The organism is Lysinibacillus sp. NPDC093197, from assembly GCF_044754025.1.
GTDB lineage: Bacteria > Bacillota > Bacilli > Bacillales_A > Planococcaceae > Lysinibacillus.
This window is the reverse complement of the sequence record NZ_JBIVOH010000001.1, coordinates 748,913-864,255: the sequence shown is the minus strand read 5'-3', so window position 1 is coordinate 864,255 and position 115,343 is coordinate 748,913. Positions and strand designations below refer to the sequence as shown.

At 35.4% G+C, this 115,343-nt stretch carries 120 protein-coding genes, 3 pseudogenes, 2 riboswitches and 1 other annotated feature (2 of these 126 running past the window's edge); of the genes and pseudogenes, 108 read left to right on the top strand and 15 right to left on the bottom strand.

Annotated features, from left to right (window positions below):
- A protein-coding gene (locus tag ACIP9G_RS04435; RefSeq protein WP_340823734.1) for a peptidoglycan D,D-transpeptidase FtsI family protein crosses the window boundary here: on the top strand, positions 1–880 show its 3' end. The gene continues 1,325 nt to the left of window position 1, outside the view; 880 of the gene's 2,205 nt are visible here — the last part of the coding sequence; its start codon lies off the left edge, out of view; it ends in the stop codon at positions 878–880.
- Between the two features lie 89 nt (positions 881–969).
- On the opposite strand, the gene ACIP9G_RS04430 is transcribed toward ACIP9G_RS04435, so the two are convergent.
- Positions 970–1,164 (bottom strand): hypothetical protein, encoded by a 195-nt coding sequence (locus ACIP9G_RS04430; protein WP_340823735.1) that lies wholly within the window; start codon positions 1,162–1,164, stop codon positions 970–972.
- Positions 1,165–1,396: 232 nt separating this feature from the next.
- Between ACIP9G_RS04430 and ACIP9G_RS04425 the strand changes: the two genes are divergently transcribed.
- The 9 genes from ACIP9G_RS04425 to ACIP9G_RS04385 all read left to right on the top strand — a co-directional run bounded on the left by ACIP9G_RS04425 (position 1,397) and on the right by ACIP9G_RS04385 (position 10,575).
- Positions 1,397–2,374: a PstS family phosphate ABC transporter substrate-binding protein gene (locus ACIP9G_RS04425; protein WP_340823737.1), complete on the top strand. Its 978-nt coding sequence runs from the start codon at positions 1,397–1,399 to the stop codon at positions 2,372–2,374.
- A 64-nt stretch (positions 2,375–2,438) separates the two neighbouring features.
- Positions 2,439–3,386, top strand: a complete 948-nt coding sequence (gene pstC / locus ACIP9G_RS04420; protein WP_340823738.1) for a phosphate ABC transporter permease subunit PstC — start codon at positions 2,439–2,441, stop codon at positions 3,384–3,386.
- A 1-nt stretch (position 3,387) separates the two neighbouring features.
- A complete protein-coding gene (gene pstA / locus ACIP9G_RS04415) occupies positions 3,388–4,266 on the top strand; it encodes a phosphate ABC transporter permease PstA (protein WP_340823739.1) in 879 nt (292 codons plus the stop codon).
- A gap of 54 nt (positions 4,267–4,320) precedes the next feature.
- Entirely contained in the window at positions 4,321–5,112 is a 792-nt protein-coding gene (pstB, locus tag ACIP9G_RS04410) for a phosphate ABC transporter ATP-binding protein PstB (RefSeq protein WP_401018165.1), read from the top strand.
- A gap of 18 nt (positions 5,113–5,130) precedes the next feature.
- Complete coding sequence (gene phoU, locus ACIP9G_RS04405) at positions 5,131–5,790, top strand: phosphate signaling complex protein PhoU (protein WP_340823741.1); 660 nt, start codon at positions 5,131–5,133, stop codon at positions 5,788–5,790.
- A gap of 432 nt (positions 5,791–6,222) precedes the next feature.
- Positions 6,223–7,095 carry a hypothetical protein gene (locus tag ACIP9G_RS04400; protein ID WP_340823742.1) on the top strand — a complete coding sequence of 291 codons (873 nt, stop codon included), beginning with the start codon at positions 6,223–6,225 and terminating at the stop codon, positions 7,093–7,095.
- 117 nt (positions 7,096–7,212) lie between these two features.
- The gene (locus ACIP9G_RS04395) at positions 7,213–8,268 is read left to right on the top strand and encodes a mechanosensitive ion channel family protein (protein WP_401017675.1); all 1,056 of its coding nucleotides are present in this window, start codon (positions 7,213–7,215) and stop codon (positions 8,266–8,268) included.
- 57 nt (positions 8,269–8,325) lie between these two features.
- Positions 8,326–8,537: a binding site (T-box leader), on the top strand.
- A 74-nt stretch (positions 8,538–8,611) separates the two neighbouring features.
- Positions 8,612–9,997, top strand: coding sequence for an anthranilate synthase component I (gene trpE / locus ACIP9G_RS04390; protein ID WP_340823745.1), 1,386 nt, complete (start codon positions 8,612–8,614; stop codon positions 9,995–9,997).
- Positions 9,994–10,575, top strand: coding sequence for an anthranilate synthase component II (locus ACIP9G_RS04385; RefSeq protein WP_401017671.1), 582 nt, complete (start codon positions 9,994–9,996; stop codon positions 10,573–10,575). Before trpE ends, ACIP9G_RS04385 begins: the two co-directional genes overlap by 4 nt.
- Positions 10,576–10,714: 139 nt before the next feature.
- Here the strand turns inward: ACIP9G_RS04385 and ACIP9G_RS04380 are convergent, their stop codons facing one another.
- Both ACIP9G_RS04380 and ACIP9G_RS04375 read right to left on the bottom strand, forming a co-directional pair.
- Positions 10,715–11,221 carry a hypothetical protein gene (locus ACIP9G_RS04380; protein ID WP_401017669.1) on the bottom strand — a complete coding sequence of 169 codons (507 nt, stop codon included), beginning with the start codon at positions 11,219–11,221 and terminating at the stop codon, positions 10,715–10,717.
- Positions 11,222–11,223: 2 nt separating this feature from the next.
- A complete protein-coding gene (locus ACIP9G_RS04375) occupies positions 11,224–11,676 on the bottom strand; it encodes a hypothetical protein (protein ID WP_340823750.1) in 453 nt (150 codons plus the stop codon).
- A gap of 156 nt (positions 11,677–11,832) precedes the next feature.
- On the opposite strand from ACIP9G_RS04375, the gene rpmG reads away from it, so the two are divergent.
- From rpmG to ACIP9G_RS04355, 4 genes are all read left to right on the top strand, one after another.
- Positions 11,833–11,982, top strand: a complete 150-nt coding sequence (gene rpmG / locus ACIP9G_RS04370; RefSeq protein WP_008408521.1) for a 50S ribosomal protein L33 — start codon at positions 11,833–11,835, stop codon at positions 11,980–11,982.
- A 68-nt stretch (positions 11,983–12,050) separates the two neighbouring features.
- Positions 12,051–12,635 (top strand): 5-formyltetrahydrofolate cyclo-ligase, encoded by a 585-nt coding sequence (locus tag ACIP9G_RS04365; RefSeq protein ID WP_401017665.1) that lies wholly within the window; start codon positions 12,051–12,053, stop codon positions 12,633–12,635.
- 1 nt (position 12,636) lies between these two features.
- Positions 12,637–12,846, top strand: a complete 210-nt coding sequence (locus ACIP9G_RS04360; protein WP_340823752.1) for a YqgQ family protein — start codon at positions 12,637–12,639, stop codon at positions 12,844–12,846.
- 289 nt (positions 12,847–13,135) lie between these two features.
- Positions 13,136–15,031, top strand: a complete 1,896-nt coding sequence (locus tag ACIP9G_RS04355) for an LTA synthase family protein (RefSeq protein WP_340823753.1) — start codon at positions 13,136–13,138, stop codon at positions 15,029–15,031.
- A 758-nt stretch (positions 15,032–15,789) separates the two neighbouring features.
- On the opposite strand, the gene ACIP9G_RS04350 is transcribed toward ACIP9G_RS04355, so the two are convergent.
- Both ACIP9G_RS04350 and ACIP9G_RS04345 read right to left on the bottom strand, forming a co-directional pair.
- Positions 15,790–16,326: a TlpA disulfide reductase family protein gene (locus tag ACIP9G_RS04350; RefSeq protein ID WP_401017662.1), complete on the bottom strand. Its 537-nt coding sequence runs from the start codon at positions 16,324–16,326 to the stop codon at positions 15,790–15,792.
- 198 nt (positions 16,327–16,524) lie between these two features.
- Positions 16,525–16,704, bottom strand: coding sequence for a DUF2759 domain-containing protein (locus ACIP9G_RS04345; RefSeq protein WP_172771999.1), 180 nt, complete (start codon positions 16,702–16,704; stop codon positions 16,525–16,527).
- Between the two features lie 168 nt (positions 16,705–16,872).
- Here ACIP9G_RS04345 and ACIP9G_RS04340 point away from each other — a divergent pair, with 168 nt between their 5' ends.
- On the top strand, positions 16,873–17,517 hold the full coding sequence (locus tag ACIP9G_RS04340) for an MBL fold metallo-hydrolase (protein WP_340823756.1): 645 nt from the start codon (positions 16,873–16,875) through the stop codon (positions 17,515–17,517).
- 115 nt (positions 17,518–17,632) lie between these two features.
- On the opposite strand, the gene ACIP9G_RS04335 is transcribed toward ACIP9G_RS04340, so the two are convergent.
- Positions 17,633–17,875, bottom strand: a complete 243-nt coding sequence (locus ACIP9G_RS04335) for a DUF2626 family protein (RefSeq protein ID WP_004231035.1) — start codon at positions 17,873–17,875, stop codon at positions 17,633–17,635.
- Between the two features lie 118 nt (positions 17,876–17,993).
- Positions 17,994–18,704, bottom strand: coding sequence for a helix-turn-helix transcriptional regulator (locus tag ACIP9G_RS04330; RefSeq protein ID WP_340823757.1), 711 nt, complete (start codon positions 18,702–18,704; stop codon positions 17,994–17,996).
- Positions 18,705–19,029: 325 nt separating this feature from the next.
- Between ACIP9G_RS04330 and comGA the strand changes: the two genes are divergently transcribed.
- The 45 genes from comGA (at position 19,030) to ACIP9G_RS04105 (ending at position 63,729) form a co-directional block, all read left to right on the top strand.
- Positions 19,030–20,052 (top strand): competence type IV pilus ATPase ComGA, encoded by a 1,023-nt coding sequence (gene comGA / locus ACIP9G_RS04325; protein ID WP_401017659.1) that lies wholly within the window; start codon positions 19,030–19,032, stop codon positions 20,050–20,052.
- Positions 20,027–21,106, top strand: coding sequence for a competence type IV pilus assembly protein ComGB (comGB, locus tag ACIP9G_RS04320; protein WP_401017655.1), 1,080 nt, complete (start codon positions 20,027–20,029; stop codon positions 21,104–21,106). The genes comGA and comGB overlap by 26 nt, the downstream gene beginning before the upstream one ends.
- A gap of 14 nt (positions 21,107–21,120) precedes the next feature.
- Positions 21,121–21,462 (top strand): competence type IV pilus major pilin ComGC, encoded by a 342-nt coding sequence (comGC, locus tag ACIP9G_RS04315; RefSeq protein WP_401017653.1) that lies wholly within the window; start codon positions 21,121–21,123, stop codon positions 21,460–21,462.
- Entirely contained in the window at positions 21,459–21,899 is a 441-nt protein-coding gene (gene comGD, locus ACIP9G_RS04310) for a competence type IV pilus minor pilin ComGD (RefSeq protein ID WP_401017650.1), read from the top strand. The genes comGC and comGD overlap by 4 nt, the downstream gene beginning before the upstream one ends.
- Entirely contained in the window at positions 21,896–22,210 is a 315-nt protein-coding gene (locus ACIP9G_RS04305; protein WP_340823765.1) for a hypothetical protein, read from the top strand. The genes comGD and ACIP9G_RS04305 overlap by 4 nt, the downstream gene beginning before the upstream one ends.
- The gene (gene comGF, locus ACIP9G_RS04300) at positions 22,207–22,635 is read left to right on the top strand and encodes a competence type IV pilus minor pilin ComGF (RefSeq protein WP_401017647.1); all 429 of its coding nucleotides are present in this window, start codon (positions 22,207–22,209) and stop codon (positions 22,633–22,635) included. The genes ACIP9G_RS04305 and comGF overlap by 4 nt, the downstream gene beginning before the upstream one ends.
- Positions 22,613–22,813: a hypothetical protein gene (locus ACIP9G_RS04295; protein WP_340823769.1), complete on the top strand. Its 201-nt coding sequence runs from the start codon at positions 22,613–22,615 to the stop codon at positions 22,811–22,813. Before comGF ends, ACIP9G_RS04295 begins: the two co-directional genes overlap by 23 nt.
- A 16-nt stretch (positions 22,814–22,829) precedes the next feature.
- Positions 22,830–23,345: a shikimate kinase gene (locus ACIP9G_RS04290; RefSeq protein ID WP_340823770.1), complete on the top strand. Its 516-nt coding sequence runs from the start codon at positions 22,830–22,832 to the stop codon at positions 23,343–23,345.
- A gap of 145 nt (positions 23,346–23,490) precedes the next feature.
- Positions 23,491–23,583, top strand: a riboswitch (glycine riboswitch).
- 281 nt (positions 23,584–23,864) lie between these two features.
- Entirely contained in the window at positions 23,865–24,968 is a 1,104-nt protein-coding gene (gene gcvT / locus ACIP9G_RS04285; RefSeq protein ID WP_401017643.1) for a glycine cleavage system aminomethyltransferase GcvT, read from the top strand.
- A 25-nt stretch (positions 24,969–24,993) separates the two neighbouring features.
- Entirely contained in the window at positions 24,994–26,340 is a 1,347-nt protein-coding gene (gene gcvPA, locus ACIP9G_RS04280; protein ID WP_401017641.1) for an aminomethyl-transferring glycine dehydrogenase subunit GcvPA, read from the top strand.
- On the top strand, positions 26,333–27,796 hold the full coding sequence (gcvPB, locus tag ACIP9G_RS04275; protein WP_401017639.1) for an aminomethyl-transferring glycine dehydrogenase subunit GcvPB: 1,464 nt from the start codon (positions 26,333–26,335) through the stop codon (positions 27,794–27,796). The genes gcvPA and gcvPB overlap by 8 nt, the downstream gene beginning before the upstream one ends.
- Before the next feature lie 239 nt (positions 27,797–28,035).
- Positions 28,036–28,845: a hypothetical protein gene (locus tag ACIP9G_RS04270; RefSeq protein ID WP_401017636.1), complete on the top strand. Its 810-nt coding sequence runs from the start codon at positions 28,036–28,038 to the stop codon at positions 28,843–28,845.
- A 17-nt stretch (positions 28,846–28,862) separates the two neighbouring features.
- Positions 28,863–29,339 (top strand): hypothetical protein, encoded by a 477-nt coding sequence (locus ACIP9G_RS04265; protein WP_401017633.1) that lies wholly within the window; start codon positions 28,863–28,865, stop codon positions 29,337–29,339.
- A gap of 20 nt (positions 29,340–29,359) precedes the next feature.
- The gene (locus ACIP9G_RS04260) at positions 29,360–29,836 is read left to right on the top strand and encodes a hypothetical protein (protein ID WP_401017631.1); all 477 of its coding nucleotides are present in this window, start codon (positions 29,360–29,362) and stop codon (positions 29,834–29,836) included.
- Between the two features lie 295 nt (positions 29,837–30,131).
- Positions 30,132–31,055 carry a serine/threonine-protein kinase gene (locus tag ACIP9G_RS04255; protein ID WP_401017628.1) on the top strand — a complete coding sequence of 308 codons (924 nt, stop codon included), beginning with the start codon at positions 30,132–30,134 and terminating at the stop codon, positions 31,053–31,055.
- A gap of 460 nt (positions 31,056–31,515) precedes the next feature.
- On the top strand, positions 31,516–33,684 hold the full coding sequence (locus ACIP9G_RS04250; RefSeq protein ID WP_401017625.1) for a transcriptional regulator: 2,169 nt from the start codon (positions 31,516–31,518) through the stop codon (positions 33,682–33,684).
- Between the two features lie 242 nt (positions 33,685–33,926).
- Positions 33,927–34,352: a membrane-associated protease 1 gene (locus tag ACIP9G_RS04245; RefSeq protein WP_340823784.1), complete on the top strand. Its 426-nt coding sequence runs from the start codon at positions 33,927–33,929 to the stop codon at positions 34,350–34,352.
- A gap of 82 nt (positions 34,353–34,434) precedes the next feature.
- Positions 34,435–34,875 carry a J domain-containing protein gene (locus tag ACIP9G_RS04240; protein WP_401017622.1) on the top strand — a complete coding sequence of 147 codons (441 nt, stop codon included), beginning with the start codon at positions 34,435–34,437 and terminating at the stop codon, positions 34,873–34,875.
- Between the two features lie 29 nt (positions 34,876–34,904).
- Positions 34,905–35,483, top strand: a complete 579-nt coding sequence (locus ACIP9G_RS04235) for an FHA domain-containing protein (RefSeq protein WP_401017619.1) — start codon at positions 34,905–34,907, stop codon at positions 35,481–35,483.
- Positions 35,484–35,522: 39 nt separating this feature from the next.
- Positions 35,523–36,050: an FHA domain-containing protein gene (locus ACIP9G_RS04230; RefSeq protein ID WP_340823789.1), complete on the top strand. Its 528-nt coding sequence runs from the start codon at positions 35,523–35,525 to the stop codon at positions 36,048–36,050.
- A gap of 6 nt (positions 36,051–36,056) precedes the next feature.
- The gene (locus tag ACIP9G_RS04225; RefSeq protein WP_340823790.1) at positions 36,057–36,896 is read left to right on the top strand and encodes a PP2C family protein-serine/threonine phosphatase; all 840 of its coding nucleotides are present in this window, start codon (positions 36,057–36,059) and stop codon (positions 36,894–36,896) included.
- Positions 36,897–36,979: 83 nt separating this feature from the next.
- The gene (locus ACIP9G_RS04220) at positions 36,980–38,563 is read left to right on the top strand and encodes a serine/threonine protein phosphatase (RefSeq protein WP_401017615.1); all 1,584 of its coding nucleotides are present in this window, start codon (positions 36,980–36,982) and stop codon (positions 38,561–38,563) included.
- A gap of 1 nt (position 38,564) precedes the next feature.
- A complete protein-coding gene (locus ACIP9G_RS04215) occupies positions 38,565–39,842 on the top strand; it encodes a normocyte-binding protein (protein ID WP_401017612.1) in 1,278 nt (425 codons plus the stop codon).
- The gene (locus ACIP9G_RS04210) at positions 39,833–40,528 is read left to right on the top strand and encodes an iron-dependent peroxidase (protein ID WP_401017609.1); all 696 of its coding nucleotides are present in this window, start codon (positions 39,833–39,835) and stop codon (positions 40,526–40,528) included. Before ACIP9G_RS04215 ends, ACIP9G_RS04210 begins: the two co-directional genes overlap by 10 nt.
- 24 nt (positions 40,529–40,552) lie before the next feature.
- Entirely contained in the window at positions 40,553–43,201 is a 2,649-nt protein-coding gene (locus ACIP9G_RS04205) for a molecular chaperone (RefSeq protein ID WP_401017606.1), read from the top strand.
- Between the two features lie 46 nt (positions 43,202–43,247).
- Complete coding sequence (locus tag ACIP9G_RS04200; RefSeq protein ID WP_401017603.1) at positions 43,248–44,021, top strand: DNA and RNA helicase; 774 nt, start codon at positions 43,248–43,250, stop codon at positions 44,019–44,021.
- A gap of 105 nt (positions 44,022–44,126) precedes the next feature.
- Complete coding sequence (locus ACIP9G_RS04195) at positions 44,127–44,768, top strand: hypothetical protein (protein WP_401017600.1); 642 nt, start codon at positions 44,127–44,129, stop codon at positions 44,766–44,768.
- Positions 44,768–46,264: a phage baseplate assembly protein V gene (locus ACIP9G_RS04190; protein WP_401017597.1), complete on the top strand. Its 1,497-nt coding sequence runs from the start codon at positions 44,768–44,770 to the stop codon at positions 46,262–46,264. The genes ACIP9G_RS04195 and ACIP9G_RS04190 overlap by 1 nt, the downstream gene beginning before the upstream one ends.
- A 15-nt stretch (positions 46,265–46,279) precedes the next feature.
- Positions 46,280–47,377 carry a pentapeptide repeat-containing protein gene (locus ACIP9G_RS04185; RefSeq protein ID WP_401017594.1) on the top strand — a complete coding sequence of 366 codons (1,098 nt, stop codon included), beginning with the start codon at positions 46,280–46,282 and terminating at the stop codon, positions 47,375–47,377.
- A gap of 46 nt (positions 47,378–47,423) precedes the next feature.
- Complete coding sequence (locus tag ACIP9G_RS04180; protein ID WP_401017591.1) at positions 47,424–47,921, top strand: hypothetical protein; 498 nt, start codon at positions 47,424–47,426, stop codon at positions 47,919–47,921.
- A gap of 66 nt (positions 47,922–47,987) precedes the next feature.
- Positions 47,988–48,386: a DUF4280 domain-containing protein gene (locus ACIP9G_RS04175; protein ID WP_172771975.1), complete on the top strand. Its 399-nt coding sequence runs from the start codon at positions 47,988–47,990 to the stop codon at positions 48,384–48,386.
- A gap of 31 nt (positions 48,387–48,417) precedes the next feature.
- Positions 48,418–53,901: an RHS repeat-associated core domain-containing protein gene (locus ACIP9G_RS04170; protein WP_401017588.1), complete on the top strand. Its 5,484-nt coding sequence runs from the start codon at positions 48,418–48,420 to the stop codon at positions 53,899–53,901.
- A gap of 65 nt (positions 53,902–53,966) precedes the next feature.
- A complete protein-coding gene (locus tag ACIP9G_RS04165; RefSeq protein ID WP_401017585.1) occupies positions 53,967–54,398 on the top strand; it encodes an SMI1/KNR4 family protein in 432 nt (143 codons plus the stop codon).
- 520 nt (positions 54,399–54,918) lie between these two features.
- On the top strand, positions 54,919–55,452 hold the full coding sequence (locus ACIP9G_RS04160) for a hypothetical protein (protein WP_401017583.1): 534 nt from the start codon (positions 54,919–54,921) through the stop codon (positions 55,450–55,452).
- A 616-nt stretch (positions 55,453–56,068) separates the two neighbouring features.
- A complete protein-coding gene (locus ACIP9G_RS04155; RefSeq protein WP_401017580.1) occupies positions 56,069–56,281 on the top strand; it encodes a hypothetical protein in 213 nt (70 codons plus the stop codon).
- Positions 56,282–56,493: 212 nt separating this feature from the next.
- Positions 56,494–56,943: an Imm43 family immunity protein gene (locus ACIP9G_RS04150; protein WP_401017577.1), complete on the top strand. Its 450-nt coding sequence runs from the start codon at positions 56,494–56,496 to the stop codon at positions 56,941–56,943.
- A gap of 167 nt (positions 56,944–57,110) precedes the next feature.
- Positions 57,111–57,452, top strand: a complete 342-nt coding sequence (locus ACIP9G_RS04145) for a hypothetical protein (RefSeq protein ID WP_401017575.1) — start codon at positions 57,111–57,113, stop codon at positions 57,450–57,452.
- Positions 57,453–57,470: 18 nt separating this feature from the next.
- Complete coding sequence (locus ACIP9G_RS04140; RefSeq protein ID WP_401017572.1) at positions 57,471–58,850, top strand: RHS repeat domain-containing protein; 1,380 nt, start codon at positions 57,471–57,473, stop codon at positions 58,848–58,850.
- Positions 58,843–59,967: an ankyrin repeat domain-containing protein gene (locus ACIP9G_RS04135; RefSeq protein ID WP_401017569.1), complete on the top strand. Its 1,125-nt coding sequence runs from the start codon at positions 58,843–58,845 to the stop codon at positions 59,965–59,967. The genes ACIP9G_RS04140 and ACIP9G_RS04135 overlap by 8 nt, the downstream gene beginning before the upstream one ends.
- 491 nt (positions 59,968–60,458) lie before the next feature.
- Positions 60,459–60,794, top strand: a complete 336-nt coding sequence (locus tag ACIP9G_RS04130; RefSeq protein WP_401017566.1) for a hypothetical protein — start codon at positions 60,459–60,461, stop codon at positions 60,792–60,794.
- Between the two features lie 342 nt (positions 60,795–61,136).
- The gene (locus ACIP9G_RS04125; RefSeq protein WP_401017563.1) at positions 61,137–61,343 is read left to right on the top strand and encodes a hypothetical protein; all 207 of its coding nucleotides are present in this window, start codon (positions 61,137–61,139) and stop codon (positions 61,341–61,343) included.
- A gap of 27 nt (positions 61,344–61,370) precedes the next feature.
- Complete coding sequence (locus ACIP9G_RS04120; RefSeq protein WP_401017561.1) at positions 61,371–62,597, top strand: PoNi-like cognate immunity protein; 1,227 nt, start codon at positions 61,371–61,373, stop codon at positions 62,595–62,597.
- 91 nt (positions 62,598–62,688) lie between these two features.
- On the top strand, positions 62,689–63,003 hold the full coding sequence (locus ACIP9G_RS04115; protein WP_401017559.1) for an AHH domain-containing protein: 315 nt from the start codon (positions 62,689–62,691) through the stop codon (positions 63,001–63,003).
- Positions 62,978–63,229, top strand: coding sequence for an Imm43 family immunity protein (locus tag ACIP9G_RS04110; RefSeq protein ID WP_401017556.1), 252 nt, complete (start codon positions 62,978–62,980; stop codon positions 63,227–63,229). Before ACIP9G_RS04115 ends, ACIP9G_RS04110 begins: the two co-directional genes overlap by 26 nt.
- A gap of 341 nt (positions 63,230–63,570) precedes the next feature.
- A complete protein-coding gene (locus ACIP9G_RS04105) occupies positions 63,571–63,729 on the top strand; it encodes an RHS domain-containing protein (protein ID WP_401018163.1) in 159 nt (52 codons plus the stop codon).
- Positions 63,730–64,244: 515 nt separating this feature from the next.
- Here the strand turns inward: ACIP9G_RS04105 and ACIP9G_RS04100 are convergent.
- Entirely contained in the window at positions 64,245–64,802 is a 558-nt protein-coding gene (locus ACIP9G_RS04100) for a hypothetical protein (RefSeq protein WP_401017553.1), read from the bottom strand.
- A gap of 333 nt (positions 64,803–65,135) precedes the next feature.
- Between ACIP9G_RS04100 and ACIP9G_RS04095 the strand changes: the two genes are divergently transcribed.
- The 24 genes and pseudogenes from ACIP9G_RS04095 (at position 65,136) to ACIP9G_RS03980 (ending at position 87,772) form a co-directional block, all read left to right on the top strand.
- Positions 65,136–65,786, top strand: coding sequence for a hypothetical protein (locus tag ACIP9G_RS04095; protein ID WP_401017552.1), 651 nt, complete (start codon positions 65,136–65,138; stop codon positions 65,784–65,786).
- Positions 65,787–65,834: 48 nt separating this feature from the next.
- Positions 65,835–66,506, top strand: coding sequence for a hypothetical protein (locus ACIP9G_RS04090; RefSeq protein ID WP_401017550.1), 672 nt, complete (start codon positions 65,835–65,837; stop codon positions 66,504–66,506).
- A 245-nt stretch (positions 66,507–66,751) separates the two neighbouring features.
- The gene (locus ACIP9G_RS04085) at positions 66,752–67,399 is read left to right on the top strand and encodes an SMI1/KNR4 family protein (RefSeq protein ID WP_401017548.1); all 648 of its coding nucleotides are present in this window, start codon (positions 66,752–66,754) and stop codon (positions 67,397–67,399) included.
- Between the two features lie 554 nt (positions 67,400–67,953).
- Positions 67,954–68,493 (top strand): hypothetical protein, encoded by a 540-nt coding sequence (locus ACIP9G_RS04080; protein WP_401017546.1) that lies wholly within the window; start codon positions 67,954–67,956, stop codon positions 68,491–68,493.
- A 39-nt stretch (positions 68,494–68,532) separates the two neighbouring features.
- Positions 68,533–69,123, top strand: coding sequence for a hypothetical protein (locus tag ACIP9G_RS04075; RefSeq protein ID WP_401017544.1), 591 nt, complete (start codon positions 68,533–68,535; stop codon positions 69,121–69,123).
- Positions 69,124–69,371: 248 nt separating this feature from the next.
- Positions 69,372–70,001: a hypothetical protein gene (locus ACIP9G_RS04070; protein ID WP_401017542.1), complete on the top strand. Its 630-nt coding sequence runs from the start codon at positions 69,372–69,374 to the stop codon at positions 69,999–70,001.
- Positions 70,002–70,040: 39 nt separating this feature from the next.
- Positions 70,041–70,440, top strand: a pseudogene (locus ACIP9G_RS04065) (immunity 22 family protein).
- Positions 70,441–70,503: 63 nt separating this feature from the next.
- Positions 70,504–70,659: a hypothetical protein gene (locus ACIP9G_RS04060; RefSeq protein WP_401017540.1), complete on the top strand. Its 156-nt coding sequence runs from the start codon at positions 70,504–70,506 to the stop codon at positions 70,657–70,659.
- A gap of 463 nt (positions 70,660–71,122) precedes the next feature.
- Complete coding sequence (locus tag ACIP9G_RS04055) at positions 71,123–71,650, top strand: hypothetical protein (RefSeq protein WP_401017539.1); 528 nt, start codon at positions 71,123–71,125, stop codon at positions 71,648–71,650.
- A 150-nt stretch (positions 71,651–71,800) separates the two neighbouring features.
- The gene (locus tag ACIP9G_RS04050) at positions 71,801–72,427 is read left to right on the top strand and encodes an Imm43 family immunity protein (RefSeq protein ID WP_401017537.1); all 627 of its coding nucleotides are present in this window, start codon (positions 71,801–71,803) and stop codon (positions 72,425–72,427) included.
- 52 nt (positions 72,428–72,479) lie between these two features.
- The gene (locus tag ACIP9G_RS04045) at positions 72,480–73,109 is read left to right on the top strand and encodes a hypothetical protein (protein ID WP_401017535.1); all 630 of its coding nucleotides are present in this window, start codon (positions 72,480–72,482) and stop codon (positions 73,107–73,109) included.
- A 14-nt stretch (positions 73,110–73,123) separates the two neighbouring features.
- A complete protein-coding gene (locus tag ACIP9G_RS04040; RefSeq protein WP_401017534.1) occupies positions 73,124–73,339 on the top strand; it encodes a hypothetical protein in 216 nt (71 codons plus the stop codon).
- A gap of 118 nt (positions 73,340–73,457) precedes the next feature.
- Complete coding sequence (locus tag ACIP9G_RS04035) at positions 73,458–74,045, top strand: hypothetical protein (protein WP_401017532.1); 588 nt, start codon at positions 73,458–73,460, stop codon at positions 74,043–74,045.
- Positions 74,046–74,214: 169 nt separating this feature from the next.
- Positions 74,215–74,844: an Imm43 family immunity protein gene (locus tag ACIP9G_RS04030; protein ID WP_401017530.1), complete on the top strand. Its 630-nt coding sequence runs from the start codon at positions 74,215–74,217 to the stop codon at positions 74,842–74,844.
- A gap of 95 nt (positions 74,845–74,939) precedes the next feature.
- Positions 74,940–75,584 (top strand): DUF1963 domain-containing protein, encoded by a 645-nt coding sequence (locus ACIP9G_RS04025; RefSeq protein ID WP_401017528.1) that lies wholly within the window; start codon positions 74,940–74,942, stop codon positions 75,582–75,584.
- Between the two features lie 251 nt (positions 75,585–75,835).
- On the top strand, positions 75,836–76,162 hold the full coding sequence (locus ACIP9G_RS04020; protein WP_401017526.1) for a DUF5713 family protein: 327 nt from the start codon (positions 75,836–75,838) through the stop codon (positions 76,160–76,162).
- A 333-nt stretch (positions 76,163–76,495) separates the two neighbouring features.
- Positions 76,496–76,693, top strand: a complete 198-nt coding sequence (locus ACIP9G_RS04015; RefSeq protein WP_401017523.1) for a hypothetical protein — start codon at positions 76,496–76,498, stop codon at positions 76,691–76,693.
- 63 nt (positions 76,694–76,756) lie between these two features.
- Positions 76,757–77,173 (top strand): hypothetical protein, encoded by a 417-nt coding sequence (locus tag ACIP9G_RS04010; protein WP_401017521.1) that lies wholly within the window; start codon positions 76,757–76,759, stop codon positions 77,171–77,173.
- Positions 77,174–77,843: 670 nt separating this feature from the next.
- Entirely contained in the window at positions 77,844–78,770 is a 927-nt protein-coding gene (locus tag ACIP9G_RS04005) for an iron-hydroxamate ABC transporter substrate-binding protein (protein WP_401017519.1), read from the top strand.
- Between the two features lie 421 nt (positions 78,771–79,191).
- Complete coding sequence (locus ACIP9G_RS04000; RefSeq protein WP_401017517.1) at positions 79,192–82,068, top strand: hypothetical protein; 2,877 nt, start codon at positions 79,192–79,194, stop codon at positions 82,066–82,068.
- Positions 82,069–82,259: 191 nt separating this feature from the next.
- Complete coding sequence (locus ACIP9G_RS03995; protein WP_401017515.1) at positions 82,260–83,582, top strand: hypothetical protein; 1,323 nt, start codon at positions 82,260–82,262, stop codon at positions 83,580–83,582.
- A 442-nt stretch (positions 83,583–84,024) separates the two neighbouring features.
- Positions 84,025–85,254, top strand: a complete 1,230-nt coding sequence (locus tag ACIP9G_RS03990; RefSeq protein WP_340823824.1) for an MFS transporter — start codon at positions 84,025–84,027, stop codon at positions 85,252–85,254.
- A gap of 20 nt (positions 85,255–85,274) precedes the next feature.
- Complete coding sequence (locus ACIP9G_RS03985; protein ID WP_401017513.1) at positions 85,275–86,690, top strand: M20 family metallopeptidase; 1,416 nt, start codon at positions 85,275–85,277, stop codon at positions 86,688–86,690.
- A 98-nt stretch (positions 86,691–86,788) separates the two neighbouring features.
- Positions 86,789–87,772 carry a glutaminase gene (locus tag ACIP9G_RS03980; RefSeq protein ID WP_401017511.1) on the top strand — a complete coding sequence of 328 codons (984 nt, stop codon included), beginning with the start codon at positions 86,789–86,791 and terminating at the stop codon, positions 87,770–87,772.
- A 385-nt stretch (positions 87,773–88,157) separates the two neighbouring features.
- Here ACIP9G_RS03980 and ACIP9G_RS03975 read toward each other — a convergent pair whose 3' ends face one another.
- The 4 genes from ACIP9G_RS03975 to ACIP9G_RS03960 form a co-directional block, all read right to left on the bottom strand.
- Complete coding sequence (locus ACIP9G_RS03975) at positions 88,158–88,649, bottom strand: hypothetical protein (protein WP_401017509.1); 492 nt, start codon at positions 88,647–88,649, stop codon at positions 88,158–88,160.
- Between the two features lie 99 nt (positions 88,650–88,748).
- Positions 88,749–88,919, bottom strand: coding sequence for a hypothetical protein (locus ACIP9G_RS03970; protein WP_340823828.1), 171 nt, complete (start codon positions 88,917–88,919; stop codon positions 88,749–88,751).
- 552 nt (positions 88,920–89,471) lie between these two features.
- Entirely contained in the window at positions 89,472–90,815 is a 1,344-nt protein-coding gene (locus ACIP9G_RS03965) for an amino acid permease (protein WP_401017508.1), read from the bottom strand.
- Positions 90,816–90,982: 167 nt separating this feature from the next.
- Positions 90,983–91,059, bottom strand: a riboswitch (glycine riboswitch).
- 564 nt (positions 91,060–91,623) lie between these two features.
- Complete coding sequence (locus ACIP9G_RS03960) at positions 91,624–92,007, bottom strand: rhodanese-like domain-containing protein (RefSeq protein WP_340823831.1); 384 nt, start codon at positions 92,005–92,007, stop codon at positions 91,624–91,626.
- A 124-nt stretch (positions 92,008–92,131) separates the two neighbouring features.
- Here ACIP9G_RS03960 and ACIP9G_RS03955 point away from each other — a divergent pair, with 124 nt between their 5' ends.
- The 9 genes and pseudogenes from ACIP9G_RS03955 (at position 92,132) to ACIP9G_RS03915 (ending at position 101,280) form a co-directional block, all read left to right on the top strand.
- Positions 92,132–92,962, top strand: coding sequence for a lipoate--protein ligase family protein (locus ACIP9G_RS03955; protein ID WP_401017506.1), 831 nt, complete (start codon positions 92,132–92,134; stop codon positions 92,960–92,962).
- Between the two features lie 202 nt (positions 92,963–93,164).
- A pseudogene (locus ACIP9G_RS03950) lies at positions 93,165–93,962 on the top strand (ribonucleotide reductase N-terminal alpha domain-containing protein); the annotation flags it as partial.
- Between the two features lie 93 nt (positions 93,963–94,055).
- A complete protein-coding gene (locus ACIP9G_RS03945) occupies positions 94,056–94,937 on the top strand; it encodes a DUF559 domain-containing protein (RefSeq protein WP_401017504.1) in 882 nt (293 codons plus the stop codon).
- A gap of 228 nt (positions 94,938–95,165) precedes the next feature.
- A pseudogene (locus ACIP9G_RS03940) lies at positions 95,166–96,947 on the top strand (vitamin B12-dependent ribonucleotide reductase); the annotation flags it as partial.
- A 165-nt stretch (positions 96,948–97,112) separates the two neighbouring features.
- Positions 97,113–97,499 carry a hypothetical protein gene (locus tag ACIP9G_RS03935; RefSeq protein ID WP_401017502.1) on the top strand — a complete coding sequence of 129 codons (387 nt, stop codon included), beginning with the start codon at positions 97,113–97,115 and terminating at the stop codon, positions 97,497–97,499.
- 506 nt (positions 97,500–98,005) lie between these two features.
- A complete protein-coding gene (gene fabZ, locus ACIP9G_RS03930; RefSeq protein WP_401017499.1) occupies positions 98,006–98,431 on the top strand; it encodes a 3-hydroxyacyl-ACP dehydratase FabZ in 426 nt (141 codons plus the stop codon).
- A gap of 252 nt (positions 98,432–98,683) precedes the next feature.
- Positions 98,684–99,211, top strand: coding sequence for a sigma-70 family RNA polymerase sigma factor (locus ACIP9G_RS03925; RefSeq protein WP_401017497.1), 528 nt, complete (start codon positions 98,684–98,686; stop codon positions 99,209–99,211).
- Positions 99,201–100,208 carry an LCP family protein gene (locus ACIP9G_RS03920; RefSeq protein WP_401017495.1) on the top strand — a complete coding sequence of 336 codons (1,008 nt, stop codon included), beginning with the start codon at positions 99,201–99,203 and terminating at the stop codon, positions 100,206–100,208. The genes ACIP9G_RS03925 and ACIP9G_RS03920 overlap by 11 nt, the downstream gene beginning before the upstream one ends.
- A gap of 163 nt (positions 100,209–100,371) precedes the next feature.
- On the top strand, positions 100,372–101,280 hold the full coding sequence (locus ACIP9G_RS03915; RefSeq protein ID WP_401017493.1) for an NAD(P)H-dependent flavin oxidoreductase: 909 nt from the start codon (positions 100,372–100,374) through the stop codon (positions 101,278–101,280).
- Between the two features lie 78 nt (positions 101,281–101,358).
- On the opposite strand, the gene ACIP9G_RS03910 is transcribed toward ACIP9G_RS03915, so the two are convergent.
- The gene (locus tag ACIP9G_RS03910; RefSeq protein WP_340823843.1) at positions 101,359–102,333 is read right to left on the bottom strand and encodes a DUF1385 domain-containing protein; all 975 of its coding nucleotides are present in this window, start codon (positions 102,331–102,333) and stop codon (positions 101,359–101,361) included.
- A 192-nt stretch (positions 102,334–102,525) separates the two neighbouring features.
- On the opposite strand from ACIP9G_RS03910, the gene ACIP9G_RS03905 reads away from it, so the two are divergent.
- The 15 genes from ACIP9G_RS03905 to ACIP9G_RS03835 all read left to right on the top strand — a co-directional run bounded on the left by ACIP9G_RS03905 (position 102,526) and on the right by ACIP9G_RS03835 (position 113,722).
- The gene (locus ACIP9G_RS03905; RefSeq protein WP_340823845.1) at positions 102,526–102,951 is read left to right on the top strand and encodes a hypothetical protein; all 426 of its coding nucleotides are present in this window, start codon (positions 102,526–102,528) and stop codon (positions 102,949–102,951) included.
- A 62-nt stretch (positions 102,952–103,013) separates the two neighbouring features.
- Positions 103,014–103,448, top strand: a complete 435-nt coding sequence (gene aroQ / locus ACIP9G_RS03900; protein WP_340823846.1) for a type II 3-dehydroquinate dehydratase — start codon at positions 103,014–103,016, stop codon at positions 103,446–103,448.
- Positions 103,449–103,450: 2 nt separating this feature from the next.
- Positions 103,451–104,512 carry a M24 family metallopeptidase gene (locus tag ACIP9G_RS03895; RefSeq protein WP_401017490.1) on the top strand — a complete coding sequence of 354 codons (1,062 nt, stop codon included), beginning with the start codon at positions 103,451–103,453 and terminating at the stop codon, positions 104,510–104,512.
- A gap of 17 nt (positions 104,513–104,529) precedes the next feature.
- Complete coding sequence (efp, locus tag ACIP9G_RS03890; RefSeq protein WP_340823848.1) at positions 104,530–105,087, top strand: elongation factor P; 558 nt, start codon at positions 104,530–104,532, stop codon at positions 105,085–105,087.
- A gap of 337 nt (positions 105,088–105,424) precedes the next feature.
- Positions 105,425–106,426: an NAD(P)H-dependent flavin oxidoreductase gene (locus ACIP9G_RS03885; protein ID WP_401017487.1), complete on the top strand. Its 1,002-nt coding sequence runs from the start codon at positions 105,425–105,427 to the stop codon at positions 106,424–106,426.
- Between the two features lie 573 nt (positions 106,427–106,999).
- Entirely contained in the window at positions 107,000–107,209 is a 210-nt protein-coding gene (locus ACIP9G_RS03880; RefSeq protein WP_008179863.1) for a hypothetical protein, read from the top strand.
- A 4-nt stretch (positions 107,210–107,213) separates the two neighbouring features.
- The gene (locus tag ACIP9G_RS03875; RefSeq protein ID WP_340823850.1) at positions 107,214–107,591 is read left to right on the top strand and encodes a hypothetical protein; all 378 of its coding nucleotides are present in this window, start codon (positions 107,214–107,216) and stop codon (positions 107,589–107,591) included.
- A gap of 12 nt (positions 107,592–107,603) precedes the next feature.
- The gene (locus ACIP9G_RS03870; RefSeq protein ID WP_340823852.1) at positions 107,604–108,515 is read left to right on the top strand and encodes a stage III sporulation protein AE; all 912 of its coding nucleotides are present in this window, start codon (positions 107,604–107,606) and stop codon (positions 108,513–108,515) included.
- A 1-nt stretch (position 108,516) separates the two neighbouring features.
- Positions 108,517–108,660, top strand: coding sequence for a hypothetical protein (locus ACIP9G_RS03865; protein ID WP_173479065.1), 144 nt, complete (start codon positions 108,517–108,519; stop codon positions 108,658–108,660).
- A gap of 62 nt (positions 108,661–108,722) precedes the next feature.
- Entirely contained in the window at positions 108,723–109,142 is a 420-nt protein-coding gene (locus ACIP9G_RS03860; RefSeq protein WP_340823853.1) for a hypothetical protein, read from the top strand.
- Positions 109,143–109,700, top strand: a complete 558-nt coding sequence (locus tag ACIP9G_RS03855) for a SpoIIIAH-like family protein (RefSeq protein ID WP_340823854.1) — start codon at positions 109,143–109,145, stop codon at positions 109,698–109,700.
- Positions 109,701–109,902: 202 nt separating this feature from the next.
- Positions 109,903–110,397 (top strand): acetyl-CoA carboxylase biotin carboxyl carrier protein, encoded by a 495-nt coding sequence (gene accB / locus ACIP9G_RS03850; protein ID WP_340823855.1) that lies wholly within the window; start codon positions 109,903–109,905, stop codon positions 110,395–110,397.
- Positions 110,398–110,409: 12 nt separating this feature from the next.
- On the top strand, positions 110,410–111,768 hold the full coding sequence (gene accC, locus ACIP9G_RS03845) for an acetyl-CoA carboxylase biotin carboxylase subunit (protein ID WP_340823857.1): 1,359 nt from the start codon (positions 110,410–110,412) through the stop codon (positions 111,766–111,768).
- Between the two features lie 594 nt (positions 111,769–112,362).
- Positions 112,363–113,136 (top strand): class I SAM-dependent methyltransferase, encoded by a 774-nt coding sequence (locus ACIP9G_RS03840; RefSeq protein WP_401017482.1) that lies wholly within the window; start codon positions 112,363–112,365, stop codon positions 113,134–113,136.
- A gap of 178 nt (positions 113,137–113,314) precedes the next feature.
- Entirely contained in the window at positions 113,315–113,722 is a 408-nt protein-coding gene (locus ACIP9G_RS03835; RefSeq protein WP_340823860.1) for an Asp23/Gls24 family envelope stress response protein, read from the top strand.
- Positions 113,723–113,805: 83 nt separating this feature from the next.
- On the opposite strand, the gene ACIP9G_RS03830 is transcribed toward ACIP9G_RS03835, so the two are convergent.
- On the bottom strand, positions 113,806–114,975 hold the full coding sequence (locus tag ACIP9G_RS03830; RefSeq protein WP_340823862.1) for an MFS transporter: 1,170 nt from the start codon (positions 114,973–114,975) through the stop codon (positions 113,806–113,808).
- Positions 114,976–115,212: 237 nt separating this feature from the next.
- Positions 115,213–115,343 carry the 3' portion of a MerR family transcriptional regulator gene (locus ACIP9G_RS03825; protein WP_401017481.1) on the bottom strand. 709 nt of this gene lie beyond the right edge of the window, so only the last 131 of its 840 coding nucleotides appear in the window; its start codon lies off the right edge, out of view; its stop codon occupies positions 115,213–115,215.

Below are 115,343 nucleotides of genomic sequence, written 5' to 3'. Positions count from 1 at the left end.
CTTTAACCATGGTGGGTATATTTCAATGGACGGCTTAAGTGCACTTGAACAATCTTCTAACGTTTATATGTTTAAAACAGCAATGCTGATCAATGGCACACCATATAGTTATATGATGCCATTACGATTAAATGATCAAACATTCCCAAATATGCGTAATTCCTATGCACAATTTGGCTTAGGTGTTAATACAGGCATTGATTTACCAAATGAATTTAGTGGAGTGGAAGGTCCTTCAGGTCCTACAATGGGTGGTAAAACGCTCGACTTAGCTATTGGACAGTATGATACGTATACACCGCTACAACTAGCACAATACATCTCAACGATAGCGAATGGTGGCTACCGTATTCAGCCCCATGTCGTGAAAGAAGTGCGTGATCCATCAAAAGATGGTCAGCAGCTTGGACAATTAGTGACAGAAGTAGGACCGAGAATTTTAAATCATATCGATAATACTGATGATGAAATTAATTATGTTAAACAAGGATTGCACCGTGTTTATACAGGCTCTCGTGGTACTGCACGATCAGCATTTGCGAATGCGCCGTATACAGCTGCCGGAAAAACGGGAACAGCCGAAGTTGTATATTATGGTCCGTTAAAAGAGCGTTATGGTACAAATACGATTAATTTGACGCATGTTGGCTATGCGCCATATGAAAATCCTGAAATTGCCTATGCTGTTGTGATTCCTTGGGCAACTACTAACCTAGATCAACATTTATCAAACAATAACGTTATTGCAAGACGTGCTTTAGATAAATACTATGAGCTAAAAGAAAAGTACGACACGACAAAAGTGACAGATAATAAAGTAGAGCAACCAATTTTACCTGCTATTACAAATGATAAAATTGGCGAGGATGAACAAGAATAAAAAAACCGCTAGCGCATTTTAAATGCCTAGCGGTTTTTTATTTATAGTCAAAGCGTCTATTTTCGCGTCTAATTTCTAGAGGCGATTTACTAGACAGAAAGTTGTTGAATTGCTAATTCAAACTGTTGCTTCGGTTTTTTTCCATAGAGCTCTATATTATTAAAGAAATAAGATGACACCATAAAATCAATAGCCTCCTGTAAAGAAAACTCCCGATGATCCATGATAAGTGTTAAATATGTTTTAAAGTAATCGGCATTTTGCACTTTTGCATGATTAATCACAAAGTCAAACCCCTCTTAAAGTATTTCCTGACACAAATGCTTATTATAGCATTTTTCCTAAAGGAAGCAAGTATGAATGTGATTGTAAATGATTCTTTACAATCATTTACAAAGCATTACATTCCTTTACGTGTCTTTTACGAACGATTTATACGAATTCAACAATAAGTCATTATAGTAAAGATTGTAAGGCAAACAACAAATAAAAAAGTTAGTGACGGAGGCAAATGAGATGAAAAAGTGGAAGTACTTAACGATGACAGCGGTAATGGGTTCAGCATTAATGCTAGGTGCATGTAGTGGAGACAACTCAGCGCAAAATGGTAACAATGCAGAAACGAATGCACCAGCGAACTCAGGACAAGAAGCTGCTGACGAGAAACTGCAAGGTTCAGTTGCTGGAGATGGTTCATCAACAGTAGCACCAATCATTGAAGCAGTTGTTGAAGAGTATGCAGGTGCACAACCGGATGTCAAAGTATCGGTAGGTGTTTCTGGTACTGGTGGCGGCTTTGAAAAATTCATCGCAGGTGAGACAGACTTTTCAAATGCATCTCGTTTTATAAAAACTGAAGAGAAAGAAAAACTAGAGCAAGCAGGAATTGCTTACACTGAGTTAGCTTTAGCATATGATGGTTTATCTGTAGTGGTGAACCCTGAAAACGATTGGGCAAAGGACTTAACGATAGATCAATTAAAGAAAATTTGGACTGAAGATGGCACAGAGAAAAAATGGTCAGACATCGACCCATCATGGCCAGCAGAGAAAATCGTCTTCTATTCACCAGGTACTGATTCAGGTACGTATGATTACTTTGATGAAGTAGTTTTAGATGGTGCTGATCTAGTAAGTGCAGCAACATTATCAGAGGATGATAATATGCTAGTCCAAGGTGTTGCTGGTGACAAAAACGCAATTGGCTTCTTCGGCTTCGCTTACTACTTAGAAAATAAAGATAAATTAAACATTGTGAAAGTAAATGGCATTGAACCAACACATGACACAATTGAAGCTGGGGAATATACGCCACTTTCACGTCCGTTATTCACATATGTGAAAAACAGTGCAATTAAAGATAATGCAGCAGCATATGATTTCATCAAATTCACACTTGAAAATGCAGGGGATATGGCAGAGGCAGTAGGTTATGTTAGTCTACCTGAAGAAAAATATGCTGAAGGCTTAAAAACTTTAGAAGGTTTAAAATAAGCAGACATGCATAGAGGGAAAGAGATGTATGCTCTTTCCCTTGCTTAATGGAAAGGAGTACCCAATGGTTTCTCATAAAGAAAATAAGACATCATCTGTGCAACAATTAATTGCAAATTCGCGCAATCATAAAACTAAGAAAATAGTGGAAAAAGCCATGCCAGCTTTATTATTTTCTGCAGCGCTTATCTCGATTTTGACGACATTTGGCATTGTTTTCACCCTTATTTTTGAAACGTTTGAGTTCTTTAAACGTGTTTCGATTACGGATTTTCTATTTGGTACACAGTGGCTACCGTTTTCTGGGAAGGAGCCTTTGTTTGGGATATTACCACTTATTGCAGGGACACTTAAAGTAACATTTATTGCAGTTGCCGTAGCTGTACCATTTGGAATTGCTTCAGCAATCTATTTGAGTGAATATGCAAGCGAGAAAATACGACGTACCGTTAAACCGATATTAGAAGTGTTAGCAGGTGTTCCAACAATTGTCTATGGTTTCTTTGCATTGACGTTTGTAACACCATTGCTACAAGGAATCATTCCACAACTGAAGCTGTTTAATGCACTTAGTCCAGGGATTGTAGTGGGCATTATGATTTTGCCAATGATTACATCACTATCAGAGGACGCGATGTCATCTGTACCAAACAGTATGCGTGAGGGGGCTTTAGCCTTAGGTGCAACGAAGTTTGAAGTTGCTATAAAAGTCGTGTTACCAGCAGCTTTGTCAGGGATTATTGCATCGGTAGTACTCGCTATTTCCCGGGCAATTGGGGAAACGATGATTGTATCACTTGCTGGTGGATCAACACCGAAATTTGATCTTGATGTGACAGATTCCATCCAAACAATGACAGCTTATATTGTTCAAGTGTCAACTGGTGATGCTGGTTATGGAACGACGATTTATTACTCGATTTACTCAGTTGGATTCACTTTATTTATCTTTACTTTAGTAATGAATCTAATTGCTCATTATATTTCGAAACGCTTCAGGGAGGTTTACTAGCATGCGCTATATCGATGATACAGTCGTCAAGAAACGAATGACAAAGCGTATTACATTCAATAAAGTGTGGAAGTTCTTATTTTTCTTGGCAACTACATTTGCACTTGTGATGCTAGCTATTTTGCTCTACCGGATTGTGACACAAGGAATTGGCTATTTAAACTTTGATTTCTTAACAAATTTTGCTTCTCGTTTTGCGAATAAGGCGGGAATTAAAGCGGCATTAGTTGGCTCGCTGTGGTTGATGGCGGTTGTAGCTCCCGTATCAATCATTCTAGGTGTAGGAACAGCCATTTATCTAGAAGAATATGCAAAGAAAAATAGACTAAATGATTTTATTCGTATGAATATTTCAAACTTAGCAGGTGTACCTTCAATTGTTTTTGGATTACTTGGCTTAACAATTTTTGTTCGTATGATGGGACTTGGTAAAAGTATTCTAGCTGCAGGTTTAACAATGAGTTTGTTAATTTTACCTGTAATTATCGTGGCAGCGCAGGAAGCAATTCGTGCTGTACCGAATGAACAACGTGAAGCATCTTACGGTATGGGTGCGACAAAATGGCAAACGATTTTACGAGTCGTTTTACCAGCAGCTATACCGGGAATTTTAACAGGTAGTATTTTGGCGTTGTCCCGTGCGATTGGTGAAACAGCTCCGTTAGTAGTACTTGGGATTCCAGTTATTTTACAGTTTTTACCTAATGATCTTTTAAGTCAGTTTACGGCATTGCCAATGCAAATTTACGATTGGGCAAAACGTCCGCAAGAGGCATTTCAATATGTAGCGGCAGCGGGTATTTTAGTGCTGATGATTGTGCTGTTACTGATGAATTCGATTGCCATCTTTATTCGAAATAAATTCCAAAAACGTTATTAATGAGGTGACCTTATGGTACTAGATTTTAAAGAGGAAAAATCAGTTGTTAAATCGATTAATATAAATGTAAAGGCTAGCGCTGAAGTGGCGAAAAAAGTAGTGTATGATACGCGCAACTTAAATTTATGGTACGGAGATCATCATGGTTTAAAAGACATTAATTTAAGTATTTATGAAAATGAAGTAACAGCTATTATCGGCCCTTCAGGTTGCGGGAAATCAACTTATTTAAAAACGTTGAACAGAATGGTAGAACTAGTACCAACTGTCCGCACTTCGGGAGAGATTTTGTATCGTGAGCGCAATATTTTAGATAAAAGTTATACAGTAGAGGAATTACGTACTCGTGTGGGGATGGTTTTCCAAAAGCCTAATCCGTTCCCAAAATCTATTTATGATAATATTGCTTATGGCCCTCGTATCCATGGCATTAAAAACAAAAAAATTCTGGACGAAATTGTTGAAAAGTCTCTGCGAGGTGCAGCGATTTGGGACGAAGTAAAAGATCGTTTAAATCAAAATGCATACGGTCTATCAGGTGGACAGCAACAACGTATTTGTATCGCACGCTGTTTAGCGATAGAGCCAGATGTTATTTTAATGGATGAGCCAACATCTGCACTTGACCCAATTTCTACATTAAAGGTAGAAGAGCTTGTACAAGAGCTTAAAAAGGATTATTCAATTATTATCGTTACACATAACATGCAACAAGCAGCACGTATTTCGGACCGTACAGCATTTTTCCTTAGCGGCGAAGTCGTTGAATATGACAAAACAGATGTGATTTTCCAAACACCTGCTGATCAACGTACAGAAGATTATATTTCAGGACGCTTCGGCTAAGCAGAGGAGGAACGATAGATGGCAGTACGTGAACGCTTTGAGCAAGAGCTTAAAGAAATTCAAGAACAGTTTGTGGAAATTGCAACAAGTAGTATTAATGCGTTAAAAATTTCATTTGAAGCATTACAAGAGCAAAATTTGGAGAAGGCGTTAAAAATTCTTGAAGATGATTTAATTATTAACCGCCTTGAAGAAGAAATTAATGATCGAGTTATTTTAATGATCGCCAAGCAGCAGCCCGTTGCAACAGATTTACGTCGTCTTATGGTGCTTGTAAAAGCAGCATCTGATATGGAAAGAGTGGGCGATTATGCGGTCAATATTGCTAAAGAGACAATCCGTATAGGCAAAGAGCCATTGGTCTTTCCGACAACAAATTTACAAACAATGTGCAATAAAACTGTAGAAATGCTTGAGAGCATTATTACTGCATTTAAGGACGAAGATACAGTTCGTGCCAAAGAAATTGCTGATCTGGACGATTATGTAGATGATTTATATGGAGCGACCGTTACATTATTGCTTCGTGCTGGTGCAGAAAATCCAGCGCATATTTCGCAAATAACGCATTTAACGTTTGTTTGTCGTTATCTTGAACGCTCAGCTGATCATGCAACTAATATTGCTGAACATTTATTTTACTTAATCAAAGGTAAACATTATGAATTGAATAATTAAAAGAGGGCTGCATTGTGAGGCCCTTTTAGACTATAGCTAACTCGAAAAACTTCGAATTGGCTATAGTCTTTTTCATTTTAAAATAGATATTTACGGCTATCTGTTATATTTGCGTGTGGTGCATTAAATTGTGTGAGTGTCTGGCACTTTGTAAAATATTCGGTTACTCATGAAGCTAACAAGCGAAATGTAACATCTTCAATTTTTACAGTTCCCCCCATGAATCAAAGTTGGCCAGTCATCAAAATTGTTTGAGTGCCTGGCACATTGGGCTGCTTTCTGCATTAAATAACTACATAAACGAAATTGCAGCAACATTGCACTCTACCGATGCGTCAAATACTGTAGGGTGTTATTGTATTGTCAAAAAAATAATTTGGTTATACTATAGACATTATCCCGAAAAAATAGGTGCTTAGGAGGTGCTGCTGCATGAAAGACAGTGTAGAATCACTTATGAAGAAATTTGGTCTAGAAATTTCAATAGAACAACGCAAATACTTAGGTTTTCTATATGAAAATTTACATCTAGAAGAGTTAAGTGATAAGGAACAACATTTTTTTATTGACTATTTTTACAAGAGTGAGACACTACGAAATATGGCAGCATTTGCACTTGAGCTAGCGGATGTCATGCATGAGATTCGTGAAAACGTTCCAACTATTGAACAGGCAGAGCAGTTAGCGAATGGGAAAGAGCAGCGCTTGTATTATGAGCAAAAGTGGCAAGAAGCTAGACGCCAAAAACTAAAGCAACAAACGACAAAAAGTGGTAATATTCTATATGTTCCATTTGTTGACTACAAGGAAGAGCAAGGTCCAATGGTTATATGTCTTGAACAAACATCTGGAATGGCCAAATATTCAGAGCTGTGTAAAAGCATGATCTTGTCTTTATTTATGGATGCGCATCAGGAGCAAAGAGATTTATATATCGTGCCATATGATTGTCAAATTCATGTCCATTATCGCTTTGAAAATGGACATTTAAATCTATCTGATTTTAAAGATTTTATTGAATATAAGGCAAAAGGGGAAGCGGCGATTTTACCTGTTCTACAGTTTGTGAAAGGATTGCTACAGGAAAATCAGCAATGTGCAGAAACAGATGTTATTATTTTTACTGAAGGTAATCCTGTTGATGGGCAATATTTATTAGGGAAGCGTGCAAAGACTATGATAGAGGAAATGAAGCAGCGTTATCATGCCGAATTTTCAGTAATTGCAATGAATGAACAACGTTTTAATGAGCATCATTTTTGGTTTGCAAATAAGGCTATTTTTGCAGACGATGCGATTCAATAAAATGTACAGCTGACCAGAGAGCTTTTGGTCGGCTTATTTTTACTGAATAGTCATATCATTTTTGACAGTATTAAAACATTTACAAAAATGTACATAGGTAAGTAAAAGGAGAATTACATGGATTCAATGAAATGGTTATTACCGAACTTGACTGCGCCAACATGGATGGACATTACAATTGCAGTCGCGTTTTGTGTATTTGGTTGGCTATTCCAGCATTTTGTGCTGAAGAAAATAATTACTAGCAGTGTAACGTTTTTAAAAAAGAGACAACGTAATTTTCAAGCGACTGTGCTTGCACAATTTAATAACGCAATCCGTTATGCGTTTATGTCTGCAGTAGTTGTACTTAGTTTATCGAATTTACTTAAAATATTTTTATTTACACATTTTGCAACGAAAAATTTCGTATTATCTATCATGGTGTTTTTTGCATTTAAAGGTATATATGATGTTCTTCATTATTATACAAAGCAGCCATTACAGTTAAATAACGATGAAGAGCAAAATGTTCTTCTCCCGTTCTTCCTTCGTATCGGTAAAGTGCTTGTGATGATATTAGCCATGTTTACAATAGCTTCATTTTGGGACTTTAATATAAATGGCTTTTTAACAGGGATTGGTCTAACAGGAGTAGCGATTGCCTTTGGTATACGTGATACGTTGGCGCATGTTTTTGGTGGAATGTCGGTTGCACTGGACAATCCTTTTCAAATTGGCGACTGGATTGCAACAGAGGATCAAAAAATAGAAGGCACAATTGAAGATATCAACCTTCGTAGTACGCTCATTCAAACAGGCGACAAAGGGCTTGTATATGTGCCAAACTCTTATTTAGTTAATCGTCCGATTTATAATTTATCAAAACGAGAAAAACGAAAATGTGAACTGTTTTTATATGTAGCCGCAGAAAACGAAGAGGAACAATTGCGCAGTGCTTTAAGTACGATTCATCAGCAAATTTATTTGCATGCTAATACTGAAAAAGAAATGATTCATGTTTATATTGATGAGTTTCACCAAACATCATATCGTGTTCTTGTTCGCTTCTTTGTTGCAACAAATGATACGGCAGTAATGCTAAGTGTCCGACAGGATGTTTTATTTGCTATCCGTCAGGTAGTAAGTGAGTATGACATTATCCTTGCCGAGGAAAAGGACGACGATTGTTGAGGATATGGTAAAATATAATTTGAATTGTTTGATACTTTACATTACAATGTAAACTAGTAATCAGCTTAGATGAAGAGTAGTAACTATTATGATTTGTTCTAGAGAGCTAGCGGTTGGTGGAAGCTAGTACAAATAAATAGTGAATGGACTTCGGAGCTCTAATTCAGAAAAGAGTAGTATGGATTAGCGTTTGCCTACGTTACAAGGCATTGAGAGGGTCTTTATAATAAGACCAATGAAGGTGGCACCACGGCTTTTCCGTCCTTTTGTGATGGAAAGGCCTTTTTATATGGATTTTTGGTGTAGCAGAGCAGAGTAGAGCATAGCGAAGGAGAGATTAAGTATGACAGTTGAGCTTAGCAGATTTGCCATGAAGGTATTACAGGGGGACATGATGACGCCCATTTCGGTGTATCAATCCCTTGCAGGAAAGCATAAAATGCTATTTGAATCTTCAGCAAAGCATGAGGAAAGTGGTCGTTATTCCTTTATCGCCGTTAACCCAATAGCTGAACTTATCGGGGATAAAAATGGGTATCAATTTACAAAGGGTGACGAGATTGACAAGTCTAGCGATAATGTGTTGAAAAAATTAAAAGAAGTCATGCCATTCCATGAAGCGGCCTATCCATTTGCCTTTTTCGGGGGCGCGATTGGCTATTTTGGTTATGAAACGGCCTTTTATGCAGAAAAAATTGGTGAGTATTTACATGATAATTTAAATATGCCAGATGTCCATGTTTTTTTCTATGATACATTTATCGTATTCGATCATTTAAAACAAGAGGTTACATTAGCGGCAATTGATTTATTTAATGAAGGACGCACACTTGATACGATGGAAGCCGAACTCGCTGAAATGGAGAATCAGCTATACGCTGGTACTACGTTTGGTTTGATGGATTTAGGTACAGTAGATTTCCAGCCGATGATACCGAAGGAAGAGTTTATTACTATTGTTGAGCGCGCAAAACAACATATTGTAAAGGGAGATATTTTCCAAATTGTATTATCCCAACGTTTTTCTTCCCCATTTGCGGGCAATCCATTTGCCTTGTATCGTCAGTTAAGAACATCCAATCCATCACCATATATGTTTTATATGGATTTTGAGGCTTACACTATTTTAGGAACTTCTCCTGAGAGTCTTGTAAAGGTCAAAAATCGGAAAGTCACGACAAATCCAATTGCTGGAACAAAGCCCCGTGGTACAACGCAACAGCAGGATGAGGCTATTGCAGAAAGTTTATTATTGGATGAGAAAGAAATCGCTGAACACCGAATGTTAGTTGATTTAGGGCGTAATGATATTGGCCGAATTTCCAAGGTTGGCACAGTAAAGGTTACTAAATATATGAACATTGAACGCTATAAGCATGTCATGCATATCGTATCAGAGGTAGTGGGTGAGCTTCGAGATGAAGTGCACGTATTAGACGTCCTCAGTGCATGTTTGCCAGCTGGGACAGTATCCGGAGCACCAAAAATTCGAGCGATGCAGCTAATTAATGAGATGGAACCAGTTAAGCGCGGTGTTTATGCAGGTGCAGTAGGCTATATTTCGGCTACAGGAGATATGGACTTAGCGCTAGCGATTCGTACAATGGTTATTAAGGATGGGCATGCACATGTGCAGGCAGGTGCCGGAGTCGTTTATGATTCAATCCCTTTATCAGAATATGAAGAGACACTTAATAAAGCTCGTGCGCTACTGGAGGTAAAAAAATGATTTTACTAATCGATAATTATGATTCATTCACATATAATTTATTTCAGCAAGTTAGTATGCTTGGTAAGGAAGTAAGAGTAGTACGCAATGATGAAATAACAATTGAAGAAATAAAAGATATGGATCCAGAAGCGATTATTTTATCCCCAGGTCCAGGGACGCCAAATGAGGCTGGAATTACAGTGCAAGTCGTACAGGAGTTATATAAAAAGTACCCGATTTTAGGAATTTGCTTAGGGCATCAGTCGATAGGGCAGGCATTCGGGGGCTCGATTGAAAAAGCAAACAACATTATGCATGGCAAGTTATCAGCATTAAGCTACAAACAAACAGGGGTTTTCGCACAATTAGATGGTGAAGTTGAAGTGATGCGCTATCATTCATTAATAATAGAGCCGACTACATTACATGAGGATTTTATTATTACTGCAACATCTAAAGATGACGGGGAAATTATGGCTATTCAGCATAAACACCATCCACTAGTCGGATTACAATTTCATCCAGAGTCAATAGGCACTGAAGCAGGTAACAATATCGTGCAAGCCTTTCTAACTCAATATAGTGCCAGTCACTAAAACAATTCTGATAATTTAACAACTAAGTGAAAAATCCACTAAGGCTCCTGCGGCTTACAAGTTCCCGCAGAAGGCGAAGTGGATTTTTTGATTTACGCGTGCCAGTCACTCAAACAATTCTGAATTTTACTAGTGTATTTTATTGTTTTTTACCTGTAATTAACTTAGCGATTTCCTCTAATGTCATAGAAGAATTGACCTCATAGGAGCCAATTTGTAAGCTTCGAGCATATTTTGCATTAGCAAGGAGTAGTTCCATTTCGACACTATTTGTAATAATGCCACCATCCTCTAGCTTTTGTGCCACAATATAAGGCGTTATTCCGCTATATATTTGAAGCGTCATCGTTACTTCATCGTCGGAATCAGGTGTACTACTCTCAGCATGCTCACTCACAGCGGTAGCGTCAGTTGCATTTTCTTCCTTCGTATTTTCTGTAACAGTTTCTTTAGTAGTTTGTGCTTTTAATGAAGCAATTTCTTTCGTTGCCTGTTCAAGCTGTTTTTGTAGCTCCTCCACATCCTTATCATTTGTAGAGGCAACTGTTGGTAGGCCAATATTGAGATCAAAGCGGTCAGCTACGGATAGTAACGCGCCGACTAGAAAAAGGGCGACCCCAAATGCACGGATAGAGGATTTGTTCATAATCACCGACCTCCGTTTGCAATCACTTGTTGTACTTGCTCTTCTGTTAAATTGGAGCGAATACTAATATCAGCAATAGAAAGACCTTGTTTGTTTAATTCAAGCACTTGACTAATAATAATATCGTGAATTGGTTTAAGATTGTTAGGCACCGGCTCTGACCTTTTTGCTTGTGTTGCTTGTTGAACGGCCTGCATAACCTGTTGAACCTTTGGATTGTGTAGCGTTGGATTTTTAGTCACTGGTGATTTAACTTGGAATTCTGGTTCTAGTAATAGCTCCTCTTCCACAATTTTTAGCCGACGCTTTAAATTATTAGTTTCTTGGAAAATAGAGATAGATAATTCTTCGACATCTTGTTCGACTTTTTTCGCGCTATTTTTGAAAAAGAACGATAAAACGATAAGAACGATACCGACAATCATAAGTATGATGGATAAATCCAATAGTTTCACCCCGTTAAATTATGTAATTATAAGGTATTTTACCACATGCAAACTTAATATGAAATGAAGGTAGATTTTTTTTCAGTTTATGTTATAATAGGTTAGTCGTATAAATCATGCTCAAATTTAAAATTTAATTCTTGATATAGAGTGGGAGGGTTAATGATGCGCGTAAACATTACTTTAGCTTGCACAGATTGCGGCGAACGTAACTACATTTCTAAAAAGAACAAGCGTAACAATCCAGAGCGTCTTGAACTTAAAAAATATTGCTCTCGCGAGAAGAAATACACTCTTCACCGTGAAACGAAGTAATCGCTCATTAAGCCAAAACCACATGTGGTTTTGGCTTTCTACATTTTAATAGGAGGAGGTAACCTATCTTGGATAAAACAACATTACGCAACGAAGTACGTGAAGCACTTGCAAATATGAGTGCAACAACGTATCGTGATCAATCATTTGCTGTAGCAAAAAAAGTGCTACAGGAACCATATATAATAGAAGCAAATACAATTGGCATCACAATTTCCAATATGCCGGAAGTTGACACTATTCATTTAATAGAAGCACTTTGGCAACTAGGTAAAAAAGTGGCTGTTCCTAAATGTAACGCAAAAACGAGAGAAATGTCATTTTATGCCATAGAGTCATTTGCCCAGCTAGAAACTGTTTATATGCATTTGCGTGAACCAATTCCTGCAGAATGTGAGTTCGTTGACGCAAATGAAATGGATATCATACTTGTTCCGGGTGTTGTTTTTGATACAAATGGTTACCGAATTGGCTACGGTGGTGGTTATTACGATCGCTATGTATTACACTATAAAAAAGGTAAACTGATGTCTCTACTTTTTGATGAGCAACTTTATGAACAAGTGCCTATTGAGATGCATGATTGCCCAGTGGATCTTATTATAACACCGACAAAACGTATTGATTGTGTAGCGCAACGAGGAGCGAAATAAAATGGATAAAATGTTAGATATTTATGAATTGTTAAAAACATATGGCACTTACATTTATACTCGGGATCCAATTGGTGATTTGATGTTAATGGAGGATGAAATTCGTGAGTTGTATAAGGCGAATGTCCTGGACATTAAAGATTACCAAATGGCTTTGTTATTAATTCGACAAGAAGCTACAAGACTTCGGGTTGAACAAAATAAGCAATAATGTTTTAAGTGCGAATAATTTGGGTATCGTAAAAATATTGTAATACGTATGTAAAATTATCAAAAACAGTGGTTTTCCACTGTTTTTATGATTTTACGAAACTTTTTACAATCAAGAACGTATATATTAATGTTAAGTGTATAATTGGGTAGTCGTGAGGGCTTCCAAAAAAATATATCTGTTGATTATCTGTAAAAAAAGGATTAAGATATATTTTGTTTCAGTAACAATTTGTAACAGTTTGATTAATTTTATTATTTTTTTGTAAGGAATAGGGAGGATGTTAGGAATGAAATTAACAAAGTGGCCTAAACATTCATTTATGATACTAGCAATTGTAGCAACTTGGATAAAAACGGTCATTGTTTACCACACAAGCTTTGAGTTGAAGTTAGAAAATGCGATGCAACAATTCATATTGTTTATCAATCCATTAAGTTTTGTGCTGTTTATTTATGGATTATCGTTATTCTTTAAAACACCAAAAATACGAAATCGTTATATAATTACTATTAGTGTATTATTATCTATTGTTTTATATGGAAATGTTGCGTTCTATCGATTCTACAATGACTTTATTACATTACCGGTATTATTCCAAACAAGTAACTTCAGTGATTTAGGAACATCAGCTGCAGCTATTATCAACCCTTGGGATCTTTTATATTTTGCAGATGTATTTATATTAATTATTGCAAATAAATATTTACCAAGAATGAAAGAAGCGGTAAAAGTAAACGTTGAATTCCGTCGAGCATTTTTCGTTTTAGCGATTGCAATGACTTTCTTAAACTTAGGATTAGCTGAAACTGAGCGTCCACAATTGTTAACACGAAGCTTTGACCGTGAACTTCTTGTAAAAAACATCGGTACGTACAACTATCATTTATATGATATTTATATTCAGTCTAAATCTTCTGCACAACGCGCATTAGCGGATGGCAGTGAATTAGTAGAAGTGAACAACTACATTCGCTCTAACCAAGCAGCTATCGACGAAAAAATGTTTGGTAAATACAAAGATCGTAACTTAATTGTTGTTTCACTTGAATCGTTACAAAACTTTGTAATTAATAATGATATGGATGGTCACGAAATTACGCCGTTCTTAAATTCTTTAACAAAAGATTCAGATACGTATTATTTCAGTAATTTCTATCACCAAACAGGTTTAGGAAAAACATCTGACTCAGAGTTTATTTTAGAAAACTCTATGTTCGGGCTTGGTCGTGGTGCAGTTTTCTTCACACATGGCGGGAATACGTATAACTCAATGGCAGAGCGTCTTGGGGAAAATGGTTACTTTACAAATGTTATGCATCCGAACAACAAATCGTTTTGGAATCGTGACATGATGTATCAATCTTTAAAAATCAATAAATTCTATGATGTAGATTCATATACTGTAGAAGAAGGGCAAGCTGTCAACTGGGGAATGAAAGACATTCCATTTATGGAGCAATCAGCTGCATTGATGAAAGACATGCCACAGCCATTCTACTCTCGTTTAATTACGTTAACGAACCACTATCCATTCACTTTGGATCCAGAAGATGTAATGATTCCTGAATATACGTCAAACTCAGGAACATTAAATCGTTACTTCCAAACAGTTCGTTACATGGATGAAGCTTTAAAAGACTTCTTCCAAGATTTAAAAGATCAAGGTGTTTACGATAATTCAATTATCGTTATGTATGGTGACCATTACGGTATTTCTGAAAATCATAATAAAGCAATGGCACAATATTTAGGTAAAGATGGCATAACACCATATGATAATGCATTGTTACAAGAAGTACCTTTATTCATTCACATCCCTGGTGATGGGGACGGGAAAGAAATGGAAGAGGTTTCTGGCCAAATAGACTTACGTCCAACAATTTTACATTTACTAGGTGTTGAAACGTCAAAAGATATGCAGCTTGGTGCAGATTTATTCTCACCTGAGCACGAGGATTTCGTTATTTTCCGTGACGGACGATTCATTACAGATAAATATGTTTATGCAGGTGAAGCATGCTATGACAAAGCAACAGGTGAACAAATTGATGTTGAGCCTTGCCAACCTTATGCAGATCGAGCAACAACCGAATTGGAAAACTCGGATGCTATCATCAATGGCGACTTGCTCCGATTCTATGATGAAAAAACAGGCAATTTAAAACAAAATGCTGTAAAGTAAAATGATAAATGGTGTACTAGTAATATTTCTAGTACACCATTTTTTTTAATTATGATGTGCCAGTCACTCAAACAATTCTGACAATTTATAAATCTAATAGCACTACTAGTGAATTGTTTCTGTATTTCCACCTAAAAAATCCACGAAGACTCCAGCGGGAAAGCGAGGGTTGCGGCTTACGTTTATACCCGCGGAAAGCGAAGTGGATTTTTACGCTATAGAAAGATGACACTATAGAAGAAGCGACCGAATGAGATAGCAAATCTTTAAAATGCTTATGACACTGCATGTAGGTATATTTTATATCGAAGTAAAAATCCACGAAGACTCCAGCGCAAACATACAAAATGTAAGACGCAACAGTCCACGCGAAAGTGAGGGTTGCGGCTGACATTTGTATCTGCGGAAAGCGAAGTGGATTTTTACGCTATAGAAAGATGACACTATAGAAGGAGCGACCGAATGAGATAGCAAATCTTTGAAATGCTTATGACACTGCATGTAGGTATATTTTATATCGAAGTAAAAATCCACGAAGACTCCAGCGGGAACATACAAAATGTAAGACGCAACAGTCCGCGCGAAAGCGAGGGTTGCGGCTGACATTTGTACCCGCGGAAAGCGAAGTGTATTTTTACACTATAGAAAGATGACACTATAGAAGGAGCGACCGAATGAGATAGCAAATCTTTAAAATGCTTATGACACTGTTTGATAGGTATTTACAATATGTAATGGCGGGCGTATTATTTAGTAATTTAAAGATTCGCTATTAATTGCTGTAATTGTTGTTGTGTTAATTGCCCTTCGATTGTATGCTTTAACACACCTTCAGTATCAATAATAAAGGTTGTAGGGTAGGCCATAACTTCAAATGACTTACCAAGCGATCTATCATTATCTAAAAAAATAGGGAACTTCAAATCGTATAATTGCTGGAACTTGATAGCATTTTCACGACTGTCATTAGAAGTTGCATTAATCGCAAGTAGCTCAACATTCGAGGGCTTTTGCTCAAAAAAAGTATTTAAATCTGGCGCTTCTGCCTGACAAGGACCACACCAAGATGCCCAAAAATTAATAACAAGAATTTTACCTTTATAATTTTTGAACGTCGTCGTTGATTCATCTAAACGAGTTAATGATGTGTCGAAGTTAACCGACTTTAAACCACTTTGTTTATCTACAATCAATTTTGGTGCTTCCTCTTTGAATATTTCGTTCTTCACAGTAATGCCAATTAGTGATAAGACTACTAATAATGAAATGACGATAAAAATATTTTTCCTTTTCATGACAATCTCCTTTATGTATATGTTAGAGGATTATTAAAATAGCGTTAATTCCATTTTTTCAAAATCCTTACTTATATCATAGCGTAATTTTTAAAAAGATACCTCCTAATTTTAAACATTATAACGTATGCAGTTAACGCTTAACGCCATAAAAAAAGAGCAGTCTCACATAGAGACTGCTCTTTTTCTGTCTAAATTTTAGTGTAACGTTGGTGGATATCCGCTATGAATGATTGTCATAATGACGAACCAGCCGAATACTCCAGCACTCGCTAAGTTGAAAACAATACTTAGTAAGTTCTTTTCTTTAATTGCTTGGAATGTACCAACGACAGCAAAAATCGCTACTAGACCAAAAATAACCATTAATAAGTTCATTAAAAAAGACACTCCTTTCGACATCAGAAAATGAATGTCGTAAACAATATTCCTCCTTAATTGTAAACGTTCTACCTGTTTTTGTCGAGGACTATTATAGAGCAAAGTATGAACTTTTATCGTCAAATTGTGGCAAAGAATGTATAATATGAAGTTGAGGTGATAAGTATGATGAACGTACGAAGCTATTCCCTTGGACCAGTCCAAACGAATTGTTATATCGTATCGAATAAAGAGAAAGAATGTTTAATTTTTGATCCAGGAGAAGAAGCTGCAAAAATTATGAAAGCTATTCGCAGTAATGGACTGAAGCCAATAGGCATTTTTTTAACACATGCCCATTTTGATCATATCGGTGCAGTGGATGAAGTAAGGGAGACTTTTAATATTCCGTTATGGATTCACGAAAAAGAGGTGAGCTGGCTAAGTGATCCAGCGAAAAATGGCTCTAGTAAATATGCGGCGCTACCAGATTATACAGTTGCAGCTCCTATGGAAGAACATATTATTAAACAAGAACAACTTTTTGAAATAAGTAATTTCGTTTTTAAGGCAGTATTTACACCTGGACATTCACCTGGGAGTATTTCTTATATTTTTGAACAAGATGGATTTGCTATTGTTGGAGATACACTATTTGAGCAAGGTGTAGGGCGTACGGATTTGCTTGGAGGTTCGACAAAACTATTACTTACATCCATTCATGATAAATTATTATCATTACCTGAAGATACTATTGTTTACCCAGGCCATGGTAATTACACTACAATTGGTGCAGAAATGGAAACAAACCCATTTTTAAATGGATTTTAATTGTTATCGACATGAGATGATGTGTGTTTTACAATAGTGTTAAAGTGACAGAAGTATGTTTACGAATTAAAAAAAGCGTGTCTCAAAATTGTTTTGAGACACGCGATTTTTTGTATTAATGACCGCCGCCAGGTACGTGTATGAATGTTGTATAGTACGTGAAGCCAGCGAAGAATACAGTTAAATATGCTCCGAAAATGTACATGTACATACGCTCTGAAAGGTTTAAGAAGCCTAATAATAAGAATAAACCTGTATTACCTAAGAATAATAGCGATACCTCGTTCATACCACCAAGGTAGAACATAACTGCAAAAATACCTGTCCAGAATGCCATAACTTTATACATATTATCCATGAAGATTTCCCCTCCTTTTGCCCACGACACAATAATCTCTTACTCATTATAAATGATATGAAAGGTGTCTGTAAACTGGAACTTGTGCTTCTTTGTGACAAACAAATGGATTTTTGATTTAGCTATCGATTTCTGTCACGTTAATTTCATATTTGCATAAATCGCAGTTATGTACCATACTTTCGATTTGAACAAATTCATTATTGGAGAATAATGCGTTTAATTGCCCTTTTAAATAAGATTCATGTAATGTACAAACAATATCAGAGTGGGTATTAAGCTGCTCTTGGAACGGGCAGTTAAAAATGGAGAAGATTACTTTTTTACCTTTTTCCGACTGCTGTATTTGTGGAATATAGCCAATTAATGCGGCATTATCAGTTAATAACTGAAGCTTTTGTTCAAAGGATAGCATATTATTTAGTTTTAATTCTGCGTTAACATAATTTTTCATTTGCTGATAACCATCTTGATAACTAATTTCCTGACATTTTGTTAGCGCGGATGGCCCTAATTCTTCTACTAGCTGAATTGTCCATTTTAATAAGCGCTCTTCGTCACGTCTTGGGAAGGTTAGTGAAACTCCTTTTTCAGAAGCCTTATAAACACGACCAGGCCTTCCGCCTTTACCAGTTTTTGCAAAATCTGCCGAGATAATATTAATTTCAGAGAGCTTTGTTAAGTGAAGGCGAGCAACGTTAGGATGAATGCTAAATTTATCAGCAATATTTTGAACCGTTACTGTTTTTTTCTCTTTTAAAATATACTCATAAATGGAGTATCTTGTTTCATCGGCTAATGTACTAGTAATTTTTAATGGATGGATCATTTACATCACCTCAATTTAATTTTTTGGAAAATTGTAGTTGGTCAAAAGCTAGGAAAAAAATCATGTTGATTCTATTATATTGTATTATTGGAAAAGTTACAGTTTCTTTAGGCATAATTATTATCTTTTTCATGTTTTTTGTTCATATTTTGTGAAAAAATGTATGTTATCCACAAGTTTTTTTGAAAAATCTAGATTTCATAGTGAAATGGCAATTAAGATTTTATTTTAGAAAAAGGGCTTTTCTCGTAACACAGACATCCTTATACTAGGAAATAACGAATAGAGCGGTCATATTCGAATGAACTAGAAAGAAGGTGTTATTATGCAAACTTTTGAATCTGTTGTAGAACAAAAAAGTGAGCATCTTTTAGTAAAGGCCTATCATTTTGGTGCTTCCGATTTATTACTTATACCGGAAGAAAATCGATATATCATCTATTTTCGTAAATATGATAAGTTGCTGCAGGCAGGGGAACTCCCCAACGAGCTTGCTGAGCGAATCGTGTCATATTATAAATATTTAGCAGCATTAGATATTAGTGAGCGTCGTAAACCTCAAAGTGGCTCATTTCAAAAAATAGTCGAGCAAAACCATTTTGCTTTTCGAGTTTCTACACTTCCTTCGGCTTATTTAAAAGAAAGCCTCATTATTCGGCTTCTACTTCAAAACCACGCATTTCCACTTACTTCTTTAAGTTATTCCGAATGTGCAGCCCATAAGTTAACAAAACTTGTTGAAAATCAGCAAGGAATTTTATTATTTTGCGGTGCAACGGGTTCTGGTAAAACTACATCTCTGTACTCTTTAATTCACCATTGTACTACTGTTCTTCATCGCCATGTGATTTCATTAGAAGATCCAGTGGAGAATAATCAGGTCAATCTTTTACAAATACAAGTAAATGAACGAGCAGGTATTACCTATGCCACAGGCTTAAAAGCGATTTTACGACATTCGCCAGATGTTATTATGATCGGTGAAATTCGCGATCAAGAAACGGCTAAAATTGCAATTCAAGCGGCATTAACCGGTCATTTAGTACTTTCTACTATTCATGCTAAAGATTCTGTAAGCTGTCTCTATCGCCTCATTGATTTAGGTATTTCTGAAGAAGAGCTACGTCAAACAGTAATCGGTATTGTGGCTCAAGTTCTTATTCAAATACCACAACAGCAGGAGGAGCGGCGAGCATTGTTTGAAATATTAAGTGAGGACCATCTTGATATGGCTATAGGTGCGCTAAAGCAAAATGCAGACTATGAATTGCCTTATGATCTAACGCTTGCTGGACAAAAAGAAGAAATTGAGAGGCAATACTATGCCAAAAATCAGCGCGTCTATTAATAGGCTTATACTGGATTACAAAAGAGCTACAATATGGCGACTAAAGGAACAAGCTCAGTTTATCAGTCGCTTAAGTGTATTAATACAGGAAGGCTATTTGTTTTCACAAGCAGTTTCAATGCTATTGCCGCATCATGTAGCCAAGCATGAGGAGGTACAACAATTTGTAGATGAAGCACTTAGGCAAGGTAAAGGAGTTATAGGTGTATTTGAAACATTACAACTAGCAAAGCATTATTTAATAGCCATTTCTATTGCTGAAAATAATGGACATATGATTGAAGCATTAAAAGCTGTTGCAAAGCAAATGACTATGAGCCAAGAGACAAAGAGAAAATTTATTAAGCTACTTTTGTATCCAGTAGTACTCATTGTGTTTTTGCTTCTACTGTTTTTAGTATTTCGTACAGTTTTCTTTCCTAACATAGAAACAATGGTTAAAAGCCGTACCATTGGAACAGAGGAAGAGGTAAGTATTGCACTATCAAAACTTTTATTACATGTGCCCGATGCATTTGTGATAATCGTTATTGTCATGACATGTAATAGTATTGTTTTTCAGCGGTTGCTATTAAGGCAATCGATTGCCCGTAGGCTCTACGTCATATTGAGAATACCTTTTGTTAATCGTTATTTTCGGTTAACGATAACAAGGCAATTTGCTGCATATTTGGGTAGCTTGCTTCAAAGTGGCTTTTCTCTACAAGCTAGCCTGCAAATTTTAGAAGAGCAACGATTTCAACCATATGTTCAATATTTGGCGAGTCGTATAAAGGAAAGAGTTACATATGGTGATACGTTAACACAGGCTGTCATGTTTATAACAGCGTGGCAAAACGATTTTTCAACTTTCGTAGAACATGGTGAGCAAAGCGGTTATTTAGGGAAAGAATTAACACTATATAGTGAACTGTTGTTAGAAAAGCAGGAATTTCTGTTACAGAGAATGCTTGCTTTTGTACAACCTTCGTTTTTTGTTTTTATTGCGTTATGTATAGTTGCTGCCTATGTAAGTTTATTATTGCCGATATATCACATGATAGAACTAGTATAGGAGGAGGACCTTCAATGAAGCTTTTTAAACAAGAAGCTGGCTTTACACTAATTGAAATGTTAATCGTCTTGTTGATTATTTCAATCCTTATACTAATAACAATTCCAAATGTAACAAAACATTTTGCAACAATTGATGAAAAGGGCTGCGCTGCCTATATAGCTATGGTGCAAGGACAAGTAGAGGCATACCGAGTAGATTTTATGGCGTATCCTACTTTAGAAGATTTAGTTTCGAAAGGTTATTTAAAAGAGCAGGGAAAGACTTGTCCAAATAAAGAAGAAATTATTATTACGAATAAAGGAGAGGTTTTGTTAGCCAAACAGTCTCCCATATCAGAGGCTGATAGCCAATGAATTGTCAAAAAAATGAGCGAGGCTATACATTAATTGAAATAGTAATTGTGTTGTTTGTTGTGATGACGTTAATAGCTATTGTGACACAATTTTCGTTAAAAGTAGCAGAAGCAAAAGAAATCGAACGCTTTTTTAGCCAAATTCAATTAGATCTCCACTATTTGCAAACGTATAGCATGCAGCATAAAGATTATATATTTATGAAATTTGAAAGTTCATCACAACGTTATAGTATAAAAAAGGATTTTTATACGAATATTTATATTCGCCCTTTTCCGAAGGGGGTTGAATTATTGTCTGATCGGAGTACCGTCCAAACGATACGATTTAATTTTAGAGGGAATGTCATGACCCCAGGAACAGTTTATTTTAAAACACCCCAGGGGACTAAAAAGGTTGTCATTACTCTAGGGCGAGGGAGAGCACGAGTGGAATGAATGAAACAGGCTACTCATTTGTCGAAACAATCGTATCGGTTTTCATTATCATGATACTCTGTTCAACTTTAATTCCTATTAGTTACACAATGAAAACAAATTTATACAATAAAAGGCTAGAGGTTGCTGCAGCTGAAACAGCCTATGAAGGATTGAAGCAATATTTGTTTTTACAGCAAGTCCAAGGGATAAGGACAGTTGATGAGGTAAACTATCACTGGCTGTTTGATGGACAAGGGATATGTGTAACGTTCCAAAACACAAAAGAACAACGACAAAAGTGTATCCAACAAACAGGTGAAATTCGATGAATGAAAAAGGCTATACATTACTGGAAGCATTGTTTCAATTAATCGTATTTGTGCTAGTTTGTCATGTATTAATATTGATTATCCTTTGGGCTGCTAATATGAAAGCAACTATGATGACAGATGAACAAACAAAATGGGAGTTATTTGTTTTCGACATGAATACGTATTTAACAAATGCTACTACGCCAATAACGATCAGAAGAGATCAAAAAAGAATTACGCTACAAGCGTCAAATACACTTCATCATTTTGATTGCTATCGGAATATGATTCGAGATCAAGTTAATGGTGGCCATGTCCCAATGCTCATCGGGATTAATAAATGTCAGTTCCAATTTAACAATAATGCGCTCACAATAGCTGTCGAATTTCAAAGCGGTTTAAAAAAGGAGCGGACCTATTATGTACCAATTTTTGAAAAATGATAGAGGGACTGTATTTTTAATCGCAATTGCATTATTATTTTTTGTAACTACTTTTGTTCTTGCGTATTGCATGTCTTATGAGATTCAGTTTCGAACATATGATGGGTTGGAAAAAATGAATGTTCGAGCTACGATAAATTTATTAGGACAAATTTTGTCAGACAGTGTAGAATCGTAGTAAGAAGGTGATTCGAATGCGAAAAATATATTTAGTTGGCTTTATGGGCTGCGGGAAAAGTGCGTTAGGAAGAAGGTTAAGCTATTTATTAAAGTTACCGTACTATGATATGGATCATGAAATTGTCAGACAGCAGGGGATGACGATTCCACAGATTTTTGAGAAATATGGAGAGGCTCGTTTCCGAGAAATAGAAACGGAATTTTTGAAAAATTTCCGCGACGAGGCATGTATTATCTCTACAGGTGGCGGTGCAGCTGTAAATGGGGAAAACCGGAAAATTATGAGACGCAGTGGACTTGTATTCTTTTTAGATGCGACATTCGAAGATATTTATAAAAGAATACAGCATGATCCAAATAGACCAATTGTACAAAGATCAACAAAGGAAGAGTTAGAGGAGCTGTATCATTACAGAAGAAAATTCTATCGTGAAGCAGGACATATTCAAGTGCTTACAGAAGGTAGAACAATTCGACATATTCTCGAGTATTTAGTATTTCAAGTAAAAAGATTGAAAAACGAACGATAGTTATATTAAATGAACTTAATATTCGTCTTTTAAGTTAATTTAAAAAATGTTTGCCTTTTCAATACAATCAATGTTAGGATATAGACTAATAAGGTAACTTTTTGTACATTGAATACTAAATAGAACCAAGAGTATTCTTGGGCGGATGATTGTACGGGGAGAGCGCGTGTAGACGCCACCGAAGGAGCAAGTAGCAAAGGGCTATGAATCTCTCAGGTAAAAGGACTCGTACAAGACGCAACTCTGGAGAGTGCTGTAATACAACAGCCACCAAAGGGGAAAGCCTACTAACTGGCATTTTCGTAATGCGAGTTAGTTTGGTGTAACTTTCAGGTGCAAGGACAGAGAATCCCGAAAAGGGGTTCGTCTGTCTTTTTTTATGTCTAGGCATTTGTCAAAAGTACAATTGGGCAGTATTAATGCTTGCTACGTACATAGACTTATGCGCTTTACGATGTGGAAAAAAGCAGGCGAACTACTACCAGTAAAAATGATACTAACAATAAGGAGGCAATAGTAATGACGAATGAATTAAAACGTACACCTCTATTTGACGAATATGCAAAGTATGGTGGTAAAACAATTGACTTCGGTGGATGGGAATTACCAGTACAATTCACTTCTATTAAAGAAGAACATGATGCAGTGCGTAATCGTGCAGGCTTATTTGATGTGTCACATATGGGTGAAATTTTAGTAACTGGTCCTGAGGCTTTAGATTTTTTACAAAATCTGTTGTCGAATGACATTTCGAAAATTGCTACAGGTCAAGCGCAATACAATGCGATGTGCTATGAAGATGGTGGCGTTGTCGATGATTTATTAACTTATAAACTAGCAGAAAATCATTATTTACTATGTGTCAATGCGGCAAATATTGAAAAAGATTATGACTGGATGATGGAAAATCAACATCAATATGATGTGACAATTGACAATCAATCTGATTCATATGCGCAAATCGCTCTACAAGGACCATTAGCTGAAGAACTTCTTCAATCATTAACAGCAACGGATTTAACTGCAATCAAATATTTCCGCTTCCAAGATGATGTTGAAATTGCAGGGCATAAAGCATTAGTTTCTCGCAGTGGATATACGGGTGAAGATGGTTTTGAATTATATGGGGCTCCAGCGGACATTAAAGCATTATGGGATATCATCCTAGAAGCTGGAAAAGACAAAGGCGTTGTGCCAGCTGGCTTGGGCTGCCGTGATACACTACGCTTTGAAGCAGGACTTCCTCTTTATGGGCAAGAACTTTCAGCAACAATTTCACCACTTGAAGCGGGCATTGGCTTTGCTGTGAAATTAAATAAAGAAGACTTCATTGGTCATGGCGTGTTAGCAGAGCAAAAAGAAAATGGATTAGCGCGTAAAATCGTAGGTATTGAAATGATCGATAAAGGGATTCCACGACATGGCTACAAAGTGTTCAAAGATGGTAAAGAAATTGGTGAAGTGACAACAGGTACACAGCTTCCTTCTTCAAAACGTAATGTTGGTAACGCATTAATTGACAGCCAATTCGCAACAATCGGAACTGAATTGGAAATTGAAATTCGTGGTAAGCAATTAAAAGTAGTGACAGTTGAAACACCGTTTTACAAGCGTTCAAAATAAAATTTGAAAAGAGGGACCTACATTTATGAAACATCGTTATTTACCAATGACGGAGCAAGATAAAAAAGAAATGTTAGACGTAGTTGGTGTGTCATCAGTCGATGAGCTATTCGAGGATATTCCAGAAAAAGTACGTTTCAAAGGCCTTTATGATATTAAAGCAGCGAAATCAGAATCAGCACTTTTAAAAGAGTTATCTGCACTTGCTGCAAAAAACAATGATACGAATGCGAACGTATCCTTCTTAGGCGCAGGTGTCTATAATCACTATAAACCAATTATTGTAGACCATGTCATTTCTCGTTCAGAGTTTTACACTGCTTATACACCGTACCAACCTGAAATCTCACAAGGGGAATTACAAGCAATTTTTGAATTCCAAACGATGATTGCTGAGCTTACAGGAATGGATCTTGCGAACTCGTCTATGTATGATGGTGGAACGGCACTTGCTGAAGCAGGTATGTTAGCTGCAGGACATACACGTCGTAAGAAAATTTTAGTATCTGAAACGGTTCACCCTGAATATCGTGATGTCGTTGCTACATATGCATACGGTCAATCAATTGACATCGTAACAATCCCTCATAAAGATGGTGTGACAGATGTAGAAGCTTTAAAAGAGCTGATTGATGAAAATACAGCGGCTGTTATTGCACAATATCCAAACTTCTTTGGTCAAGTAGAGGATTTACAAGTAATCGGTGATATTGCACATGATGCAAAAAGTTTATTTGTTGTATCATCTAACCCACTAGCGCTTGGTATTTTAACACCTCCAGGTAAGCTTGGTGCTGATATTTGTGTTGGTGATGCACAAGTATTTGGTATTGCTGAAAGCTTCGGTGGTCCACACTGTGGTTTCTTCGCGGTAACAACAAAATTAATGCGTAAAGTTCCTGGCCGTCTTGTTGGTGAAACGGTAGATGGTGAAGGTCGCCGTGGTTATGTATTAACACTACAAGCACGTGAGCAGCATATCCGTCGTGATAAAGCTACATCTAACATTTGTTCAAACCAAGCACTTTTAGCACTTGCAGCTTCTGTTGCAATGACAGCTTTAGGGAAGCAAGGCGTTCGAGAAATGGCTACGCAAAATATTGCGAAAACACGCTATGCGAAAAATGCCTTTGAAGCGGCAGGATTTACTGTTGCATTCCAAGGTGCGCACTTTAATGAAATCGTTGTGAAAACAAATAAATGCGTGAAAGAAATCAATAAAGGTTTACTTGCAAAAGGCATTATCGGTGGTTATCCATTAGGTCAAACTTACGATTCACTTAAACAACACGTACTAATCGCTGTAACAGAATTACGCACGAAGGAAGAAATTGATGCACTTGTTGCAGAAATGGGGGCTCTCAATGCATAACGAAAATCAATCACTCATTTTTGAAATTACAAAAGAAGGTCGCGTAGGGTATAGCTTAGAAGCTTTAGATGTACCAGAAGTTGATCTTGCAGATTTACTTCCTGCAAACTGTATTCGTGAAGAAGCAGCTGAGTTACCAGAAGTTTCGGAACTTGATATTATGCGTCATTATACAGCGCTATCTCGTCGTAACCACGGTGTAGACTCTGGATTCTACCCACTTGGCTCATGTACGATGAAGTACAACCCGAAAATTAATGAGTCAGTTGCACGTTTTTCTGGTTTTGCTAATGTTCATCCATTACAAGATGAATCAACTGTACAAGGTGCAATGGAGCTTCTTTATGAACTACAAACATCATTAGTAGAAATTACAGGTATGGATGAAGTGACATTACAACCAGCTGCAGGTGCCCATGGTGAATGGACAGCATTAATGATGATTCGAGCTTTCCATGAAGCAAATGGAGAAGGACATCGTAATAAAGTGATCGTTCCTGACTCAGCTCATGGTACAAATCCAGCATCAGCAACTGTTGCAGGCTTTGAAACAATCACGGTAAAATCCGATGAAAATGGTTTAGTAGACATCGAAGATTTACGTAATGTAGTAGGTTCAGATACAGCGGCATTAATGCTAACAAACCCAAATACGCTTGGTCTATTTGAAGAAAATATTATCGAAATGGCAGAGCTTATCCATGAAGTTGGCGGTAAAGTATACTATGACGGCGCTAACTTAAATGCGGTTATGAGTAAAGCACGTCCTGGCGATATGGGCTTTGACTGTGTACACTTAAACTTACACAAAACATTTACAGGTCCACACGGTGGTGGTGGACCAGGTTCTGGTCCAGTAGGCGTAAAAGCTGATTTAATTCCGTTCCTACCAAAACCAGTACTTGTAAGAACAGAAGATGGTTCATACCACTTCGATTACGAGCGTCCACAATCAATCGGTCGTGTTAAACCTTACTATGGTAACTTTGGTATTAACGTACGTGCATATACGTATATTCGTACGATGGGTCCAGATGGCTTAAAAGCTGTCACAGAATATGCGGTACTAAACGCAAACTACATGATGCGTCGCCTAGAGCCATTCTATGATTTACCATATAACCGTCACTGTAAGCATGAATTTGTTCTATCTGGTCGTCGTCAAAAGAAACTTGGCGTTCGTACATTAGATATTGCAAAACGTCTGTTAGACTTTGGCTACCATCCACCAACAACGTACTTCCCGCTAAACGTGGAAGAGGCGTTAATGATCGAGCCTACAGAAACAGAATCAAAAGAAACATTAGATGCATTCTGCGACATTATGATTCAAATTGCGAAAGAAGCAGAAGAAAATCCATCTATCGTACAAGAAGCACCACATACAACAGTCGTAACTCGTCTTGACGAAACACGCGCTGCTCGTACACCAGTGCTTCGCTATCAAAAAGCATAATAATACACAATGCCCGACCAGTATTTTACTATACTGATCGGGTATTTTTTTGTGTTGGAGGAAAATTGAAGTTACTAGAAAAAGAGAAAAATATTATTTCTATGAAACTTATTCTAGTAGAATATTTTGATAAAAATATCTCGGATGTAGTGAAATTTCGAAAAAAATTTATTATTTTATAGAAAAAACCACCATTGTATAATATACGTAAAATTTAATACTTTCATTGGGAGGTCTATATGTCAATTAATACTAACTTTAATCAGCAACATTCTACTCATGTATCTGTGAAAAGATTTAGTAGCACTAATCCATTAATTGCTACATCAAACCAAAACAATGATAAAAGCATTAAAAATTTTGCCATGCCACAGCGTGACACCGTTGCTATTTCCAGTGAAGCAAGAAATATGTTCCTGGCAGCTCGTGCTTCTGCAAAACCTACCTCATGGGTGGATACAGCTTTGAACTGGGCAAAATCTACTGTTAGTTGGCTTAAAAGAGCTGGTCAATTTGCAGTAGATGCAGCTAAAGAAGGTATAGACTTTTTAGTACTGGATGATGTAAGAACGATTTTCAACCCGAATGCTGGTATTACAGAAAAAGGGATAGCTTTAGTTTCTCTCTTTCCAGCGGGGAAAGTGGTTAAATCAGGAAAATTATTTGCACTATTGAAGAAAGCAGGGAAATCCGCTGAAATTGAAGCCTTTGCAGGTCTAGGTAAAATTCAAAAGTTTAATGCTAAAGGTATTTTATTAGATGGAGATAACCGTACAGGTTGGGAGCACATTTACAAAAGACATGTTGCAGGCACTACTGCAAATAGAGGTACAACATTATTCCCTAGAGCACTCGGAGATGCACAGATTAAAAATTTAATTATGGAATCATTAGAAAAAGGAACTTTAGAAAGTACTCATTTTGATGGTACAAAAATTTACAATTACCGTCCAAGAAAATATGGAATTTCTGAGATGACAACAATTGTCACGAAAGATAATATTATCAGAACATCGTATCCTAATCGTGGCACATCGGTAATAAGATAATAAAGGAGTGCTTAAATATGAAAATTAGATTTGATTTAGAAGAAGATGATGTATCGGTTCTAAAAAATAAAAATGTTCGTGCAGATTATTATCTTGATAGCTATTTAGAAGTATTTGCACTTGAAAATAATAAGAATATTTTTCTCTTCTCCACAACGTTGCATAGTACAATCATTATTACATTTAGTCGACAATTAATTGAGTTACATCGAACGAGTAAGAAACAGGTTCTTGATACTTTTGGAAATGCGAATGTCTATACCTTTAAAAAAGTAGGGAATTATATGGTGATCACAAATTTTGATGTCTTTTCTAATTCAGAAGAATGGGAATATACCTTTGATTTTAATGCATTTGTGAAAGCTTATACGAAAGCATTACAACGACATTTGGGAAATTTGGTAGTAAAAGATGCGAATATTATAAAACGTCCAAACTTTGTTCTACTTAGCCAAGGATTAAACGAATTAGAAGGTATTGTACAAGAGAAATAATTTGGAGAGGTACTATAAACATGAAAATTAGATTTGATCTAGAAGAAGATGATGTATCGGTTCTGAAAAATAAAACCGTCCATGCAGATTATTATCTCGACAGCTATTTGGAAGTATTTGTTATCGAAAAAAATAAGGAAGTATTACTTTTCTTTACAACAATGCACAGTACTATTGTTATTGATTTCAATCAACTATTAATAGAGTTGCATCAAACTGGCAAGGAGCAAACTCTTGAGACTTTTGGTAATGCCAATATCTATACATTTAAAAAAGAAGGAGGTAATATTCTGATTACAAACTTTGATGAATTCTCTAATACAGAAGAATGGCTATATTCATTTGATTTTATGGAATTTACGAAGGCTTATACAAAAGAGCTGCGACGATATTTGCATGCGATGGTAATGGAAGAAGCTAACATTATGAAACGTCCAAACTTTGTTTTACTTAGACAAGGATTATTGGAATTAGAAGATATTGTACAGGAGAATTAATTAGGTGAGAAAATGAAAATTAGATTCGATAACGAAAATGACGAACTGAACTAAATTCATCCGATTAGTAGTACTACTAATCGGACTTTTTTATGATTTTTGATGGATAGAAAAGGCAAGGCATGTTATGGAGTTGGAAGTTTCATATCCAATAATTATTTTATTAAAAGGTGTATTTTATATAATTTCTTTAATTTGTATTTTAGTTAAAATAATTACATATTGAGATAGCGTTCTACTTTATGATTATTGTTTTAAGAGCAACAAAATTTGATGAAAGGGAGGAAAAATGAGAATGTCTGTGGCTCAATGTGAAGTAAGCTTACCTGTACATAGTATTCTTCATGATACATATAAAACAAAAGAAGTAATTGCTACTAGTAAATTATCTATTGTTTATTTGGCGGAAACACTCAATGAAGGCAGGCAGGTAACGATTAAAGAGTTTTTCCCACAGGAACTTGCGTTACGGGATTTAGATAATAGAGCAGTGATAAATCGTTTGCCATCTACAAAAACAAAATTTGAGGATTTAAAAGCAACTTTTCTAAACGAAGCCATCATCATGAAGCAAATAAGTCATCGAAATATTGTCAATTTTATAGACTTTTTTGAGGAGAATGAAACGCTATATATCATAATGGATTATTATGAAGGCATATTATTAGATCATTATTTAAAAGATATTTCACTTAAATATAGGGAGCAATTATACACTAGTATTTTTCTGCCGTTAATTGATGCTTTAAGTTACCTACATAAACAAGGTATTCTACATCGAGACATTAAACCGAGTAATATTATGATCGATTTAGAGGGTAATCCATTTTTACTAGACTTTGGATCTGCGATTTTTTATAAAAATGCCAAAGAATATCAAATTTTTATAAGTCCAGGGTACACTCCTCTTGAGCAATATTCAAATGTCTCTGTACAAGGGGTCTATACAGATATGTATAGTTTAGCAGCAACTTTTTATTATTTATTAACAAATATGGTTCCACCTGATATTTCACAGAGGCTAATTGAGGATAATATTGATCATATAAGAAAATATAATAAAAGGGTAACTATGCTTTTAGCCCATACAATCATGTGGGGAATGGCTTTACAGGCAAAAAAAAGATGCCCTTCTTTAAAAGTTATGAAATGCATTATTCTATTTGAAGATTTTGTCAATAGAATAAGGAACTATTTTAAGGTAAATAATACAAAATAACCAATAAATTAGGTTGTGTAATCCGATACTATCATTTTACAATGCAACTAAGAGCGAACCAAACAGCTAAAGGCGTATTTAAAATACACCTTAGGCTGTTTTTTTTGATAAAAAAAAGTGAATATCTACACTTTTTTTAGAGAAATATCATAAAAATTATAATGTCGCTTTTTTATCGGAAATCCATTAGTGTCCTATAATTTACAAAATATTCTATTGTAAATATTGACAATATAATTAGATATTGTATAGTTACTTTGTGATACATAATGTCATTTGTGATGTAGATAAAAGGGTTATGAAATTACAACTTCAGTTTTAGCTAAACTGTATTTTATTTTACTTTAGTTGGAATTTTATTACTTAAAAGTAAATTTAAAGTTTGTATTCACTAATGATTATGCTTACTCGAAATTTACTATAAAAAGGAGGGATGGCTGTAGGTTTTACAGCCGAATAAATGGAGATTATTAATCAAACAAACAGAACAATGCTCTTTGAGGAAATCAATCCAGAAAAGCTGGATTTGATTACACTAGTGGGGGATGTAAAAGGAATTGACAGTTTAAGTGATGAGAAAGTGAAAGAAATAAATCAATACCTTCTTGTAAAAAGCTTTGACGAATTTTTAGATAAGTTCTCTCCAACGGTCTATTCGTTCTACAATGCTGCGAATCAGAAAGTAATGTATACGCTTAAAAAACCTGAAGGCATTCAAGAAGATTGTATTTCCGAAATAGCAATCGATCAAAACAATGATTTTTTAAAGATGCTATTTACCCTCATTGATACAAAACGAAGCCAAGGAATTACGAATGTAGACTTTAAATTTGAAAATTTACTAGATATGATCTCTCCGAAAAAGGTGATGGATGATATTCGCCAAGTAAGAAAAGAGATTCATTACTTGTATGGTGAATATGACAAGCTAGATGAAGGGGATCCGAAAAAGCTAGACACAGGGGATAAGTTAAATCTTATGTTCGAAGTAGCTAGCCGAAATTATAACAATGTTATGGCTATGTTGCCGTTAGCAATCGAAGATATTAAAACGAGACTGCTACTAGGAGCTAATCAAGAGGAAAACGAATCCGAAAAACTGCAAATCGGGACACTTACAATTGGTGATACGGGTGAATTAAAAATTATCGAGGCACCTCAAACGAATACTTCTGAGTTGATGGTTATTGAGGAGAATAGTAACTATGGTTTAAGTACTGTTTTTGAGGAAGACTATGAGGCGATTACAGAATCACCATCTTCCTATGTAAAGGATTTAGTAGTAAGAACATTCTCGCCATTACCATCTATAAAAGCAGATTTTGACGTGGAAACAGAAGTTCAAAATTACAATACATACCTAGAATTTTATAAGGATGCAAAGGATGAATTTGTAAAGACAGTGAAGCCATTAGTAGAAAAGCTACTAGGTGTCAAAATGTATTTTGATCAATATGCGACAAAAAATAAAGGTATGCAACCTTCGTTATTAGTGACAAATGCAAAATTGGATATGCTCGTTAAGAGTAATAATTTACCAAGGTTGCGGACGTATTTAAATACAGTCAATTCAAAAAATGATTTCACAGATACTGTATGGTATGGCATCGTTCCAGCCATTGAATTAGAAGCATCTGGAAAAATGAAAGTTAGTAGATCTCGATTCAAAGGAAATGAAAAGGTTGCAAAGCAAGAAGGCAACACAATGGAATCCTTATCTAGTCTTCTAGATACAGTAAAAGATTATAAAGTCCAAATATTCTTTAACTTTATGACGGAAGAAGAAACTACTTTCAACGGCATTGCAACAGCAGGCATTGACCGTCTCATCGATAAATGTTCGGTTCTCCTTCGAAAAGATTACAGTGAATTTGCGATTCCTTGCTTACCCAATTTTACAATTATTCCAAAAGACAAGTCAGGCGTAGTCATTGATACAAGGATGCAATCAACTGAAAATGGTGCGCGCCTATCGAAAGAAAAAGAAGATATTCTCAAGCTTTGGATAGAAGGCGTATATGTAGGAGCGAGCTATGTAGCAGCAGGTATTGTGTCTGCTTATCAATGTCCTGAGTACTTAAAGGAATCATTCCGCAATGTAAAGAGAAGTTATCCAGGCGTACGCTTTGACATAGAAGCAGGCGATAACTCATTAAGAGCTGTGACAACAATGGCTAAAGAAATTTCTGGGTTCACGAACAATATTAAAGATGCGATTAATAGCAGAAGCTTTGGTTTTGTATTCTCATCAGAAAATGCACAGCTACAGGATAAAGATATTAAACGTATTACAGTGTACAAAGCAAGAAGTTTAGCGATGGAAGAGGATGGATTTGATTCAATCTACAAAACACAAGTGAGTACGTATATTGAAAGAATTTTAAGATTCCAATCAGGGGACTTCAAGCACGAAAACATTGTTCGATTCTTTAGTAATAATCCAAGTAGTCAAAAAAGTAAGTGGCTTAATGATAAAGGCTATGTAAACTCCGTTATCCATGATGGTGATGACATTGGCTACATTATTGATGAAAAAACAAGCTTATGCCAAATTGATCTCGTATTTAACGGCAATGTGAAGAATCTTGAAGTAATGATTACTAAAGGAACAAGTGCTGTAAAAGCTTAAAAAGTACCAATAATAGACTGCATACAACGATTTTTAAATTGTATGTTTAAGATTTATTTTTTAATAAATCTTTTAACATAAATATGAATGACCTCAACATACTGACTTGATGAAATAAATACATATTTCTCGTTGAAATTCTTTTAAAATTTACACGAGAAATGAAGTCAGCTAGAAACATGGTCATTTTTATCAAGTTTAGTATGACGAGTGCGTTCACAAAATATTAGGAGGTAATAAGAATGGGTTTTTTATTAAAAGTAGAAGGATCAGAAGCAATTGAATTAGGATTAGAGAGCATTATGACAGTTGAGTATGAAACAGATACACCAAATGATTCGAACGCTCGCTCAACAGATGTAGGAGCAACTTTAAAAGTAAAAGGAAAAATCCTTACTGCTACAGATGGCGACAATTCGGATGATACGATGAAATTAGGTTTATGGTCACTAGTACCTGCTGAAAAGGCAGACTGTTATCGTAAAGTAACACTAGAAGTCATTTCAGCTGATCAAGTAGTAAGAAAAATCCATTTCCCAAATGCCTTCGTTGTTGACTATTCAGAAAGATATGGCGACACAGAAGGTATCGGAGAATTCTACTTATTCATTAAGCAGAAGAAAGACAAAACAGATTTAGCGAAGATCGAAGGCGGCTATGCTGTTTAAGTAGAAGTTTGATAGGTCACACCACATTATCTAAGGGACTATATAGTTCCTTAGATAATTTTGAATAATCCTAATACAGGGGATGAAATTAGTGAAAAATCATTATGAAATTTTAGGTGTCAGCAGACAAGCAACGCAAGACCAAATTAAGCTCGCATACAGAAAATTATCTAAAAAGCATCATCCTGACGTAAGTGGAGGCAATAAACAGTCAGAGCAAATTTTTTTAGAAGTGCAAGAGGCCTATAAAGTATTAAAGGACACGTCTTCTAGAGAAGCATACGATGCACGTCTTGATAGTGCAGCACAAAGCGGTGGGCAATCATTTGAACAGGCAACCAATACGAAAGATCAAACAACTACCTATAAGCAAGAGTTTAATATGAACGATATCGAAAAAAACTTTGAGCACTTTTTTGGTTTTAATCCAAAAACAAAGGAAACGTCGTCAACCCTTCATAAAACGGCAAAGAAAAACCCAATAGATACGACTGATTTATTCGAACGTTTTTTTAACAAGTAAAGCAAGTTAGCGAGGAGGAGAATGCTTTCGTGAATGACATAAAAAATGCAATGGAAGTAAACACGCACAATGAAAAAAACCAAATGATGATAAAAATTATCGATATCATCATTGTGATAATCGCCTTCTTTTTTATTTTATATGTGTTTGTTATGAATCAGAATTTTCTTTTGAAAACGATTATTGGGACGATGATAGTCATCTTTGCCCTTGTTTATGGATTAATAAAATACGAAGCAAAAGAGACAATCTATGAATTTACAGATACGAACATTCGGAAAATTGTATTACTCAATGAACGTGGCGTAGAAATAGAAGAATGGCTGCTAGAAGGGAAAACTTCATTGCTCATTGGGAAAAGCTCAACTGAACAAGAGGTAGATATAAATTTAAATGGCACTGAATACGAATCGCTCATTAATTATGAGCATGCTGTTTTAAATTGTGTATCCGGTATGTGGTACATAGAAGACATTGACTCTGTTAATGGGGTAGGCGTTAAAAAAGCGCATAAGCGTGTGAAAAGTAGTTTAAAACAGGAAAGCCCTTATCGTTTAAATAGTGGAGATATTATATACATAGCAAATACTAGAATTTTAGCAAAATAAAGAGAAGCTAGATTCATAACGAAGACGGAGGATAACAATATGAGTTTGATTAGATGTACGAATGGTCATATGTTTAGTTCGAGAAGACATAGAAATGTTTGTCCCTATTGTAATGTCATGGTAGAGCAAGAAACAAGAATTACGAGTACGGCTACGGCTGTTGCAGAAGTAGATGATAAAACGATGCCCTATCTTGGGGAAATGGATGGGATTGATCCTGTAACAGGGTGGTTAGTTTGCATTGAAGGTCCTCCAATGGGACGAGATTATAGAATTTTATCTGAAAAGAACTTTATCGGACGAGCAGAAGATATGCATATCCGCATCATTGGCGATAATAGCATTTCAAAACGCAATCATGCAGTCATTGTATATGATCCTAAAAAAAGAAACTTTTATTTGTTACCAGGAGATGCATCAGGTTTAGCTTATCTAAATAATGAAGCGGTTTATACACCAACAGAATTAGCAGCATACGATGTTATCCAACTAGGTACAAGTATGTTTTTATTTATTCCTCTATGTGGTGTTCATTTTGAATGGGAAAACAACCAAAGCGGGGAATGATGAAAAATGGATCAGACACTACTATCTTACATGATTGTACTTGCTTTTATCATTGTTATCATCGCTTTGCTCGTATTGCGCAAAATACTGATGCAAAAAAAAGAAACGAGCAAGATTGCAATAGGAAATGGGCAAACGATTGGCAGACGAGACGAACAGGATGATTATTTTTCGACTGTGGAAACAACGGTTGGCACGATGGCCGTTCTTGCTGATGGCATCAGTGGATTAGCAAATGGCAGAATGGCCAGTACGGTTGCGGTTACGACATTTATTCATAAATTTATGAAGCTTACTAGTATAGCGAATATCCAGTCCTATTTTAAGGAAACCGCTTTAACAAGCAATGGAATGATCCTAGAAAATTTAAATGGTTCTAATGGCGGAACTACATTAGTAGCAGCCGTAATTGATGAGCATGGTTACTTACATTGGGGAGCTGTTGGAGATAGCATTATTTCGATATTTCGAAATGGCGAATTCATCGCAATCAATCAAAAGCATATTTTTGAATCGGTATTAAAGGAACGCTATATTTCAGGAGAAATTTCTCAGCTAGAGGTGCAAGAAAACCCACTGAAAAAGAGACTGATTAACTATTTAGGATATGAAGGGTTCAAAAATCTAGATACTGGGGAGAAACCTATCCAGCTAAGAAATGGTGACAAGGTCTGTCTATTTAGTGATGGTGTCTACGATACTTTAACAGAAGTAGAAATGGAAAAAATGCTCTCTCAGCATGCCCCTCCCTATGATATAGCTCAAAATATTATTAAAGCTGTTGAACAAAAGCGTTTAAAAAATCAAGACAATGCAACAATCGTGATTTTAGAAAAAATATGGTAATCCGTTCATGTTAAGGAGGTGGAATAATGCGAAAGGAAAACAGCGACTTTAAAACAAGCTTTCTCTCGGAAGCAGGCTCATTTATGCAAAATAAAGATTACTTTGCCTATGCTGAGCTGGATGATGTTGCTTGTTGGGTTGCAGTAAAAGGGTTGGATTCAGATCAAGAGATCAATAGTGCAGAACTAGCGGTCAAAGGTATTCTCGAAAAATTTATGGAAAAGCCGTCAATGTCCAGAAGAGCTATTAATAAGTATTTGAAAAATGCTCAAGCTATCCTTCAAGCTCAAAGCTTAAGGGTAAGATTGAAGGCTAGTATCGTAATGGTTGTATCAGATTATTCAAAAATGATCGTTGCAGTTGCAGGAAATTCTCGTCTTTATCATTTTCGTAATGGCACCTTATCGTATAAAAGCACTGATCAAAGTTTAGCACAGGAAATCGTCAATAGTAGGGATCGTTCGCTCGATATAAGCCAGCATGAGGAAAGAAGCAACTTACTCAATTATCTTGGTAAGCCGAATGATTTTACGCCATTTGTCTCTAAGAAAATGAAGTTAATTGATGGCGATGTATTAGTACTTAGTACAGCAGGCTTTTGGGAAGATGTCAGTGAGGTTGAAATGGCAGATGCGCTAGAGGAGACGAAAGATCCTGAGCAATACACTGATTTATTAGAAGAGGTGCTTTTAAGTAGGCAAAGGAAAGTAGTAAATAATTACACAATCGCTGCGATATTTGTGAACAAGGTTTATCAGGAAACAAATAAGAAAAAAATGAAATACATTAAAACGATTGCTGCTGCATTAGTCGTCGCTTTAGTCATTGGTGGCGGTACTATTTTTTATCAGGCAAAACAAGTGAAAAAAATGGCGGAATTAACCGTTGAGATGAAGGATCATGAAAAGAGTGGAAACCTTTATTTTCAAGACGCTAATTATGAAAAGGCGCTTTTAGAATACAGTGAAGGTAGAAATGCGGCCAAAAAATTGAAGGATACAATACATAGAAATTTACTCGCTAAAAAATTAAGAATTACGGACTTAATCATCAATGGAGATAAATCAGCCGAAGCGGGGAAATTTACTGAAGCCCTTGAGCAATACGAAAAGGCTAAAAAAGAAGGCAAGCTCATTAAAAACTTTGGAAAAGAAGTAACTGAACAACGAATAGCCAATATGGATACCATTGTACAAATTGCTGAAACAGTGAAGGATGGAGATTTTCAATTTGATGCAGAAGATTACAATGGAGCCCTTGCAAACTATCAAAAAGCAAGGAAAAAAGCTCTTACAATCGCCTTTACTGGCGAGCCTCAAATAAAGTCAAAAATTGAAGAAACAGAAGCTAAAATTGCCGAATTGAAAAAAGCACAGAAAGAATTACAGGCTGAAGGCTTAGAAAAGAATGGCGATCAAAGCTATGCGCGTCTAGATTACGAGAAAGCAATTGAATCCTACACCTTGGCTCAGGAAATTTATCAGGAAACAGAACTAATCGCAAAGGTTTTAGGGCTTGAGCGAAAAATTATGAATGCCAATGATAAATTAAATCCTACTCCTCAAACTGCTGATATCGATCCGTCATTTGAAGCGGCACTTCCTATGGAGGGAGGGGCAGCAAGCGGTGAGCCATCTGATGCTGAAGTGATGAAAGAGGGAAAATAAATTGATAAAAGAGCTCATGATTGAACGGTTACGCAAAATTGAGGATTTGGAGCAACGTCAACTACTAAAAGACATTGTAAGTGGCGTTTTTGTAAATTTAATCGACTATCAAGAGGAAATGAATAAAAGGCTTGAAGAGCGTGTTTTTAATGAAATTGAAGATGTGGAGAATCGGTTTGATATATACGTAACGCTAAGTTCTAAGGAGGATATTGATCCGATTCATCAATATTTATTTCCGATGCGACCAGTGGATTTAGAAAGTAAAACGATCCAAATAAATCAATTGCTTCAATCGCTAGAACGCAATGAACAAGCCGTACTGTATACATTATTTCTCGCGTGTGATTCGGTACAAATTCAGCAGTTACTAACTGAGGAACGGCTGTTTAATGGAACCCTTGTTACGACAGAAGGACCAATAGAGATTCAGGTTAGTCTTACAAGAAATATGGACTACTTGCAAGAAATCAACAAGCTATATCCGATCTTTCAAGTAAATGGATTGCCATGGAAAACTATTAATCATCCATTCGCCTATAAGTTTTTTAATGTGAATTTAGAGAAATGTCCACCTCTAAACGAGGAAGCTGAAATCACTGATATTATTGTTGATTTACAAGAATATGAGCCAAAAAAACGACTGAATATGGTGCCACTATGGAATATCGAACGTCATGAGGTCAAAAATGTTGGATTCCCTGTTCCTGCTATCGATAAGGTCAATTATGAGCATGTCCTTTCCATTCGGAAAATGGGAAGTGAACATGGCTATCTTGTAGAAGCTGATGAGGAGAATGTTCGCTATATCAAACGGACAGACAATGAATTAACAGTTGTTTCGCCACAAGATAAGTCAGGGGTTTGGAAGCTATTAAAAATTGTAAATATGGAAGAAGAGAATATTGGCAAGCTACATTATGAGCTTGTATCCAATCGACGAATAGAGCATTTTATGTCCAAATTCGCTCGGAAGCATTCTGCAAATGTCAAAACGAAGGGTGAAATTATTAGGATGGTTAACACCTTCGAGGCGGCAAATAGATTTGAGCTTGTTGATGTTGAAATAGTAGATTCGTTTTTAGAAGCAAGCTTTACTTACTCTGCGAATCCTTTCATAACAGAAATGTTAGGCGAGAATAGCTACAAAAAAATAATGCTTTTAAAGTTTAAAGCCAAGGTGGAAAAGGACTTCATAGCAAATGATATTTTGAGCTTCTTAGTATCAGAAGTACAACGACATTTCTTCGAATTTAAATGTGTAGGTGTTTGGCAATGAATTATATTTGGGATTTGCTTATAAAAGCAGAGGATGAAGGGCTTTCAAAAAAGGATATCTATTTTTACCTTGCTGAAACGTATTCGCCCTATATGGAGCTTAGTCTTCCATTATTAAATGCTCAGTTTGTTGAACAGCACGTTGATGTGAATCCGTATTACCGCTATTTTGGCATTTTTAACAACCTTTTTCACCCAGATAATCGTAAAGACATAGAGTTTAGAGAATACTTTTTAGACATCGTCTTGCATTTTTTAGCTGAAATTGATCGGATGCAAGGGATGAACACAAAAGAATTTTACATTCGATTTATATTAAGAGATATCGAAGCCAATGTATTTGGCAATGAGGTGCGCCATAATATTCATGCCTTTTCAAAAAAAGAGCAAGAAATAGTTGTACTAAACATGCTAAAGCTGTACCAGACAGGTGAAGAGATTTACTTATTAAAGGACACGTTTAAAAGGCTATTTAAAGGTTGCTTGATCTATATAAAATCGGAGGAACAGGATGAGCTCCTTATTTATATAAGTCAAAAGAAGTCACAACAAAATGAGCAGAAAGTGCAGCTTATACAAGAAATCTTTTTGCCGATTGGTTTTCAATTAGAGGTTTTTTGGCAATATCACTTCGGCATTATTGATGCTGAGCAAACGATGCAGCTAGATCGAATAGCTCTTTACTAAACAGAGCAAAAGGAGGGCTTCGAAATGACGACTAAATATTCATATAAGCTGAATGTCAATAATCGCTTCGCAGAAAAGAAGTATATGACATTTACACGTGTAGAGCTAATGGAAATGACCACATTCCAGCTGCGAAATATTTGTTATAAGGAAAAGCTCGTGACAGGGCTTATTAATACACTAACGAGAGATGAGTTAATCGACAAGATTATAAGATATCGTGGGGCTGAAGAAAACCTTCTTATTAAAGAAAGCAAAGATGGGGGCTTTGAAAGAGTCGAAGCGGCTATGCAAAACTATTTGAAAACACCGATGTCTGACAATGGTGAAATAAAAATCCCTGCGAAAATGAGCTTATACAGCGGTATGAAAATGGATAAGCCAGATCAGTATTATGTTGAAACAGGTGGTTTTCTTGTTGAATCAAATGTACTGCTTGTCAATGATCAAATGGATCTTTGCGCCATCCTGAATGTCATTAAAGATGACCAGCGCCCTAACAAATATTACTTTGTTGCAGATGAAGCATTAGGGATTCAGAAGACAAAAAATAAAAACTACAGCTTTATTTTTTTAAGAAAGCAAGATTCAGAGTATATCTATAAAACTTACTACCAGGAGACCCCACTTCCGCCCATTAACCTTCACTACTATAAAGTACCAATACAAGATTTAGAGATTAAACAGCTAGAAACAACCAATGCTATTCTTGCTATTGACTTTGGCACGACGAATACAACCGCTGGTGTCTATTTAGAAAGTGATTATGTCTCCTCACCTTGTAGCCATGATTTATTAAATAACAGAATTCAGCTAAACAGCATCAATTTTGTGCAATTTCCAGACCCGCTACACCAAAATGAATGGATTGAAGTTGTTCCGACAGTTATGACAGTGGCAGATTGTTCAAATCAAGACCAAGTGAGCTATTACTACGGCTATGAAGCATTAAAAATGATGAAAAAAAATAGCTATACGTCATTAGCAACGAAATTCCAAGGCATTAAACGGTGGGTGAGTAACTATACAAAATCAGAAGAGATAATGGATGCAAATGGCAATACAGCACTTGTGCCACGAAGCCAAATATTAAGAGAATTTATGCTTTATATTATTCGAATGGCAGAACATCAATTTAAATGTCGCTTTGCACATTTACATATTTCTAGTCCTGTAAAGCTAAAAACGCAATTTTTGGACATGTTTCAGGCGATCCTACCTGAATACAATATCGAAACAGAGCATGCACTTGATGAAGGGATGGCAGTTCTCTATAATACAATCGCCAATCAAATAGAGAATAATAGCTTTTTGGATGAAAAGGAATATAAGGCACTCGTCATTGATTGTGGTGGCGGAACAACAGATCTTTCTTCCTGTAAGTTCCGAATAGAGGATGGGCATATTTCATACAAAATCGATATTCATACAACTTATGAAAATGGTGATACCAATTTTGGTGGCAACAATATTACATATCGTATTTTCCAATTTATGAAGATTGTTTTTGCAAACTATTATAGCCGAGGGAAAAATGCTTATGACATTGATGCATTAATTGATATTCCAGGCAAGGATATTTATCGATATGTAGACGATCACGGTGTGGAAGCCGTTTACGAGCAATTTGAAAAAGCTTTTTCAGATGCTGAGTATATTATTCCGACGCGCTTTAAGGAATATGAAAATCGCACACGTGATGAATATCTACGTGTCCGCAATAATTATTATTTCTTATGGGAAATGGCTGAAGAAATGAAGAAAGAGTTTTTCCGTAAAACAGGCATTTTACGGAGCCGTTTTTATTCAGAAAACGATCTGCAACAGGACAGTGACTTGAATGTAACGGCAGTTGATCGCTGGTGCCTATCATTAGTAGAAAACAATCAATTTAAAGATGTGTATGATTATCCGAACGTCTTTTTTAATATTAAAGAAATTAACCATCTGATTAAAGCTGATATTTATGATATTGTACGAGAGTTTTTGGAAGAGTTTTATGAGAACGGGCTACTCAGCGAATATTCCATTATTAAGCTCACAGGCCAATCGTGTAAAATTGATGCTTTTCGCGAGGCTTTAAAGGAGTTTGTACCAGGACGAAGCATTGAATTTAGACAGAAGGCTGAAAATATTGGGAAAGTGCCAGAGTTAAAGCTAGCCTGCCTAAGAGGGGCACTTCGCTATTTAAATGCCAAGAAGATAGGCATGATTGAAACAACCGTGACGAATCATGCGCCTGTTGTACCTTATGCGGTAAGTGCCTTTACACATAATCGTCAGGAAAAACTTCTAATTAGCAGTCTAGAGCGACTTAACCAAATTCATGGCACCATTTCTCGACCATGGGGTGTAACGGAAGTTGAATTTTTCCTAACAGGCACCGACAATCAAATATCCTATAAATACACGTATGTTAATCGCCATGAAGGGTATGAGCCTGTTTTTTATGACAATATAGCAGCTAATTATCAACATAAAATTCCACAGGATGAGACAGATTCCATTATGAATGGAGAAGTGAAATTTTTCGTCTTCGCAGGAGAAGATCACTGGGGTTTCCATGTCGTCCCTGTAGCTAGAACGGAAGAACAACTATTAATTGGCAAAAAGGAATTCTTTGCCTTTGAAACCGATTTATCAGAGTTGGATTTCTTTGACGGCTTAAAGTAAAGAAAGTGCTCAAAAGTGAAAAACAAGAATAGAGGTGGATGACAGCTTGTTTGCCAATCAATATCCACATTTTCAAAAAGGTCGCATTTTAAAGCGAGAAATGCTGGAAAATTTACGAGATTACCCAAGAGAGTTTTTAGATATTTATTTCCAAGATTATTCAAACGGCATTATTGCTGGTGTCAATATCATTGTAGCGGATACACTGCTAATCATTTCAAACGGCATTATCAAGCATAATGGCAGACTTTATATGCTAACGAATAGCTTTGAGCTTCCTTATGAAGCAACAGGAAATGAGACAATCTTAAAAGTACGATTTGCAGAAGAAGTAAATGACTTAGATTTTAGAAAACACAAATCACAGATTGTCTTAGACGATTCGCTTGAGCTTGCACATAATGAGCTAGAATTAGCACGCTTTAAATTAAAGTTAGGTGCTAAACTGCGCTCACAGCATACCGATTTTTTCGACTTTGCCACTGAATTCAACACAGTGAATTATCTTCACTGCCAATATGCAGGCTTACAAAAAAGCACATACCACCCACTTATTTTGCAATATTTTGCACGCGAGCTGTTAAAAAATCGACCATCCAATCCATATGATATCGCCTTTGCCATGGAGTGCCTAAATAAGGATCGGGTGCAACGGGATGTGATTAATTTCTATATTTGCAATCGGCTTGAGCTAGACGATCAATCACTAACGAATAGTCAAATTCATAAATATTTGAACCGTATTTTAATGGAAGCGAAAGGTGGTGGTCGTATGAAAGGACTCAGTCAAGGGCGACCGAAGCGTGTGATTGTTGACTAGCTAGTAGTCTGCAAGCATTTTTACAGCATTAAATCAGAAGGTTTTTGTCACAACAAAACAACAAAGCATACTCACAAGACTTTAAAAACAAAGGGGGCGAACAAAATGAATTTCATGGATGAAGAAATTATTGAAATGACGAAACACGCAAGGCAAAAGAAACGAACGGAGAACATTGAAAACCAATTATTGCAAACGGACGTTGTGAAAGGAATTAAAGCGGGTCAGCTAACGATTGAAGATGAAATAATTGAATTTGCAGAGCTTCGTTTTTACGACAATCAAATACGGATGTCTATTCCTACAACCTTTGAAGAGATGGAAACGGATTTAAAGGATATTAAATACCCTTCAAGCCGTAGACCTGATTACATCTATACAAGTGTAAGTACGTCCATTAACGTCACGATGAAAATAATGGAGCAACAGCTACAAGAAGAGGAATTAGAGGATTTTACAGAAACGATGATGACTATCCTGCAAAAATTACAGCCAGATGCAGAAATGTTGGATATCGGCATGAAGGAAGTGAATGGACTACAAATTGGCTATTTTGATTTTATTTCGAAGGCACTCGATAACAAGATTTATAATTTAATGTTTTTGTTTATAGCAGGCGACAATGTGGCAACAGGTTCAGTTAATTGCTTGAAAAAAGAAATGAATATTTGGCAACCGGTTGCTTATGGCATGTTGGAAACAATCGCAATTGAAAACAAATCATTCAATGGAGAAGGTGTTGTGTGATGACAAAGGAAACAGCTTTGACGTATAAAGATATGATTGTGATGCCTTACAATATCCGCGTGAGTGAAATCGAAATGACACAACAAATGAATGAGCATGCAACATTGCGTTTAACAGGCGTCATTCCAGATGAACTGGAAGACTCTTACGTTTATATGACTGACGCAGAAACGGCAATTGAAGTACTGCAAATTGGTAGTACGGGACAATCGACGCCTATTTTTAATGGACTAGCATTAGATGTGCAAGTGAAATCGGTAATGGGTACGTATTATTTGGAGGTTATGGCGGTATCGCATACGTATGTGCTAGATGTGAAGAAGAAAAACCAAACGTACCAAAATGCAAAGATGGCTTATACAGAACTAATAAATGAATGTATTGCCGACCAGCCAGGTGCAGACTTTATGGATCATGTCACAAAAGGTGCTAGTATTGGTAACTTTACGATGCAATATTTAGAGACGGACTGGGAGTTTCTAAAACGCATGGCATCAAGATTTCATACGGGTTTAGTGCCAGATACAATTCATAGTGCAGCAAAGTTTTACTTCGGCGTACCATTCCAAGCGGGTGCAGTGCAGAAAATGGATGCAATGAATTACCGTGTTAAAAAAGCAATTGGTAATTTTCTCATCTCAAGTAAAAATCATATCGACAGTATTACCGATAGTGACTACATGTACTATGAAGTAGAATCGCCGCAACTATTCAAAATCGGTAATGAAGTTACGTTTCAATCGAAAAAACTATATGTTTTTAAAATTGTCTCCAAGCTTAAAAATGGCTTATTAAAACATATTTATACGCTTACACCTCAGAACGGCTTCAGTGTTCATACGACTTATAATCAAGCGATTATTGGCGCATCTATTCAAGGAAAAGTCATTGATGTGGCAGGGGACAAAATTCGTATACATGTTGATTTCGATGAGGGGCAAGAAAAAAATAAGGCTTATTGGTTTCCATACTCAACGATCTATGCATCAGAGGATAACACAGGTTGGTATTTTATGCCAGAGTTATCTGACAATGTTAGAATCTACTTCCCAAGCAATCGTGAGGATGAAGGAATTGCCATTAGCTCAGTGTCCAAAGCACCACCACAATCTGGGGCAATGTTATCAGCAAGCAATCCTTCTAGTCAGGGGGGAGGAGGCGGTGCTTCACCACCAGAAGATAGCCGCCAAGATCCGGGTCGCATGGCTGATCCCGATGTAAAAACCCTTAGAACAAAGCATGGTAAACAAATTCTACTCGCACCTGATCGCATTGTCATTTCTGGTGGTGGATTAATGATTACACTGATGGATGATAATGGTATTTCAATTATTAGTGATAAAAATATTAACTTAAAAGCAACAGATAAAGTCGTTATAAATGCCAAGCAAATTATGATAAATGCTAATGAGAAAATTGAGATGACATGTAAAGACAATTCAATCAAGATGGAAGACAAAATGGAGATTAAAGGAACTGAAGTACGTGCAAATTAGTGAGGATGTAGATACATGAAACGAGAAGAAGCATTACAGCATTTTATGGATGAATGCGTGTCAGTTCATGTTCACCGTTTGCAGGAGAAAGTGGATCGACAGTTTCGCAACGATAAGGAAGTTTTACTTCAACCAATCATTCATGCACTTGAACAGCTATTTGCGAATATTCATGAACAGCAAGAACAAGGAAAGTTAGCGCCAGTTGCTTTTATTCATCTATCATTGCTTCGAACATCATTACTAGAAAACAAGTTTACGTATGTACTAGAAGCATATGGAGAAACATGGTATTGCAATTGGACACAATGCACAGCACAGTATGAAGCGGATTGGCTTTGTGAGGCGATGTTCGAATTACAAAAAACGCTTGAGAAAGAAAGAAAACCCTATATTAGCATTCAAGCAGCGGACGTCCGCGTTATTATGCAGCAGACAGTCTTACTGTTTCATCAATATATTATCCAATTACTACGTTATCTTTTTCGTTATCAACAACAACGCGTCCCTAAACTCCATTTTCAACGAGCGACGTGCTTACGATTTCGAGTCGGTGAATATAAAGGGTTTAGTGAAGATGTCGCGATTATGGACGAACGACAACGAGTAGAAAAAGATGTCTTGTTCACGTTAGCGTCAAAAGAGACGGATCAATCGTATACGTTTGGAAACTATTCAAATCTACCTTTACAGCACAAAGATTTCAATCAGTTGGACTTTTCCTATGCGAATTTCCAAGACAGTGATTTAGCAGGAGCTACAATGCAACGAAGTGTTTGCATCGGTACGAATTTTGTAAATGGTCAATTAGCGAATGTGGATTTTTCCTATGCAATGATTCAAGATACTGATTTTCGACATGCCAATTTAGCAGGTGCTAATTTTACGCATGCACAAGGAAAAATCTTGAAGTTCTCTCAAAATGAAGTTCCATGTTATCTTGGCACTGATTTCAGTTATGCAAATTTGCAACAGGCAAAATTTGAATTTGCTCAAATTGCTGGTGCCAATTTTACAGGTGCTAATTTGAAAGGAGCAACATTCTTTCAACGCGATCAAGGGAAGTATCAATTCAGCCAAGCCCAAATACAAGATATTCATTGGATTCAGTAATGTCGTCCGTACGGGAAGATAGGTATGAAGTTCACAGGAGGTCAAGATGGAATACTTTATTGTTCAGCAAGATCCCACTATTACAAATCCGATTCTTCCTTTGAAGACAGACCTTGATGATGATTTTGTTTGTTCGTCGGTATTTGCAGAAGTAGTGGAAAAAGAGCATGCAGTATATTTGGATTATTTAGAAAAGCCTCGGACAATTGTGTCGGATCAATTAAAAAAGTTATTCGTAAAATTTGAGGATCACTTAGCATTTACAGCCATCGTATTTACAGATGTGAAAAAAGGGACACAGCGCTTATATTGGCTGATGGACATGGTGGAGAAAAACTGTATTTCCCAGGAAACGACTTATTATCCAGACGGACGTATAAATGAGCTCGTAATAAACCCTAGGAAGGTTGAATTGGACTATATTTTTCAAGTCAATAGTCAAAGAGAATCTTTTACTATCGTTCATTTAGATGTTGCAGAAAGTATATTAAGACGACCATTTCTTGGACTTCAATTGCAGCGCGTCAAACTAGAACGATATTAAAAAGCGTTCAAATGGAAATCAAATCAAAAGTGCAATTTGAAACATAGACGAAGGGAAGGGTACCGAATGGCTCAAGTTGTAGAAAATTTGGAGACAGAAGGTTCGGAACAAGAGCAATTTAGTTACGTGGTCCATGGAGCAATTATTTCCTGTGAGCATGGTAGCCACCTTAATTATTTAAATTTACCACAGGATCATGGTGTTTATATTAAAGATAAAGCCGTATTGAATGTAGGCGATCGAAACCCCGACAACATTCCCACCTTTGGCGTCTGCTTGAAGTTACAAAAACCGTGTACGCCCACATGTTCCATCGACTGGATGGAAGGGATGGAAAATGTCAATATCGAGGGCAAGCAAGCACTATTATCCCGTTGTCATACGCAATGCTCAGCGGGAGGAGGCAAAATTGATATTGTGCATGATGGGCAAGAGGAATTAGAAATACCGAAACAAGGCTTTTAAAAGAAAGCATGGAGTGGAAAGGAGGTAAGTAATGAAGACACTAGGAGAAAAGGAAGTCAGCATGATAACGACGTATGAGGATCTTGTGCTCGAATGGCCTTATCCTCTTATTCATATAGATAAACTCACGATAAAACATCAAGGCAATGACCATGCGAGATTGTCCTTTACAGGAATGATTGCGGAAGAGCAAGCGCAAAAATATATTCAACGTGTCAGTCATTCAGATGAAGTCGTTGTTAAATTTGGTAGGCAACAAGACATCTTGTTCTCAGGTAGAATTGAAAATGCAGAGTTGCAGGCTGCCCAAGGGGTGCATTATGTTTCAGTTGAGGCTGTATCGTTTACAGCCAATATGGACGTTGCAAAACGCTCACGTTCTTTTCAAGATGCGAATATGACCTATGTGGCGTTACTCGATACCATTGTAGGTGCTTATCCTCAAGGGGATTACATCGATCAGGTGTCGAACGGTCAAGCAATAGGTCATATCTCGATTCAATACATGGAGACAGATTGGGCATTTATAAAAAGAGTGGCTTCTAATCTACAGGCAGTAGTTTTTCCTGATTTACAAGGAAAGGGACCACGATTTTGGTTTGGCACACCAGAAAGTAAGAAAAGCGTAACAATCGACCATCTACCTTCAGTATTACATATGGATGTAGATACATATCGGTTAATTACTGAAAACGATGGTACAGATGTAAGTGAAACCGATTATACATTTTGTGCGTTTGAAAGCACAGAAGCGTACGAGTTGGGTACATCGGTACAATTAAAGGGAAAATCCTATGTTATCACGGTTCGGGAAATTCATCTCGAAGCGGGTGTACTAAAGTTTCAATATACTGCTCAACGAGAAAAAAGTATTCGTCAACGATTAGTACGCAATTTAGATTTGATTGGGGCAGCCTTTACAGGGAAAATTATTGATGTCACGCAAAACACGGTCAAAATTCATTTAGATATCGATAAAAAACAAGAGAAAGAAAAAGCACATTGGTTTGCTTATTCAGCAGATGCAAATGGTGTTATGTATTTAATGCCGCAAAAAGGGGCACGTGCCCAATTGCATTTTCCAAGTGCTGTAGAACAAGATGCCATTGTCATTAGCTCAGTACGTGTTTCGCCTGCCACACCAGAAGGCGGACAAAAACAAACGAAAAAAATGGCAGACACGACCGTGAAATCGTTAGCGACCAATGCGGGGAAAGATATGACACTAGGGGTTGGAGATATTACCTTTAGTGCAGTAGATGGTGTATTGGACCTTAAGATGGATGATGGAGAAGGCGTGACATTTCAAAGTAACAGTACCATCATGCTAGCGGCAGATGAAACACTAGAAATAAGTGGGATGAACGAGCTATCCGTAGAAGCGGAGGAATGGATTGCCATTTCAGCGAAGGAGCAAAGCCATATTATCCTTGCTGGTGACACACAGTTAATTAGTACGCTAATTGAACAAGAAGGCATAGAGAAAAAAAGTCAACCACCGAAGTTAAATGAAGAAGCAATCGAAGCTACATCAAAAGTGGATGTCATCTTCCCACAAAAAGCAGAGCAGAAAAAGGAGAAAAAAAGCTTCTTTAGTAAGTTGCTTGATAATGTTAGTTTAGCGTTAGATGTTGCTGGATTTATTCCAGGTATCGGAACCATCGCGGATATTGCCAACGCAGGTATTAGCTTGGTAAGAGGAGACTTTATGGGCGCAGCGATGAACATAGTCGGTGCAGTGCCAATCGTTGGGGATGCCGCAAAAACAGCCTACAAGGTCAATAAAGCGGCAAAAGTAGCAGAGGCAGCAAGTAAAACCGCCAAGGCTGCGGATAAGGCAGTGGATGCTTCCAAGGCAGTAAAAGGGATGAAGGCCGCTTACTCCAAAGTGTCGCAAACACTTGATACGGTTTCGGCAGTAGCGAACAAAGGCACAAAAAGTATGAAAACAGCAGCCGATAAAGTAATCGCCTCGATGGATGAAGTGCTAGCTGTGTCAAAAGCTGTCGACGGTATGAAGGCGATGGCCAAAACAGAGCTGACTAAATTCAATCATCAAGTACTAAAGAAATTTAACTGTACAAAAGGATTAAGTGATAAATTCTGTAAAAAAGGCTTTGAACCGGTTGATTTAATTACCGGGCGCATGATCTATGAAGGTGTTGACTTTGAACTACCTGGCCCTATCCCCCTTGCATGGGAACGTGCGTGGTACAGTGATAGTAGTCGAGTTGGATTAACCGGGCATGGTATGCACTTTACATACGATCTAGCCTTAGAAATATTTGAAGAAGAAGAGCTAATCGGCATTGTGGTGACGGATGGTCGCGCAGTAGGGTTTCCAATTTTACCAATTAATTTACCATATTTTAATAAAAAAGATAGAATGACCCTGAAGAATACGGGTGTGGAATACCATTTGTTTGAGCATGATACACGCTTGCTTTATGTATTTGAACAAACAACCGAGACGACATACCGATTAAAAGAAGTAAGAAATGAACAAGACCACCATATTCAATTTACGTATAACCTGAAAGGCTTCTTATCTCAAGTAACAGATAGTGTAGGGCGTGTATTAGATGTTACGGCAAATGAAGCGGGCAGAATGACGGAAGTCGCTTTACGTAACCAAACGAGTCGTGAAGTGTTAGTACGCTATGTTTACAATGATGTTCAAGATTTAATCGAAATCCAAGATGCATTAGGGCAAAGTACACATATCCAATATGTGAACCACTTAATGATGCAAAAAATAGACCGTAATAAAAATAGTTTCTACTGGCGCTATGATGGGCCAACGACAGGTGCACGCGTCATTAAAACATGGGGAGATGGCAATGTCCTTGCAGGTGAGCTTGCCTATTACGATGGCTATAACGAAATTACCAATAGCTTAGGGCATACAAGTACTTACTATTTTAATGAAGATAACCTATGTACGAAAATTATGTATCCAGATGGTAGTGAGGTCAGCTATGACTATAATGAGGACTTTGAATTACTGCAAGAAGTAGATGAAGATGGTCGTGTAACAACTTTCAGCTATGATGAATGGGCAAATCCAGTCACGATGACGCTGGCAGATGGCAGTACGTTATCCTCTCAGCATGATGACAAAGATCGGCTGATTCAGGCAGTTAATCCAGAGGGCGGTAGTCGCCAGTGGATTTATAATGAAGACGGGACATTACAGGCATCGGTTTTAGAAGATGGTACAAAGACTGAATTTTCCTATAATGAACATCGTTTAATTGACACGGTGAAAAATGCGCAAGGCCATATGGTAACCTTAACGTATGACGCTGACCTAAATTTAAGCCGAGTAACATTACCAGATGGGACAAGTTCAACATGGACATACGACCGTCGTGGAAACTGCACAAGCACAACTAATCCACTCGGTGCCACAGAAAAGTTCCGTTATGACCAATTAAATCGCCTAGTACGCGCAAATCTATCCGATGGTAACGACGTTCAACTAAAGTACAATGCTTATGATGATATTATTTTTGCAAAGGATAACCATACACAAGTCGCCTTTGATTACACGATTTTAGGCAGCTTAACATCCCGTAAACAAGGTGGCAAGCAAGTACAATTCACCTACGATACAGAGGAGCAATTAACCGCTGTTATTAATGAAAAAGGCGAAGCGTACAAATTTGAACGCGATACAAAAGGCAATATTATCAAGGAAATCGGCTTTGATGACATGGAAAAAGCGTATGAACGAAGCCTCGCAGGTTTTGTGCAGCACATTCAACGCCCAGAGAATCGTTGGACAGCCTATCAGCACGATGCGCTCGGAAATATTATTCGCTCTGACTACTATGATGGTACGTGGGAAACATTTAGCTATGACAAAAACGGCGCATTACAAGAGACAGAAAATGAGCATGTAACCGTTAAGCTAGAACGAGATTCATCTGGGCAAGTGATCAAGGAATGGCAAAATGATCAGTGGATTGCTAGTAGCTATGACGAGCTAGGCAATCGGTCTCAGATAACAAGTAGCCTCGGTGCTAAAATCGATGTCACGCGCAATGAGCTGGGTAATGTCTTACAAATGATCGCCTCCCGCTCCGAGCAAGCCGAGTGGACAGCCTCGATGCAGTACAATGAACTTGGTCAAGAGATTGAACGAATCCTACCAGGAGATGTTATTAGTAAATGGCAATATGATATCACAGGTAGACCAACACACCAAAGAGTAAGTAGCCAAAATCGCGATACACGAAGACGTGCCTACAATTGGGATGTCAATCATCAATTACGAAGTATGGTCAACGAGCTAACGGGTGTAAAAGTGACTTATGGTTACGACGAATTTAGTAACCTCGTCTGGGCCAATCAAGATAGTCGTCAATTTGATTTCTTATACCGCAGTGTCGATGATGTCGGCAATCTATATGAAACAAAAGACAAAAAAGACCGCATCTATGGCGCAGGCAGTAGATTACTAGAAACAAAAGATGCCAAATTCTCCTATGACGAAGAAGGAAATCTCGTAGAGAAAGTCGAACATAATGGAGATACATGGAAGTACGAGTACTATGGCAATGGTATGATGGCGAAGGTCTTGAAGCCAGATATGACAGAAGTAACTTTCAAGTATGACACACTAGGTAGGCGGATAGAGAAGTGTTCAGAAGGTAGAGCTACTCATTTTGTATGGGATGGCAATACGATTTTACATGAGTATTTGTCACAGGATAATTCAGTGGAGAATGCCTCACAGACAGAAGTCGAAATCGCAGACAGTCTCGTTACATGGGTATTCAATGATGGCTTTGTCCCTTCTGCAAAAATCACGAATGACGGATACTACAGCATTATTAGTGATTATCTAGGAACGCCTGTCGAAGCTTATGATGAACAAGGTCATAAGGTTTGGTCGGCTGAGCTTGATGTGTATGGGCGAGTGAACGAGTTTACGGGTGAAAAGGATTTCATTCCATTTAGGTATCAAGGGCAGTATGATGATATAGAGATTGGTTTGTATTATAACCGATTCCGATACTATGATCCAGAGCAAGGGAATTATACGCAGGTTGACCCGATTGGGCTTAACGGAGGATTAGTACTATATGGGTATGTACACAATCCAAATACTTGGGTAGATGTATTTGGTCTACGTGGTAAAGATAGTTATCCATCATGGATGAAGAAGAAATCTGGATTTGAAAGACATCATATCATACCGTATCATTTATGGAGTACACATCCACTATTACTAAAATCAGGGCTAAACGTTAATGCAGCATTAAATATGATGATGTTACCAAGATTTCCATCAAAACATCCAAGTAAAGTAACACATAGTTTCTTTAAACTTGGTACAGAACATCATAATATTTACAATCGTGATATGAATGATCTTTTGGATGAAAAATACGAGGTTGCTAAAAAAGAAAAATGGAGTACAGAAAGAATGCAAAAGGAGATTCGTGATTTACAACATGGGACTCGCAACAAGTTAAATGATAGAAATAAATATATAGGATGTAAATAAAAGTGATATATGTAAAATAAGGTATTCAAAAAATAATAATATTATATTTGAAAGAGGGTATATCAATGGGGTTTCCATTTATTAAAAAATATATTAATAACAATCCTAATCTTCAGTTTGTCCCGATAAATAGTAATGAAGTTGAACAAGTGGAAAAAGAACTAGGTATAGATTTTCCGAAAGAACTAAAGTTATTTTTGATGGAGATCGGTTACGGTTCTTTTGTTGGGGAAGATGAACTAGATGAAAATTGTGTGTTAAGCCCTGCATTTATTAGAGATTTTCGATTAAGACATGGGATTTTTGATGGTTATCCAAACTACGATGAAGAAAATAAATTAATCTTTTTTATTGGATGGGAGTCTGTTCCTTTTTCAATAGAATTAACTGATGGAGAACAAAGCCCTGTTTATGAAAGCCAACAGAAAATTGCAAGCTCCCTTGAAGAATTTTTATCCAAAATAACCGAAGATCCTGAATACTTCCAACAGGATTAAATACCAAAGGGTAGATGAGAAAGACATTAAGTTAAGGAGTAAGTGGATAATTAATTGTTAGAAATGAGAGATGCAACGTTTATCATAACATTCATTTGTTATCCATATTATTAAGGATTGAAGACATATGTGAAGAAAGGTCTTAGTTCTTTCTTTACATATGTTTTTTATTTGATTGAATTTTTTGATGCCGTGTCACTCGTAAGAATTGGGCAATGTCTTACAAATTACCGCCTCTAGCTCCGAGCAAGCCCAGTGGACAGCCTCGATGCAATACAATGAACTATGTCAAGAGATTGAACGAATCCTACAAGGAGATGTTATTAGCAAATGGCAATAAGATATCACAGGTAGACCAACACACCATCTCGTAAGGAGCCAAAATCCCAAAATCGCGATACACGAAGCCTCTGCTATCATTGGGACGTCAATCACCAGATTTTATTAATCGGGTTTTGCTAAGAAACAAGATTATTTAAAATGTCCTTAAAAACTAATAAAATGGAAGGGTTGATTTTAATTGTTTGCTCAATGTATTCCTTTTGATGATAATATGAGAGGTAGAATAGGTGGTAATCCTCCAAAATTGATTGAAGAACAAATACCAGATGATTACAGGTTTTATGCAACTCTAGTTCATCCAGAAAAGGAGGATGTTATGCTTTCTATTATTATCCATAAAGATTTTGATACTTTATTGGAAAATAATATTTATCCTTCAATAGAAGTAAGGGTTATAAAGCATAAATACTCCGAAATTGGAAGCAATCCTGATAAAAGTATTTTAGATTTAGGGATGAACTCAATCAGCGATTATTCGGAAAACCAAGGGAATAATTTTTTGTTTATTAAAGTTTTTGGTGAACCACGTCTTATTCAACCTAAAAGTTATTATTTTGAAGAGTTAGGAAATGAAAATTATTCCTTTTTTCTGCAAATAGAAGAGGAAGGCTACATTGATAATATGGATTATGTGTTTTTGTACGGTGCATTATATTTATATAAGCATAATGAAACAGGCGAGGTCATTGCTGGTTTCTGGCAATGCTCTTAAACAACCTAACTTTTTGAGTATAAAATAAAATTTGCACCTGTTGGTTACTTTATATAAATGCGTTTGTACAGATATTGAATAAACCCTTTCTTTGTATGGATGTTAGGAATTCTTAACAGTATTTGTACGGGGAAATGAGGTGAATTAAAATATTCCTTATCAAATAGACAGTTACGAATACAACTAAACAAATGTAAAAGAGACTTAAGCTCTATATTTATATATATTTTTTTGTAAGAAATGAATTGCTCTCTTAATAGGGTTACTTCATCTTACACGATTGAACTGATGAATATGTTATTGATTCACTCTTGGAACGTGATCATTTGACATGATTAATTGGAAAAAAGTTTTGATAAAAGAAGAATACGCTGATAATTTTATTGATTACTTATATGGTTAAAAAATTATAAATAAATTGTCTAATCCGTTTTGTATAATAGAAACTAAACAAAATTAATGCACATGTAAGAAGGTTTTTTACATGTGCTTATTATTTATATTCATTCAGTTAGGTGTAATGAACTCGGTTCCGCAGCTAGCCTAAATGGTAGGTCGACAATGGAGCGGGTGTTATTACATCTTTGATTTATAAAACTACAGAGAGGTAAATGATATGAGAAGAGCGTTAAAAATATTATCCAAAATAGGGATAAACGAAGTAAGTCTATCTATGACCTCTTCAGACTTAAAAAATGTCTTAGGCGAATTGGAAAAGAATCCTGTCAAAGGAAATGAATTTTTTCAATATCAAGATGATTATATATTTCATTTTGTAGATGATGTTTTGGTAAGTATATCAGTAAACAATCCAGAGATTATTTTTTGAATGAACAAAAAATAGATTTCATGAATGAATCAACGCAATTTTTATTCAAAGAAAATCCGTATTTTGTGAATGAATGATATTTATTTCCTCATATGAGAAAGATATAAAATTAGGTTTCCAATTCAGAAGTACTGAAAATCAGCTAAAAACCTTAAAATATGAAATTACTCCGTATCAATCTGTAGGATTATTGAAATTCGGTATGCAGTCGAGTGAAGTTGAAAATATTTGGTGAATACTTAGGTCATATTATCTCTGAAAAGTTTTTATTATTAATGAATAAAGTAAATCTATTACAGGATTATGCTTTAGCTAATTTACATGTTGTGAGTACAAAAGGAAAACCAAAAGTAAATGAATTATATTACTTTATAAAATATATCAGGAGACATTCATTAGTTGATTATGATAATTCTGAGTTTCTTAAAAGAGAAATTACAAATAATACAAAATTAAAAGTTGATGGAAGTTTCGTTGATAAGTATATAAATGTGGTGTTAAAAGACACTGAATTGGATTTATTTCAATTGAACGATTTAAAACTAGGAAGATACTTATTTTGTTCAGAGAAATTTAAATCTTTGTGTGAAAAAGATAATCTTCAAGGTATTCAATTTTTGGAATTAGAGCTAATACCTAAATATTTACAATCAATAGTTTAACCATGTTAAATACTAAAAACATGGCGAGGATGGTTATCATCTATTGTAAGATAAATTAAGCAGAGTTTAATTAATTAATGAGTGAGACGCTCACCCAATTGAGTACTATATTAAGTTACCCTTTTCAATTATGAAATGGGTAATTTTTTTCATGCCTAGCAGGGTTAGTGCAGTACATTCAACGCCCAGGGAATCGCTGGACAGCCTATCAGCACGATGCGCTAGGAAATATTATTCGCTCTGACTACTATGATGGTACGTGGGAAACATTTGCCTATGACAAAAATGGCTCATTACTAGAGACAGAAAATGAGCATGTAACCGTCAAGCTAGAACGAGACCCATCAGGACAAGTCATCAAAGAATGGCAAAACGACCATTGGATTGCTCGTAGCTATGACGAGCTAGGCAATCGTTCTCAGATAACAAGTAGCCTCGGTGCCAAAATCGATGTCACGCGCAATGAATTGGGTAATGTCTTACAAATGACCGCCTCTCGCTCCGAGTAAACCCAGTGGACAGCCTCGATGCAATACAATGAACTCGGTCAAGAGATTGAGCGGATTCTACCACGGGATGTTATTAGTAAATGGCAATATGATATCACAGGTAGACCAACACACCAAAGAGTAAGTAGCCAAAATCGCGATACACGAAGACGTGCCTACAATTGGGATGTCAATCATCAATTACGAAGTATGGTCAACGAGCTAACGGGTGTAAAAGTGACTTATGGTTACGACGAATTTAGTAACCTCGTCTGGGCCAATCAAGATAGTCGTCAATTTGATTTCTTATACCGCAGTGTCGATGATGTCGGCAATCTATATGAAACAAAAGACAAAAAAGACCGCATCTATGGCGCAGGCAGTAGATTACTAGAAACAAAAGACGCCAAATTCTCCTATGACGAAGAAGGAAATCTCGTAGAGAAAGACGAAAATAATGAAGATACATGGAAGTACGAGTACTATGGCAATGGTATGATGGCGAAGGCCTTGAAGCCAGATATGACAGAAGTTACGTTCAAGTATGATTCGTTAGGCAGGCGGATAGAGAAGAGTTCGGAAGGTAGAGCTACTCATTTTGTGTGGGATGGCAATACGATTCTGCACGAGTATTTCTCGCAGGATAATTCAGTGGAGAATGCCTCACAGACAGTTGACTTAGACAGTCTCGTTACATGGGTATTCAATGATGGCTTTGTCCCTTCTGCTAAGATCACGAGTGAAGGCAACTACAGTATTATTAGTGATTATCTAGGAACGCCTGTTGAAGTCTATGATGAACAAGGTCATAAGGTTTGGTCGGCTGAGCTTGATGTGTATGGACGAGTGAAGGAATTTACGGGTGAGAAAGATTTCATTCCGTTTAGGTACCAAGGGCAGTATGAAGATGTAGAAATTGGTTTGTATTATAACCGATTCCGATATTACGACCCAGAGCAAGGGAATTATACGCAGGTTGACCCGATTGGGCTTGCGGGTGGGAATCCTACTTTATATAGTTACGTTGCTAATCCTAACTATCTTCTTGATCCACTTGGTTTAGAAAAATGTAGATTATCAGCAGCGGATAAGAAAACATTAGGCCCTGCTCCAACTGATATGGTAAGACCTCATTATCATCATATTGTGCGGGAAAAAGCACCTAAAAATTGGGATTCTGTTCATGGAAAATACATTACTGATTCACAAAATATTATTAAAAAACATGGTATAGGGCTAAATGATGATTTAAGAAACTTTACTTGGGCGCAAAACGGTGGTGGTGCTCATACTAAAAAAGCCGCTAAGTATGTACATGATACACTTGTAAGAGCTAATAAAGAAGGAAAAACTGCTGTTGAACAAGCACTAAAAAAACTAGGCGAAGAGGCCAAGGAAGGAGTATTTTTCTATGACTAAATTTGAAAAATTATTTCAAGAAAACGAAGAGTTTTTTTATGAAATTTATGCTTCAATTCGTGAGAACGATATTAACAAATTAGATGATTTATTGTCTAAATACCCAGATTTTATTCATGTTCCTGTGTATGGGGATGAGAAAAAAAACGAGAGTTTGTTACATTTTGCTGCTTTTATTGAACAAAGAGATATATGCCTCTATTTAATTAAATCTGGGATTGATATTAATTTCGTAGACGGCTTGTATCATACACCTTTAAAATTTTTCGCTTCTCATGGTGAATTAGAGTGTATAAAAGATTTTATATTAAGAGGTGCATGGGTAGATGGAGATTGCAGAGGAATTATTACCCCATTAATCTCTGCGGTAATTGAGGGACATATAGAAATTGTAAAGTATCTGCTGGACTGTGGAGCTGACATAAATAGATTACATCGTAGATTTAATCAAACGCCATTAGATTTGGCCAAGGTATATGGACATCAAGACATAATTGAGTTATTGGAGTCAAGAGGTGGATTATCGGCACAAGAACAAATCGACTTAATGAACGAAAGAGGAGACGGAATTTTAGCACATATTGATAATAACGTAGGTTTAATACTATCTACAGTATTAAACAAAGATACTATAGACATAAGAACAGCTTTAATAGAAAAAGACAAGAAATTTAAGTTACTATTTACTATTGGTGTGTTTGAAACCTCACCAAGAATAGAATTAATGATGAGTGTTCCATATGATTGGCCAATAAATCTACAACTCGTTGAAGAAAAATGCGTTGAATCATTTCCAATACAATTAATGTTTTTATTGGGCCAATATAAGTTGGATGGCAATAAACTTCAGGAAGGGATAGTTATTGAAAAGACGGATACGAATTGGAATAAACTAGAATGGCCAGAAAGCATTGATGCATTTATTCTAACAGATTTTCAATTTAACCCGTATTCAGAGCGGACTGAGGATGTAGAAGAAGATGATGATGAAGTTAGTTTATTGCTACTTATTCCTATTAAATATCCTAAAACTGGTTGTCCTAAGGGAATTAAATTGGAAAATTGGTTAAATAAACACCGTTCAGCAAAATGGGGAAAAGTTTCTTTAAAGGTATAACGTAGTATTAGTAAGGTATTTAAAATATACTAAGTAAAATAGTATATCACCTCCTGAAGGTTAGAGCAGATGCCTAAATTTCAGGGGGTGGTTTTATTTATAATAATATTTTAAAACTCTAAACATTAAAGATTAAATCTACAGTCAGCTTAATATAAGCTAGTTACAGCTTCATGATTTCCTCTCTAATAGTAAAATAAAGTAATAAATTACTTATATAAGTTTCTAGTTTCGTTCTTTATTTAGGAACAGTATAAAAGATAATAAGTTTGCACGCAATTTGACTACGGGTACGTGATATTAGAAGAATTTTTAAAGAAAGAAAAAGCTAGGTCAAAAAAATATTAAAAAATTTTCAGGATAATCATAAACGATATATAAATTCACTTGCAGAGGGGATCTGGATACCTTTTTTACCAATAGACTCAATTGAATATTTAATCAAAATTGATAATTATAATCAATCCTTTGACGATGAGTGGGAGGAAAAAATGGTATATCATAACTTCAATATTGAGGTTAAAGATACATTATGGATAGCTAGTATTGGTTTATTTTATGAATTAAACAGAAATAAGTTTCTAGAAAATGATGAAATATCATATCAAACGTTAGATGGAGAGACATTATATTCTGGATTTAGATATAATGTTGATTCTGGAAAATACTTAGTATCCATTAAAGGCTATGCACGTAAGAAGAAATTAGCTTATCCTAACCCTAATTTTGGTTTTTTGTTTTCTCTAAAAAAAGTAGTTGAATTTGAAGGATATAATGATCCACGGGAAGATGAAAAATATAACTTTAATGTGGCAGATATGGAATAACTTTTATAGATAAGCCTCATCACAGAAGGAATATTTAAGGGTATCGATTTATACAAAAAAGATTATTACTATCTTAAATCATTTATTTTAAAGGGCAATAAATCCATTAAAAAGGATTTTACTGCCCTTTAAATTCACGAGTAGACCAACAAAGCGGAAAAATGAAGATGTATATATTTTAAAAACTTTAGTGAAACAGAAGGTCATTTACATAACCTGAAAATAGTAAAAGGGATAGACGGATTATATGAAAATGCAAATACAGAATCAAAAATTAAATATGTAATTGATGAAGCGAAGTTTGGTAGTTCCCAATTAGGCAAAACAAAAGATGGACCACAAATGTCAAACGATTGGTTGACAGGTTCAGAAACTGGGAAAAGTAGAATTTTAAAAGCTGTTGAGGGGGATAAACGATTAGCTACTAAGATTACTAATGCTTTGGAGGATGGTAAAGTCGAAAGAGTATTATCAAAAGTAGATAGTAGTGGAAATGTTAAAACATATAGGATAGACGCAAATGGTAACATTATGGGGGAATGGCCGTAATTTAGGAAGACTGGGGGAACAACTGGAATGAGAGATCATTTAAGTATAGAAGATAGATTAAGAGAAGGAATAGAATTTAATAAAGAGTTTATTGAAGATAATAGAGAGGATATAAAAAAATTAGAAGAAGATGAGAAAGAAGGTATCCAAAGCAACCCTAATGACAATAAAAGTATTATTGAATCAAGATATTTAAGGAACTTTATATATGAGTCCGAGAATATTATTGCAAAGTACTCATTAGGAGAAGAAATAAGTGCACTAGAAGAAAATTTCTATCATGCAATTTATGATTTAGAGCATACTGGTACAAGAAAAGTAGGATATATATATTTACTTTGGATGGTTTCATTAGGAATATTGTTAGAAACAAAAAAAGAAAATTTAGAAAGATTAGGTCAAATAATTGAGAGTAAAAATATTAGTGATTCACTAATTGACTATTTATTATGTGCTAGTAATATTGGTTACTCACGAATTACTAATGGTTATTTTAAAGAAAATCCATATTCAAAAACAAGGGAAATTATAGAACTTGCGCAAACCGATAAGAAAGAAGCATCTAAAAGATTACAAACGTATATGGAGAAAGAATGGTTTAAAGGTCATTATGATTACGATTGGAAGAATGCACACAAGGAGCCTGGATATGTAGGGTTTTGGAGCTTTGAAACAGCAGCGCTAGCGAAGATACTAGAACTTGATGATACAAGCCTAATAAATAATAATCACTATCCATATGACTTGGCACATTACAAGAATGAAATGAAATTCAAGCAGATTTCCCTCAGTGACTACGACCATGAACAAGAGATTGAGGAACTTGAAATAATAGAAGGAATTGAAAATAATCCTTTATTGGAAAAGGTTATTCCACCAATATGGCACTCATTTGTCAATGAATTGATACATGATTATGAGGTTATGGATGATAGTAGTTTTTATGAAAAATACAAAAAATCTATAGGGTTAGACCAAATCTGGTTCTTATTACAAGAATATAAAGAAGAAAATAGGCGAAAAAATCTTTTGGGAAGATTAATTGTTTTTGCAATGGTCGAAAAAGGATATATATTGCAATTGGATTATAAAGAAGATTTGGAAGATTACGATTCAAGTATGAAAAATGAGTGGAACACAAAAACAAAGTTAGTTCAATTTATATTAAATAATGATCAGAATTATTTTGCATGGGTACCAGCGGATGCCAATGTTGAAGCGTTGTATGAAGTTATTATTAAAGATGTCAAATAAACTGGATTTGCAATCAAGTTCAAGTAGATAGGATTACGAAAGAAGCTAAGGTCTGAAAACGGAGAATATTTCTGATTTCAGGCCTTTTAATTTGGACCAAAGAGGGAAGATACTTGTTTTATTCAATGATGTAAATAATATACGTAATACGATATATCTACCTACTAGTAGAGATAATCACCCAACCAGGTCTATTCATAGAGGATATAATAGTTTCCATGCTCAATATAATCGGGACATTCGACAAGAATTAGATATCTTATTAGAAGTTGGAGATAAAAATAAATGGACCTCTCAACAATATCATGATGCTATACAAGAATTAATAAATGACCAAAGGAAAGATTTAAGAAAAGGTGAACAAAACTACATTGTGAAGGGTGGAAAGAAGTGTTTCAGGAAATAGGGTATTTGACATAAATTTTTTGGTTGAAAAATATCAAAAAATTGTTCTACAAGAAAATGATAGAGACGTGTTTTGTTTGAATGACTTAAAATTAGCAAGATATCTATTTTGTTCAGAAAGGTTTAAGCAACTTTGTGAAGAAAAGCAAATGAAAGGAATTCAATTTATAGAACTAGAAGATGTTCCTCAATATTTTCTTCATATGATCGGTAATAAATTTTTGTAAGTGAATAATTAATTTAAAATGATTCAACACATGTTAAGAGGACTAATCCTTTCAACATGTTTCTTTTGTTACTCAAAACTTATATAGCAATTGGCCATTAGTGAAGAAAGACAAGAATATAAAAATGTAGGCTCCATACTAGGTAGGCTGATAGAGAAGTGTTCGGAAGGTAGAGGTACTCATTTTGTGTGGGGTGGCATTACGATTCTACACGAGTATTTCCCGCAAGATAATTCAGATATATTGGAAAAAAATTCAGTAGAGAATGCCTCTCAGGCAGAAGCCGAAATCGCAGATAATCTAGGTGGGTATTCAATGATGGCTTTGTCCCTTCTGCTAAGATAACGAGTGAAGGCAACTACAGCATTATTTGTGATTATCTAGGAACGCCTGTCGAAGCCTATGATGAACAAGGTCATAAGGTTTGGTCGGCTGAGCTTGATGTGTATGGACGAGTGAAGGAATTTACGGGTGAGAAAGATTTCATTCCGTTTAGGTAACAAGGGCAGTATGATGATATTGAAATAGGCTTGTATTATAACCGATTCCGATATTACGACCCAGAGCAAGGGAATTATACGTAGGTTGACCCGACTGGGCTTATGGGGAACAATCCTACGTTGTATGGAAATGTTTATAATCCTTTGATTGAAATCGATACTTTTGGATTAGATAGTGCCAAATTAAATTAAGCTTTAGGTGGTTCTATTGGTGATGGCATGGAAGCGCATCATCTCAACCTTGAGGAAATGTGGGGGTATCAAGTAATGTTAAGATTTTTTCGATACAGATTCTTTAGAAAAAGAAACACATGATATTAGTATCATAGATACTGAGCGCAACGTTAAAACTATCAAAAAAGATAGTACTGTATTCACAAATTTCATAAATTCACTTGAACAACTAGAAATAAAACGAACTAGCTCTAATTTTACTTATACAGGGTTCTCTCTGATTATTTATCACAACAACGATTTGCATGTTATTTATCTCAGTGAAAACGGATTATTAACTTTTAATCACAAAAATTATGAAATACAAAATAAACAGGCGTTTGACAAATTCTTTGAAATAGTGAAAAGCACCCAATAAAGGGTGCTTTTTTACAAAGGAATAGAACCACCACTGGATGTAATAATTTTTTAGGAATAATATTCCCTTGAATAATAGTGAAGTCTGTGTTTCCTGTCGCAAGGTTTTTAAATGCCAAATAGTTAACACTAAATTCAATAGAAACAAAAGTTTTATTATCAATGAAAATTCGTAATAGTTTAGTTATTTGATCATAGCCTTCTTCTGCTACTCGTAAGACTTCATTTTTTTCCCATTCATTCGCACTTGTTAATGCAGATACAAGAAGGGATGGAATAGCTGTATAAGCTGATTTATTAAAAACCTTTTCTAAAGCAGCAGTAGCAAGTCCACCTAGGAATGTTGTTGTTGCTGCCGATGAAACCTTACCGTTCCAATAATTGATGAATGCCTCTTGAGCTCGATGCATATCAGTAACATTTGCTCGAGAAATAGAAGTAGTTGCATTGTACTCATAACGTGAATATTTAGCTGTTGCCATAATTAACTTCCTCCATTTTAATAATTGGTTTTGTTTTGTTAGCACTAACACTCTATAAAGGGAAATTTTTATTAGATTTACAACTTCTTTTTAAAAAAAATTTATGTATAAGCTCATCCATTTTGACTTTATATAACAATAGAATTTATTTATTAGTAACGAGAACAAACTCTTGATAAGAATTTTAAATGTATTAACTTTAGAAAATAACTGAAATGAAGTACTAGAATTTCCTTTAGCAATTGCTGATAAATAAGTGTTAGATTTAAAGTAGGTTCTTTCTGCCAGGATGCAATCCAAATAAAGAAATAGCATTAAAGTGAGGGGGAAATAATGGATATTTGTAATAATAAAGAAATCGAATTGAAGAGATCAGAGCTATCGAAACACTTTACAGGTTATTCAAATGATATTTATCAACATTATATTAAGTTAAAGAGCACGATTACTAATTGGTCGTATTCTTTAGGTGTTACTGAAGATTTAATGCCATTTGAGGAATTAATCCCTTCAGTTATTTCTACGAAAAAAGGGAAGCCTCTCCCAAAACCTAGTAGGGTTAACTTTGAGTCGAAAAATTTAGTTACCTATGGCATGGATCTTGAAGGTAATGTTCTTTTAGAGAGTAGAAAATATAATAAAGATATCGCGAAATTTGGAGAAAACATTAGATATGTAGATTTTATAAACGGCGAAAAAGTAATTGTTAATGCGCATATTTATGAGTCTAATCCTTCTAGCTCTAGATTAACTTCTCTTTGCCATGTTTATGAGAAAAAAGGGTTTGTGTACTATGTTTCTATTACACCACCCCATAACTGGTATGTTAGAGTGGATTACATGCAAGATAATAAAATCGAAAAAATATCAACATACGCTACAAGTTGGTATAAACAAATGGATTACAGCCTTTATTATGATGACAGCTCCATGTTATCAAAAATAATGATTGATGAGCATTTACATTGGGAAAATCGAAAATAAGTCCTAATAGTTTGCGAGACTAACTACGGTTCCACTTGGAGGAAATAAATGATTTTAAATTTTAAGTCGACACCTTTAATCACTAGAACAGGAAGAAACATTGAGGCATATGAAATCCATAGTCATTTTCAAACTATCATACCTTCAAGAATGATTGAGTTTTGGAAATCGTATAGTGAAGTTTCATTTGAAAACGGAGTAAATATTTATGGCCTTGATATCGCAACTGAAAGAAATAGGTTGTATGAAGTAAGTACTTATGCACCAGAATATATTTTAATAGAGGATGATGGAGGGGGGCAAGGATTGTTTATAAAGAAAAATGGCGACCTAAACGTTTACTATCAAGATTTGGGGGCTTTGTCATTGCCCTTTTATTCTTTAAATATTGATTTTTTTAGTTGGCTAGAAAATGATCCTGTAATAGATGAAGATAATTGGACTTCAGACGAACTTGATTTGATAGATGAGGTAAAAGTTTATGTAGTCAGAAAACCAATTGAAGCAAATAAATTTATGATGGAAATAAGAAAACTTTTTAATTTGAAACTTTCGATTCGCGATATGAGAGAAAAATTGAATAGTTTACCTTATTTGATGATCCAAGATATCACACTTATGAAGTATGGCCAAACAATTGGGGGTTTAAATCAAAAATACAATTGTTTAGAGGTTCGCAATTCAAAGAATGTTATTTTAATTAGTCCAGAAATAAATTAGCAAGTATTAAAGATTGAGTTAATATAGAGCAATGTATAAAGTGATATGATATTAATTTTATGGTAAAATTAGGATGAAATTTCAGGGCATATGTAAAGAAAACGCTAAATAACGCTTTCATTACATATGTTTTTATTTATTAAAAAGGCTTTTGTAATGGGCATGGAAGTGTTAAAGCGTGTTATGTTCATAGACAGCGTCAAATTGAGGTAGCTAAACAAAAAAACGAGGGGATAGAATTATTTATGAAACAACTAGAAAATTCAGTATTAAAATTCATACAGGCAAAGGATGAATATCCAAAAGAAGAAGCTCCAGTTAACAAAAATGGTGGAGTACGATATAGGTCAAAATTAGCAAATCTTCATGTCGATGAAAAAATCTCTCTTTCTCCGGAATTAATATTCTTTTATCAACATTGTGAAATAATTTGTAAAATCCGTCCTGATGGCTATCAATTAGATTGTACAGATATTGATTTAGGGAATAGCCCACTTTATTTGTATCCAGCAGATAAATTGGTTCGAAGGCAAGAAGGATTTCGATGGATTGGAACCGAAAAAAGAGATAATCCGAATTGGGATCCCAATTGGCTTGTAGTTGCTGATAAGGATGATGATCCAATTGTAGTTGTCACAAACGAAGAAAATTCACCAGTTTTTGCAAGTTATGAAACAAGTCCTTTATTTCCAATTGCAGATTCTTTTTCGGCCTTTCTAAATGCACTTGCGGTGACATTAGAAATAATACATAAAAAATTCAAAGGAGAAATAATGGATGAAGAAACTTTTGATATCTACGATGATTTTATTGATATGTTAAAGTCATCATTGAGTAGTATTTTGAAAAAAGAGGAATACGCTGATAATTTTATTGATTACTTATATGGTTAATAAATTATAAATAAATTGTCTAATCCGTTTTGATAGAAGAAACTAACCAAAATTAATGCACATGTAAGAAGGTTTTTTTAATGTGCTTATTATTTATAGTCATTCAGTTAAGTGATGTACTCGGTTCCTAATTTTAAAAGTGTCCGATTTTTAATGCCAAAACACATGTAGTGATTTCATTACATGTGTTTTTTTATTAAAAATAAAAACTGCATGTGGTAAAACTTTTTACATGAGAAACAAAAGGAAATTTATACAAAAATCATGTTTATAAGGAGGGCAGCAGGTTACTTAAGTATTATTTTTTCTAAATTATGTTGAATAATAGAAGGGAAAATAATATGGTTAAAAGAAATAATGGTAATAAGTGTAATTTTGTGTATTTGGATTAGTAATTAGAACATACATGTCTGTCCAGATACAACATCCTGCTTGAGGATTATTAGAAACAGAAACTATTGGGATATATAGCTCATCAAAGTATTCCCTAAATCAAAAATTGAATTCAAAAAAATACATAAGCGTTCCAAAAAGTGTAGTGAGGTTGGTTTTTTATGTATGAAGAAATAGAAAAAATTATAGATTGCTTAAAAGAAGGTTTAAAAGAAGATCTTACAAGTATTGTTTTTGGAAAATTAAATTATGGTATCGGAGAAATGAGTGAAATTAATACCTTGAAATTAGGGGAATATTATAATTTATTACGTTTAACTAACGGTGCACGGTGTGACGATATTGATTTGTGGAGTTACAGCGAATTAGAAAAAAATCAATTTGTTCTCTCGAATATACAGGATGAAAAAGAATCGTGGTTATCAATTGGCCAGATTCTTTATGAACCATTAATAATCAACAGATTTAATGGAAATGTTTATAAATATATCGTGGATGAAGACTCTATGATTTGTTTTGGAAAATTTAATTTCTTTTTAAAGAACTCTGTTTTGGGATCTGGTTATTGTAACATTATCCCGAATTCTGAAAATGATGATTGGTTTTTGTTTCTGAAAAAGAATGGAATTATTTCTGACCAGGGAAGTAAAGATGAAAATCCAGTAGCGTTTAAGAACAACATTTCTGCAACATATTTGTAATAGGTACATAAAGAAAATTAGTAGGAGTTGTAAGAAATAGTGGTAAAAAAATTAAATTTGATGTTATATGCCCCGGGTATAGTAATATTTGATCCACTAACATTAACAAACTATTTGGAGAAAAATAATATTTTTGAAAACGATTTGCTAAAATTTTTTAGTGAAAATGAAAAAATAGGTCGAGAGGTTATATCAAAAGGTTGCATAATTCCAATATATGAAATTCCTGAACTTGATGAGTATTATCGAATAATAATTAACCCTGGAAAGGAAAATATTTCGATACCTAAAGAAAATATTATTTTTACTTCCATACCTTTTTCACTTCATGTCACAAGCGGAAATGTCATTATATCAGATATCTCTGCGATAATTGATTGGGAAAAAGACTATTACTTAAACTATGAAAATTTAAAAGATGATAGTTTAGAAAATTGTGACAGTGTTCATTTGTCAAAAAACAATTATTCAGTAAAAATAACGGGTTATTGTGGAAATAATTTGAAATCAACTATTGAGTTTGGATACATTTTCAATTTTAGGACTAGTCAAAAGCTACCTCACTTTGATTTTTCAAAGAGTATCGATGAGTATTATTTTGTCGTTGACCCTGAAAATCGAAGGCCATAATGATACTAGAGCGGATAGGGGGTGTATAAATGTTTTATTGTTGCGCATCTCAGTTAACATAGAAAGATTTGGAAGAATTTGAGATTCTATTAAACTTCCAATTACCTTTTGATGGAACATTACCTTCAATATAATGGTGGAATGGTGGTATACCTAATAATCCATGCTTTTTTGAAGAGAATTCAGGTTTAGAAACTAGGGTCCATGAATGGTATGTTGTAATTAAAAAAGGGGCGAAGAAACCAGAGATGGGTACATTTAAGGAATTATTGAACGATAGATCAAAGGCACTGATTTTTCAAGGTAGAAAATTTACTGAAGGTGATACTAGTTGGATTGGGGGAAATGCCCCCTCTTACTTTGATCACCAAAAAGATTTTCAGAGTATATATGGTTCCAAATATTACTTTTTATTAACATTAGTAAATCCTTTAAATCCAACTATGATGTTTACAATTTTTTATCCTAAAGACTATGATGCATACTTAGAAAATAAAAAGTATCCCAATTGTACAATTCTACTAGTTGAACACCCTTTATATAGTGAGAGTAGTGAAGAAGTTTTTACTAATCCAAATATGAAGAAGTATGCAATTGGAAATTATGAAGTAATAAATAATGACACTAGCGATAATAAAATCTTTCTAGTGAAATTTGGGGGAACTCCTTTACATATACAAAATAAAAACTTTTATAGTAAAGAGTTAGAAGCTGACTCGTTTGAGTTTTTATTTCAAATTGATGAACAGGGTTATCCAAAAGATGATGATTTTCTCCAAGGAAACTATCCTTTTTCATATGGTGCCTTATACATATATGCACAAATGAATAATGAGGGCATTACAAATCCTGTTGTGGGATATTGGCAGTACTCTTAAAAACATTATAATAACATAAGAAAATGAGTAGTAATAATTATGGCGATAATGAGTAAAGTTCATGTCTGGATGGGAGTAAGCAATGTAGATAACGATACCTTTAATGAATATTTTGAAATAGACTATAGTATTCCAGACATGGATATTGATGATCCAAACTATAAGATTTGTGAATTTTGTAAGGATATTAATGAAAAGTTTTATGATGAGGATTGGATTGGTCTATTGGGAAGATAAATTAACAGATGTAGATGAATTTATTGACGAACTATCAGTAGACGATAAGACAATGGATAAAATTAGAAACATCTGTTTTAATAAAGGATTAAACAAAGTAAACACAATGTTTTATTATTACGATCCGGAAATAGTGATTACTGATGTTAATAAGCTCTACAACGGTCTTCATTATATCGGGCTATTCGATACTGACTTTTAGTATTTATACCGAAAGATTAGTATATAAATCATAAAGAATTAAATACCGAAGGGGGAAAGATTCATGCAAGAAAATTGGGTAGTTTATCAGGATAATCTTAAAGTTCGTGAATTAAAAAGGGAAGAGATGGATGAAATAAAACAACTATCTGTGCTAAGCAAGGGAAAATTGTTGAGGAACTCAAAAGTTCGATTTCATCACCGTCGTTGGAAGTTCTAACTTTAGAGGCAAGAAATAGATTAATAACTTTTTTACACAAACATAACATGGATGAATACCAACGTTGGAATGAAGTAACAAAGTATTATAAGGGAAATTTAATAACATTAACTGAAACAATAAAGAGCTATGCTTATAAATGTAATAATACAATGGCTATTATGCAAGAAACATATATGACGTTCAAATTAATTTTTTCTTCAAGCAATGGTAGAGCGAACAATGGGAGGGAGCTTGAAAGAGACAATGAAGAACCTAGCTCACATTCGATATCTAAAAAGAAAATGCTAGTAAGTTAAGATATTTAGAAACATCTGTAGAAACGAAACGGAAGTTAGAGAAAATTTATAATCTCCCTATTTTAAATCAAACACTTTTGAAATGGTATAGTGACTTACCAAGAGCGAAAGACGTATTGTTTTTGTGGACTAACGATTTCTATCTATTTGGACTGGACAATCTAATGGTTCCTTTAGAAGGCTACAGGTTTATTAAAGATGATAAAGGATGGATAGATAACGCAGGGACAATGAAATGGGAAGAGAATTGGATTAATATTGCGAGTTGGAGCGGGAACCCGGTAATTGCAGATATAAGTAAAATAGAAACTCCCATTTATTACGATTATGCAGGAGGAGACATTTCCCCGAAACTACTTGTGGATTCACTGGAAAAGTTCGACTATTTTTTGTCTGTTTGGCTTGATAAACATGATGATAGATATTTTAAAAGCGGTGAATATCAAACTGATTTATTTAATTTAATGAAGAAAGAATGGAAAGTTAAATTAAATGATGAAGAAATGAAAACATTATGCAAGTTTCTTCCTATTGCGAAATCGAAAGTGAATTTTGCCCCAATTGAGCAACGAATTATAGAAAACGTGAAAAAAATTTATGTGTATCTTGAAAATCCAGGTGAAAATAAAACAAAAGTGATTCTAGCATTAAAAAAAGAAACAGGATTTTCATTTGAGGAAATACGAAACTGATTAGATAGTAATAAGTTTCTAATAGCTGAGGGGTATGGTGAAAATACTAAAGTTTTAGCTGATTATTTTATTTCTTTGGGGGCGATTGTAAAAATAGAACAAAAGTAAAATATATTAGCACATTCAACTTTAAACGATTGGGGTAACATTATGAAATACTTTATGTTAGTCAATGATAGAGATATTTCTCCCATTTATTTAGATGGGGTTTTGCACGAAAGCTTTTCTGAAGATAAATATGCAGAAGGAATGAACTATGAATGGAATCGACCATTTTTTGAACAAGTGGAGTTTCCAAAAGATCTTTGCTTAATAACGAGAAGCAAAATTCAATTTGACTATTACGAAAATTTCTTCGGTCATATAATGTCTGGTAAATTTTTATCTTCAATGGAACAAGTGAATGCATTACAGGATTATGTTATAGCTAATTTGGAAGTGGTGAGTACTAAAGGTAAACCAAAAGTAAATGGTTTATTTTTCTTTATAAAATGTATTAGACGACAATCATTAGTAGATTATGAAAGCTCTAAGTTTCTTACAAGAGAAGTGCCAAGCAATGCAAAATTAAAAGTTGGTGGAAATTTTGTTGATAAGTATATTAATTTGGTGTTAAAAGACACTGATTGTGATGTATTTCAATTAAATGATTTAAAACTGGGAAGATACTTGTTTTGTTCGCAAAGATTTAAATCATTGTGTGAAGAGGATGGTATTAAAGGTATTCAATTTATAGATTTAGAGTTAGTGCCTAACTATCTACAATCTATAGTGTAATTAAGGAAAACATTCTATTAACGACATCATTTGTAAGGGGGAGTAATACCCATTGAAAAATAAAAATGAAATATTAATAGAACGAAAAGAAAGTATTATATATCAGTTAGACAGGAATTTGGATTTTGGTAATGGATGGATTGGTGGAAATGCGCCAGCTTTTTTTGATGATAAAAGTGACCTACTTAGTAACAGTGGTAAGGATTATCAATTCTATCTGTGCTTTGTAAATCCTCTAGATAAAAATAACATGATATCTATCTTTATACCAAGCGAATATGAAAATCGTGTTTCAAACAATATTTATCCAAACTGTTCATTGTATATGATTGAGCATCCGATTTCGAAAGAAAGTTTGGATTCACCTTATACTGAAGTTGGAATAGTTAAACACTATATTTCAGAAGGAATCATGGTTAGTGAAGAACAAGCATTTGAAACACCTTTTTTTATTAAATTTGGAGGTAAACCCTTTCATATCCAAGAGGAGAAGTACTATTACACAGAATTAAGAAAAGATGGATATAGTTTTTTCTGTCAAATTGACGAGGATGGTTATCCAGGTGGATTATTCCATACAGGCACAAGCTTACCGTTTGGCTTTGGGGCTGTATATTTGTATGCAAACATAATGGAGGATTCTATTAAAAATCCCGTAGTAGGATACTGGCAATATTCTTAGGGAAGGTGTTAATAATGGCTGAGAGAATTTTAAATAGAAAAGAGCTCATAGAATTGGTAACTAAGATAATGAATGCTGAAGGTAAGAATGAAGAGGAAAATAATCAGTTATTAGTAAGGCTTCTTGATAACGTACTTGATCCAGAAGTAGCTAATTACATTTTCTACGATGATTTACTCCCAGAAGAAGTAGTTGATAAAGTATTGAGTTATAAGCCCATTCAATTATAAGGCTATTCATTGAAATGTCAGGATTTTTTTTAGAAGAAAATCCTAAAATGTGATTCGTGCAATTTAAAAGGAAGTGACTTTACTAAATATTCTTATCAAATAGTAGAAAGAGGAAGTTATGGTGGAAAAAATTTTGGATACCGCAAGTTACGGAATTTGTTTATTTTCCTTAGATGTATTAGGAGATTTTTTGAAAAAAGAAAAAGTGAGGTCGAAAAAACTTTTAAAAAATTTTCAGGATAATCATAAACGTTATTTAACTTCCCTAGCAGAAGGGATTTGGATTCCTGTCTTACCAATAGATTCTATTGAATACGTAATCAAAGTTGAAAATTTTAATCAGTCGTTTGACAATGAATGGGATGAAAAACTAGTCCATCATAACTTCAATATTGAAATTAAAGATTCTTTATGGATTGTTGATATTGGTTCGTTTTATACATTCGATAATAATAAATATTTAGATCAAGATAAAGTATCATATCAAACGTTAGATGGAGAGACATTGTATTCTGGATTTAAATATAAAGTTTCTTCTGGGAAATATTTAGTATCCATAAAGGGCTATGCACGTAAGAAAAGATTAGAATATCCTCATCCGAATTTTGGGTATTTATTTACACTTGTTAAAGTAAATGACTTTGTTGGGTTTAATGATCCACGTGAAGATGAAATATATAACTTTAATGTGGCGAATATGGATTAATTCTTGCAAAAAACCTATTTTAGCATTTTAAAAGCATAGCAGCAAGAATCTTAATAATTGGAGTTTTTTGCGACACATTTCTGTAGAATATTTATTCATGTTTTCAATGTTATGGGCAGGTTAAATTGGCAAAATATTATTCAATACGTTAGAGATGGGGGTAAATATTTTGAATAATTTTATGATTTTAAATGACAAACTTACGTCACCTACTTTCTTAGATGGGGTAATACATGAACATTTTGATGAAACAAAGTATTACGAAGGAATGGGTTATAATTGGAATCGTCATTTTTTTAACAAAGATGAATTTCCTAAAGAGTTGTGGCTAATAACAACAAGTAAAATTGAATTTGACTATTATGAAAGTTTTTTAGGTCATATTGTTGAAGAACAGTTCTTAAATCTAATGATTGAGTCGAAATCACAACAAGAGTACGTCTTAGCAAAACTAAATATAGTTAACACCAAGGGAAATGCAAAAGTAAAGAAAAACAAAAACTATTATTTTATTAAATATTATGATGGTATTTCATTAGTGGATTATGAGAAATCGGAGTTTATTTCTAGAGAAGTACCTAAAAATAAAATTTTTAAATCGGAAGGTTCCTTTGTTGAAAAATATCAGAAAATAGTTTTCAAAAATACAGATTTTGATGTCTTTCGTTTAAAAGATCTAAGATTAAGTTCATACATATTTTGTTCAGAAAAATTTAAGCAACAATGCATTGCACAAAAATTAAAAGGTTTGAAATTTATTGAATTAAATGACGTGGCAAAACATGTTAACTCTCATTAGGCAACAAATATAGAAACAAAGAGAACGGTTGAATAAAATTCCGTTATCTCGAGAGTACATAGACTCAGATAAACTAAAATGTAGGAGTTGATATTATGTCAGTAGAAATTACTTATAAAGATGTTGAAAATGAATCCATTGTGCCACGGCTTGGCGGATATAGCTTCTTGCCCCCAAATATTGATTGGCCATTAAATCCAAATGGAGAGAAATTAATACTTATATTATCTTTGCCAACAAACTTTCTTAATAAAGCACTAAATTTCAACTTACCAAAAGAACACTTTTTATCTGTTTTTACAACCTATAATCAGAATGATTATTTTTTAGATTTAATCACTTTTCACGGAGATAAAGACGAATTAGAAAACATTAAACAGGGATTTACAAAGGTTTTATTACACAAAACTGGTGAAATTCGAAATGAATCAAATTTTTTAATACCTGCACAAGAGTTCATTTACGGCGATAAATTGAAATTGAATTATGAGGAATTTGATGGTGAAAATTTAGATGATAAGGAGATTTACTGTGGTTCATTAATAGGCAATAAAGCATCATTGTTACAAAAAGAAGACCTAGGCTTAGACAATTATCAATTTTGCCTACAAATATATGGCGGTGATTTCCCAGAGGAATTTCGAGATATATTTAGCCTAAGTGATTCTACTGGATATTTATTTTTAAATAAAAATTACAATGAGAATGACATAGGTGTTTTTTTTACTCAATGTACTTAAAAAGTTATCCTTTAGTTTGAGGTGGTATATATGCTTTACACAAATGGGAATTAAGGAGAAACACTGCGAAAACATTGGATGGTGCAAGTGTTGAAGATGTAATTGACAATGTATATGAGTAATTAAAAAATCCATCAATCGACCATTTACTCCAAGCGTTTATTTATTATTTGAAGTAATTTTAATTTGTGTATCATACTTAAAAAGAATAGCATCAATCTTTCATAACCAAAATCAAAGGAGGTACCATTGTGAAAAAACTTGACGCTGAATTTAAATATTTATTGGATATGTACGAAGATTCTTATTATCCATCGTTTTTAGTGGATAAAATTAAATCAAACATTATTAAAGTAGTTCATTTTATTGAAGAAGGCAATCATTCGGTTGAGGAGGTTCAGGAAAAGTTAGATGAAATGACTGTAGCAATCAATGAACTTCAGGATGAGTTTTATCAAAATAATAGTGAAATTGAAACTGTTGCACGAGATTCTATCGCAATAACAGTAGAAGAAATTTTGCAATATTTCGAGATTGATATAGATATTGAAGAAGCTTTAAGAGAAAGAGATTGGTGAAATATAAAAAATGTGAAATCACTCTTTTTCTTTTTTTATGTTTTTGACCTTTTCAAAAGGCGAGTGATATACCACTCGGACGATTAAACCAATTTCACTTATAAAAAAATCCAAATAATGCACTTGATTGCCTAATACGCAACAAGTGTTTTTTTATTTTTACAATACATGACTATATTCATCTCGTTTGAGTTTAAATTTTTTTCGATTAAAGAGGGATTTAGAAATAGGGAAGTTGTTAAACAGTGCAAAAAATCAAAAAAATTAATTTTATAGAAAAAACCAATATTGTATAATGAACGTAAATTTTAATATATTCATTGGGAGGTCAATATGTCAATTAATACTAACTTTAATCAGCAACATTCTACTTATGTATCTGTGAAAAGATTTAGTAGCGCTAATCCATTACTTGCTACATCAAACCAAAACAATGACAAAAGCATTAAAAAATTTGCACTTCAACAGCATGACACCGTTTCTATTTCCAGTGAAGCAAGAAATATGCTACTGGCAGCAAGTGGAGCCTAAAAATGAAAATTAGATTTGATCTTGAAGATAATGATGTATCGGTTCTTCCAAATAAAAACGTACATGCAGATTTTTTATCTCGACAGCTATTTAGAAGTAATTGTACTTGAAAATAATAAAGAAACTTTACTCTTCTCCACAACGATACACAGTACAATTATTATTACATTCAGTCGACAATTATTAGAGTTATATCAAACAGGTAAGAAACTCATTCTTGATACTTTTGGTAATGCGAACGTCTATACCTTTAAAAAAGCTGGAAATAATGTAATTATTACAAATTTTAGTGTGTTTTCTAATTCAGAAGAATGGCAATATACATTTGAGTTTAATGCATTTATGAAGGCTTATACGAAAGGGTTACGACAACATTTACAAAATTTAATAGGAAAAGATGCGAATATTGTAAAACGTCCAGACTTTATCCTATTGAAGGAAAGATTAAAGGGTTTAGAAGAGGTTGTCTACGGGAAATAATTCGAGAAAAAAGAAAAATGAAAATTAGATTTGTTCTTGAAGATGGAATTTCGTGTCTTGAAAATAAACATGTGCATTCGGACTTTTATCTTATTAGTGGCTACAGTTAAATATGACAGTTCAAAATTAGTGTGGCAATTTAAAAGAAGACGTGAACAAATTATTGTATATAGGTATTAAGAAAACAAGCAAGAGGAAATAAATCTTTTGCTTGTTTTTAATGTTTATTTCTAGCAGTGAAAAAGTAAAGAAAGATAGCGTCACTGAAATTAATTTAATGTGTCACTTGATAAATAATCGTATTAGCATGAATCTAGTTTATCTCTGTTTCTCTTCAAAAGTAAAATCTTTTCTTATTCATCGGAAACACAAAGGAATACCTTCTATAAAAATAATAAAAAAGTGATTGACAAAACCTCGTAGGATAACTAGACTAACTTTAGTGATAATGATTATCATTATCGTGTAGTTGTTATTTTAGATGATGCTTAGAAAGTGAGGTTGCATTTTATATACAACTGAATCGATTGGTAGTGGCTGATAGAAAGATTCCCACAATCGTTTTCATATTGAACAAGCTATTGGTAATATTTCGCGTACAAATAAGCCAATATGTTAGAAATTATATTTATATTACAAAATGTTTAAAAGTTTAAAAGGGGATTAAGTAATGAAAAAATTGTTATTACCAATGTTTATGATGGTTGTATTAGTACTTGCTGCGTGCGGCAATAAGGAAGAACATTCGAAGAAAGATGAGGAAGCAGTTAAAGAGGCTTCTTCGTCGGAAACAATTACCTATCAATCTGAAACAGGTCCAATTGAAGTACCAGCTAATCCAAAGCGTGTGGTAGTGTTATCATCATATACTGGGGATTTACTACAACTTGGTGTGAATATTGTAGGTGTGGATGCTTGGGAAGCGAATAATCCAAACTTCCAAGATGACATTAAAAATGCAGTGGTAGTTGAAAATACGGATATTGAAAAAATTATTGAGCTGGATCCGGATTTAATTATTGGGTTAAATAATATTGAAAATGCTGAGAAGATAGCAGAAATCGCTCCAACCGTATTATTTACTTATGGCAAAGCAGATTATTTACAACAATTTATCGAAATCGGTAAAGTGGTTAATAAAGAAAAAGAAGCAGAAAAATGGGTAGAAGATTTTAAAGCACGTGCTGCAGAAGTAGGTAAGAAAATTAAAGAAAAAATCGGTGAAGATGCCACAGTTACGGTTGCAGAAAGCTTTGATAAACAATTGTATTTGTTTGGTGATAACTGGGCTCGTGGAACTGAAATTTTGTATCAAGAAATGGGCTTAAAAATGCCTGAAAAAGTGAAAGAGGTTGCCTTAGAGCCAGGATATTTCGCAATTTCACAAGAAGTATTAGGAGAATACGCTGGTGACTATATTATTTTAAGTGTACCAGATGACCAAGATTCTTCATTTATGAATACTTCATGGTTTAAAGATATAGATGCTGTGAAAAACGGACATTTATATAAAGCGAATGCAAGCGCATTTTACTTTAATGATGCAAAAACATTAGATTATCAATTAGATTTCTTTGAAGAGAAATTTTTACAATAACCAATAGGAAAAGAGCAAGCACATTTACTTGCTCTTTTTCATATGTAATGAACCGACTATTATGCAAAGCTCTACTTTTAATGATAATGATGGCTCCTACTGTACGAAATGAAGGTTCGTATAGTAGGAGCTTTTGTAATATTATTTACATTCTTCTTTTCAAATCAATGATTTTTAGATAACGCAACAATTGAAAGAGAAAAGCGAGCACATTTTCTAACTACTGAATAGGTGAGAAATTTGCATCATGCCAATCTTATATACTTAAGTATTATTGCAAAAAGTAATGTAATATCAATATATTACTATTTTTTATTTTACAATAAGGAGGATTTACACCTTTTTGAAATATTCTATAAAACGAAAGAAATTATAGAAATATGACCGATATAAACAATAGATGTATGAAGGAGGTATAAAATTGAATAAAAAATTATTTATCACAGTGGCAGCTATTCCTGCGGTTCTTATTGTCCCAACAGTTGCGGGAGCGGCGGAATCAGAAGTGACAGTGACAGGTGAAAATATGGTGAATGGAGTTTTAAAAGCTTCTATAGAAAATTTACCAGCCAATACAATTGTTAAAGGTTATCAATGGTATTATGTTGAAAATGCTACGGGCGAAAATGGAACGAATAACGTTACGAATAAACCGATTTCTGGTGCAACTACTTCATCCTTTACCGTTCCAGTAGATGCTGCGGGGAAAACAATTTTTGTAGAAGCTATTACAACGACAGATAATCGATATAAGAGTGCAACACGAACAATTAATACATTACAACTTGCGATTACAAAACCAGAATTTTTAATTGCTTCAAAGTATATTGTGCCTGGGGAAGAAGTAAAAGTTACAGTCGATGTTACTGATAGTGCAGGAGCAAAATTACAAAGTAGTCAAATTACATATAGCTACCAATGGTTTTATAAAGTTGGTGATTCTTTCACAATTATTGATGGAGCAACTAGTGGTACATATACAGTCCCAAAAAATGCTTTAGAAGAAAATATAAAAGATATTATGGTTAGGGTCAAAGCAAAAGTTGGTACAGCTATTGTAGAATCAGATTTTTCAGATGAGATTACAGTATCAAATGAACCAACAAACACAATGATTAATGAAATTAAAACAGTGCTTAAAAATGACCATCAATATAATATCTCAAGTCTAGCTTCATTTAAAGCTGATGTTACGGCGTTAGAGGCTAAGTATCAGGCATTAACAGCACCTGCAAAGGCTAATGTGACAAATTATGATGTTTTGAAGCGAGCACTTGCTGATATAGATCTATTGAGCAAGTTAAATGAGAAAGTAGATAAGGTTAATGAAGTTGATGAAAAGAACCTAACACAATATTTAAAAGAAATTGAAGAGACTTATGATAAGTTGGATTTATTACAACGCAGTTTAGATATCAATGATGCTTTATATAATAGTATTAAAAACATATTGAAAAATCCAACTGATATCGATGAATTTAAGGAAGTTAGAAGATTAAATCAAGAAATCGTAGCGTTATTAGCATATGAAAATTCTCTTGTTAAGTATGTACCAACGAACATAAAATCGTTACAAACGGCAGTTGAAACAATAGAAAAGGATATAGCAAAATTATCTCAAAATTATCGTTCAGCTGTTCAAAATCAAACAATTTTAAGTGATGCAAAGCAGGATATAAAAAAGGTTGAGCAATTTATTAAACTTTTCGATAAGTTGTCACCTAATAATACACCTAGCAAGCAAGTGACGACAGCGAAGTCGATACGTACGGCTTATGAAAAGCTAACATATAAACAATTACAATTAGTACCAGCCAATTATGTCACTACATTACTTGAAGCAGAAAACGCAGAAGACAGTCAAATTGATAGATTAAATTCAGAAATCGACAGCTACGTTGGTGATGCAGAAGACATGTACCCAATAGATCCGTCCGTACATTCTTGGCAAAGTCATGTTACGAATGTAAACCGAATCATTAATGAATATAAAGGGCTAACGAAAACTTCGGCTGCTAAAATTATCGGATATGATCGCATTGTAACGTTGCAAAAGGATTTAAAAACAGCAGAAAAAGTAATAAAAGAAATGGACGCATATAAAAAGCTATCCGAGGTTTCTGGTGTGGCAGAAAACAAGCTTAATTCAAGCTATACTAGTACGTTAAAAGCTTATAATAAGTTAACTAGCTTGCAACAATCACTCGTTTATAGTGCAGATGATTTTTTATTAAATCCACCAAATGTTACGGTTGATGGAAACGGTAAGGTACCTGCTGATAAGGGTGCCGCAGAAGCTTTGAAAGCAAACGTTGCAAAGCTTGCTGACGTTACAAACTTTACATTTGCCCAATATGAATCGGCTGTTAATGCAGCGACCGTGACATATAAAAGCCTATCTTCTCCAGCACGAAAGTATGTAACAAACTATTATTTATTAACAGCTGCTAGCAAAGATCTTTCTGGAGTAAAGTCATTCCATAAAAAAGTACAAACTGCACGAGAAGAAACAGATGTTACAAAACAAGCTAAAAAAATTCAAACCGTACAAACTGCTTATGCTAAACTACCTGCCAACCAGCAGCATTTAGCGAAACAGCAATACGAAGATTTACTCAACAATCGTTTAGTGGATGGCAATGCACCAGACATAGTGGATTTGAATAAGGCAATTGCTAATATCATTTCTAACGATATATATACAGTTTCAAAAGAAAAAATAATGGAGCTTTCCTCACAATATAATAAGTTAAGCGCTAATGATAAAAAACGTATTACGAATGCTTCGATTTTAACTGCGGCAGTTTCAGATGTAAAAAAAGTAGAGACATTCATAAAGCAGTATGAAAAATCATTTATTAGTAATCCAACAACAGTGATTAAGGCTTTTGCTAAGCTATCTTCAAAACAAATGAGTTTAGTTAGTTCAGAAATCCGACAAGCTATTATTGATAAAGAACAAGGACAACAACAATCGAATGAAATTGCTTTGAAATTAATTGAATCCATTAATTCACTGCTTATTAATGGCGAATATATTGATGATTTAGAAACGAAGGTAAAAGAAATTCGTACAACATATGATGCCCTTGGTACTTCCGAAAAAAATATTGTAAAAAATTATTCGAAGTTAACACAGGCAGAGAGTGACTTGAAAAAAGTTGCAGATGTTCATGCGCTCTATGTACCTGCTACTGAAGGCAATGAAGCGGCTCGTAAAGCATGGCAAAATGCATATGCTAAGCTTTCCAAGAAATTAGAAATCCTTTATAATAAAATGTATACAACTGATAAATAATAAACAATGCCCCGGATAATTTTCTATTATTCGGGGTTTTCATATAGTAGAAAATCTGCGTATTACACTGAAAATATTGCTATCATTTGTCCAAACAATCTAATTTTCGCTATACTATTTACAGTTAAATGGTTTAAGCAGCGAGAATTCCTTAAGAAAAAGTGCAGTTTGTTAATAGAAAGTAGGAAGTTATGATGTATAAAATAGGTGTTGTTGGACCAATTAAATCTGTTGAAAAAATCATCGAAATGGCACAAGAAATAGAACGGGATATGGAGTTTATTCCATATATTTACGGCGTTGCTACTGAAACAAAACACATTGTAGAGACTCATAATCAAGATGTTGATTTTTGGCTATTTTCAGGATACATACCTTATACAATTGCGAATCAGACAAGCATTTCAAAGGATAAGCTTGCGCATATTATCTTTTCTGAGGCGGCCATCTATAAAGGCTTTTTAGAGCAAACTTATAAAATGAAGAAATTTATTGAGCATGTAAGTGTTGATATTATCCCTTCGCCTGCACAAATGGCATCAGAAGGGTTAGATGAAATTGAAAAAAGCGTGAAAAAAATGTATTTAAAAGAATTTGATGTCGCTATTGATCCAAAGGAATTATTTAATTTCCATTATGAGCTATGGCAAGATGGAAAAATTGATTTTGCGATTACATGTTATCCATCGGTGGATGAACAATTGCAAAAAATGGGCGTTCCTTCACATTGGGTTTCACCAACAAAGACTGAAATTTATCATACAGTACAATTGTTTACTGAAAAAATCAAAACGTCCTATTATAAAGAAACACAAATTGGTGCTGTGATGCTCGAAATAAAAGATTTCGATTCATTGAAGGAACGAATGAAGCAAGGCTATCGTATACAGTATCTAGAATTACGAATGAAGGAAAACTTTCTGCAATTATGTGAACAGATTGACGGCTCTCTAATTGAGGAAGGGAATGGAAGGTATACAATCTTTAGTACAAGGGGAGCAATTGAAGGGCACATACAATTTATTACAGAAAAAATGTATCAATTGTCTATTGAATTGGATGCCAAGGTTACAGCGGGGATTGGTTTTGCACAGACTGTCTTTAATGCGGAATTAAATGCGCATCGAGCTGTACGACAAACGAAAGAAAATGATTCCATCGATATTGTGATGATTCAAGAAGATGGAACTATTATTGAATCCGTTGGGAATACCGAAGAGCTCTCCTATTCCTATCGAGCAGATGATCCTGAAATACTTGAAAAATTAAAAAGGGGTGGTGTCGGCATTAAAACCTATACAAAAATACTGGCACTCGTCCAAAAAATGCGATGGAAGCATTTTACGACAAAGGATTTAGCTACACAGCTTCAAATGAGTGAGCGAAATGCGCAGCGTATCGTTGCTGATTTGTGTAATGTCGGTTTAGCAAAAATGTGCGGTGAGGAATTACAGCATACACGTGGCCGACCAATTAAAATCTATCAGCTTGTCATGCAACAGTCTACTTATTAAATTTATATTTATTAATGTCCCAAACCATTTAATGGTTTTTGGGACATTTTTTGTTTTATAGATAGATACTACAAGTAAATCACAATAAAAAATTTTTTGTGATTTTTATTTACTATGAGCATGCTAGAAATGTAGATAAAACAACGGTTTTTTTGTTACGACTATTGCATCTTGTACCCATTTATCCCTCGACTATCTATTAAAAATTTTCAAAAAAATATTGTCAGATCTTAATAATTTGATTATTATACGAATATATAACGAAAATGTCGCTATATAAAGGGGATATTTATTTTAATAGATAGGGAGAGGTGGAAAAGTAGTAATGGTTTGCAAAAAAATCGTGGTATGGGAAATATAAAAAATTACACACCTTTTGCCTATACTATCGATTACAGCATAACTGGTATTAGATGTTTCGTGAAACATGGGAGGGATATGGATGACAACAAATGAAATGACAAAAAAATCTAGAAATATTATACTGGCGCTATTATTTTTAGGATGGTCGTTGGGGAATTTAGATCGTTACATTATGAACTACGCAGTTGTAGCAATTACAGGGGATTTAAGCTTAGATGCGTCTTCTACAGGAATTATTTTAAGCGCTTTCTTTTTAGGCTATGCGATTATGCAAATTCCTGGTGGTTGGTTAGCAGATAAATTTGGTGCGAAACGAATTTTATTAATAGCTGTCATTATGTGGTCCATCTTTACGGGCTTAACTGCTATAGCATGGTCTTTAGCAGCAATGATTGTTATTCGATTTTTATTCGGAATTGGTGAAGGTGGATTCCAGCCAGCAAGCTCTAAAATCATTGCAACTGTTTTCCCTAAAGAAGAAAGAGGGAGAGCAATGTCGATTATGCTTACCTCGGGAGGCATTGTATCGTTAATCGTTCCACTTCTTTCTGCTTATTTATTAGGAACAATTGGCTGGCGTATGATGTTCATTATTATCGGCTTAATAGGGGCATTTATCGCCTTTCTGTACTGGAAATACATTAAACTTCCACAAGAGCAAACTGTATCAACAGGTAGTGTTGAAGATGGGAAAGTTACTACTAAAGTTAGCTTTAAGGAGCTATTTAAAACGCCACTTATGTGGAATTTAATTATTGCTTATTTTTGTATTTACGCAGTGAACTGGGGATTAGTATCATGGATTCCAACTTATCTTCAAAAAAATCGTGGACTTGATTTGATGTCGATTGGTTGGGCACAAACAATTCCAGCGATTACAACAATTATTGGTGTTTATGGTAGTGGTTTTATTATTGATAAGCTACCACGTGGAATGGACAAAATTTTAGGTTCCATTTCTTGTGCAGTTATTGGAATTTTATTGTATTTAATGTTTACAGCAGAATCTGTGACATTATTTATTGGCTATCAAACTGTTGTGTCGATATTTATTGCATTTGTTATTACATTACTACCTGCCATTGTCTTGAAAAAATTACCATCATCTATTACAGGTTCGGCAATGGGGGTTGCCAATACTGGCGGTCAATTAGCCGGATTTGTAACACCAATGGCTATCGGCTTTATGGTTGATGCGTTTGACGGTTCTTTTGACGCAGCCTTTTGGATGCTAATAGGATTTGCAGGCATTTGTATTATTTCACTACTAACGTTAAATGATCAAAAAGGAAAACTATTGAATTTATAAACGTCATTGGAGGAGAAAATATGAGTATTCATGAAAAAATATCTTCGTTAATTGAAGCAAAAAGTGAAGCTAGTGTAGCATTGAGCAATGCGATTTGGGCGGTGCCTGAACTGCACTTTCAAGAGAAAAAATCTGTTCAGTATATGAAAGCTGCATTAGAAAAAGAGGGCTTTGCTACAGAAGTTGGCGTTGCTGGGCTTGAAACGGCACTCGTAGCAACATTCGGTTCTGGAAAGCCTGTTATTGCATTTCTAGGTGAATATGATGCACTCCCAGGCTTGAGTCAAAAGGGTGGGGCTACACATTATGAGCCACTAGAGAATGGTGGAAGTGGTCATGGTTGTGGACATAACTTATTAGGAACAGGTGCATTTGCTGCTGCTGTTGCGGTGAAGGATTACTTAGAGCAAAATAATCAATCAGCGACGATTCGATTTTATGGTTGTCCAGCAGAGGAAAATGGTTCGGGGAAAGCTTATATGGCGAAGGCGGGTATTTTCGATGATGTCGATATTGCAATATCTTGGCACCCTGGTACTTTTTCATCGGTCATGACTTGTAGCTCTCTAGCAAACTATGCAGTAACTTTTAAGTTTACGGGGAAAAGTGCACATGCTGCCGCTGCACCACATCTTGGCAGAAGTGCTTTAGATGCTGTTGAGCTCATGAATGTTGGGGTAAACTATTTACGCGAACACATTATTCCAGAGGCGCGCTTGCATTATGCGGTTACAGATTCGGGCGGAACATCTCCGAATGTTGTCCAACCATATGCGGAAGTAACTTATTTAGTAAGAGCACCTAAAAAACAACAAGTACAAGAGATTTATCAACGTGTTGAAAATATTGCGAAAGGTGCAACGTTGATGACGGGAACTTCGGTGGAGATTGCCTTTGAGGGAGCTGCATCCAATCTTATTCCAAACAAAACACTGTATGACGCAATGCAAAAACAAATACTTGAAATTGGTATGCCAACTTATACAATAGAAGATGAGCAGCATGCGCAAGCTATTTTTAATACGTTTAGCCCTGAAATTCAAGCATCATCATTAGTTGGTCTAAAAAAAGAAGATGCGATGCAGTTAAAAGATAAAGTCATTGCAGATCACATCCCAAGTGTCCTACCAGAATTTATCATGGGCGGATCAACAGATGTAGGAGATGTTAGCTGGATTGTTCCAACTGTTCAATGTACAACTGTTTGTATGGCACTAGGTACACCGCTTCATACTTGGCAGGTTGTATCACAGGGCGTCATGCCGATTGCACACAAAGGAATGCTACAGGCTGCCAACATTATGGCTTGCACAGCAGTTGAATTAATAAATAATCCTGTGCTTATTGCAGAAGCTAAAAAAGAATGGAAGGAACGCCTAGATGGGGAAATGTATGTTTCATTAATCCCAGAAGGAACAAATCCTCCAAAGCGTTAAATAGAAAATAGAGTCTTCGTAGATTTACTATGAAGGCTCTGTTTTTCCCTAGTTAGGGAAAAGATGATAGCCTTCATCTAAGAGAGGAGAATAGCAAAATGCTTACAAATCATACAAACAACAAATATGATAATCCGCATCAACTTCTTGTAGCTGAGTGGGTGAAGGAGTTTCGACCATTTGCACAAGAAGGTAATTGTGCAAGCTATATTCCAGCATTAGCTCAAAAAGATCCTCATCATTTGGCCATTTCGATTATTGGACCAAATAATGACGAAATTAATGGAGGGGATACAACTGAACTTTTTACCCTTCAAAGTGTTTCGAAAGTTGTAACGTTTATTTTAGCGTGTATGGACCGAGGATTATCTTATGTTTTAGAGCGAGTAGATGTTGAGCCTACTGGTGATACCTTCAATTCAATTATTCGCCTTGAAAGTCATCAACCTGGAAAACCGTTTAATCCGATGATTAATGCAGGAGCCATTACAGTTTCCTCGATGCTTGCTGGTAATTCCCCACAAGAGAAAGTTTCAAAAATCCTCTATTTTTTAGAGAAAATTGTTGGGAAGAAATTAAAGGTGAATGAAGAGGTTTTTCAATCTGAATGGCACACCGCCAATCGCAATCGGTCATTAGCGTATTATTTAATGGATTCAGGCTTTTTAGATTGCCCTGTAGAAGAAGCATTGGAAGTATACTTGAAGCAATGTGCAATTGAAGTAAATGTTTCAGATTTAGCGATGATCGGTCTAGTTATCGCCAATGATGGCTATCATCCGCTATTACAAACACAGCTGTTTCCAAAGCAAGTGGCAAAACTAGCAAAGGCATTGATGGTGACGTGTGGTATGTATAATGCCTCAGGTAAATTCGCTGCATTTATAGGTTTACCCGCTAAAAGTGGTGTCTCGGGCGCCATTGTTGCGGCAGTTCCAAGTCACGCAAGCTTAGGTTCACCTTTCCCTGCTGGTTGTGGTATTGGCATATATGGACCTGCTATCGATGAAATCGGCAATAGTGTCGCCGGAGTAAAATTACTAAAGCATGTTGCGACAGAGTGGAGCATGAATATTTTTTAATGAAAAAAGACTGTAGATTAGCATGAAGCTTTATCTACAGTCTTTTTTTATAAAATTTAAAAGTAAAGAACTACTGCCATTGATTTCCGTTACGTGCGTGCGCTTTCTGTGGGCACACAAGTAAGCCGCTGGAGTCTATTTTTTTGAAAATAGCTTTAATTGATTACCAATAGAAATGAATCGCCATGCTTTATAGTTGTACTAGAGGGATGGTAGTTTTAAAATTCATATGCCTTTTGAAGTCTTGTTTGATTAATGACTTTTTCTTTTGTAGTGTTTCATTGAGTTATGCCAAGCTTGATTTGAATGCTTGCGGAGTGAAAGTTTTCACTAAAAAGCACCAGAATTGAAACATAGTTTCACAATCTGCTAAAAGGCTATTATATTAATTTAAACATCCACCTGCTGCGGAGGCTCCTAACCACACTCCTCCAATAGCAGCACCGAGAGCCCATCCTACTGGACCGCTAACACCTGCAAGTGTCATAAGTCCTGTAAATGCTGTTGTATGTGCTGTGGCTGCAAGAGCAGCTGCTCCACATCCACTAATTCTTGCCATTACAACAGTTGTATTTGCTTGATTTAGAATATCATCCTTCAGCTTTTTACCTTCTGGACTAGCGATAACTTGATTTAGTTTTTCCATTGTTTGAACCAATTCATTAAAATAATCATCACCGATTCGTGCTTTTAATTCTTGCTCTCTTTCAATGAAAACTGTTTCGCTAATTTCATCTAGTTTTAAATATTCAGTAACTATATAACTTACTTCGTCTAATGTTAAATTTGCAGCTACTGCAGTATTGTGTGGCAAAATTATTATACTAAACATTAATAGTAAAGTAGTTAATATAAAAGATAGTTTTTTCTTCAACATTAAAATCTCCCCTATTCATGAAATAATTTTACTCAAATTAATACTCACTACAAAATGAACGGACTATAAATATGAAACTTTATAAACACCCTTTAATATTTACTGTATTTTTTTCTTTTCAGACAATAAAGACATACATAGATTGATAATAAAACCGATGATCATTAATACTTGTAGTAATGGCCATGTAATTCTTGCTTGGACTAAGCTTATTATGAAAAATACAATGACAACACTAACTAATGTAATCAATAGATTTTTCATTTTCATTGTCTTTACCCCTTTGTATTAATAGTGGATGTTTGAATATCAAATTCGTATAATTTTGCACCACACCTACATACATCAACTATTCAAACATGTGCTACCAATTTCTTAGTGACATTATAAAAAAATAACTAAAAATTTTCAATATAAAAATAAATGAAATTACACTGTTTTTTCTTCCTATTAATCAGTCTAAAAAGGAAGTTACTTTTTTGATTAATAATATGTTTACCTTGGAAACATTAAGTATGCGAGAGGGGAGCCTGTTGTTGAAAAGATTTTATTTGTTATCACAATTATCGACTGTCATCTAGAACGCATAACGCTAGTTTAGCATTAAAAAGGAGATACAAAGTTAAATGTACAGTCAATAAGAGAATGGGGTACGGCTGAGATAGCAATATCAGTTGTATTGCTATACATTGTAGTGTTGGATTTTTGGAGAAAGGTAGGCAGTCAGTGTAATCAACTATAATAATGAAAAACAAGACGCAATGCTTAGTGATTGCGTCTTTGCTGTGGATTTGTCACAAATGATGTTAGAAACAGTGTAGTTTATTGTTGACGATTTTTGCGTTTGTATAGAAGGAAAAGTCCGATAAACCAAATAGGAGTTAGTAAAAGAGCCGTTCTTGTTTCTTCGGAAATCAACATAACAACTAATAAAAACGCGAAGAATGCAAGTATTAAATAGTTCACAAACGGTGTTAATGGTGCTTTGAAAATCGATGCTTCATGTAAGGCACGATTTTTACGTTTATAAATGATATGAGAGATTAAAATAATACTCCATACCCAAATAAAACAGATTGCACTAATAGTTGTCACGACGCTAAAGGCGTTTTCAGGCATTAGCTTACTAAGTAATGCCCCCACTGATACAACGATTGCAGAGATGATAAGTGCATTACTTGGTACACTGTTTTTATTTAGCTTTGCAAATGAAGCAGATGCTTGTTTATTGCGACCAAGATTATACAACATACGACTTGTCGAAAATAAACCACTATTGCCTGCTGATGCGGCAGATGTCAGTACTACAAAATTAATAATACCAGCTGCAATAGGTATGCCAGCTAATGTAAATACTTGTACGAAGGGACTGCTTGTTCTAGACATTTCATACCAAGGGTTGATGCATAAAATGATTACTAATGCCCCAACATAAAATAATAAAATTCGAAGTGGAATTTTGTTAATCGCAGAGGGGATATTTTTTTTTGGATCTGCGGTTTCTGCAGCAGAAACACCGACTAATTCAACCCCAACAAAAGCGAAGACAACCATTTGGAATGCCATCAGGAAACCGTATATGCCATTGGGAAAGAGCCCACCATGTGCCCAAAGGTTTTCCACTGATACTGTTCCAGAGCTTGTTTGGAATCCAGTGAATAGCATGAATAATCCGATAATTATAAGTGCAACGATTGTTACAACTTTAATGAGAGCAAACCAAAATTCGAGTTCCCCAAATAGTTTTACAGTCAATAAGTTTAAAAATAATAAAAGTACTAGACAGCCAATTGCAGGTACCCATTGTGGGATATTAAACCAATATTGTGTGTAGACACCGACGGCAATAATATCAGCCATTGCGGTCATAACCCAGCAAAACCAATAGGTCCAGCCAGTGACGTAACCTGCCCAAGAGCCAATGTACTCTGTAGCGAAATCTGTGAATGAAGTATAGCCAGCGTTCGATAATAATAGTTCCCCGAGCGCCCGCATAACGAAAAATAAGGCGGTTCCGACAATAAGATAAGCCAATATAATAGAAGGTCCTGCTAAAGCAATTGCTTTACCTGCTCCTAAAAATAAACCGGTACCAATAGTTCCACCAATCGCAATAAGTTGCACATGGCGATTTTTTAAATCACGTTTTAATTGTTGCTGTTCCACGTTCATTCCCCCATAAGATGCGTAGAAGCTGTGACTGGAAAATAAAAAGAGACTAGTAGCGACACTAGTCTCGTAAACGTCAGAATAACAATTACCATGTTCGAAAGTTTGGTTAGTTAAAAATAAATTTAACATTCGTATGGTATAGCTTTCGTGATGAAAGTTTATATTACTCCTCTGTCCTTTTGCCTGAGATAGTGAACCCTTCGGCGACGCAAATTGCGCTCTCTCCAGAAATGCTCCTGCTATAGTTTGATCCATAGCATTCATAGCTTTAATCTATACATTATTTTAAGATATTATTTATCCTATCAATGCCTAGCAAATAATTCAAGGGTAAATTTCAGTTGTTTACAGCAAAAAAAGAAGAATTCGGTCCATGCTGATATATTTATTACGAAAAATAGTTATTTTAGACATATTGTTTTTCTTTCAATGGGAGATGGCTTACAACAAAGTAGGAGAGTAGAATTAGAACAAATATGGAGGCTGTGGAAAATTCACTTTTACGACAAAAAGAGTTATTTGATAAACGGCCTCGACAATACTTCGGAGCATTTTGACATTTTACTGTCCACTGTATGAGGAAGAATAAGTTAAATTCAAACGAAATGGTTAGTCGTTAGACAACTACTATTATATAGAAGAAACTCTGAATTTTAGCAAAAAGAATCCATTACCAAAGCAGTTGGAATGGATTCTTTTGCGCGAAAATAAGCATTGGTGTCGATTTTTCGAAATACATGCTTTACTGTGAAAAGTACTATTTGAAATAGTCGCTTTTGCCTTATTAAGTTCGCTTTAATTGTTATTTTTTTGTTTTAATTTTACCAGTCCAATTACGGAATCCGCCATCAAGCTGATAGATTTGATTGTAACCACGTTTTTTTAGGTAAAGAGCAGCACGCGCGCTACGGCCTGTATTTTGACAGTATAAGTATACTGGTAAATCTGGGCGGATTTCTTTATGACGTTGACGTAATGCTGTAGAAGGAACGTTACGAGCTCCAAGAATATGACCTGCATCAAATTCTTTTTGTTCACGCACATCGATTAACTGTGCTTTACGGTAGCCTTCAATAAATTGTTCTTGTGTTAAGTTGGTTACGGCTTTTTTTAGACGCATTGCATTAATACCGATATATGCAATTAGAACTACTAAAATAACGCCAATTGTGATAAGTATATCCAATTTCTTCTTACCCCTTTCTATCTTCTTTATTATTATAAAAGATGCGCTAGCGATAGTCCAATGAGTTTGATAAAATTAACTAGATTGTGGCTAGAAATGATCTATAAATGTAGGAGATGACGTAATGACAACTTGGTATTTTCTAAATTCAGGAAAATGTAGTCCTTCTTTTAATATGGCACTAGATGAGGCATTGCTTGATTGGCATAGTGAGGGTTTAATTCCTCCAGTTATTCGATTTTATGAGTGGGAGCCAGCAACTTTGTCGATTGGTTATTTTCAACAAGCGAAAAGAGATATTAATTTAGAAGCATTACGTGAACAAGGAATAGGTTTTGTTCGTCGACCAACAGGCGGTCGAGCAGTATTACATGAACATGAATTGACATATAGCGTGATTGTTACTGAAAGCTATCCAAATATGCCTGAATCAGTGACTGAAGCGTATCGCGTATTAAGTGAAGGTATATTACAAGGCTTTCATAATTTAGGGATGGATGCTTATTTTAGCGTACCTGACACGGAAGAAAAAAAGGCAGATTTGAAACAGCCAAAAAGTGCCGTATGCTTTGATGCACCAAGTTGGTATGAGCTTGTTGTAGAAGGCAAAAAAATAGCAGGTAGTGCACAAACACGTCAGAAAGGTGTTATTTTACAGCATGGTGCGATTTTACTTGATCTAGATGAAGAGAAATTATTATCTGTATTTAATTTTTCTAGTGATGAGGCAAAAGAGCGTATGCGCAAAAAACTACCAGAGAAGGCAGTTGCTATTAATAGTCTTGTTAATGATCCTGTTTCTATCGAACAATGTGTAACTGCATTTCGAGATGGCTTTGCAAAATCGTTGCAAATTGAATTAAAACCATTTACACTTTCTGAGGAGCAATTAAAATATGTGCGCGATTTAGAAGAAAAAAAATACGCACATGATGATTGGAACTTTAAAAAGTAAAATATGGTATAAGAAAAATATTTTTTCATCGTTTAAACCTTGTAATGGCAAGCAGTAACCAATCTACTTGAAATTGCAAGAGTTGAATTAAAAATCTATATATAGTATCTTTTTAAAAGAAACATACACAATATGTAGTGTTTACCGACACATGATATTGTGTATTTATTATTGTAAGGCTTAAAATAAGGGAGGCAAAACGATGGTACTCACAAATCATCAACCCGATGTAAACAAACAAATTGAACAGTTAAACAAAGATATTGAGCAATTCCCACAGGTTCACCCTGTTACGCCCGATATGCACATAACGCATAAAGGTGTATCAAGACTTGTGATGATCGATCGCTACTCGTTTAAGGATACGGAAAAGAAAACGCTAAAAGCTGGTGATTTCGTCGTATTAACAGTTAAGGCAGATCCAAAATTCCCTGCACGTGGTTTAGGAACAATACAACATATCGATATGTCTACAAAAACAGCAGACATTTTGATTGAGGAAGATTACCGTAGCGCATTAGATGATCCAAAAGAGCAAGAAACAGGTGTGATTACACGTTCAATTGACGTGCTAGAAAAGCCTCTTGAAATATTTTATGAACAAATCGCAAAACGAAATGCAACAGGGCTTGCTTCAGTTGAAAAAACAGCTGAAAAACGCCAAGAGTGGTTTGAGAAATTTTATAAACAGCTTGTATCATTGAAATTTGTACCAGCTGGCCGTGTCATTTATGGAGCAGGTTCTGAAACAGATGTAACCTTCTTTAACTGCTATGTAATGCCGTTTGTTGCGGATTCACGTGAAGGTATTAGTGATCACCGTAAGCAAGTAATGGAAATTATGAGCCGCGGTGGTGGTGTAGGAACGAATGGTTCAACACTTCGTCCACGCAATACGTTAGCACGTGGTGTTAATGGTAAATCTTCAGGTTCGGTTTCATGGCTAGATGACATTGCAAAACTGACTCACCTTGTCGAGCAAGGTGGTTCGCGCAGAGGTATGTATAATTTGGGTGCTTCTGCGTAAACAAACCTCGTGAATTGCTGGGATCTCTTTGACTGAAATATTATCGCTTTAATCGAGGTGAGAAATATGGAAGTTTATGATGCGAAGCAACCCCAAACTTGTTTAATATGTGGATTTAAAATTAATCATAATAAACAAGGATGGTTTACGACTCATTTAAAAAATGAGCATAATTTAACATTAGACAATTATTTAATATCTCATTTTTATCCAAAAGAAATGGTAACTTGCCAATATGTTTTATGTAATAATGTAGTTAAACTAAGGCGAGGCGTTCCAAATAAATTTTGTAGTAGAAGCTGTCGAGGAAAAGGTGAACCCTTAACCTGTGTAATATGTGGAAAACTGTTTGATGAAAAACATCGGCAAACAAAAACTTGCAGTAAAGAGTGTGCGAGTAAACTAAGATCACAAAACACAGGCAAGTGGCATAAAAAAATGTCCTTAGACCAAAAGAAGATTCATTTTAAAAGGATTATTTCTAAAACAGCCAAAACGAGAAAGTTGAATGGAACCCCATCTTGGAATAGCGGCAAGACAGGGATATATAGCCAAGAAACTATAGAAAAAATTCGACAAGCTGCTTTGAAACAAATAGAGGGAGCGACATATAGAAAAACTAGCATTGAAAGAACGATTGAGTCTTTCCTGCTTGAAGAATCTATTCCTTATAAATATTCCTTTATACTTGATGGAGCCCAATTTGATTTTCACATAGTAGGGACAAATATTCTTATTGAGTGTGATGGGGATTTTTGGCATGGAAATCCCAAATTCTATTCAACCTTTTATTCAGTTCAAAAGCGGATAAAAGCTAGGGATATTGAAAAGAATCAAATTGCAGCAGCTAATGGTTTCAGATTACTCCGTTTCTGGGAAGATGACATAAAAAATGATTTTGAAAATGTTAAAAAGCGCATTATAAATGCACTGCTAGCTACAACGTAACTGGAAACGGTAAGCGTGAATGCTTAAAAATAGTAGTGGGATAAAGACAATCAGCAGCCAAGCCTCTATTAATGAGGAAGGTTCAACGACCATCGAAAACACGCTAGGATAGCGGAAGTGAGTAGAGTAGGAGTGAAGTCACTCCGAAGTGCGAGGACATCTAATCAGATGTAAGATATGGTCTCAACTTCTATGGTGACATAGAGAGCGGGTGTAACGAACCCGCGTAAGGAATCGGCACAAATGATTATGCTGGCAGATTGGCATCCTGATATCGTGGAATTTATTATTTCAAAAATGCAAAATCCGCGTATTCTACGATACCTAATGGAGAATACAGCAGATGAGACGATTATTCGTCTAGCAAAAGAAAAATTAAACTTTAAGCCACTTTCAATGCAAGAAGAAGCAATGTATCAAGGCATTGTTAATTATAAAGGTATCGAGGGATTAGGCGGATTCGACAATGGGATTATCCGTGAAGCAGAAAATAAATTACGTGACGGTGGTACGTACACAGTTCATAACTCTGAGTTTTTAACAGGTGCTAATATCTCTGTAACGTTAACAAAAGAATTTATGGAAGCTGTTGAAGCAGATGCTGACTTTGAGCTTCGTTTCCCAGCAGTTGAAGAATATTCAAAAGAAGAAATGGCTATATACAATAGTGAATGGCATAAAGTTGGAGACGTACGTGAATGGGAGAAGATGGGCTACAAAGTTCGAACATATCGTACGATTAAAGCAAAAGAGCTTTGGAATCTAATCAACGTATGTGCAACATACTCTGCAGAGCCAGGTATTTTCTTTATCGACAATGCCAACGATATGACAAACGCTAAAGCTTATGGTCAAAGCGTTGTTGCGACAAACCCATGTGGGGAACAACCACTTGCACCATATTCAGTTTGTAACTTAGCAGCTGTCAACTTAGCACAGTTTGCAAATAAAGAAAACCAGACAGTTGATTATGAAGCATTACGTGAAACGGTCCGTGTTGGTGTTCGTATGCAGGACAATGTAATCGATGCAACACCCTACTTCCTAGAAGAAAACCGTGTACAAGCTCTTGGTGAGCGCCGTGTTGGTTTAGGGGTAATGGGCTTAGCGGATTTACTTATTTATTGTGAAAAAGAATATGGCTCAGAAGCGGGCAATGAACTTGTAGATGAAATCTTTAAAACAATTGCAGAAACAGCCTATGAGGCTTCAACAGAGCTAGCAAAAGAACGTGGCAGCTTCCCGTTCTTAGTAGGAGCGACAGAGGAAGAAACAGCACGTTTACGCAAAGCATTTACGGAAACAGGCTTCATGCAAAAAATGCCTGCACACATTAAAGAACAAATTTTAGAAACAGGTATTCGTAATTCGCATCTACTAACTGTTGCGCCAACAGGTTCTACAGGAACAATGGTAGGCGTAGCAACGGGTCTAGAACCGTACTTCTCATTTACTTATTACCGTTCTGGCCGTTTAGGTAAATTTATTGAAGTAAAAGCGGAAATCGTTCAGGAATACTTAGACCGTCATCCAGAAGCTACAGAAGATAAACTGCCTGAATGGTTTGTGACTGCAATGGAATTAAAACCAGAAGCGCATGCAGATGTGCAATGTATCATTCAAAAATGGATTGACTCGTCGATCTCGAAAACGGTGAATGCACCAAAAGGCTATACAGTTGAACAAGTAGAAAAAGTATACGAGCGCCTATATAAAGGTGGCGCTAAAGGTGGTACGGTCTATGTTGATGGTAGCCGTGATTCACAAGTTCTTACACTAAAAGCAGAAGAAAATGATATGGATCAGTTATCATTTGAAGAAGAATTAGTAGAAGAGCACACAAAACGTCCAGTCGTATTAGTTGATACGATTCAAGCGCTTGAATCTACAACTGTTATTGGCTCGGATGTAGGGAACACATGCCCAGTATGTCGTAAAGGAACAGTCGAAGAAATGGGTGGCTGTAACACATGTACAAACTGTGGTGCACAATTAAAATGTGGTTTGTAAATTGAATTGATATAAAGTTGATATAAATCATCTCACCTCTAAAGATTATTAGAGGTAAGATGATTTTTTTGTTGGCTATTAATGTTACTATTAGTGTTAATATTATGAATAATTTACCTTAAACTAGCAAACTAGGTTTCTTCAAAATAATGGGGGGAGAAAGTAATGAAGCGTTCGTCGTGTAATGTAACTAAGGTGGTAGGTATTGTATTAGCTATTTTTTCGATTTTTTATGTTCGAAAGTGTTTGGCTGGGAAAGCTCTCTTTATTTCTAGTGGGATAAAAGTAGATTACCCTTTGATTAATTTGGAAAATAGTGAAGTCACTGCTTATGTTACCTATAAAGGAAAGACATATATGCGTATACAATATAATGTTTTAACCGAAGAAACAAAAGTAAATGGGAGTATCGAAACATTAAAATTAAATCGTTTGTTAAAAAATAAGATTACATTAAATGATGCTGAGTTTATAGAAATGGTTCAAAGTTCAGCACGATTTTTTATTGAAAATGAAATCACTAATCCTGACGATTATTACGGTCAAAATTAAGGGATTTATTAAACAAACGGGGAGTTTTAGTTCAATATGCGACTATTTTTCACCAATGCCAATCAAAAAACTACATCCATTTGGATGCAGTTTTATTTTTTTCTAATCAGCGTATCCCCAAGAGGGATTCCTATAACAACAACCAAAACCGTTAGAATTAACAGGCCTCTAAAAATATAATACGCAACTTGGTCGAACATCTTAACTCTCCTCCTTTACTTAATAATTCCTACCTATATTTTTAAATTACCCAATTGTTGAAGAGCCAAACTAATGATAAAGCATAAAATCATCGGTGCTTTATTAGTTTAGTTTACTTCATTACAACATATGTATGCAGTCGTTACTTTTTATTTTATGATCTTCAACAATTGGCAAAGCATCGCGGTTCTTCTTGAACGAACGGGCAGAAAAGTGGAAGATAAAATGTTATAGTATCAACTATTAGTATCAGGTGGTAAAATTATAATTAGGAATTTAATTATATTGTTATGGGAGGAATAATAATGTTAGATACTCAAAAAATTAAAGAAATAATTAAACATCGGTATCCATTTCTTTTAGTGGATAAGATTTTGGAATTGGAAGAGGGAAAACGTGCAGTTGGCATTAAAAACGTAACTGTTAATGAGAAATTTTTTAACGGGCACTTCCCTCATTACCCAGTTATGCCGGGAGTTTTAATTGTAGAGGCATTAGCTCAGGTGAGCGCTGTTGTGATGCTAACGAAAGAAGGAAATCAAGGACGATTAGGGCTATTAGCAGGAATAGATAATTGTCGTTTTAAACGGCAAGTAAAGCCTGGAGACCAACTCCGTCTTGAGGTTGAAATCACTCGATTAAAAGGTCCTATCGGAAAAGGAAAAGGTATCGCTACAGTGGACGGAGAGTTAGCTTGTGAAGTAGAAATACTATTTGCTTTTGGTGATTGAAAGTAAATAGTAAAATGTCGTTCAGAATCTACGTAAACTTTTACAAAAGAATAATGATAAACATTTAGCCTGTATCTATGATTACTTGGTAATCTCAGATATAGGTTTTTTATGTCAGTTATACTTATAGTGATGTTTGCTAAGAAGAAGAAAATCCTTGTTAACATAAATATTTTTGGAAATTGAACCTATTTCATTTTGCGAATCGTCTAATAGCAGAATTTGAAGTCGGTTGAAAGGGAGGGTAGAAGATTGGATAGAGAAGAAAAAGATTTCTTATTAGAAAAAATAATGATTGATTATGGGAATGAGTTGGTACGATTGGCATTTTCTTATGTGAAAGATTCGGAGACTGCTAAGGATTTGGTACAAAATACGTTTATTAAATGCTATAAAAACCTTGAATTGTTTCGCTTTGAAGCACAAATAAAAACATGGCTCTATCGGATAACAATTAACGAATGTAAAGATTATTTAAAAAGTTGGCATTACAAAATGGTGCAAGTAAAAAGTCTAATACATGAAACAGCAAAGTCAATTTACCCATCAACAGAAAAGATAGTTATCGATAAATACAAAAATGAGGAAATAAAAGATACGATTTTTTCTCTTCCGAAAGTGTATCGAGAAGTCGTGTATTTATACTATTATGATTCATTAAAGGCGGATGAAATTGCTGATATTTTAGACATTCCAGTGAATACTGTGAAAACGAGATTAAGAAGAGCAAAACAAAGATTAGAGTTGATTATAAAGGAGGCCGAACTGAATGGAAGATAAACGATTAAGTGAAAAATTTCATAAGTCGTCTGAACAAGAGTTAAGATTTACGCAAGAAGATCGTCATGAAGTATTTGAACAAATTCGTAAATTAGAGAAGAACAATAATAAACAAAAGAATTCTCTTATGTTTTCCTCAAAAAAATTCGTGCCTCTTACAGTTTCTATGTTAGCGGTGTGCTTATGTCTATTTTTGTTTATTCCATTGAATTTTTCTGGAGACGTTAATAAAGAACTGAACAGAAGTGATGCAAGTGGAACAGTTGTTCAGGAAGATGAACTTTTAACTACGCTCATTACTGTAAAAGCGGAAGAAGAGGATAATAGGATACCTTTTAACCTTTTACTTACATATAGTAAAAATAAAAAGATGATGAAAGTTGTATCTATCCCAAGTGAAACTTATGCACCTATAGATAATAGTGATGGAACGACCATGTACGATAAATTGTTATTTGCTTATGCCTTCGGTTCAGGAGGAGCTGAAAATGTAAGGACAGCAGTTTCAAAACTATTTGATTTACCAATTGATTATTATGCCGTTATAGATTTAAAAACCTTTTCCACTATGGTTGATGCTGTGAATGGTATTGATTATGATTTGCAAGAAGATACACAAGTACGAGCTATCACGAGCGTGGGATTTGATTTCAAAAAAGGGACGAATCGTTTAAATGGGGAAGAGGTTGTGGCTTTAATGATGGCTGCTACAGACGGACGAAATTTAAATGAAGAAAACCTATTACACCTCATTCTTGCTGTTATTAATAAAACGGAAAGCGAAATGCCCCAAACACAATTAAAAGAACTTATGTCTCAAATTGAAACCAATCTACCACTCGATCAAATGTTAGAGAATAAAATAGACATGAATTCGATAAAATCGTTATCTTTAAGTGATGGAATTAGAGATGATATGAAAGATGGGAAATACTTCATTATGTTTGAGAATGATTATTTAAAATCTGTTTCAGAAGAGTTAACTACATTTAATTAATTTAAAATGCCTATCTGGCAAATTAGACGGATAGGTATTTTTTTTATGAACACCGCTTATCCATTAAAATGGACTACAGATCGAAAAGAGAGAGATTAAATTAGTGCATGAAGTAGGGATTTTACGATTTTGCTAGAATCATTAATAGAAAGGGGGAGAGAGTATGTTACGTTTACCAATCATTGTAGCACCAATGTTTTTAGTATCTAATCCAGCAATGGTCATTGAGGCTAGTCGAGCGGGCGCTATTGGCTCGTTTCCATTATTAAATGCAAGACCTGCGACAACGTGTGCCGAGTGGCTTCAAGAGATTAAAGAAGCATTACCAACAGAGCCGTGGGCTGTCAATTTCATTTGTCATCCTGTAGCAAATGCACGTTTTGAGGAAGATTTACAGTTAATTGAGGAATATGAACCGCCTATCGTTATTACATCGCTCGGTAACCCGAAGCGGGTCATTGACATTGTCCATAGCTATGGAGGTAAAGTGTATGCGGATGTAGCAAACGTTAAGCATGCGGAAAAATCAGCCGCAACGGGTGTAGACGGCTTGATTCTTGTTTGTGCTGGGGCAGGTGGACATGGTGGACAACTAAATCCATTTGGCTTTGTATCGGCCGTTAAAAAATTCTTTAATGGAACGATTATTTTATCGGGTTCCCTTTCAAGTGGGGCAGACGTCTTAGCAGCGCAAATTATTGGTGCAGACTATGCTTATTTAGGGACGCGTTTTATCGCTTGTCATGAAGGGAATGCACCTGAGGACTATAAAAAGATGGTCATCGACAGCAAAACGGATGATGTTTTATATACAGATGCGTTCAGTGGGGTTCATGTGAATGTGTTAATTCCCTCTTTATTAAAGGAAGGTATTGACCCGACGACCTTAAAGCCAAGAGAAGATATTGATTTAACGCACCTTGTGAATGTAAAAGCATGGCGTGATATTTGGTCAGCAGGGCATGGTGTCACAAATATTGAAAAACGCGAATCGGTCCTTGAAATTATCAAGACATTACATGAGGAATATGAAAGTGCAAAGCAGCAACTGAATGCTGTACAGTCTATATAGGGCAAGTATATTTTGAAAGAAAGTAAAACGCACAATGTGGTGATTAACCGCATTGTGCGTTTTTAAATTGAATAATTTTTAGTCGTGATTTAATGTAGCAGCAATTTCTGGCTGCTGTTCGACTTGAAGTAACATATTGAATGATGCAATCGCTACTTCTACTTGTTCGTCCAGAGGCTCTCTAGTTGTTAATAATTGTAGCCATAGACCCGGATAGCCTAAGTAGCGTAACAGAGGAATGTTACGGCATGCATTTGTTGCCTGTAATACTTCAAATGATACCCCTAGTACAACAGGAATTAATAATATACGGTCTACAATTCGTAACCATAGTGGATCTGTTGGCACGAAGAAATACAAAAACATACCAACGAACACAGTGAATAACATAAAACTACTCCCACATCGATAATGTAAACGCGATTGCGCTTGTACATTTTCTACAGTAATATCCAGACCAGCTTCATAGCAATTGATTACTTTATGCTCGGCACCGTGATATTGGAAAACGCGTTTAATAATCGGTGTTAAAGAAATAAAATATAAATAGGTAAGCAGTAAAAGGAGCTTAATGCCACTTTCAAGAAGGACTTGACCTACTTTACCATCTATCCATCTAGAGAAGAAATCTGCAATAAATACTGGGATTAAGGTAAAGGCGAATTTTCCAAATAAAAAGGAAAGGATTCCGACAACAGCTACTCCTAAAATCATTTGTAGCTTCGAGCCGCCTTCTTCTATATTCTCTGCTTCCTCGCCCGGTGTAACGTCATAACGATCTCCTGAAAATTGCATATGACGTGAACCTAAACCTGCTGATTCAATAAGGGCAATAACGCCACGAACGAATGGTATTTTTTTTAGCTTTTGCAGGATTGGTTTTTGTACCTTTTTAAAATGATAATAATCAATGGAATCATCGTTACGGCGAATGGCAGTAATCGTATGTTCCTTTCCTCCGAACATCACACCTTCTAATTGTGCTTGTCCCCCGTAAACAGGTGAATTGCTCAAGGCTAACACCACTCTCTTTATATATTTCAACTGTACCATTGTACTAAATTTAGCGAAAAACCTCTAGAGGTACGCATAGTAAATTTTCTATATGGTTACACTTATTGTGTAATTTTGTATTTTCAGAAAGATTGATTTGCTATTAAGCAGTGTCGTAAGACTTTGAGCCGTTGTGATAAGGATAATGCTGTAATGCTTGCATGCATAACGGTCAAAATAGGAGGGATAAATATGAAGGTAGGATTAATTACTGCAGTCGTTTATGCGATTGTTTTAGCATTTTGTTTAAAAGGACTTCATTATTTTCATTTAATTTCTTGGAATCCAATTGGCTTTTATAAAAAGTGGGACTTGTTCGAGGATAGTTCCAAACTATTTCATTGGAGTTTTCTAACATTAGCGCTATTTATAGTAGGGTTCTTTTTATTTATGACTTTGCGATATACGCATATTATACCGGCAGTGTTGACTTCTTTTTTAATAGGACTCATTGTAACGATTACATTAGAATGGTTCGTGTTGGATTTACCATTACAATCGACATCATTTAAAAAACTATCAATTCCTTTTATCGTTGTCGTTATTTGCCTACTCCGTTTTTTACTTGAAACAGCTAATTTTCATCAGAAAGAGCATACAGCACAAAAAGGAAATTAGTTGCTGTATGCAATTGGTATGATAAAATAAAAAGCAAGTACATAGAAAGAGGCGAATACTGCGTGAAGTTATTATGTTTGAATGGACCTAACTTAAATCGACTAGGGAAACGGGAGCCCCATATATATGGCCATGAAACACTAGAAGATGTAAAGAATAATGTTCAAAATCTCGCGGCTTCTCTTGGTGCTACAGTCGAGTTTCGTCAATCTAATCATGAGGGTGTCCTTGTTGATTGGGTACACGAAGCAGAAGATGACAAGTATGATGGTATTATCTTTAATCCAGGTGCATATACCCATACAAGCGTAGCATTACATGATGCAATTGCAGGAGTTGCTGTTCCAGTTATTGAAGTACATATTTCCAATATTCACAAACGTGAGGCTTTTCGCCATCATTCCTATCTTGCACCAGCCTGCCTTGGCCAAATTAGTGGTCTTGGTACGAAAGGCTATGAACTAGCACTACGCACTTTTATTGAGAGGGAGAAATAATTATGTTGAAATTACAAAAGCTTCGTAAAACACTTCAAGAACAAAACATCGATGGCATTTTAATTACAAATGGGTACAACCGTCGATATATGACAGGGTTTACAGGTACAGCAGGTGTGGCAATCGTGTCACAAAATGATGCTGTATTCATTACCGACTTCCGATATACAGAGCAAGCAGCTGCGCAAATTGAAGATTTCCGAATTGTACAGCACGAAGTAACGCTCCTAGAAGAAATTGCGACACAAGTTAAAGCAATGGGTATTAAATCATTGGGATTTGAGAAAGATACTGTAAGCTTTGGCACATATGAGTTATATAAAAGTGTGATTCAAGCTGATTTAGTGCCCGTTTCTGGATTAATTGAAAAAATTCGCTTGATTAAGACTGAACAAGAGATTAATATTATTAAGGTTGCGTGTGAAATAGCTGATCACGCATTTACACATATTTTAGACTTCATCAAGCCAGGTAAAACAGAGCTTGAAGTTTCGAATGAATTAGAGTTTTTCATGCGACAACAAGGAGCAACACAGTCCTCATTTGATACGATTGTAGCATCTGGTCTTCGCTCAGCTCTACCACATGGTGTTGCTACGAATAAAGTTATTGAAAAAGGCGACTTTGTCACACTAGATTTTGGAGCACTATACAATGGCTACATTTCGGATATAACACGAACAGTGGCAGTAGGTGAGCCATCTGAAAAATTAGTAGAAATGTATAATACAGTACTTGCATCACAACTTTTATCACTTGAAAAAGTTGGTCCTGGTTTAACGGGTATTCAGGCAGATGCAATTGCGCGTGACTATTTAACAGAAAAAGGCTATGGTGAGGCATTTGGGCATTCTTTAGGACATGGTATTGGTCTTGAAGTACATGAAGGCCCTGGCTTATCGAAGCGTTCTGAAACGGTATTAGAACCGGGTATGGCCGTTACGATTGAACCAGGTGTTTATGTGCCAGGAGTCGGTGGTGTTCGTATCGAAGACGATATTTTAATCACTGAGTCAGGTAATGAACTGCTAACACATTCGACTAAAGAACTCATCATCTTATAAACAATGGAGGAACACAAATGATTTCAGTAAACGATTTCCGTACAGGTCTAACAATTATTGTTGATGGCCAATTATATCGCGTGTTAGATTTCCAACACGTTAAACCAGGTAAAGGTGCTGCATTCGTACGTTCTAAATTACGTAACCTACGTAACGGTTCTGTGAATGAAAAAACATTCCGTGCTGGTGAAAAAGTAGAAAAAGCACAAATTGATAATCGTAAAATGCAATATTTATATGCTCAAGGTGATGAGCATGTATTTATGGATTTAGAATCATATGAGCAAACTGAACTAGCTTCAGCAGCTATTGAATATGAATTAAAATTCCTAAAAGAAAACATGGAAGTACACATCCAATCTTACCAAGGCGAAATGCTAGGTGTAGAATTACCAAACACTGTTGAATTAGAAGTAGCAGAAACAGAACCAGGTATTAAAGGTGATACAGCTTCAGGTGGTACAAAACCTGCAACACTTCAAACTGGACTTATCGTTCAAGTTCCATTCTTCGTTAACCAAGGTGATGTGTTAATTATCAACACTTCAGAAGCTTCATACGTATCACGCGCATAAGCAATGACGAAAAGAGGCTGTGACTCTTTGGGAATAGAAAAAATATAGCAGATAGTACTAGTTGATGGTAGCAAAGGCGGTGACTCCTGCGGGAATCCACGCAACGTAAGCGCAACAAACCGCGCAATTGCGAGGCATTCCACTTACGTGTGTGCCCGCAGAAAGCATCCGCCTTAGCGGACATCAACGGCATAACAGAAAAAGTGTTAGATTGATTGCAGTCAATCTAACACTTTTTCTCTTTTTCATACATATATCGCAAAGTACAAAAATATGTTAAAATTTTGCAGGTAGAATGGCGAAATAACGTTTACAATACAAGTAAGAGGTGAATGCAATGTTACAAAAATTAGAGATGCAATATCCAATAATTCAAGCACCAATGGCTGGAGTTACTACTCCAAAATTTGTTGCAGCTTGCGCGGAGATAGGTATTCTAGGATCAATTGGAGCGGGTTATTTAGATGGAGAGCAAACTAGAAGCTTTATAAAAGAAGTTAAAAAGCTTACTGACAAACCATTTTCGGTCAATTTATTTGTGCAAGAAGAGCCGCGTATTGATATAGATGTCCTCCAACAAGCGCGGATGGCGTTGCAGCCTTATTATGATGAGTTAGGATTATCGCCTGTACAAAGTGTGACGTCTAATGAAGTGTTTGAAGGGCAATTACAGGCAGTACTGGAAGAGCAGGTAGCCGTTTGCTCGTTCACATTTGGCATACCTTCTTCAGAGGTTATTCAACGTTTAAAGGCCAACGATGTTTATGTCATTGGCACAGCTACTACATTAGAAGAAGCTATTCTTATTGAACAATCAGGTATGGATGCAGTCGTATTACAAGGTGGCGAGGCAGGTGGTCATCGCGGATCTTTTATTGAACCACTGCAATTAATTGCTCGAGAAGATTTATTACAGCAAGTAGCGGGCAAAATTTCAATTCCAATCATTGCAGCAGGTGGAATTATTTCAAAAGAGGATGTGGATCGCGCTCTTTCTAGTGGTGCACAGGCGGTACAAATTGGTACAGCTTTGTTAGTAGCAGATGAGTGTGAAATATCACCGCTATACAAAAATGCTATATTACAGTCGAAGGCACAACAGACGACCATTACGTATGCTTTTACTGGCAAAGCGGCTCGTGGATTAGCTAATTACTTTACTGAACATATGAAGGACGCTGTCGTAGCTCCTTATCCATTACAACATTATTTAACGTCTACTATTCGTAAAGAAAGTACATTGCAAGGAAATGCACAATATTTATCGATGTGGATGGGTGAAAATAGTCATCTAGTGCAACCAGGCACAGTAAAAAGCATCATTGAAAAATTAGTCTAGGTGCCAGGCACTCAAACAATTCTGAATTGTTATGCCACTGTAAGTAGAGCTATCAGAGTAAAAATCCACGAAGACTCCTGCGGGAATAGCACCAGTTGTAAGACGCAACAAACCGCGCGCTAGCGAGGGTTGCGGCGTATACTGTGCCCGCGGAAAGCGAAGTGGATTTTTACGTTATAAGAGCCTGATATTAAATTGGGAATCTTGCTAAGTTTCATATGCAAGGTGCCAGGCACTCAAACAATTCACCATGCATTTTATAATTTACTAAGGAAAAATCCACGTAGACTCCTGCGGGAACAGCACCAGTTGTAAGACGCAACAAACCGCGCGACAGCGAGGGTTACGGCGTACACTGTGCCTACGGAAAGCGAAGTGGATCTTTACGTTATAAGAGCTTGATATTATATTGAGAATCTTGCTAAGTTTCATATGCAAGGTGCCAGGCACTCAAATAATGCTATATTAACTATTACCAACTTTTGTCGATAAGAAGAGACCTCTATACATATTGTATAGAGGTCTTTTTTATTGGGGAGCAACATATATTGCTGTACACGAGGGGGCGTATGAATGGAATTACAAGACGTATTAAGAGTCGCTGGAGTGGGACTAGTAGTAGCGCTTCTTCATGTTTTTTTTGATCAAACAGGGAAGAAAGAATTTTCATTTTTCTTATTTTTTATTGCCTACCTATATATGACAGCAGAATTACTCCGATTTTTGCGTCTATTTTTCACTGAAATATTAACATTCTTTCAGTGGTTGACCTCATCTGGGTAAGTAAATGGAAATTGTCATTGTTGCTGTTGTCATGCTGCTTTTATTGTTGCTTATAAAAGAAGTCATACAGCCACTCCACGCGCTAATTAGTGTTATGTTCTCGTTTTTGCTGTTCAGTCTTTTGTTTACGACACTCTTGTTGCCATTCGTCAAACAATTACTCGGAATGCTTACATTTTTGCCTTATGCAAAAGCCATTGTAATAAGTGCGAGCCTTTTTTATGTAGGGCAATGGGTGTCATTGTTACTAGTGGAGAATAGCTATAAAGTTCTCGGCAGCATTGTTTTCGATGCTGTGAAAATTGTTATTTTGTTGTATTGGTTTAAAGAATTTTTGGATGTTTTACAGGGGGTGTCAGCTATTTTACAAAGGTTAAATTAAGGGGCGAGGCTGGTGCAGGAGCAACTCATTTCGTTTTTCATCGATCCATTTTTTCTCTTGCTCAAAATGACGCTTATATTGTGTGGCTACGTCATCATTTTTTTGATTGTCAACATGATATTACCAGAATTTGAAAAAGGGACAAGAATACTTTTTTTTCTCATTGTATTAGCAACAATAGGGCCAGTAGTCGTCAATTCATTTCAACTAATTGATGAGATTGCAAAAGGACTTTCACATATATTCACGGCATTTTACCCAATTCTCACTTCTAGTTTTTTGTTATCTAGTAGCATAACAGCCATTGCTTCTTGGCAGCCTTTTTTGCTTTTTTTTGTACAAGTCCTAACGATTATTAGTAGTAAATGGCTTATCCCAGGTGTGCTTTTTGCCATTGTATTCGATGTATGCAGTGTCATTGTCAAAGAAATATCTTTTACGAGAATTGCAGAGTTGATTCGTTTTACCATTATGAGTATTGTTTCAGCGTCCGTCATTTGCTACATCATTTTAATGTCAGCAAGTGGAGTTGCTGCATTTAGTGTTAATAAGGCTGTTGCAGAACCTGTAAAAAAATTAATAGAAGAAAATATTCCAGTAGTCGGTTCCTTTATCGTTGATAGTTTTTCGATGTTTCAGCATATGACACAATTTTCTACTTCGATTAGTAGTATAAGTGCCTTTATCGCGGTTATCACAGTATCGTTTATACCAACTGTCCAGCTAGTAGTTAGTGCGTATTCGTTAAAACTATTAGCAGCTATTTTAGAACCGATTGCTTTTGATGATATTTGTAAATTACTCGATCATGTTAGTAAATCTCTATTCACTTTATGTGCAGTATCATTTCTAATTGCTTTTTCATTTATGTTTTCTTGTTTTTTCCTTATCGTTTTCGTGCAAGTGATGGTTGGGGGGAGATAGATTGATTCTTTTATTGGCGTTGCTCTTTATTTGTCAATTATTCGTATTTCTAACTGATGACCAACAAATAATTTCACTAACAAAACTTGTCATTACGTTAGTATTTTTGCAAATGCTATTAAAGATTCCATTTATCAATTCATAGGAGGAAACAAGCGTACATACACTTGAAAAAGAGAAGATGAAAGGAGGCAATGTAGAAGTGATGTGGAAAAGGTACGAAAAAAAACAACGTCATTTATCGTCTTAATGCTTATTGCTGCCTCCGTAGGAATTTTCATCGTGTTTCCAATGTATCAAACGAATTCAACAAATGAACGAGTAACACCGAATACGAATGAAGAAAAACTTGAGCAAACGCTTAAGGCTATGCAAGGCGTTGGGGAGGTAAAAGTATATTTTTATTACGGAGAGATGACAGATGCGAAGGATGAAAATAAACTATTTAGCCAGTATTTTCGAGGGACTGACGAAAGTACGAAAGATGTAACAGGAATGCTAATTGTTTCAGAAGGTGCATCAGATATTTTTGTCAAAAATGAAATACGTGCTGTCGTCAGTCAAGTGATGCAATTACCTATTCATCGAATTATTATCGTTCCAATGGAAAATAAGGAGGAAAAGTAAATGCGCGTACGTAGAAGAACAGTTTGGTTTATGACATTATTAAGTCTTGTAGCAGTAATTTCAGTTTATTATTTGGTTGATCCTGCAAAACAATTTAATGGCTTAACGATTTTTACAGATGATACATTACAGCAAACAGCAATTACGGGTGTTACAGATCAGGAGGCAACTAATAAAGATGCAACACAAGAAGTATTGTCTCCAAGTCACTTATTTGAGGAAATGCGTATGCAAGTTAGTGATGAAAGAAGTCAATTACGTCAACAACTAACACAAAAAATTGGTTCAGAAGAATATACTGCTGAAGAAAAAAATGAAGCTTATAATGAAATAGACGGTTTGATTAAACAGGAATCAACAGAGGCAATGCTTGAAATGCTCATTAAATCTTTAGGCTATTCCGATGCTTTTGTTAGAGCGGAAGGTGAGAAAGTTTCTGTCACAGTTATGGCAGAAGAGTTATCAAAATCACAAGCAAATGAGATTATTTATTTAGTAAAAACAGAGTGGGAAGGCGCAAATGACGTTCAAGTTAAATTCAGCGCAAACAACTATTAAAAAATTTAAAGAAAAAAAGGAATATTCCGTTTATTAACTTGTGGTTGTTATATATCAGCATAATGAAAAGGCTTTCGTTTAGTAAAAGAAAGCCTTTTATTATGTTTATATTTACTTAATTTTCATTTAAGTGTTTCAAATTGTGTCAAAAAAATATAGAATAGTGATTGTAGTAGATTTTATTTCATAAGGAGAGTTAGAAATGTTCAAAATTCAAGAAATTCGTGAAATTATTAAATTAGTAGATTCTTCTTCAATCGACGAGTTCGTTTATGAAGTAGATGGCGCAAAAGTTAAATTAAAAAAGAATGGTGTTGTTGTTACTGAAACTGTGGCACCTAAAAAAGAAGAAACAGCCCCTGTTGTACAACAATCTGCACCAGCAGCACCTGTAGCAGCTCCAGCCAAAGTTGAAGAAGCACCAGCACCCGCAACACCTGCAAGTAACGACCCATCGTTACATAAAATTGTATCACCGATGGTAGGTACTTTCTATGCAGCTCCAAACCCAGATTCACCGGCATACGTAAAAGTGGGCGACAAAGTAGGCGACGAAACAATCGTTTGTATCGTAGAAGCAATGAAGCTATTCAACGAAATCGAAGCAGAAGTTAAAGGTGAAATCGTTGAAGTACTTGCAAAAGATGGCGATTTAGTAGAATACGGTCAACCATTATTCCTTGTAAAAGCTGAGTAAGGAGTGCTAACCATGAAAAAAGTATTAATCGCAAACCGCGGCGAAATCGCTGTTCGTATTATTCGTGCCTGTAAAGAGTTAGGCATCAAATCAGTTGCCGTATATTCTGAAGCAGACGCAGAAGCATTACATGTGAAGTTAGCAGACGAAGCATATTGTATCGGTCCGAAGCTATCAAAAGATTCTTATTTAAGCTTCCCTGCATTATTAAGCGTAGCAGAAAAAACAGGAGCAGATGGTATCCACCCAGGTTACGGTTTCGTTTCTGAAAATGCTGATTTTGCTGAAGCATGTGAAAATGCGGGCATTAAATTTATTGGTCCTTCATCTGATTCAATTAAAATCATGGGGATTAAAGACGTTGCTCGTACAACAATGGAAGCAGCAGGTGTTCCACTTGTTCCAGGTACTGGTATTGTACCAGATATCGAAACAGGTAAAGAGTGGGCTGCGAAAATCGGTTACCCTGTAATCATTAAAGCAACTGCTGGGGGTGGCGGTAAAGGTATCCGTGTAGCTCGTACAGAAGAAGAGCTTGTAAAAGGGATTGATATTACGCAAAAAGAGGCTGCTGCAGCGTTTGGCAACCCTGGCGTATATTTAGAAAAATTCATCGAATACTTCCGTCACTGTGAAATTCAAGTGTTAGCTGATAGTTTCGGTAATGTCGTACATTTAGGCGAGCGTGACTGTACAGTTCAACGTCGTATGCAGAAGTTAGTAGAGGAAGCTCCATCTCCTGCACTATCATCTGAACGTCGTGCAGAAATGGGTGCAGCAGCGGTGAAAGCAGCAGAAGCATGTAACTATGAAGGTGCTGGTACAATCGAGTTCATCTACGACTATCAAGAGGACAAGTTCTACTTCATGGAAATGAATACTCGTATTCAAGTAGAACACCCAGTAACAGAAATGATTTCTGGTGTCGATCTTGTTCAACAACAATTAAAAATTGCATCTGGTGAGAAACTTCCATTCACACAAGATGATATTAAAATAAATGGTTGGGCAATTGAATGCCGTATTAACGCAGAAAATGCATACAAAAACTTCATGCCATCAGCTGGTACTGTAGACACTTATATTACACCAGGTGGCTATGGTGTACGTATCGATTCTGCTGTTTATGCAGGTTATACAATTCCTCCATACTACGATTCAATGGTAGCAAAACTTATCGTTCATGCAGATACTCGTGAAGAAGCAATTGCAAAAATGAATCGTGCGCTTAGTGAATTTGAAGTTGCTGGTCCTGGTATTAATACAACAATTCCTTTCCACCAAGCATTAATGAACAACGACGTTTTCAAATCTGCGCAATTCAACACGAAATTCTTGGAAGAAAACGATGTATTAGGAACAAACAAATAATCGTAGCTTGATAAGAGCTATGCTAACTGTTCTTTGAGCGGTGAAGTATGTGAAATTCACTTACTGATATGAATTTGATTGTAGAATAAAATATAAAACAAAACGGAATATCCTATCTGTTTTACCCTCTAACGAATAATTGTTAGAGGGTTTTTTCGTGGGTAAAAAAGGTCAACGTTCGGGTGTTTTCGATTTAGAGTATCCCCCTGGCTATTGGGGTAATAGCGGAAAAGATGCCGATACGAACAAGCAACGAGGAAACTCGGCCGTCACAAGACTTACGCCGTCTTATTTCATAGTTTGCGACATAGGGTAATGACGTTCCACCCAATGTTTATGGAGAGGGCTCGATTTCACTAGTTATCGGTTCTATTGTAAAGTAATTAGAATTATTGTATTATTATGTAAAATAACTTAAATTGGATATAGCTGGAAAAAATAAATGGTAGAGTGTCGTTTTCAAGGACCTATATTCTACATCAGTGCTGATGTAAAAAAGAGGGATTTTTAAAAGGGAAGGGATGCAAATGAAAATTAAATTTTTATTTGGTTTGGCTATTATTAATAGAATTATTTAATTTTTAGGGGGATTAGATGGTTTTTTATAATTTTGAAGAATACGATGATCCAATTTTATATGATAAAGAAAATAAACTATATATGCCTGAATTGCCATTCTTGCTAAAATGGGCGTCTAATATGCAAGGTACTATTATTGATTTAGCTTGTGGCACGGGGAGAATGACAATTCCATTAGCGAAAAATGGTTGCAAGCTGATAGGAGTAGACATACATGAAGGTATGCTAAATGAGGCGAGGAAAAAAGCAACTCATCTTGCTTTTCCAATCGAATGGGTAAAGCAAGACTGTACGACATTGAATTTAACGGTTAAAAGTAATTTCATCTATTCAGTAGGTAATGCTTTTCAACATTTCCTTACAAATCAATCTCAAGATGATTTACTCGCCTCTGTAAACAAGCATTTAGAAATTGACGGCATATTTATTTTTAGTACGAGGTTCCCAAGTGTTGAGGAATTGCTTCAACCGAGTACGGAAGAATATTGGAAAACGTATACGGATAGTGATACGCATTATATTGTTGATCTTTATACAATTAGTCATTATGATTCATTAAATCAAATTCAACAGTATACGACGATTAGAAAGTATAAAAATAGCGATGGTCAAATTGTAGATGAAAAAAGCACCAAAATTAGTTTAAGATATGTGTTTCCAAAAGAAATGGAGAGAATGTTGCTTGGCAATGGATTTGAAATCGCTGCTGTTTATCAGGATTGGAATGAAACGCCGGCAACGAAAGATAGTTATGAATTAATATATGTTTGCAAAAAAATAAGCAAATGATAATGCACTCCTCCTATTAACGTTTCTAGCTTCACTTTGAAAAGAACGATATTAGCAATGGTCTAGTTGTACATAAAAAATGAAAAGCGTCTTTCCTAAGCCAAACCTTCCTTTTTATAGTATAATAAGCGTAACAACAGCATTTGCTTGCGATGCGTAGTGGAAAGGATGATATTGTATGGCAGAGAAAGTAGGACAATCTTTCGTACAACCAACACCTTCTGGTAAAGAAGAGCTTGGGAAAATTGAAGTAGCTGCAGAAGTAATCGAAATTGTAGCTGGAATCGCGGTTAACGAGGTAGAGGGTATCGCAGCAACTCGTGGCAATATAGCAACAGGCGTCGTTGAACGTTTCGGCAAAAAAGTACACAATAAAGGCATTAAATCAGGGGTCACAGAACATGGTGAGATCGCTATTGATGTATTTTGTTCTGTAAAATATGGCTATTCGATTCCGAAAGTGGCAAAGGATGTACAAACGCAAATTCGCCAAGCAATTTTAAATATGACTGCACTTGAAACAGCAGAGGTGAATGTACATATTACAGGTATTCACTTCGAAAAAGAGGAAGTAGTAATTCATTAAGAAAAAAAGGAGCTGCCAGCTTGGTGAACATTTCACCATAGTAGGCAACTCCTTTTTATGTTGTGTATAACTACGCAAACGGATTATAAAGCGATATCTTTTGGTTTCTTCCAGAAAAATGCGAGGATAACACCGAGAACTAAGACGATTGTAGCGAAATAATATGGATAGTTTAAATCAATGTCGAATAACATGCCGCCAATGATTGGTCCAAAAATATTTCCGAGACTTGTGAACATTGAGTTCATGCCTCCGACAAAGCCTTGCTCATTCCCTGCGATTTTCGATAAATAGGAGGTAACAGCAGGTCGGATTAAATCGAAGCCGACAAAAATAAAGAATGTAACAAATAATATAGCGAAATAATGACTAACCATTGTCATCGCAAAGGTCAGAGCGGCAGAAAGTATGAGTGAGTATCGGATAACGTTGATTTCACCCATTTTCTTAGTGAGCCAATCAAATAATAATAACTGCGCAAGCGCGCCAATAATACCACTTCCGGTAATGATAATGGCAATATCTGACGGTGTAAATGCAAATTTATGATCGACGAATAAACTAAAAAGTGATTCGAATGCTGCGAGACCAAATGAAAGGACAAAAATAAGCACAAATGCAATAAAATACAAAGGGCTAAAAATACGCTTTGCACTGCTTAAAATAGAAGGTGCAGCTTCTGTATCATCCATTGCACGCGTAGGTTCTTTTAATAGTGTAAACGACAATAGTGCGGCTATGAAACCGAGTACACCTGCTGCGTAAAAGGGTACACGTGTGCCGTATTCCGCTAAAAATCCACCGAGACCTGGCCCGATAATAAAGCCAGTACTAATGGCTGCACTCATGTAGCCAAGTGCCTTTGGACGCTGTGCCATTGTTGTAATATCAGCGATAAAAGCAGTTACTGCAGGCATGATAAAAGCAGCACTAACACCACCGAGCATGCGTGATATAAATAAAATTTCAATTGAACGACCCATACCGAATAATAGTTCCGAAAGTCCAAAAATAATTAGACCGATAACAATCATAACTTTTCGACCAACTCGATCGACTAGTCTGCCTGCGATAGGCGATACAATAAGTTGAGTAATGGCAAATGCTGCAACCATATAGCCAACGACAGAGCCTGTTATATTCAGTTCATTCATGATAGTTGGCAATACGGGAATAACCAATCCTATCCCTAAAAAGGCAATGAATAAATTGGATAACAAAATAGTTAAGGTTAAAGCTTGTTTCTTGTTCATTTTTCTCTCCTTCAACAGTTCACGATACATGAGATTGATAATCTACTAGATGATTTCCTTCTAATACAATAAACCCTATAGTAACTATAGGGTCAAAAGATTTGTTTTTATTTTTGTATTTATATTCAATGCGCTATTAGTGTGGAAGTAAAACGAAATAGTTATACCGCGTACATCAATTAAATTCCTGTTAAAAAAGGGGTTTAAGCGCAAGAAAGATTGCTAACTAAAAAACTACTATAAAGCATTTTGTCTAATTTTTAATTCGACAATAAATTTCTTTTCACGCTCAGAAGAGATTGTTGCAGGCATATATAATTCATAAACAGTTGATTCAAATGATGCTTGTTGTGAATCAACATATTTTT

Bases quoted from the DNA above. Each gene is read 5' to 3' on its own strand.
- ACIP9G_RS04240 (WP_401017622.1), top strand. From the start codon at position 34,435: ATGAAATTAGTGAAAAATCATTATGAAATTTTAGGTGTCAGCAGACAA.
- comGF (WP_401017647.1), top strand. From the start codon at position 22,207: ATGAATGAAAAAGGCTATACATTACTGGAAGCATTGTTTCAATTAATC.
- ACIP9G_RS04335 (WP_004231035.1), bottom strand. From the start codon at position 17,875: ATGGATAATATGTATAAAGTTATGGCATTCTGGACAGGTATTTTTGCA.
- ACIP9G_RS03935 (WP_401017502.1), top strand. From the start codon at position 97,113: ATGAAGCGTTCGTCGTGTAATGTAACTAAGGTGGTAGGTATTGTATTA.
- ACIP9G_RS04015 (WP_401017523.1), top strand. From the start codon at position 76,496: ATGTCAATTAATACTAACTTTAATCAGCAACATTCTACTTATGTATCT.
- ACIP9G_RS03875 (WP_340823850.1), top strand. From the start codon at position 107,214: ATGGAAATTGTCATTGTTGCTGTTGTCATGCTGCTTTTATTGTTGCTT.
- ACIP9G_RS04185 (WP_401017594.1), top strand. From the start codon at position 46,280: ATGAAACGAGAAGAAGCATTACAGCATTTTATGGATGAATGCGTGTCA.
- ACIP9G_RS03895 (WP_401017490.1), top strand. From the start codon at position 103,451: ATGTTGAAATTACAAAAGCTTCGTAAAACACTTCAAGAACAAAACATC.
- ACIP9G_RS04190 (WP_401017597.1), top strand. From the start codon at position 44,768: ATGACAAAGGAAACAGCTTTGACGTATAAAGATATGATTGTGATGCCT.
- ACIP9G_RS04205 (WP_401017606.1), top strand. From the start codon at position 40,553: ATGACGACTAAATATTCATATAAGCTGAATGTCAATAATCGCTTCGCA.
- ACIP9G_RS04250 (WP_401017625.1), top strand. From the start codon at position 31,516: ATGGAGATTATTAATCAAACAAACAGAACAATGCTCTTTGAGGAAATC.
- ACIP9G_RS04225 (WP_340823790.1), top strand. From the start codon at position 36,057: ATGGATCAGACACTACTATCTTACATGATTGTACTTGCTTTTATCATT.
- ACIP9G_RS04025 (WP_401017528.1), top strand. From the start codon at position 74,940: ATGTCAGTAGAAATTACTTATAAAGATGTTGAAAATGAATCCATTGTG.
- ACIP9G_RS04260 (WP_401017631.1), top strand. From the start codon at position 29,360: ATGAAAATTAGATTTGATCTAGAAGAAGATGATGTATCGGTTCTGAAA.
- ACIP9G_RS04055 (WP_401017539.1), top strand. From the start codon at position 71,123: ATGGTTCCTTTAGAAGGCTACAGGTTTATTAAAGATGATAAAGGATGG.
- ACIP9G_RS04125 (WP_401017563.1), top strand. From the start codon at position 61,137: ATGTCAAACGATTGGTTGACAGGTTCAGAAACTGGGAAAAGTAGAATT.
- trpE (WP_340823745.1), top strand. From the start codon at position 8,612: ATGACAGTTGAGCTTAGCAGATTTGCCATGAAGGTATTACAGGGGGAC.
- rpmG (WP_008408521.1), top strand. From the start codon at position 11,833: ATGCGCGTAAACATTACTTTAGCTTGCACAGATTGCGGCGAACGTAAC.
- ACIP9G_RS04340 (WP_340823756.1), top strand. From the start codon at position 16,873: ATGATGAACGTACGAAGCTATTCCCTTGGACCAGTCCAAACGAATTGT.
- ACIP9G_RS04385 (WP_401017671.1), top strand. From the start codon at position 9,994: ATGATTTTACTAATCGATAATTATGATTCATTCACATATAATTTATTT.
- accB (WP_340823855.1), top strand. From the start codon at position 109,903: ATGTTCAAAATTCAAGAAATTCGTGAAATTATTAAATTAGTAGATTCT.
- ACIP9G_RS03910 (WP_340823843.1), bottom strand. From the start codon at position 102,333: ATGGTACAGTTGAAATATATAAAGAGAGTGGTGTTAGCCTTGAGCAAT.
- gcvT (WP_401017643.1), top strand. From the start codon at position 23,865: ATGACGAATGAATTAAAACGTACACCTCTATTTGACGAATATGCAAAG.
- ACIP9G_RS04195 (WP_401017600.1), top strand. From the start codon at position 44,127: ATGAATTTCATGGATGAAGAAATTATTGAAATGACGAAACACGCAAGG.
- ACIP9G_RS03830 (WP_340823862.1), bottom strand. From the start codon at position 114,975: ATGAACAAGAAACAAGCTTTAACCTTAACTATTTTGTTATCCAATTTA.
- ACIP9G_RS04120 (WP_401017561.1), top strand. From the start codon at position 61,371: ATGAGAGATCATTTAAGTATAGAAGATAGATTAAGAGAAGGAATAGAA.
- ACIP9G_RS04080 (WP_401017546.1), top strand. From the start codon at position 67,954: ATGTATGAAGAAATAGAAAAAATTATAGATTGCTTAAAAGAAGGTTTA.
- ACIP9G_RS04140 (WP_401017572.1), top strand. From the start codon at position 57,471: ATGCAATACAATGAACTCGGTCAAGAGATTGAGCGGATTCTACCACGG.
- ACIP9G_RS04270 (WP_401017636.1), top strand. From the start codon at position 28,036: ATGTCAATTAATACTAACTTTAATCAGCAACATTCTACTCATGTATCT.
- ACIP9G_RS04095 (WP_401017552.1), top strand. From the start codon at position 65,136: ATGGATATTTGTAATAATAAAGAAATCGAATTGAAGAGATCAGAGCTA.
- ACIP9G_RS03915 (WP_401017493.1), top strand. From the start codon at position 100,372: ATGTTACGTTTACCAATCATTGTAGCACCAATGTTTTTAGTATCTAAT.
- ACIP9G_RS04345 (WP_172771999.1), bottom strand. From the start codon at position 16,704: ATGAACTTATTAATGGTTATTTTTGGTCTAGTAGCGATTTTTGCTGTC.
- ACIP9G_RS04005 (WP_401017519.1), top strand. From the start codon at position 77,844: ATGAAAAAATTGTTATTACCAATGTTTATGATGGTTGTATTAGTACTT.
- ACIP9G_RS03905 (WP_340823845.1), top strand. From the start codon at position 102,526: ATGAAGGTAGGATTAATTACTGCAGTCGTTTATGCGATTGTTTTAGCA.
- ACIP9G_RS03985 (WP_401017513.1), top strand. From the start codon at position 85,275: ATGAGTATTCATGAAAAAATATCTTCGTTAATTGAAGCAAAAAGTGAA.
- ACIP9G_RS04220 (WP_401017615.1), top strand. From the start codon at position 36,980: ATGCAAAATAAAGATTACTTTGCCTATGCTGAGCTGGATGATGTTGCT.
- ACIP9G_RS04100 (WP_401017553.1), bottom strand. From the start codon at position 64,802: ATGGCAACAGCTAAATATTCACGTTATGAGTACAATGCAACTACTTCT.
- phoU (WP_340823741.1), top strand. From the start codon at position 5,131: ATGGCAGTACGTGAACGCTTTGAGCAAGAGCTTAAAGAAATTCAAGAA.
- ACIP9G_RS03885 (WP_401017487.1), top strand. From the start codon at position 105,425: ATGTTACAAAAATTAGAGATGCAATATCCAATAATTCAAGCACCAATG.
- ACIP9G_RS04380 (WP_401017669.1), bottom strand. From the start codon at position 11,221: ATGAACAAATCCTCTATCCGTGCATTTGGGGTCGCCCTTTTTCTAGTC.
- ACIP9G_RS04060 (WP_401017540.1), top strand. From the start codon at position 70,504: ATGCAAGAAAATTGGGTAGTTTATCAGGATAATCTTAAAGTTCGTGAA.
- accC (WP_340823857.1), top strand. From the start codon at position 110,410: ATGAAAAAAGTATTAATCGCAAACCGCGGCGAAATCGCTGTTCGTATT.
- comGA (WP_401017659.1), top strand. From the start codon at position 19,030: ATGCAAACTTTTGAATCTGTTGTAGAACAAAAAAGTGAGCATCTTTTA.
- ACIP9G_RS04255 (WP_401017628.1), top strand. From the start codon at position 30,132: ATGTCTGTGGCTCAATGTGAAGTAAGCTTACCTGTACATAGTATTCTT.
- ACIP9G_RS03880 (WP_008179863.1), top strand. From the start codon at position 107,000: ATGGAATTACAAGACGTATTAAGAGTCGCTGGAGTGGGACTAGTAGTA.
- ACIP9G_RS04180 (WP_401017591.1), top strand. From the start codon at position 47,424: ATGGAATACTTTATTGTTCAGCAAGATCCCACTATTACAAATCCGATT.
- ACIP9G_RS03855 (WP_340823854.1), top strand. From the start codon at position 109,143: ATGCGCGTACGTAGAAGAACAGTTTGGTTTATGACATTATTAAGTCTT.
- gcvPB (WP_401017639.1), top strand. From the start codon at position 26,333: ATGCATAACGAAAATCAATCACTCATTTTTGAAATTACAAAAGAAGGT.
- pstC (WP_340823738.1), top strand. From the start codon at position 2,439: ATGGTTTCTCATAAAGAAAATAAGACATCATCTGTGCAACAATTAATT.
- ACIP9G_RS03995 (WP_401017515.1), top strand. From the start codon at position 82,260: ATGATGTATAAAATAGGTGTTGTTGGACCAATTAAATCTGTTGAAAAA.
- ACIP9G_RS03980 (WP_401017511.1), top strand. From the start codon at position 86,789: ATGCTTACAAATCATACAAACAACAAATATGATAATCCGCATCAACTT.
- ACIP9G_RS04050 (WP_401017537.1), top strand. From the start codon at position 71,801: ATGAAATACTTTATGTTAGTCAATGATAGAGATATTTCTCCCATTTAT.
- ACIP9G_RS04085 (WP_401017548.1), top strand. From the start codon at position 66,752: ATGAAACAACTAGAAAATTCAGTATTAAAATTCATACAGGCAAAGGAT.
- ACIP9G_RS03955 (WP_401017506.1), top strand. From the start codon at position 92,132: ATGACAACTTGGTATTTTCTAAATTCAGGAAAATGTAGTCCTTCTTTT.
- comGD (WP_401017650.1), top strand. From the start codon at position 21,459: ATGAATTGTCAAAAAAATGAGCGAGGCTATACATTAATTGAAATAGTA.
- ACIP9G_RS04360 (WP_340823752.1), top strand. From the start codon at position 12,637: ATGGATAAAATGTTAGATATTTATGAATTGTTAAAAACATATGGCACT.
- ACIP9G_RS03835 (WP_340823860.1), top strand. From the start codon at position 113,315: ATGGCAGAGAAAGTAGGACAATCTTTCGTACAACCAACACCTTCTGGT.
- efp (WP_340823848.1), top strand. From the start codon at position 104,530: ATGATTTCAGTAAACGATTTCCGTACAGGTCTAACAATTATTGTTGAT.
- ACIP9G_RS04010 (WP_401017521.1), top strand. From the start codon at position 76,757: ATGCAGATTTTTTATCTCGACAGCTATTTAGAAGTAATTGTACTTGAA.
- ACIP9G_RS03970 (WP_340823828.1), bottom strand. From the start codon at position 88,919: ATGAAAATGAAAAATCTATTGATTACATTAGTTAGTGTTGTCATTGTA.
- ACIP9G_RS04425 (WP_340823737.1), top strand. From the start codon at position 1,397: ATGAAAAAGTGGAAGTACTTAACGATGACAGCGGTAATGGGTTCAGCA.
- ACIP9G_RS04155 (WP_401017580.1), top strand. From the start codon at position 56,069: ATGAGAAGAGCGTTAAAAATATTATCCAAAATAGGGATAAACGAAGTA.
- ACIP9G_RS04040 (WP_401017534.1), top strand. From the start codon at position 73,124: ATGGCTGAGAGAATTTTAAATAGAAAAGAGCTCATAGAATTGGTAACT.
- ACIP9G_RS04290 (WP_340823770.1), top strand. From the start codon at position 22,830: ATGCGAAAAATATATTTAGTTGGCTTTATGGGCTGCGGGAAAAGTGCG.
- gcvPA (WP_401017641.1), top strand. From the start codon at position 24,994: ATGAAACATCGTTATTTACCAATGACGGAGCAAGATAAAAAAGAAATG.
- fabZ (WP_401017499.1), top strand. From the start codon at position 98,006: ATGTTAGATACTCAAAAAATTAAAGAAATAATTAAACATCGGTATCCA.
- ACIP9G_RS03990 (WP_340823824.1), top strand. From the start codon at position 84,025: ATGACAACAAATGAAATGACAAAAAAATCTAGAAATATTATACTGGCG.
- ACIP9G_RS04230 (WP_340823789.1), top strand. From the start codon at position 35,523: ATGAGTTTGATTAGATGTACGAATGGTCATATGTTTAGTTCGAGAAGA.
- ACIP9G_RS04305 (WP_340823765.1), top strand. From the start codon at position 21,896: ATGAATGAAACAGGCTACTCATTTGTCGAAACAATCGTATCGGTTTTC.
- ACIP9G_RS04070 (WP_401017542.1), top strand. From the start codon at position 69,372: ATGGGTACATTTAAGGAATTATTGAACGATAGATCAAAGGCACTGATT.
- comGC (WP_401017653.1), top strand. From the start codon at position 21,121: ATGAAGCTTTTTAAACAAGAAGCTGGCTTTACACTAATTGAAATGTTA.
- ACIP9G_RS04165 (WP_401017585.1), top strand. From the start codon at position 53,967: ATGGGGTTTCCATTTATTAAAAAATATATTAATAACAATCCTAATCTT.
- ACIP9G_RS03840 (WP_401017482.1), top strand. From the start codon at position 112,363: ATGGTTTTTTATAATTTTGAAGAATACGATGATCCAATTTTATATGAT.
- ACIP9G_RS04135 (WP_401017569.1), top strand. From the start codon at position 58,843: ATGACTAAATTTGAAAAATTATTTCAAGAAAACGAAGAGTTTTTTTAT.
- ACIP9G_RS04035 (WP_401017532.1), top strand. From the start codon at position 73,458: ATGGTGGAAAAAATTTTGGATACCGCAAGTTACGGAATTTGTTTATTT.
- ACIP9G_RS04395 (WP_401017675.1), top strand. From the start codon at position 7,213: ATGGATTCAATGAAATGGTTATTACCGAACTTGACTGCGCCAACATGG.
- ACIP9G_RS04355 (WP_340823753.1), top strand. From the start codon at position 13,136: ATGAAATTAACAAAGTGGCCTAAACATTCATTTATGATACTAGCAATT.
- ACIP9G_RS04170 (WP_401017588.1), top strand. From the start codon at position 48,418: ATGAAGACACTAGGAGAAAAGGAAGTCAGCATGATAACGACGTATGAG.
- ACIP9G_RS04330 (WP_340823757.1), bottom strand. From the start codon at position 18,704: ATGATCCATCCATTAAAAATTACTAGTACATTAGCCGATGAAACAAGA.
- pstA (WP_340823739.1), top strand. From the start codon at position 3,388: ATGCGCTATATCGATGATACAGTCGTCAAGAAACGAATGACAAAGCGT.
- comGB (WP_401017655.1), top strand. From the start codon at position 20,027: ATGCCAAAAATCAGCGCGTCTATTAATAGGCTTATACTGGATTACAAA.
- ACIP9G_RS03920 (WP_401017495.1), top strand. From the start codon at position 99,201: ATGGAAGATAAACGATTAAGTGAAAAATTTCATAAGTCGTCTGAACAA.
- ACIP9G_RS04130 (WP_401017566.1), top strand. From the start codon at position 60,459: ATGGTATATCATAACTTCAATATTGAGGTTAAAGATACATTATGGATA.
- ACIP9G_RS04090 (WP_401017550.1), top strand. From the start codon at position 65,835: ATGATTTTAAATTTTAAGTCGACACCTTTAATCACTAGAACAGGAAGA.
- ACIP9G_RS04400 (WP_340823742.1), top strand. From the start codon at position 6,223: ATGAAAGACAGTGTAGAATCACTTATGAAGAAATTTGGTCTAGAAATT.
- ACIP9G_RS03975 (WP_401017509.1), bottom strand. From the start codon at position 88,649: ATGTTGAAGAAAAAACTATCTTTTATATTAACTACTTTACTATTAATG.
- ACIP9G_RS03945 (WP_401017504.1), top strand. From the start codon at position 94,056: ATGGAAGTTTATGATGCGAAGCAACCCCAAACTTGTTTAATATGTGGA.
- ACIP9G_RS04175 (WP_172771975.1), top strand. From the start codon at position 47,988: ATGGCTCAAGTTGTAGAAAATTTGGAGACAGAAGGTTCGGAACAAGAG.
- ACIP9G_RS04245 (WP_340823784.1), top strand. From the start codon at position 33,927: ATGGGTTTTTTATTAAAAGTAGAAGGATCAGAAGCAATTGAATTAGGA.
- ACIP9G_RS04265 (WP_401017633.1), top strand. From the start codon at position 28,863: ATGAAAATTAGATTTGATTTAGAAGAAGATGATGTATCGGTTCTAAAA.
- ACIP9G_RS04295 (WP_340823769.1), top strand. From the start codon at position 22,613: ATGTACCAATTTTTGAAAAATGATAGAGGGACTGTATTTTTAATCGCA.
- ACIP9G_RS04350 (WP_401017662.1), bottom strand. From the start codon at position 16,326: ATGAAAAGGAAAAATATTTTTATCGTCATTTCATTATTAGTAGTCTTA.